We start from the raw sequence: 115,099 nt of genomic DNA, 5'->3' as shown, positions 1-115,099 counted from the left end.
GGCGGCTCGACGAGAACGGGATGTGGCCGACCCGCGGATGCTCTCCGACGAGTTCGGCACGGTCGATGCCCAGCTTGTGCCCCAATACCAGGAAGGCCACGTCGACCGTGTCACCTGTCGCGGTCGTCTCCCCGTCCTCGCTTTTCACCTCGCCCTCGCTCGACAGCGCCCCCGTCACCGCGAGGTCGGCCAGCCAGCCGTCGGAGTCGACGGGCTCGCCATCGCGGGTGGCCTCGCCGCTCAGATCGAGACCCGCTCCGGAGATGTCGACAGCGTCGCCATCAGGCGCCACGATCCGGGTCGCGGTGAGTTCGTTCTCGGTCAGCGTGCCGGTCTTGTCGCTTGCGATGAGAGTGCAGGCACCCAGCCCTTCTACCGCCGGAAGCCGCCGCACGATGACGTTGCGCTCCGCCATCCGGTTGGAGCCCAGCGACAGCGCAACGGTGACGGCGATCGGCAGGCCTGCCGGGATGGCCGACACCGCCAGCGCGACTGCCAACAGGAAGATGTCCACGAGCGCCTCCCCGCGCAGCGCCTGGACCAGGCCGAGCACGATGATCACCACGCCGATGCCCATGGCGATGATGCGGGTGAAGCGACGCATGCGCAGCACCAGCGGGGGGTCCTGCGGCTCCTCGGCCAACGAATCGGCGATGGTGCCGAGCTCGGTCGACTCGGCGGTGCGCACCACGACCCCCGTGCCGGTGCCGCTGAGGACCCTGCTCCCCGCGTGCAGCAGCGTCGAGCGGTCGCCCAGCGGCGTCTCATCCTCAAGCTCGGCGCCGGCGTCCTTGTCGACGGGCGTCGACTCACCCGTGAGCAGGGACTCGTCCACCCTCAGCTCCTGGGACTCGAGCAGCCGAATGTCGGCGGGCACCGATGCGCCCGCCTCCATCCTGACCAGGTCCCCCGGCACGATCTCCTCGCTGTCCACCTCCGTCCTGCTGCCGGCCCGCACCACGACGGCCGCCACGGTGATGACCTCCTCGAGCTCCTGGGCGGCGCTCTCCGCCCGATACTCCTGGAAGGTGCCGAGGCCCGCGTTCAGGATCAGCACGACCGCGATGAAGATGGCGTCCTGGACCTCGCCGATGGCGAGCGAAACGCTGCCTGCCACGAGCAGGATCGTGATGAGCGGGTCCCGAAACTGGCGCAGGACGGTACCGAACAGGGTGGTGCGCCCTCGCTCGGGCAGGGAGTTCGGTCCGAATTCCTCCCGGCGGCTGCGCACCTCGTCCTCATCAAGACCGCGGTCCGCATCGGTCCCGAAATCATCGGCCACATCCGACCTGGAGAGGGCATGCCAGGGGCGATCCAGGTCCCCCACGCTCAGTTGCATCGCATCGGTCACGACTCAGCCCCCACGGTCACGGCATGCTGATGACGTTTTCATGAAACCACAGACCGCGGCGGCCGGCCCGGCGTGGGCGGTCGCTCGCGAACCTCGGTGGACCGGCGGGACGCTGCACCCCTAGGCTCATGCCATGAGCGCTGAAGGACTTGCCCAGGCCCAGCAGAAGATGCGCGACGGCGGCGTCACCCAGGCCGCCATCGACGTCTTCACCCACTACTACGGCGAGCTCGAGGCTGGCGCGACCGGCTTGATCCGCGAGGGCGACATCGCGCCGCTGCGCGAGCCGGCCAAGCTCGAGGACGTCGACGTCGATGACGACGTTGCGCGCGAGGCGCTTTCGAAGACCGCAATCATCAAGCTCAACGGTGGGCTCGGCACCTCGATGGGCATGGACCGCGCGAAGTCGCTGCTACCGGTCCGCGACGGCAAGAGCTTCCTGGATCTGATCGCGGGGCAGGTGCGCACCGCCCGCAAGGCCACCGGTGCCCCCCTCCCGCTGGTGCTGATGAACTCGTTCCGCACGCAGGAGGACTCTCTCCGAGCGCTCGGCGCGAACCCCAACATCCAGGTCGATGGGCTGCCGCTGGACTTTCTGCAGAACCGCGAGCCCAAGCTGCGGGTCGACGACCTCACGCCCGTCGAGTGGCCGCCGGACCCGTCGCTTGAGTGGTGCCCACCGGGACACGGCGACATCTACACGGCTCTGCTTGCCTCGGGCGTGCTCGAGCAGCTGCTGGACGAGGGGTTCCGCTACGCGAGCGCCTCCAACTCCGACAACCTGGGCGCAGTGCCCGATGCGCGCATCGCCGGCTGGTTCGCTTCCTCTGGAGCGCCGTACGCGGCCGAGCTGTGCACGCGCACGGCGGCCGACCGCAAGGGCGGGCACCTCGCGATCCGCAAGTCCGACGGTCAGCTCATCCTGCGCGACACCGCCCAGACCGATCCTGGTGAGATGCATTACTTCACGGACGAGCACCACCACCCGTTCTTCCACACCAACAACCTGTGGTGGGACCTCGAGAAGCTTCACGCAGCGCTCACGGAGCGCGGCGCCGTGCTTGGCCTGCCGCTGATCCGCAACCGCAAGAACGTGGACCCGACCGATCCGGAGTCGCCCGAGGTCTACCAGATCGAGTCCGCCATGGGCGCGGCGATCGAGGTATTCGAGGGCGCCACGGCCATCGCGGTGGGCCGCGACCGGTTCCTGCCGGTCAAGACCACCAACGACCTTCTCACGCTGCGTTCGGACGCCTACAGGCTCGCTGATGACGGAGCGCTGCGGCTGGACGTCGAGAAGGCGCCGCTGATCGACCTCGACTCGAGGTTCTACAAGACCATGGGCGCGTTCGACGCGCGGTTCCCCCACGGCCCGCCGTCGCTACGCCACGCGACGTCGCTCACGGTGAGGGGCGACTGGACGTTCGGGGCGGACGTCGTGGTGCGCGGCGCGGTGACGCTCGAGGACACGGGTGAAGCGTCAACCGTCCCCGACGGCACGGTGCTCGAAGGCTGACCCCGCCCGCGCATCGGGCGCGCATGCGCCTGGAGCCAGAAGCCGCACGCGGCGACCCAGATGGCGGCGGCGACCGCTCGTCAACAGCGGCCGGGGGACATGCCTTCGGTAGCAGCGTAGGAGAACGCGCCCTGCTCGCCGCCTTCGTAGACGATCTCAAGGCACCAGTCCGCCGGGCCGTCGCCCACGATCGCAAGCTCGTGGGGCGTGGTGATCTCGGCCGGGATGGCCTGACCGCCCACGGTGTACCCGTCCGCCGTCTCGGCCACCTCGAGAACGCGGTCGGTCTCCACCGCGAGCATCGCGACCGCGGCCCCCACGGCGCTCACGTCCTGCTGCGCCTGCACGTCCACCTCGGCGGGCGTAGGGCCGCTCGCGAACAGCAGCCACGCGCCTGCTGCGGTAGCAGCGAGTCCCATGTACCCCAGGATCAGCCCCGCCATGGCAAAGGTGCGATTGTTCGCTCTGCCCCTCTTCGCGGCGGACAGGCCCAGGTGGCCGAGCACGATCGCAACCAGGCTGAGGAACAGCGCCCCCGTGACGAACGCGACCACTCCGAGCCAATTGCGGTCGGTGCTCGGGGGGCCTGCGGGCGCGTCCGTCGACACCGGCCGGTCAGCCGCATGCTCGCCCTGAGCTTCCGGCGGGGTGGGCGCCCAGGGCGCTCTGCGAGGCACGGGCTCCTCGCCGGGAACCGGGTCCATCACCTGGGTGGGCTCGTCCTTGACGGGCTCCATCACTTGAGTCTCGCCGTCCTCGGCAGTACGCGCGGTGGGAGCGGGTTCTTCGCCGGCGGCGGGGCCTTCACCGGCGGGTGCGGCCGATGCGGGGGCCGGGGACGCGGCCGATGCGGGAGACGGTGCGGTGGAAGCGGGATGGGGCGGCTTCACAGTCGGCGAAGGGCCGCCCACCGAGCCCTCCGCGGAGTGGTCGTCGCGGGCGTCACCGTCCGGCATCGCGGCCTCCCTTGGGTCGAAGATCACAGCCCTCACAACGTACCCCGCGCTGGCGCCGGCGCTGAGAAGGCGTCGCGGGAGTACGGGAAGACCAGGAGGCGTTCACTAAACAAGGGCGTGTCGCAGCCACCCCGCACGGGGCTCGGCATAGCGTGATCATCGGGAGCGCGAAAGCACTCCTGGCAAGGCGAAGGCCCCCCGAAGTAAGCGTTCGGGGGGCCTTGCCATGACCAGAGAGTTCTCGTGCCTGGGGATAACTCCCCTGGCACGACGGCCGCGATTGACGATGCGGCTTCACCCCTAATGAAAGGGGCGACCTCTCGGTCGATGCGCCGGGCCGCCAGGCCCTTGTGCCGTCACCCACAGTTCTCCAGGGCAGCCCGTAGGCAATCCCTTCGACGTGGACCGACGTTGTCCGACGCATCCGTCACTTCAGTCCACCGAATACCGTTCTACCAGGGCGGACGACCCGGATTACCCGAGCCAGCCACCCTCGGCGCCGGCCCTCGAAGCGGTCTTGCGACTTCTCGAGGCGGTGGAACCGAAGTTCCGATGGATCTAGGTCTACTCGCGTCGGCGGCTCCCCGCAAGCGCTCCTGAGCCCTTTATTTCATCCACCGTTTACCCACAGGCTTTTCCACCGTCGCTAGGCGTCGTTCACCCGCTGTTCACATCCCTGTGGATGAAATCTGTGGATAACTTCAGCTCTCGCGGTCGCGCTTGCTGGTCTCCGCGAGCATCGCGTTGTAGGCCCGCAGCTCCGCGTCATCGTCGCGGTCCGCCTGCCGGTCCGTCCGTCGAGCCTCCCGCGCATCGGCCTTGCGCCACGCGACGATCACGCCGATGGCGAGCAGCACCACGGGCAGTTCGCCGATGCCCCAGGCCAGCTGCCCGCCGTACTGCTGGTCCGCGAGCGCGTCGGGGCCCCACTCGCGGCCCATCAGTCCGAACCAGCGCGGCGCGAGCAGCACCTCCGAGCTCATGAGTGAGACGCCGAAGAAGGCGTGGAAGGCCATGGTGGCGAACAGCAGCACGATGCGCATGGGGTAGGACGGTCGCGTCGGCACAGGGTCGATCCCCACCAGCGCGTTCGCGAACAGGTACCCGGCGAGCGTGAAGTGCACGAGCATCCCCAGGTGGCCGACGTGGTTGCTGAGCGCAAACTCGAACAGCGGGGTGTAGTAGAACACCACCAGCGAACCCGCGAAGTTCACGGCGGCGACGACGGGGTGCGACAGGGAGCGCAGCAGCCGGGAGTCGACAACCCCGCGCAACCACTCGCGTGGCCCGCGCGAGCCGTCCGTGCGCGCCGGGAGGGCTCGCAGCGCGAGCGTGACTGGGGCGCCCAGCGCGAGGGGGACGGGCGCCACCATCACCAGCATCATGTGCTCGACCATGTGCCCTGAGAACGTCACCATCCCGTAGATGGTGGGCGCGCCCTGCGTGATCCAGACGAGGACGGTGAGGCCCGACAAGAACGAGAAGGTTCGCAGCCACGACCAGTGGTCGCCCCGCCGACGCAGTCGTACTGCCCACCGCAGGTACATGACGGCGGCGGCGCCCAGCACGAACGCCGAGAGGATCTCGAGCCGCCACAGCACCAGCCAGTTGAGTGCAGACGGTGCGGGGGGAAGCGGGTACCCCGTCAACGCGTACGCGGGACTGGGGTCGTCCACCGCCTCGATCGGAATCGGCGGCGCGGTGCCGGATAGCACCACGGCCACGCCCACGACCGCGACCAAGGCGCCGACGTCGACTGCCATCACCCGCCAGAACCGCTCGCGCACGTGGGCCTCCGACAGTCGCGGCAGGCTCACCCGGCGGTGCCACGCGGCCAACGCGACCGCGAGCGACATCAGGGCGACCTTCAGCACCAGCAGGCGGCCGTAGCCAGTCGTGACGAGGTCGGCGGGGGACCCGAGCCGCACCCAGGCACTTGTGATGCCGGACACGATGATCGCGACCGCACCCCACAGGGCGATGCGTGAACCGCGCCGCACAGCCGCCTTCGCGCCGTCGCCGAGCGGGCGTCGCATCAGGAACAGCGCCGCGATCACCCCGAGCCACAGCGCCGAGGCCGCGAGATGGAGGAACATCGCGCTTACCGCGAGGTGATGATCCGCCGCGCCTGCGGCGTGACCGGTCTGGGCCTGCCAGCCGAGCGCCCACACGACGGGCAGAAGGGACCAGGCCGCGCCCAGCGGGCTGCGCACCAGGGCCGCGAGCACCGACACGACGACAGCTGCGAGAGACATGTGCAGGTACGCCTGCCCGAGCTCGATGGTCGTGGCGAAGGACCACACCTCTTCCACGAAGCGGCCCGGTTCGACGGCCTCGTTGCGGATCAGCGCGTAGGACGCAAAGACGTAGGCGAGGGCCGAGGCGGCCCAGACGATCGACGACCACCGGGCGACGGCGGCGGCGCGGGCGGCCGCATGATGACCGTCGGGAAGCATCACGGCGAGTGCCACGAGGCCCCCGACGGTGAGCGCGAGCGCGACGTCCCGGACGCCGCCCAATGCGGTGACCAGAACGTCGATGGGCATGACAGAAGCGTACGCGCGCGACTAGTCGGGTCGCTTCAGGTGGAGATGGACAAATCGGACCTAGAATCGGCTCATGCCCCGCAAGCAGCGGCGCGACGCGGCGGAGAACCGCGAGCGCCTCATCGTTGCTGCCTTCGACGTCCTCACAGAGCGCGGACCTGACCTCACGGTCCGTGAGCTCGCCCTGCGCACCGGGCTGGGAATCGGGACCGCGTATCGGCACTTCCCCACCCACGAGGACCTGATCCGTGCGCTCTACGACCGGGCGATCGCCCAGGTGACAACGACACTCGCGGAGGACCTGCCTGAGGCATCCGCCTGGGAACGACTGTGCGCGCATCTTGAGGCCGTCACGTTCGCCGTGGCCGAGGTCCCTGCCGTGCGCACCGTCATGCGGCGCATGCACGACATCGATCCCACGTCCACACCCGGCGACGCGGCGACGGGCGACCTCCAGGGTCTCGTCGATGCGGCCCACGCTGAGGGCACGATCCGCAGCGGCATTACCGGCAGGGATCTCGCGCTGACGGCTTTCGCGCTCGCGGGCATGGTGGGCAGACCCACCGAGCGCGAGCGCACGATGCTGCGCCGGCACCTCGCGATCTTCCTCGACGGGCTGCGCGCGGACGGCACGGCAAGCGCGCTGCCTACCGAAGCCATGACCTCGGCTCAGTTCCGTGCCTTCGTCCACCGGTCGAACTCGCCCGCGCGAGAAATCGATGCCGGCGAGCGCGCATAGACCGGCGCCTACGGCTGTGGGACAGTGGTCGCCATGAGAACACTCACCCGCGGGCTCGCGCTCGCCCTCGTGTCCGCCCTTGCGCTCACCGGCTGTGTCCGCGTCGAGATGAACATCGACCTCGCTGAGAACGACACCGTCAGCGGAGACTTCATCTTCGCCGTATCTCAGGAGCTGCTGGAGATCGCGGGCGAGGAGAGCATCGAGGACATGCTCGGGGCAGAGGAGAGCATCCCTGGCGGCACGACGGAGCGCTACGAGTCGGAAGACGAGGACGGCGACGGCAGCCCCGACTTCGTGGGCACCCAGACGACGTTCTCGGATCTGCCGCTCGAAGACTTCGCGGCCGCAGGAGAGGGCCTTCGGATCGAGCGGGACGGCGACGACTTCGTCGTCTCAGGTGCGGCTGACGACCTCACCGAGCAGACGGGCGGCGAAGAGCTCCCCGACACCGCCACGGCGACCATGTCCATCACCTTCCCGGGCGCGGTCTCTGATCACAACGGTGAGCTCGACGGGAACACCGTGACCTGGAATCTGCTCGAGCACAGCGGCGACGTCCAGGCCCGCGGCTCCGCGAGCACGGACAGCGGCTTCCCGCTGTGGATGATCCTCGTGCTCGCCGGCATCATCGGGATCGGCGCCGGCATCGCCGGCGTGCTGATTGTCTCCTCGCGACGCAAGTCCACGGACGAGTCGCAGGTCGATGCGGCCACGGGGCCCGCGTTCGTGCCCGGGACCCAGGTACCCGGGGGCGACCCGATCGATGCTCCCCCGGCGGTGCCGGCTCCCGGAGACGATCAGGCCGTCGCGGCCCCCGACGAGGACCCCGTCGTCGCTCCCACCCGCGAGGACCCCGCAGACGACGAACCCGCCGCAACTGGCGCCGCCGACCCGGCTGAGAGCACCGAGACCACTGAGACCGTCGACCCCGCCGAGACCGCGCAGGCAAACGGCGAGGACGAGGAGGAGCAGCGGCCGTGAACCGGGCGCTGCGCTGGTCGGGCGCGGTCGCGGTCGCCGCGCTCGCGCTGACCGGCTGTGTCCGCACCACCGTCGACACGACGATCACGGCCGACGGCACCTTCTCGCAGTCCGCAGTCATCGCGTTCTCGGACGAGGTCGCCGCGCAGATCGGGGACCAAGCCGGGATGGACGTCGGGGCCCTCTTCGAGGATCTCGAGGGTTCGCCCGAGCTAGCCGAGCTGCAGGAGCAGTACCCCGGTCAGATCGTGCTCGAACGCTACGACGACGGCGAGCTCGAGGGCGTGGAACTCACGATCACCGACCTGCCTGTCGAGGAGTTCAACGCCGCTGCCGAGCAGACCGCGTCGGGAATCGGTGGCGCAGCCACCCTCGAGCTGACCGACGGAAGATTCGTCCTCGAGATGGCGTCTCCCGAGGGCGTCGATCTGGGCGAGTTCGGCGTCACCGAGTCCCAGCTGGGGCTCCTCGAGTCGAGCGTCGACGTGAGCGTGACGTACACCTTCCCGGGGCTCATCGAGGAGGCCAGCGTGGGCGAGGTCGACGGCCGCACGGTCACGCTTGGACTCACCGACCTCGTCAGCGGGCAGGACATCCGGATCGTGGCCGCCGCCGATGATCAGATCGATTGGGGCCCGCTGCTGAGGTGGGGTGGGATCGCCCTTGCCTTCTTGCTCGTCGTCGGGGGCGCGACCGCCCTGATCGTCCAGGACCGCCGCAAGCATCGGGAGAGCTCGCTGCCCCCACCGGTCACCACCGAGGACCCTCACGGTCCGGGGCTGCTCGGCGAGAATGCTGAGCCGCAAACCGCCCCAGGCGACGCCCCCGCCCCTGGTGACGAACGCATCGGCCGCGAGAAGGCTGGCGACGAAGGCCGGCCCGACGGGTCGTCCTGACCGCTTGGTCAGTGAGAGCATGTGGGGGTGCTCGCCCCCTATCGAACGATCCTGGAACACCCCGGTGCGAAGGCGTTCGCCTTCGCCGGGCTGCTGTCCCGCCTGCCCATCTCGATGTTCAACATCTCGTTCATTTTGATGGTGCAGATCCAATACGACAGCTACGAGATGGCGGGTCGTGTCGCGGCCATCGGCATCGTGGTGTGGGCCGTGCAGACGGTGCCGACCTCGCGACTGGTGGACCGGTTCGGCCAACGCACCGTCATGCTGCCACTGCTCGGCCTGCACATCATCGGCGTGGTGCTGGGCATCTGGACGGCTATCAACAACGGCTCCGAGTGGGTCCTGTGGATCGCCGTCATCATCGCCTCGCTGTCCGGTCCGCTCGGCTCGCTCACCCGCGCCCGCTGGTCCAACATCCTCGAGAGCGATGAGGACATCCACACCGCGTTCGCACTCGAAGGCGTGCTCGACGAGGTGCTGTTCATCACCGGGCCGGCGCTAGCGACCATCCTCGCAACCACGGTGTGGGCGCCCGCAGGTCTCGTGGTCTCCGCGGTGGGAACCATCGTAGGGCTCACCATCCTGCTGTCGCAGCGAGCAACCGAGCCACCGGCGCGAGGCAAGTCGGGGGGTCGCGGCCTTGGCCTGAAGCTCCCGGGAGCGGTCATCGGCGCGGCGTTCATCGCTCTCGGGCTGGGGATGATGTTCGGGGCCTTCGACATCTCCACCGTCGGCTTCGCGGAGGAGCAGGGGTTCAAGACCCTCTCCGGAGTGCTGCTCGGCATCGTCTCCGCCGGCTCGTTCGTGGGCGGCATCCTGTACGGGTCACGGCACTGGAAGTTGGCGCTGTGGAAGCGCACGGTGTGGGGCACCCTCGCGCTCGCCGTCGGGTTCGGGCTGCTGACGCTGTCGACGGGGATGGTGATGTTCGCGGCGCTGGGATTCTTGGCCGGCGCGGCGATCGCCCCGACCCTGACCAACGCGGACACCATCGTGCAGCGGGTGGTCAAGCGCGACCAGATCACCGAGGGCATGTCGTGGCTGCGCATCGGCATGGGAGTGGGCGTCGCCTTCGGCGCGTGGATCGCGGGTTACCTGGTGGACAACGTGGGCGCGCATGCCGGGCTCTACCTCGCGGCAGGCTCCGCGGCGGCGATGGTCGGGATCGCGCTGCTCGCGTCTCCAGTGATCCGCCGCGGCACGGACCGGCCGGGCGCTGCCGACGCGCATTCGCCGGCGCTCAAGGACGAGGGCGAGTGGGTCGAGCAGCCGCCGATCCCGCCGAACCTCTGAGCCGCTCCACGCCCGATGCGGGGGTCACGGCAGTCCGTCAGGGCAGCTGCGGCGCTGGCATGAGGTCCGTCCAGTCGTCCGCATTCGGCGGCTGCGTGCCCTGAGCCTTCACGTCCTCGGTGTAGCTGCCGAGATCATGGTTCGGAGTCTGCTCCAGATCCACGGGAACCTCCACGGCGTCCCCCGACTCCAGGTCGACGGCCCATCCCGTCTCGGGAACGGAGGCGTCGATATTCCAGCACATCACGATGACCTCCTCATCGACGGGCCCTTGCGCCTGGCATCCCGTCGCCGACCCGGGTGGCGTGAACGCCGACTGGATGAACGAGTCATCTCCCAAGTCGTGGTCGAAGATGACGTAGGTCGGTGCGGCCGCACCCTGGCCGCCGGCGTCGGCCACCATGTAGATCGCTCGTTCGGACTCGATGGACAGCCAGCCCGAGCCGCTGACGGATCCGGGCGAATGCACGCCATCGTCACCGCGGGCGTGACGCGCCTGTGTGATGTCGAACAATGCGTCGTTCACCGAGCTCGGCTTCCACTCGCCTGCGAGCGGCTCGTACCAGGCCACGCCCCCCGTGTCCCCGAAGGGAGAGACTGCCGCCCAGAGGCGCGTGCCGTCGGCGGCCACGTCGCGAGGCAGCAGATCCGCAGACAAGCCTCCGCCCTCCACCGTCGCGCGCGGTCCTGCTCCGTCGGTGAAGTCCTCCGTGTCCACGACGCCCGTCTCCAGGGCCACCTCGGCGACGTCCCAGGACTCCCCGAAGCCTTGAAGGTGGAGCCACGCCCGCCGGTGGTCCGGGTCCCAGTCGACGATCGTCGCGAAGGCGTCGTGGCCCAGGTCGGCGATGCGGAACGCCGTCCCGTCCGGCGCGAGCAGGTAGAGCCATTGCACCCCTTCGAAGACCGGAGCACCGTCGGCGTCAGTCACCAGTTCGACCGTCGAGTAGATGGCCGTGGACCACGAGTCGTCGACCCATTCCCATAGCCACGCAGGCGCTTCGTAGGCGGCCGGCTCGTCGTCGTCCACCGGTGCGACCTGGGGAGTGGACGCCAGCTCGCGAGGCGGCCACGTGGCAGGGGAGGGCGAGACGGACGGGGACGGGGCTGTCGACTCGCTAGCAGTCGGTGCCGGGGTCGGCGTGGCGGTGGGTTCCGGATCTGGGCCCTGGCAGGCCGCGAGTGTCGCCGTGGTCATCGCGGCGAGCACCGCAACTGCCGCGGCGCGGCAAGCCGTATCTCGCATCGTTGCAGTCACCGAAGGCCCCCTCTGAGCATCACTTCACTCGAGGCTACCGGGGTTCGTAGGTGCGCCTTTGTGCGGGCGCGCCGGTCAGCAGCCGCAGGCGACGCCCGCGGTGTCTCGACGGGTCGGCTCCCCGAACATCACGTCCACCCATTCGGGCAGCTCCTCCAACTGGTCCTCGGCGAGTCCTCCGTAAGTCCCGAAGAACACCTGGCCCCCCGCCTCCACGACCGCCGAGCGATAGCCATCCGGCATCTCCACCTCCAGCGCGACCGACGCGTCGTCGAGCCACCCGGCGGCGATCACGCCCACTGCGTCAGAGGGGAACTGCGGGTCGAACTCGGTGGTGGCGTCGTCGAACAGGCGGTACTCCACCAGAGAGCTGGGCACCGCATCCACGGACGGGGCGACCGCGAGCAGCACGCTGTCGCCGTCGGCCCGCGTTAGCGGAGCGCTGTACCCCGCGGAGTCCCCGAAGTGCCGCGCGTCCGGTGTGTCGTCCCACAGACTCGCCTGCTCCCAACCGTCAAGGTCGGTCCAGCGGTAGTAGCCGCCGCCGTTGTCGTTCTCGGCGAACCACAACTCGTCCCCGCCGGAGTTCGACATCACGAATGTCTCCGACTCGGCCACGTCGCCGTCGATGCTGAACTCCACCGGGTCGTATGTGCCGGTGCGCATGTCGTACAGCCCGCCGCCGTCGGTCGACCACACCCGCGCAGTGCGATCGTCCTCCTGCCATGAGACGACCCGGGCGTCGTTCCACGCAGCCTCGGGCAGCTCCCCGATCTCGAAGTAGACCTCGTCCGGGCTGTGCAGGTACACCACCGCGGGCGGGACCTCGTCTCCCGTCGGCGGGTAGACCAGGGCGGAGGCGATGCCCACACCCCAGTCAGGGCCCACCCGGTCCCACACCCAGTCCTCCATCACGCGGGCCTGGGGGTAGGTGATGCCGAAGTCGGTGCCTTCCACCTGGTGGCGTGGCTCCGCGAGCTCCGGGTAACCGTCGTCCGGGATGCCGTCGGCACTGTCGTCCAGCGCTGGACCCGTCACGGGCTCCTGACTGGGCTCGGCCGTTGCTGACGCGGTGGGGGTCGGCACCGCCGAGGGGGATTCGCTCACGGCGGGCTGCAGGTCCGCGGCACGGTTGCTGCCGGCGATTCCCCAGGCACCCATCCCGATCGCACCGACGGCGAGCACGGCCGTCGCGCCGGTGGCGAGCGCCCGCACTCGGCGGCGGCGCCTCGCCCCACGACGCACCTGTGCGTAGATCTCGGGCCCGTGGTGCGGCAGCGATGCTCGCACCGACTCCTGCTCGCGACGGAGCATGTTCTCCAGCTCGTCCATCACACTCTCCCTGTCTCGACCGGCACCGACCGCGTTACCGGGGCGCTCGGGTCGCTGTGCGTCCCCAGCGCTGCGTTCAACTTCTTGATGCCGTCGTGCACATACCTCTTCACGGACCCCGCTGCGATGCCGAGCTCCGTCGCCGTCTCCTCAACCGAGCGGTGCTCGAGATAGCGCTGCACCACGCATGCTCGCTCGCGCGGGGTGAGCCGGTCGAGAGCGCGTTCGACGTCAGTCTTGTGCTCCGCCAACAGGTCGGGTCCGGCACTCGAATCCGACTCACGGACCCCCATCCGCTCGATGGCCCTGCGTTCGGAGGCCGTGCGCCTGGTCCCGTCGATGAATCGCGACGAGATCACGCGACGGGTGTACGTCTCTGCCGCGATCAGGGAGGGAAAGGTCCGCACCCGGCCGAAGGTCGTGACCAGCGCGTCTTGGACCAGGTCCTCAGCCGCCGCCGTGTCGCCCGTGAGCATCCGGGCATACGCCACCAGATGTCGGTGGCGCTGCGCCATCAGCTCATCGAGCATCGGCTCCCAACGCGGCATCGTTCCTCCTTCAGTCGTTGTGACATGCGTAGAACGAGGCGCGTGCTCTGGGGGTTGGGTATGACTTTTCGCAACCTACAGGCACGGACGGGACCTTGGTCCCCGCCGGGACCTCCACGGGGGTCATAGTGTCGTGCTTGTCGTCAGGTGGCTGAAGAAGCCACCGACATCAACGTGGCGCAGGCGGCCATCCGGGGACTAGGCCGCCTCCCCCGCTAAACGTCCGGGTCTCGGCGTCCCTCCCCCTCCCCTGGGGCGCCGTGCCCGGATCACCCGTGCGCGATGCCCCGGTACCGTCACTGTCATGGATGACTCGGCCGAGGTGCTGGCGGGTGGCAACATGAGCGGCCCCGTGGAGCGGATCGGGAGCCGCGTGCACCGCCAAGCGGGACCACAGGCCCCCACCATCCACCGGCTGCTCGCACACGTCCGTTCCGCCGGGGTGTCGTGGGTGCCGCGCGTGCACGGCTTCGACAGTTCCGGGCGCGAGATCCTCGACTACCTTCCCGGCGCCGTCGTCCACGACCTCCCCCGATGGCTGTGGGACGAGCGAGTGCTGGCCGACGCCGCATCGGCGCTGCGCGAGTGGCACGATGCGACCGCGACCTTCGAGCGCCGGCCTCAGGACGTGTGGTGGCAGGCCCCGCGCGAACCGCACGAGGTCATCTGCCACGCCGACTTCGCGCCCTACAACCATGTGTACCGCAGCCGTCGTTTGGTCGGAGTGATCGACTTCGACCTGTGCTTTCCCGGTCCGCGGGTATGGGACCTGGCATACACCGCATATCGGTACGTGCCGCTTACTCCGCACGTGGCCGATGCGGTCCCCGACGGGGACTCCTGGGGCCGGTCCGAGTTCTCGCAAGATGAGCAGCAGCGGCGGCTCAGGCTGTTCCTCGATGCGTACGGGCACGTCGACGGCGCTCCCATCGCCAGCGCGGCGGTGCTCACAGCGCTTCCCGCGCGCCTCGACGCGATGGCCGACTGGTGCGCGACCCAAGACAGCGCGCCGTTGCGTGGCAACGGCGTGATGTACCGCGCCCACGCACGGTGGATCGAGTCAGGAAGCCTCGGCGCTAGCCTCGAGACATGAGTCCACGCATCGCCATCGTGACCACCGTCGAGATGCCCGTGCCCGACGCGGACGAGGAACTGCTGCTCCCGCTCATGCCGGAGGCTGAACTGGTGTCCTGGGACGATCCGTCCGTCGACTGGGCGCGCTACGACGTGACGCTGCTGCGCTCCACGTGGAACTACACCGAGCATCTCGAGGAGTTTCTGGCGTGGGCCGAGCGCGTGAGTCAGGTGTCGCGCCTGATGAACCCCGTCGAGACCATCCGCTGGAACACCGACAAGCGCTACCTGGACGACTTGATGAAGCAGGGCTTCGCGACGGTGCCCACGGTGTTCGTGGCGCCCGGGCAGGCGGCCGATGCGCGCGCGCTCGACGGGCACGTGGTCGTCAAGCCGTCGGTGGGTGCCGGCTCGAGCGGAGCCAAGATGTTCCGCGATGACCCCGTGCGCGCATCGGCCCACCTGGCCTCGCTGCACGAAGACGGGCGCACGGCGATGATCCAGCCGTACCTGAGCGCCGTGGACACAGCAGGCGAGACCGCTCTGATCTATGTGGGCGGGGAGTTCTCTCACGCTGTCCGCAAGGCCGCGATCCTGTCGCAGGGCATGTCGTGGTCGACCGGGCTCTACGCCGACGAGAAGGTGGTCGCGACCGAGGCGACACAGGCCGAGCGGATGCTCGCCGACCGGATCGTCGCGACCCTGCCCGGCCTCGCCTATGCCCGCGTGGACCTGCTGCCGACCGACGAGGGCCCGGTGGTGCTGGAACTGGAGCTCACCGAACCGAGCCTGTTCCTGGCGCTGGGCGAGGGTGCGCCTGAGCGCGCGGCGAAGGCCTTTCGCGCCCTGTAGGAAACCTCTGATGCGTCAGGGCTCGACCAGCCCAGCCTCATACGCGACGATCACCGCCTGAACCCGATCGCGGACGCCCAGCTTGGCGAGGATCCGCCCCACGTGGGTCTTGACGGTGGCTTCCGCGACGAACAGATCGGCCGCGATCTCCGCGTTCGAACGTCCCGTCGCGACGGCCCGCAGCACCTCCGTCTCGCGCGGCGACAGGGCGGCCAACCTCGTGTCGCCTGTCGGCGCCGGCGCATCGTCCCGCGGCAGTCTGTCGGCGAACATCTCCAGCATCCGGCGTGTCACGCGGGGCGACATCACCGCGTCCCCAGCCGCCACGGAGCGGATCGCCTCCACGAGCTCCTCGGGGCGCGCATCCTTGAGGAGGAACCCGCTCGCGCCAGCTCTGAGCGCTCCGAACGCATACTCGTCGAGATCGAAGGTGGTGAGCACGATGACCCTGGTGCTCGGGCTCTCGGCCACGATCTGGCGCGTCGCCTCGATGCCGTCCATCGCGGGCATGCGGACATCCATCAGCACCACGTCTGGCCGGAGCGCGCGTGCTTGCCCGACTGCGGTTGCACCATCGCCCGCCTCGCCAACCACGTCAAGGTCGTCCTCGCCCCCCAGCACCAAGGCGAAGCCCATGCGCACCAGGGCCTGATCGTCCACGAGGAGTATGCGCAGCGGATCGGGCCTCATGATCTCTCCTCGACAGGGAGTTCGGCTGTGACACGCCACCCGCGGCCGGACGGGCCAGCGTGGACCGTGCCGCCGAGCAGGCCAACCCGCTCGCGCATGCCGAGAAGGCCCATCCCGGCACCCTCGGACTCGGTTCCGAGCTCCGATTCGGTCGCACTTGGCCTCTTGCCCTGATCGATGACATCCACCACCCACGTACCGGGTTCGTGGCGGATCACGAGGCTGACACCAGGGGTGCCCGGGGCGTGCCGCAGGGCGTTGGTGAGGGACTCTTGGACGACCCGGTAGATGGCCAAGCGCAGGCCGGTGTCCTCCGGCAGGGGCAGGCCGAGGCCTTCGGCCCTCACCGGCAAACCCGCTGCCCGGAATCCCTCGACGACCTCGCGCAGGTCGCGAGTCTCTCCGCTCGGACCGAGAGGGGCGTCTCCCTCCGTCAAGGCCCCCAGCACGCGGCGCATCTCGCCCAGTGCAGTGCGGCCGGTGCGGGACAGCTCGCCGAGCGCCACGCGGGCCTGCCCGGGGTGGCGATCAAGCGCCACCGTCGCGCCGTCGGCAAGCCTCACCATCACGGAGACGCTGTGCGCGACCACGTCGTGCATCTCGCGCGCAATGCTCGCGCGTTCCTCGGCCCGTGCAACCTGCGCCTGACGGTCCCGGTCACGTTCGAGGGCGGCGGCACGCTCGGCCAGGTCGGTGAGCCGCTCGCGCCGCAGGCGGACACTGATCCCGAAGGCGATGCCCACCAGAGCCAGCGCCACGATGGCGAAGGTGCTGGCGACACGGTCGTCGACGAGGGCAATCGAACTGCCGTCGCCGGCTGTCACCTCCTCAAGCATGCTGTCCTGCCACACCCAGACGGCGGCCGTGGCCGCCCCCACGGCCGCAGCGGCCGCGATCCAGGAGCGAGGGGAGGGATGCGCGACAGCCAGGGCGTACAGTGCGAGCGCGAGGCCAAGCTCCGTTCCACCGAGCTGCCCGGACGTCAGCAGGACGAGGACCGCCATGACTCCGAACGCGACCACGACCAGCACCGGGTGCCGGCGACGGAGCAGGAGCGCCCCCGCGCCAGCCACGCCGAGCACCACAGCGATCGGCGCACTCAGCGGCTGATAGGGATCGAGTGCGGCCAGGTACGTGTTGAGGACGTAGAAGCCGGCGACGGCCGCGTCGACCAGCCATGGACGGGCGCGGAGACGGCGACGCACCGAGCCGAGCCGGCTCTCAGCCGGCTCGGCTGCGGTGGGACGATCCACGCTCACAGTGCCCTCACGTTCCGCCGCTCAGTTACGCGTCACGGCGTCGCAGCGACACCATCGCCAAAGCGAGCAGGGTCACAGCCCACGCCACGAGCACACCGAAGCCGACCCACGGGGTCAGGTACGGCCCGGTGTTGACGTTGTCAATCGCTGCCAGCGTATCGCTGTCGAACAGGACCTTGCTGCCCGCGGTCATGGGAAGAAATGGGCTTACCAGGTCGAATGCCCGCAGCGGCACCAAGGCAATCACGTTCTCGACCACTAGCAGGAGCGCGATCACGAGGGTGAGTCCGGCGGCAGTGTGCCGCATGAGCGCGCCAATCGCAAGCGATAGCAGGGAGATTGCGACGAGGTACAAGGGCAGTCCCACTAGCATTCTCACCGTCTCAGAGTCAGAGAGGTCGAGTTCAAGCCCCAGGGTGTCGTGGAACGGCATGGTCGCGATGTACGAGGCCACCATCGACACGAGCGTCACCGCCGCGACCGCGCCGCCAAGGACGATGGCCTTGGCAACCAGCACCATCCATCGGCGCGGCACCGTCGTGAGAGTGGTCCGGATGCCACCTGTCGAGTATTCGCCGCCCATCGCCAGGACGCCGAGCACGGCGACCGCGAGCTGAGCGAGCTGGTACCCGGCGCTGACATACTGCGCCACGTTGCCTTGGCCGGGGCCGGCGTCCACCATCTGCGTGGTCGTCCCCCACGCGGCGAGCACGCTCACCGCGACGAGTAGAGCGACCATGGCGACCAGAGTCCACAAGGTGGACCGCAGCCCACGGAACTTGATCCATTCGGCGACCACGGTGCGCCTGAGTGTGACCGGCCCGGCAGTCGTCGCGGGACCGTTCGTCGGGGAGGTCTTCGTGGCCAGTGCAGTCGTGCTCATCGTGATCCACCTTCGTGTCGAGACGCCATGGCGCCGTTGTCGTTCTTATCTGTGGGAGCGGAGCGGAACTCCACGTCGTCGGCGGTGAGCTGCAGGTAGGCATCCTCGAGTGAACCGCCCAGTGCCGTGAGCTCGTGCAGGGCGATGGAGGCGCCCGCAGCCGCGTCGCCGACCTGGGCCGCGCTGAGGCCGGTGACCTCGAGGGAGTCGCGGCCAGTGGCGACCACTGTGGCGCGACGCTCGCGCAGCAACCCCTCGAGTCGCTCGGCGTGGGGGCTCATCACTCGCACCCGCTCTCCGTGCGCGGCCGCGATGAGGTCCGCCACCGGCGCATCCGCGAGCACGCGGCCTCGGCCGACCACGATGACGTGATCTGCCGTCAGGGCCATCTCGCTCATCAGGTGAGACGACAAGAAGACGGTGCGCCCCTCGTCGGCGAGTGATCGCGTCAGCCTGCGCACCCACAGCACGCCCTCGGGATCGAGTCCGTTGACCGGCTCGTCGAGGATCAGCGTCTGCGGATCCCCCAGCAGGGCCGCGGCAATGCCCAGCCGCTGCCCCATGCCGAGCGAGAAACCGCCCACCCGCTTGTCAGCCACTGTGGCGAGCCCTGCAAGATCGATCACCTCGTCGACACGCGAGCGGCCGATGCCGTGGGTCGCCGCCATCGCCGTGAGGTGATTGCGCGCGGTGCGTCCTGGATGCACCGCTTTCGCGTCCAGCAGCACGCCGATCTCTCGCAGCGGCGCTCCGTGGTCGACATACCGCGCACCGTTGACGGCGACGGATCCCTTGGTGGGAGCGTCCAGTCCCACGGTCATGCGCATGGTGGTGGACTTGCCCGCCCCGTTCGGGCCCAGGAACCCTGTCACTCGGCCGGGAGCCACCGTGAACGACATATCGTCCACCGCAGTCACGGTGCCGTACCGCTTGGTCAGGGCTTGTGCCTCAATCATGATCTCTCCTCTTGCTCGGTTGATTTCGAGCGTAGGAAGATCGGGAGTCCAGGACGACCGCCTCAGGACTGAAAGATGGCGCTCGCTCATGTGCGACTTTCGGCGTACGTCTGCGCCCCTGGGCGGAGCCTCATGTGGGAGGCGGGCACTAGCCTGGGCTTCGGCATTCACTTCTGCTGTCCCTTCAGGAGGTTCTCCACATGAGCACGCCGATCATCGAGGCGCGCGGCCTGCGCAAGACGTACAAGGTCCGCGGCCGCGGCAAGGAGACACCGCGCACCGTGGAGGCCGTCAAGGGGGTCGACATCACGGTCGACACGGGCGAGATCGTCGGGTTCCTGGGCCCGAACGGTGCCGGAAAGACCACGACGCTGCGCATGCTCACCACCCTGCTCGACCCGAGCGGCGGCACGGCGACCGTCAACGGACACGACCTCGCGAAGGACCCCGTGAGCGTGCGCCGCTCGATCGGCTACGTAGCGCAGATGGGCACCACGGACCCGAGCGCGGTCGCCGGCGAGGAGCTCGTGGACCAGGCGCGGCTGTACGGCATCGACCGCAGGGTCGCCGCCGACCGCGGCAAGGCGCTGCTCAGCGGCCTCGACCTGGACGGGGTGTGGGAGCGCAAGTGCGGCACGCTCTCGGGCGGGCAGCGCCGTCGCCTGGATATCGCGATGGGGCTCATCCACGAGCCACGCATTGTCTTCCTTGACGAGCCGTCCACCGGCCTCGACCCCCAGTCGCGCGCGAACCTCTGGGACCACATCCGCCGTGTGCGCGATGACTTCGATACGACGGTGTTCATCACCACGCACTACATGGACGAGGCCGATGCGCTGAGCGACCGCCTGCTCGTGATCGACCACGGCGAGATCGTCGGACGGGGCACCGCGGAGGAGCTCAAGCGCTCCGTGGGCGGCGACCAGGTGCTGCTCACATCTACTAGCGCCGCTGCCGCCCAGGCGCTGGCCGATGCCGCGGCCGCCATTCTCGGCGACCTGCCCTCCGAAGTCGACGGAGAGATGGTGCGGCTCACCGTTCCCGATGGCGCGTCGGCGCTGCCCAGGCTGCTGCGCGGGCTCGGCGACTCGCACGACGTGGAGGGGGTCGCCGTGCGTCGACCCACGCTGGACGACGTGTTCCTGACGATGACCGGTCGGTCGCTGCGGGACGAGGAGGACTGACATGACGATCGCTCGCGACACCTGGATCATCTTCACCCGGGCCATGCGCCTGAGCCTGCGCCAGCCCGTGTGGGTGGTGTTCGGGCTGCTCCAGCCCATCCTCTACCTGTCCCTGTTCGGTCCGCTGCTGGAGACGATCGCGGACACCCGTGCGTTCGGCGAGGACGCGGACGCCTGGCAGATCTTCGTACCCGGGCTGCTGGTCCAGCTGGGGCTCTTCGGCGCCAGCTTCGTAGGCTTTGGGCTCATCTCGGAGTGGCGTTCCGGCGTGATCGAGCGCATGCGGGTCACGCCCGCGTCCCGTGCCTCGCTGCTGCTGGGCCGGGTCATGCGCGACGTCGTGGTGCTGTTGGTGCAGGGCACGATTCTGGTGCTGGTCGCCCTGCTGTTCGGCCTGCGCGCGCCGTGGTGGGCGTTGGTCGCGGGGGTGGGGACCGTCGCGCTGCTGGGCGCCTGCTTCGCGTCCCTCAGCTACGCGGTCGCACTCACGCTGAAGTCCGAGGACTCGTTCGCGCCGCTGCTCAACGGCGTGGCGCTGCCGTTGCTGCTGCTGTCCGGGATCCTGCTGCCCATGTCGCTCGCGCCCCGGTGGCTGGAGCTGCTCTCGGACGTGAACCCCCTCAAGCACGTGGTCGAGGGCGTGCGCGCCATGTTCCGCGGGGAGCTCGGCGACCCGATCGCACTCTGGGGCGTCGCGATCACGGTGGGCCTCGTGCTCGGAGGCATCGCGATCGGCACGCGGGTGTTCCGGCGCCAGAGCGCCTAGACGCGGATCAGCGCTCGACCGGGGCCTCGTTGCCGTACGGGTCGAGTAAGTACTCGGCACCGCCGCAGTCGGCGACGATGCGGTCGCCCTCGAACGTTCCCGACCGTGGTCCATCGACCGGCCGGCAGTCGTCGCGAGGAGCCGACACGACGGCCATGTCGTCGACGGCGTCGGTGGCCAGATCGTGGACCACCCACATCTCGTCCGCCAGAGTCTCCGTATCGGGGTCGATGAACACCCCGTGATAGACAGCCCGCTGCGTGCCCGGGTCGAACCAGGCGTCCACGCCGCGCTCACGCGTCAGCCCCTGCTGCGCCATGCGGCGAATCTGGTCGGAGACCAGGCTCGGCTCCCACTCGGTCCCCTCCCGCCAGAGCACCCCTGTGGCGTAACCCGCAGGGTCGTAGGTCACCCACAGCTCGCGCTGGTCAGGCTGGTCGGCGCGGTACTCGATGTTGGCCAGCCCTCCCTCGACCACGTTCGCCGAGCTCACGACGGAACCGGCAAAGTCCTCGGTGCTGTCGAGAGAGAGCAGGTCGTACTCGATCACCTGCTCGAGGTCGGACTTGCCGGCTCGTCTGATCCACGCGACCCGGCGCTCGGGATCCCAATGCACCAGGTCCATGTCGAAGTCGGTGCGCAGGTCGGAGATCTTGAACAGGTCGTCGGTGGGGCTCACCAGGTAGAGCGCCTGGAAGTCCGAGAGCCACGTGTAGTTGTCGCCTTCGCCCTCCCGGACCACATTCAGCGACCAATCATCGTCGGCGAGCTCCCACACCCATCCCTCGAGAATCCGGGCAGGGGGCTCCTGTTCGTTCTCGGGGCTCGTCATCGGCGGCAGCTCGTACGCGGTGCCCTGCAGCCACTCGGGACGGCCATCGGCAGCGACGGCTCCTACCTGAGGAGACGCGGTGGCCTCCGGCGACTGGTCCCCGATGTATCCGTACTCCCCGAGAAGCCAATAGGCACCATAGGCCGCGAGCCCGACCAGCAGGACCGCGATCAGCACACCCACGGGAAAGTGCCTGCCTTTGCTGCCTTTGCCGCCTTTGCCCATGCGCTGATTGTAAGAAGACCCGGCCGCACCTCGCAGGGGGCGCGCGGCCAGAACGGACTTGCGCGCGCATCGGCCGTTCGCCACAGTGTGTGGATGGCCATTCCTGCCCACGCGCCTCAGCGCGCCAATCCGCTCACCGAGCTCACGCTCGCCTCCTTGCGCACGCGCACCTCGGCCAAGTGGCGGAGGTACAGCGCTGACGTGCTTCCGCTGTGGGTCGCGGAGATGGACGTTCCGCCCGCCCCGGCGGTGCGAGAGGCGCTCGAGAGGGCGGTGGTGGGCGGCGACCTGGGCTATCCCGCAGGAACCGCCTACACCGAGGCGCTCGCCGAGTTCGCAGCGCAGCGGTGGGACTGGACGGTGTCGCCCGGTCACATGACCACGGTGGCGGACGTCATCACCGGCTACGTCGATGTGATCTCCATGCTCACCGAGCCTGGCAGCGATGTCGTGGTAAACCCCCCGGTGTACCCGCCCTTCTTCTCCTACCTCAAGGCGGCGGGCCGGAACGTGGTCGACGCCCCGCTTGGCGACGACCTGCGGCTCGACCTCGCCACGCTCGAAGATGCCTTCCGGCGTGCCACGGAGGGCGGTCGCCCCGCCGCCTACCTGCTGTGCAGCCCCCACAACCCCACTGGCACCGCACACACTCGCGCCGAGCTCGAGCAGGTCGCCGCGCTCGCGGCCCGCTATGGAGTCCGCGTGGTCGTGGACGAGATCCACGCGCCGCTGGTCTACGCCGAGCACGAGTTCGTGCCCTACCTGTCCGTCGACGGCGGGGAGAACGCGTTCTCCCTCATGGCCGCCTCCAAGGCATGGAACCTCGCCGGCGTCCCTGCCGCCGTCGTGATCGGCGGCAGCGGGGTGCAGCGCGAGCTCGCGTCATATGCGGCGTCCCCTCACCACGGGCCCACACACTTGGGCACCGTCGCGCAGACGGCCGCGTACCGGCACGGCGGCGAATGGCTCGACGACCTCATGGGTGGCCTCGACGCCAACCGGCGGCTGCTGGGCACGCTCATCGACGAGCACCTGGCCGGCGCAAACTACCGGCTACCGGAGGCCACGTACCTCACGTGGATCGACTGCGCACCGCTCGAGCTCGAGGGCGACCCCGCCGCGCACTTCCTCGAGCATGCGAAGGTCGCGCTCAACTCCGGACCCACCTTCGGCGCGGGCGGCGACGGGCACGTGCGCCTCAACATCGCGACGCACCCGGACATCATCACGGAGGCCGTGCGCCGCATGGGCGCCTCCACGCACCACGGGTAGTGGGGCCGATGCGCGGGCGGCCGATGCGGTTGGCTCAGCCTTCGATCGGGCCGGGTTCGGCGGCGGGCTTGGTCCACACGAGCGTGTAGCGCCACAGCAGCTTCTTCGCAAACGTGCTGCCCGGCATGAGCCGAGCGGACTCGCGCTTGACGTCCTCGTAGGTGTGCCCCGGGGGCCAAGCGCACGGTGAGCCGTGGTCCCAGTAGCCGCGGAAGAGGCGCTGCAGCTTGTCCGCGACGGAGGCCGCCATCTCGCGCGGGATGTCGCGCCACGTGGCCTTCGCGAGGCCCACGACGAGGACCGTGCCGCCCGGGGCCGTCAGCTCCTTGAGGCGCTCGAGTCCCGCCTCCAGATCCATGTGGTGAAGCGAGGCGATAGACGCGACCACGTCGAAGGACTCGCGAGGCAGGTCCGCCTCGAACACGTCGGCCTCGACGTAGGCGATGCGCGCCGTGTCCTGAGCGCGAGCACGGCGGATGCTGTCCGCGTCCTCGTCGATTCCCGTGACGTCGAGGCCGCGCGCCGCGAGGGTGCGGGCGAACAGTCCCTCTCCGCAGCCCACGTCGAGCGCGGTGCGAGCCGTCTCGGGGATCTCTTCGACGACATCGCGCTGGTAGTGGATGTTGAGATTCCAGCGCTTGCGGTCGGGCTTGGGCTCGTCCTCGCTCATGGCGCCATTGTCGCAGGGCGTAGACGTGCAGCCGCCTCGCGCGCGCTGGCAGTCACTGACTGCGGATTCGGGCCCGCGAGTTGCAGCTCATGACCGCTGGCGCTCAACAAGCGGGCAGGCCCGGCACTAGTGCTGCAGCACAGCCCACGCGATCAGGCTGTCGATACGCCGCACATCCACGCCCTTCGCAAGGTTGATCTTGATGTGCCCAGCGCGCGTCCACAACTCCACCTCGGCGTTGAAGTCGAAGGTGCCGGCGTTCTCTGTCGACCACATGTTGATGGAGTTGTAAGGAAGCGAGTAGAGCTCGACCTTCTTGCCCGTGAGGCCCTGGGCATCCCTGACGATGAGCCGCTTGGTGGTGAAGGTGGCACTGTCGCGGAACGTCTTGAACGACGCCACGGCTTCTTCTCCCTGCACCAGCAGCGACTTCACATCGTCCGGGACCGGGATCTCCTGCTGAAGGGTCCAAGTCGCAATGCTCGACATTTCCATGTCGAGACGGTACCGGGTCGCGATCCCCGGGCTCCGTCGACACGCACACCCTGCTCCACGAGCGTCCCCGTGCGCGCTGAAGAGACATGAGTGCAAGATGCGGGCCAGATCCTGCACTCATGTCCCGCTGGGGCGCACGCGGTGAACAGGTGACCCCCGCATCGGGCGGGTTGCGCCGCGCTGGGCGCGTGTGACCGAGCCCCTTGCGCAGGGGCATACGCTGGCAGGGTGACGACGATGCGCACGCCGCCTGCGGAGGTGGCGATCGACGAACTCCTGGTGCGAGCACTGCTCGCGGACCAGCATCCAGACCTGGCGGAGCTTGAGATCAGCGGCCGTGTCGAGGGCTGGGACAACACGACGTTCCGGCTGGGCAAGGCGTTTGCCGTGCGGCTTCCGCGCCGCGCGGCGGGCGCAGCGATCTCCGCGACGGAGCTGGAGTGGCTGCCGCGCATCGGCCACCGCTGGACATTCCCCGCACCGGTGCCCATCCGCATCGGGGAGCCTGCTCACGACTACCCCTGGCGGTGGAGCGTGGTGCCGTGGGTGACAGGCGAGTTGGCGTACGACGCCCCGCTGACCGATGCCGGCGCACGCGACCTCGGCGTCGCGCTCGCCCAGGTGCACCAGCCAGTTCCGGACGATGCCCCCCTCAATCCATACCGATCTGGCTCGCTGCCCGAGGTCGCGGAGGTGTTCGACAGCCGCCTCCAGGCACTTGAGGACGCTGGCGACATCAGCCTCGCGCACGCCGACGTGCTGCGCGCCGTGTTCGAGGCTGGCGCCGAAACACCGGACCCGCCACGCACCTGGTCGCACCTCGATCTGCACGGAGCCAACGTGCTGACCCGTGGCGGGCGCCTCGCCGGGGTGCTCGACTGGGGCGACGCGGGCGCCGCCGATCCCGCGACGGACCTCGGGCAGGCGTGCACGCTGGTCGGCTCGGCTCACGCCGACGCCCTGCTTCAGGCCTACGGCACGGCGCAAGGGCCGATGCGAGCGGGGGCGGGCAGTCCGGGGCGGCTCCGGGTCGCGGCGCGGGCCGTGGCGTTCGCGGTCACGCTGGCGTCGATCGGCGACGAGCCCTATCGCTCCGCGGGGCTGCGCGCGATGCGCGACTGGGCCGACACCGACGCCGCATGGGCCGCGTAGGGCCAGTCATTCGGTCGCGTCCGCGACCCGCCGCGCGCGGCGGGCGCTGCGCCGGAGCTTGCGATCCAGTGCCACCGGCGACGTCGTCAGAAGGTCGACCACCGCCTGCTCGAGAGCACGCTGAATCGCCGCGTCTCGGGCCCCCGGGAACAGCTCCTCGCCATGCTCCCCCAAGGCCTGCACCACCGGAGCGATCGAGATCCCGTCCTCCCACAGGTCGACGACACGTGGATCGACGTAGGAGGCGCGGGCGACGGCTGCAGTGTTGCCGAGCTGAGCCGCGACCTCGCGCATCACGCTGGCGACTGCTCGCCGGCGTGCAGTCGGGGTCATCTCGGCGGCGTCTCCGGCGCTCGCGAAGGCCTGCGCCGCGATGACCGTGCCGTGCCACGTGCGGAAGTCCTTCGCCGTCGCATCTGGCTGCACCACCATCTGCAGATAACCATTGATGTCCTCGCTGGTGACGTCGTGCCACCGCACAGGGGTGCCTCCCTCGCGCCAGGCGAGCAGCTGAGGGCCGTCGTCGCCGCGCCGCTTGAGGGTGGTGATGGCGGATTCGACCTCTGCGTCGCGCACCACCACGTGCCGCTGCCTGCCCGACTTCCCCACGTAGTCGAACACCACCGCGTCCGACGTCACCCGGGCGTGCTCGCGGAGCATGGTCGCGAGCCCATAGGTGCCGTTGTCCGCCGCATACCCCTCGCCGCCGACGCGGAACAGTCCGCGGTCGAGCAGCCGGAATGCGATCCCGAGCACGTGCTCGCGAGACATGTCCCCGCGGCTTGCGTCGGCATCGGCGACTGCCCGCGCTGCGGGCAGACCCGCCGCCACGTCGAGCACGCGCTCGTGCTTGGCGCGGTCGCGGCGCTCCCGCCACGCCGGGTGATAGAGATACTGGCGCCGCCCCGCCTCGTCGGTCCCGAGGGCTTGCAGATGTCCGTGGGGCCAGGGACAGATCCATACGTCCGTCCACGCCGGCGGAATCGCGAGCGCACGAATCCGCTCGATTACTTGCGTGTCGCCGATGCGCTCGCCGGCCTCGTCGAGATACGTCCAGCCCCTGCCCGCGCGCCTGCGCGTCAGTCCCGGCTCGGAGGGGCGTGAGCGGCGCAATCGCGGCATGCGACGAGAGTAATCCGGCTGTCGCCAGATGGGTCGCAATGACTATCCAGGACGCAATGGGCGACGCAACGTGGGCATGGTGACTCTTCAGCGTGCGCCCGCGGCGCGACGGCAACCGCGACAGGTATCGAGCGCGTGAAGGGGGCGCGGGCTAAGGTCGAGAGATGGAGACCCTCCGGACCGAGCGACTGGCGCTGCGGCCCATGACGATGGACGACGCCGAGGATCTCGCCGAGCGCCGGTCCGACACCAGCACCGCGCAGTACCAGGCGTGGCGGGCCCCCTACCCCGTCGAACGAGCCAAGGAGCTGATCGCGGACGTCACGTCACGGCCGGGGCCGCTCCCGGGGCACTGGTACCAGCTGGCGGTGGTCCGGCTGCGTGACGACAGGGTCCTGGGTGACGTCGCGATCTGGCTGTCGGAGAACGGCCGCACGGCCGAGGTGGGCTTCACGCTCCACCCCTGGGCACGGGGCCACTACTACGCCACCGAGGCCACCGCGCGCCTCGTCGACTACGCCGTGTTCGACCTCGGCGTGCACAGGGTGGAGGCTTCGACCCACCCCCACAACATCAGTTCGATCAAGGTGCTCGAGAGGATCGGCTTCATCCACGAGGGCGTTCGGCGCGAGCGCTACTGGGTCGAGGACGAGGTGTCGGACGATGCGATGTACGCCATCCTGGACCGCGAGTGGCGGATTCGCCGGGCCCAGGACTGAGCTCGCCTAGAAGTCCCCCGGAGCCACCTGCAGGCACGTGAGACCGAGCTCGTCGCGCCACATGTCCACCACGTGATTGCGGTCGTCCAGCACGCACAGCACGTCGAAGCGCGGCGCGATCTCGGAGTGGTAGATCTCCTGCTTCACGATCCCGTCGGACCTGTCGTCGTCATCGGGACGGAGGTGGAGACCCTCATACGGCACGGGGAGGTGGGCCGTGAGCCACGCTTGCGTCTCTGCCCGGGAGACCTCCTTGCGGCCCGAGATGATCACGATCGTGTGGCCCACCAGGTGGAGCGCGCGCACCACCTCGAGCACGGGCTTGTTGGGCGTGTCGAGGTCGTAACCGGTGGTCGCGAACGGGTGCCTGTCGCCCATGTGAGCGAGAGTGCCGTCGAGGTCGACGATCACGGCGGACTGGCGCTGCTGATCGGTCGTGGGATCGGTGGCGGACACGCCTTCTGAGGTCATGGATACATCCTGGTGCATGCGCGGCTGTGGGTCGCACCGGCGCGGCTAGGCTGACCATATGTCCCCCGACGCCCCGATTGTCGTCCCCGACGAGACCGTGCGTGCCCTCGTCGACGAGCAGTTCCCTGAGCTGGCAGGGCGAGAACTCGGCCGCCGCTACACCCTTGAGGACCAGTTCGCGATGAGGATCGGGGACGACTACGGCGCGATCTTCCCCCGGATGCCGGGCCGGGACGAGCACTTCGCGCGCGTGGTCGATCTCATCGCTGAGCCCGCGCAGCGCTGGAGCTTCCCGTCGAGCCACCCGATCGCGACCGGCACGCCCGGGCACGGCTACCCCTGGCACTGGAACCTGGTGCGGTGGATCTCCGCATCGACCGCGGGGTTCGTGCCGCTACACGTCGACTCGGCCCGTCCGTTCGGCGGCGCGCTGCGAGAGCTTCACACCCCAAGCCCGTCGGGGGCTCCCCTCAATCCGCGCACGGGCATCGGACTGCCGCAGTTGCGCCCCAAGTTCGAGGAGCTGCTCGCCTTCGCGGTGGAGCGCGGGGCGCCGGAGAACCGCGTGCTCGATGCCGCCGCCACTCGCGCGATCTACGACGAGGGCGCGGAGGCCTCGGATGACGTGACGTTCACGTGGACTCATGGGCGACTCGAGCCGCGCGCCGTGCTCTCGGACCGCGGCGCCTTCGCCGGCATCCTGGCCTGGCACAACTTCGGCGCCGGCGACCCGGCGGCCGATCTCGGCTACGGCGTCAACCTGCTCTCGTCCGACATGAGCGAGGAGTTCTGGACCGGCTATGGCGGCATTGATGAGGCCACTGCGGCGCGCTCGAAGGCGTTCCAGGTGCACGCGGCGCTCCGGCACATCCAGATCGACAACCCGTTCCTGATGCGCATGGCGTGGGAACGGCTCATCGAGCTGGGCGTTGTGGACGAGGCCTGAGCCCCTCCTGATCGAGCGCATCCGGGTCGTGCCAGACTAGGCCTATGGACATCTACGAGACTCCGCTCCCCGGCATCGGCGTCCGCTACGAGTTCCAGGCTGAAGGCGGAGACCACGTAGGCGTCGTGGTCCGGCGCGACGGCAAGCGCGACATCGCGCTCTACGACCGCGAGGATCCTGATTCGTGCAAGGGCACGGTGGAGCTGTCCGAAGGCGACGCGTCGAAGGTTGCAGAGCTGCTGGGCGGCACCAATATCACCGCTCGGCTTGACGCGCTCAGCCACATGGTCGAAGGACTGTCGATCGAGTGGATCACCATGCCCCCCTCAGGAGGGCTGACGGACCGCACCATCGGAGAGGGCCGCATCCGCACGGAGACCTCGGCGTCCGTCGTCGCCGTGATCCGCGGCGAGGACGGGATCCCCGGCCCCGAGCCGGATTTCACCCTGCGCGCAGGTGACACCGTGCTGGTGATGGGACGCGCCGATGCCGTACGCGGAGCAACCTCGATCCTGACGGGGTAGCGATGCTCGCCACCGGACTGCCGCTGGAGGTGCTTCCCGAGCCGGAGACCAGTCACGCGGGCGCGGTGCTCATAGAGCTTGGCATCATTCTGCTGGTGCTCGCAGCACTCGGGCGCGTCGCCGCTCGCATCGGAATCCCCTCGATCCCGCTCTACCTGCTCGCCGGTCTGGTCATGGGAGACGGCGGCTTCATCCCCGTGAGCGCAGGACAAGAGTTCCTCGAGATCGGCGCCGAGATCGGGGTGGTGCTGCTGCTCTTGCTCCTCGGCCTCGAATACTCTCCCGAGGACCTACGCAATGGGCTCAGGTCGAACTGGGCCGCAGGCCTGCTGGACGGCGTCGCCAACGGCGTCCCCGGTTTCGCAGTGGGCCTCATGCTGGGGTGGTCGCCCACGGCCTCGCTGTTGCTCGCCGGTGTCACCTACATCTCCTCCTCCGGAGTCATCGCGCGCCTGCTGGACGACTTCGATCGCGTGGCCAACCGCGAGACGCCGGTGATCCTCAGCCTGCTGGTGATGGAGGACATCGTGATGGCGGTTTTCCTGCCCATCGTCGCGGTGCTGCTGGTAGGCGCGTCGCTGCTGCAGGGCGCGATCGCCGCTGGAGTCGCACTCGCGATCGTCGCGCTGGCCTTCGTCGTGTCCATGTACTTCTCGCGCCACGTGTCGCGGCTGGTCCACTCGCATTCGCGTGAGCTGCTGCTGCTCGGCGTGCTGGGACTCACCTTCCTGGTCGCCGGACTGGCCGATGCGGTCCAGGTCTCGGCGGCCGTCGGCGCCTTCCTGCTGGGACTGACCCTGTCCGGGCAGGTGGCGAACGACGTGCGCACTTTGCTGCCGCCCCTGCGTGACGTGTTCGGCGGCCTGTTCTTCGTGTTCTTCGGGCTGTTGATCGACCCGCGCGACCTGATGCCCGTGCTGCTGCCCGCACTGGCGCTCGCCCTGGTCACCGCCATCACGAAGATCTACACCGGAATGTGGGCCGCCAAGCGCAATGGAATAGGGCCCAAGGGCCGCTGGCGCACCGGGCTGTCGCTCGTGCCCCGCGGTGAGTTCTCGATTGTGATCGCCGGGCTGGGCGTCGCAGCGGGAGTCGAGTCTCAGCTCGGGCCCTTCACCGCGGCGTACGTGCTGATCCTGGCCATCACCGGCTCCTTGCTCATGCGCTTCGCGGACAAGATCCCCCCTCCCGGGACCTGGTGGGGCAAGCGACGGGCGCCGGGGTCCGCGCCGGCCGCGGACGGGGCCCGCCCTGGTCTGCCCTCCTAGCGCGACCGGCGCGCGCGATCATTCTCGCTGTCGGCACGGCAGAATGTGCTTATGATCCGCGATGCCACAAGCGCCGACGCCGCAGCGATCGCCGCCCTGTACAACCCCTACGTGCGCGAGACCGTCATCACCTTCGAGTACGACGAGGTGTCCGCGGACGACATGGCGGCGCGCATCGCTCGCGTGCAGGCACTCGGACTGCCGTGGCTGGTGCTCGAGGACGAGGGCTCGGTGATCGGCTACGCGTACGCGGGCCCCTATCGCCCCCGCGCCGCCTATCTGCACTCCGTGGAGTCCACGATCTACCTCGCTCATGGCGCCAGCGGGCGGGGCCTGGGCCGCGAGCTGTACGAGGCGCTGATCGCCCGGCTCCGCGCGTCCCACGCGCACTCGGCGATCTCGCTGATCGCGCTGCCCAACGACGCCTCGATCGCTCTCCATCTCGCGACGGGGTGGACCGAGGTCGGCCAGCTGCGGGAAGTGGGGCGCAAGTTCGACCGCTGGATCGACGTCGCGTACTACCAACTGGACGTCTCTGCGCGCTGAGCGCGCGCACCACCGCAACCCGCGCATCGGACGCTCGCAGGAAGGCCCGTCGGACAGGGGTCTTGCGCGCTCGCATGGCCTTGCGCGACGATGGTCGCGCCGTCCTCGAGGTGCTCTGGCACATAGCGGATGGCCCCCGCCCAGGCGGGGTTGACTATGGAAGAAGACAACAATGACAGTCCCCACCTCACGGCGGGGATCCGACTCGGGCTTCTCGTTGCCTGAACTGCTGGTGGTCATCCTCATCGTCGCACTGCTCGCGGCCATCGCCATTCCGCTCTACCTGGATCACTCCAGGAAGGGGAATGACGCGGCCGCACAGTCCGACGCGATGAACCTCGGCACGCTGGTGCGAGCGGCCTATGACGAGGGGGGCGACCCCTCCGTCGCGCTGGACGGGAATCGCAGGTACACCATCGACGGGGAGGTGGCGTTCGGGGCCTCGCCAGGCGTCGAGCTCGTCACCTTCACCAAAGGCGATCTCGAGTCGTGGTGCGTGCAACTGCGACACCCGGACGGCGACAAAGCGGCCAGTCCGGGCGTGCGGTTCGACGCCCAGAACGGCTACGTCGAACAGGCGGCCTGCCCGTAAGGATCCTCAAGCCCACACGCACGAAGGCCCGGTCTCCCTCGCGGGAGCCGGGCCTTCGTACGCGTCTGGGCCTGCGGCTACATGCCGCGGACGGCGCGCGTCGCCTCCAACATGTGCGTCAGCGTCTCGGTGGTCTCCTCGTAGCCGCGGGTCTTGAGGCCGCAGTCCGGGTTGACCCACAGCTGCTTGCCGGGGATCGAGTCCTTGGCCAGCTGGAGCAGCTCGGTGACCTCCTGCGTCGAGGGCACTCGCGGCGAGTGGATGTCCCACACGCCCGGGCCGATCTGGCGCTCGTAGCCGTGGCTGCGGATCGCGGGGAGGACCTCCATGCGCGAGCGCGCGGCCTCGATCGACGTGACGTCGGCGTTCAGGCCGTCGATCGCGTCGATGATCTCACCGAATTCGGAGTAGCACAGGTGCGTGTGCACCTGGGTGTCGTCCTTCGCTCCCGAGGTCGCGAGGCGGAACGAGTTGACCGACCAGTCGAGGTAGGAGGGCTGCTCGGCCTTCTTGAGAGGCAGCAGCTCGCGCAGCGCGGGCTCGTCGACCTGGATGATGCCGATGCCAGCCGCCTCGAGGTCCGCGATCTCCTGGCGCAGCGCAAGACCCACCTGATTGGCGGTGTCGCCCAGCGGCTGGTCATCGCGCACGAACGACCACGCGAGGATGGTGACCGGGCCCGTGAGCATGCCTTTGACCGGCTTGTCCGAGAGTGACTGCGCGTACTGCGCCCAGCGCACGGTCATGGGCGCGGAGCGAGCGACGTCGCCCCACAGGATCGAGGGGCGCGTGCACCGCGAACCGTACGACTGGACCCAGCCGTTCTTGGTGACGTCAAAGCCGTCGAGCAGCTCCGCGAAGTACTGCACCATGTCGTTGCGCTCGGCCTCGCCGTGCACCAGCACGTCCAGACCCAGGTCCTCCTGGAGCCGCACCACGGAGGCGATCTCGTCCTTCATCGCCTGCTCGTAGTCGGCGTCCGACAGCTCGCCCTTGGCCCACGCGGCGCGAGCCTTGCGGATGTCGGGGGTCTGCGGGAAGGAGCCGATGGTGGTGGTGGCGAGCTCCGGCAGGTGGAACCGGTTGGCCTGCGCCGCGGCGCGGGCCGAATACGGTGCACGCTCGAACCAGCCCGGGTCGACGTCCGCGAGAGCGTCGCGGACATCGGCGCGGTTCGTGCCGGGGTGCTCGGCGCGAGCCTTGAGCGCCGCGCGAGACTCTGCAAGGGCGCCGGCGACGGCGTCCTCGCCCTGCGAGCGCGCCGATGCGAGGGTGACGATCTCGGAGACCTTCTCGTCCGCGAACGCGAGCCAACTCAGCAGCTCCTCCCCCAGGTGCTCCTCACCCTGCAGCGTGTGCGGGACGTGGAACAGGCTGGTGCTCGAGGAGATGGTGACGGTCGCACCGAGGGCCGCGACCGCATCGGCCTTGCGCAGTGCCTCGTCGAGGTCGGTGCGCCAGATGTTGTGTCCGTCGACGACTCCCGCGACGATGGTCGCGCCCGTGAGGTCGACGTCCACCGGAACCGAGCCCCGGATGAGGTCGATGCCGATCGCGTCGACGCCGGCGTCCTTCAGGACAGGCAGCGCGTCGTCGAGCGAGTGATACGGGGCGGCGACGAACAGCGCCGGCCGCTCGGGCGCGCCCACGAGGGTCTCGTAAACGTTCTTGGCGTCCGCCAGCACGTCCGCACGATCGGCGTCGATGTCGGCGACCAGAATGGGCTCGTCGATCTGCACCCACTCGGCGCCTGCGGCCTTGAAAGCCGCAAGCAGCTCGACGTAGACCGCGAGCAGATCGTCCAGACGCTCGATGGGATCGAATCCCGTCGGAGCGTCGTCGCTGGGCTTGGACAGGTGCAGGAATGTGAGCGGACCGGTGATGACCGGTCGCGTCACGAACCCTGTCTCCTTGGCCTCGACGAACTCGTCGACCCAGCGCTGGCTGGAGAGCGTGAACTCGGTCTCGGGGCCGATCTCGGGCACCAGGTAGTGGTAGTTCGAGTCAAACCACTTGGTCATCTCGAGCGGGGCCTTGTCGCCCTCGCCACGCGCGATGGTCGAGTAGCCGGCAAGATCCACCGCACCGTTCTCGTCACGCAGCGACGAGAACCGAGTGGGGACGGCGCCAAACGTGACCGCGGCGTCGAGGATGTGGTCGTAGAAGGAGAAGTTCGACGGGATGGACGAGTCGGTGCGGCCGAGGCCGAGCGCGGCGAGGCGGTCGCGGTTCGCGGCGCGCAGCTCCTTCGCGACGGACTCGAGGTCCGTCTCGGACGAGCCACCCTTCCAGAACGACTCGAGGGCCCGCTTCAACTCGCGCATTCGGCCGATGCGCGGGTAACCAAGGATGGTGCCGCCGGGGAAGGCGGGCGCAGGGGCAGATGCATTGGTGATGTCAGACATGGTTCCTCATGGAGGTTCGGTGCGCGGCGGGCTCGCCATTGCGCTTGGTCGACGCGTGCGTTCAGCGCCGATGCGTGCGCCCGCGAGTCTAGTCGGTAGGCGGGGACGTGGCTACTCGCTCCCACGCTTCGAGGGTGACCAGGTTTCGCGCTCAGGCGTCGCTGGAGGCGTCGAAGTGACCGGCCTGCGAGATGCGAGGATGGCAGGCATGGAAGAGATCACTGACAAGCGGGTCACGCTCACGCGCGAGGCGGAGGGCGTCTACCTCGCCCGCAACGCCGACGGCGCCGAGTACCGATTCGGCTACAACGTCGATGGGGCGCTCAGCTCGATCGAGCTGCTCATGGTGGCGATCGCTGGGTGCTCGGCGACGGACCTCGACATGATGACGTCGCGCCGCGCGGAGCCCACCAAGTTCGACGTCACGGTGGACGCGCAGAAGGTCGGGGGCTCCTCCCCGACGTTCCTGCGGGACATCGAGGTGCTGTTCGATGTCGCATTCCCCGAAGGCGAGGACGGAGACAAGGCCCGCGCGCGCATCGGCGCCGCTCTGAAGGCGTCCGAGGAGAAGACATGCACGGTGTCCCGGACCGTGAGCCACGGGTCGCCGGTGACGCTGAGTGCCGCCGACAACACCTGAACCAGCTCTGGCGCTAGTCGCTGGTACGGCGCAGTGGCAGCTGTGAGACCAGCTCGAGCGCGGCCTCGTGCTTGTTGAACGTGATGACGTGAATGCCGGGCGCGCCCGCATCCAGCAGATCGCTCGACAGCCGCGCAGCGTGGGCGACGCCTGCGCTGCGCGCCGCGGCGTCGTCCTCCGCGGCCTCGAGGTCCGCCACGAGCGCTTCCGGGGTCGGCACGCCTGTGAGCTGGGCCGCGCGGTTCGCCCGGGTCACTGACACGAGCGGCATCACCTCGGGGATGATCGGCAAGCCGATGCCGTCCGCGGCGGCGTCAGCCACCAGCGCCCGGTAGTGATCCACGTCGTAGAAGACCTGGGTGATGGCGAAGTCAGCGCCAGCGTCCTGCTTGGCGCGCAGGATGTCGAGGCCCTGCTGGCGCCACTGCGGGATCGCGTGCTGGGCCGGGAACGCGGTGACGCCGATGCTCAGTTCGTCGACGCCGTGTGCCTTCGCGACCTCCCTGAGCAGCATCACGAGCTCGCTCGCGTACAGCAGGCCGTCCGGGTGGGGGTGCCAGTCCACCTGGCCCTGCGGCGGGTCGCCACGCAGTGCGAGGAAGTCGCGCACACCCTCGTCGAGGTACGCCTCGATGACCCCCGTCAACTCCGCCCGGGACTGATCCACGCAGGTGAGGTGCGCGAGAGGGGGGATGGTGTGGGACTCCGCGAGACGCTGGACCACGGTGCGCGAGGTGCCGCGCGTGGAACCGGAGGCGCCGTAGGTGATGGACATGAAGTCCGGGTCCGTGGCTGCGAGGGTGTCCATGGTCGCCTCGAGGGTCGCCTCCGCTGTGGGAGAGCGCGGTGGGAACAGCTCGTAGCTGAGTGTGGGCGCGTGCTCGCGCAGCAGATCACGGATGGTCATGGCGCTGGCCACGATAGTGGCGCGCGGTGCGCGGGCGCCATTCGGGTGGTGCGTGGGCGGGGTTGGCGCGAGCGCTTGCGTCCCCAGGAGCCGGGTGACCGCCCGTGTCCGAGCCTGTCCCCCGGGTCCGGCGCGCACGGGCGTGAGGTCCTTCAGACTGGACCCATGATCACGGAGACGAACGACCTGATTCGGTGCTTTGGCAATGGCGACCCGCTCTACGAGCGGTACCACGACGAGGAGTGGGGCCACGAGGTGCACGGCGACGCGGCACTGTTCGAACGCATGGTGCTCGAGGGCTTCCAGTCGGGGCTGTCGTGGCTGACGATCCTGCGCAAGCGAGAGGCCTTCCGCGAGGCCTTTGCGGATTTCGAGCCCGAGGATGTCGCCGCGTTCGCGGAAGGCGACGTGGAGCGGCTCATGAAGGACGCGGGGATCGTGCGCAATCGGCGCAAGATCGAGGCGGCGATCACCAACGCGCGCGCCGTCGTCGCACTCCAGAATGCCGGCCGTTCGCTCGACGAGGTGGTGTGGTCGCACCAGCCGCCCGCGCGCACGGGTGTGCCCGCGACGTGGGAGGACGTGCCAGGTTCGACGCCGGACTCGGCCGCGCTGGCGAAGGAGCTGAAGTCGCTCGGATTCGTGTTCGTCGGTCCCACCACCATGTACGCGCTCATGCAGGCGTGCGGGCTCGTCGACGACCACGTCGCGGGCTGCATCGCAGCGTCCAAGTAGCGTCCGCGCCCACATCGCGACCGCGAAGCGGCGGCTAGCGCGAGAAGGCCAGTCCAGCCGATCGCACGCCCACCAGCACCTCGGTGTCCGGCAGCCATCGCTGGTCTCCCAGCACCCGCGCCTGCACCGGCTCCTCGCACGCCGGCAGATCCATCGTGACCACCGCGTCGTGCCCGAAGTAGGCCACATCGCGCACCATCGCCCTCACCCCGGGCGCCGCACCCATGCCCACAGCCCCGCCCCCCACCGCGGTGATCGCCAGCTGCTCCGGCCGCAGCACCAGATCAACGGCGTCGCCGGAATGCGCGAGGTGGCCGTCGGCAAGGTTCGCGGGCACCGCCCCCAGCGGACCTACCACCATGCCGTCCTGCCAGGTGCCGGGCAGCACCAGCGCTCCGCCCACGAACTGAGCGAGCCACCGGGACATCGGCTTCGCGTAGATCTCGGCGGGCGTGCCGACCTGCACTAGCCGACCCTGGTCCACGACGGCCACCTGGTCCGCCATCGAGAGAGCCTCGTCCTGATCATGCGTCACGAGCACGGCCGTCGTCTGCGCTCGTCGCAGCACCTGGCGCACCTGGCCCCGGACCTCGGCGCGCAGCGCGGCATCGAGCGCCGAGAAGGGCTCGTCCAGCAGCACCACGTCGGGCTCGGTCGCGAGCGCCCGGGCCAGGGCGACGCGGTGCCGCTGCCCTCCGGAGAGCTCGCCGGGCATGCGGGTCGCATACCCGGCCATGCCGACCATGTCCAACAGATCGAGTGCCACTTGACCACGGCGCTGGGCGCGGGGCAGTCCGAACCCCACGTTGGCGAGCACGTCGAGGTGCGGAAACAACGCGGCGTCTTGCGGCACCAGCCCGATGTTCCGGCGTTCTGGCGCGACATGCACTCGCGGGCCGGACAGCACGGTGCCGCCGATGACGATCGCCCCCTCGATGGGCCGGTTGAGACCCGCGATCACGCGCAGCAGCGTGGACTTTCCTGAGCCGGAGGGGCCGAGCACCGCGGTGAGGCTGCCGTGCGGCACGGTGAACGTGACGCCTCGCAGCACGGGCGCAGCGTCGTAGCCGGCCACGATCTTGCGCACCTGCAGCTCGCTCACAGCGTCTCCTCAGGCTGGCGCCTGCCGCCAGCGACCTCCCGCGTCAGCAACAAGGCTGGCACAGCGGCGACCGCAATCAGTACCAGCGCGTACGGCGCGGCCGCAGCGTAGGCGGTGCCGGACGTCAGCCGCCACAGCGACGTGGCGAGTGTCTCGGTCCCCGTGGGCCGCAGCAGCAGCGTCGCAGGCAGCTCCTTCATGGCTGTGAGCGCGACCAGCAGCACCCCAGCGCCGATGCCGGGCCAGGCGATGCGCGCGGTCACGCGTGTCCACACCCGTGCCGGGGACAGCCCCATCGTGCGCGCCGCATCCTCGAGGCCCGGCTCCACCTGCCCGATGCTCGATCGCACCGCGCCCACAGCCTTGGGCAGGAACAGCACGCCGTAGGCAAAGGCGAGCATCCAGATCGACTGGTACAGCATCGGCGCCACGTTGAGGGAGAAGAACACGAGCGACAGCCCGACAACGATCCCCGGCAGGGCCAGTCCCAGATAGCTGGCCGACTCGGTGACCCTCGCCAGGCGCGACCGAAACCGGGCCGCCAGGATGCCGATGGGCAGGGCGAGCGCCAGAGCGACCGCGGCCCCGGCTGCGGCCAGCCCGACTGTGGACAGGGCATCGGCCAGCAGCTCGCCTGGCTGCACCGTCGTGGAAGTCTCAGTGGTCAGCACGAGGTACTTGGCGAGCGCCCCGAGCGGCACTCCGAGCGACAGGAGCGCGACGAGCGCGAGACCGCCGTGAGCGACCCACCTCCACCGGCCGAGCGGCACAGGCACGGGCGCGGAGCGGGCCGCCACAGCGGAGCCGAACCGTGCGCGGACCCCGCGGAGCCGCCTCTCGGCGACCACCAGCGCGATGCCCATCGCAGCCAGCACCACCGACATCACCGCCGCAAGCGTGCGGTCGAACAGCGACTCGTAGGCGACCTGGATTGCCCATGTGAAGGCCTGATAGCGCATCAACGCGACCGAGCCGAAGTCGCTCAGCACGTACAACGCCACGAGCAGGACCCCTGCCAGCGCGGCAGGTCGAATCTGGGGCCACGTGGTCTCCATGAAGGCCTGCCAACGCGTGCGCCCGAGTGTGCGTGCCACATCCTCACTGGCCGAGTTGGCCAGGCGCAGGGACGCGATGGTCGGCAGGGTCACCAGCGGCACGTTGCACAGCGTCAGCACGATGAATGCCCCCCAGAAGCCGCGCACCTCGGTGGTGGCGATCCAGCCGAACGCCGCCACGTACGACGGCACCGCGAGCGCCAGCGACGTCACCACGAGCCAGGTGCGCCGCCCGCGCAGGTCCGTGCGCACCAGAACCCAGGCGATTGCCACACCCAGCACCAGGCACGCCGTGGAGACCGCGATCACGAGCCCCACGGTGTTGACCATGAGGGTGGCGATGCGTCCGCTCCACAGCGCGTCCACGATCTCGTGGCCGTCCGCCTGGACCACCCTCACCAGGAGGTAGACCAAGGGGATGGTGGCCACCGCGGCGGCCGCCACTGCGGACGCCATGAGCACCAGTCGCCCACTCGGGGCGCGCACACGGCGGCGGGGGGTCAGAGTCGCCTCCGAGCCCCCCGCCGCCGTCTCGCGGGCCACGCGCATGTGTCTCCTTACAGGAGGCCGACCTCCACGAGCAGATCGGTGGTCTCACCCAGAGAGTCGAGGTCGGACAGGTCCAGCTCCGGGTTGGTGAGCGTGTCGAGCGCGGGAAGGCCCTCGGGCGCCGACACCCCATCGATCAACGGATACTCATAGGTATTGTCCACGAAGTACTGCTGGGCGGGCTCGGAGACGAGGTACTCGACGAACTCCAGCGCGTCAGCGTCCTCCGACGCGGCGTTCAGCAGCCCGGCACCAGTGACGTTCACGATGCCGCCCGCGTCTCCCGGCTCGGGGAACGCCAGCTGGGCGCGCATGTTGTCGGTGCCGATCTCGGCGGCCATGCGGTACCAGTAGTAGTGATTGATCAGCCCGAGCTGGATCTCGCCGGCGTTGGCGGCCTCCAGGATCGGCGTGTTCTTCGCATAGATCTGGACATCGTTGGAGCTCATGCCCTCGAGCCACTCCCGCGCGGCGTCCTCGCCCTCGAGCACGCGCAGCGCCGTGACGAACGATTGGAACGAGGCATTGGTGGGCGCGATGCCCACCTGGGAGGACCACTGCTCACCCGTGAGAGCAGCGACCGTCGTGGGAACCTCTTCGGCGCTGAGCTGCTCGCCGTCGTAGACGATCACGCGCGCACGGCCGGTGACGCCCACCCACGACCCATCGGTCGATGTGAACCCCGCCGGCACAGTCTCGCTGACCGTCTCGGGCAGCGTCGCGAACATGTCCGCCTTGGCGACCGCGCCCAGGGCGCCCGCATCCTGCGACAGGAACACATCGGCGGGAGAGGCCTCGCCCTCTTCGAGGAGCAGCGCGGCGAGCTCGGTGCTCCCTGCGTAGCGCACCTCGACGCTGATGCCGGTGTCGGCCTCGAACTGCTCGATGAGCGGGTCGATCAACTCCTGGTCGCGACCCGCGTACAGCGTGAACGAACCGTCGGCTTCGGCGTCGGCGGTAGTGGCGGGCGCCGACGTGGCGGCGGCATCAGAGGTGGCGTTGGACGTCGCAGCGGCATCGTCGTCGGCGGCGGTGGCGCACGCGCTGAGCGTCAGCACGGCAAGGGCGGCAGTCGCAAAAGCGGCTGGGCGCAGGGCAGTCATGTGGAGCCTTCCTGGCGGGTGTCGTGGAGAAGTGAGGCAACCCTAACCAACTAGTCGCCATTTACACAACACGGCGCTTGCGTAACCTCCGGTCCGGCGGTCACCGGCGGGCTCGTCGGCGAGCTCGTCACCAGCCGGTGTTGACCGCCCGCCACGAGAACCGGAGGATCAAGGACATGGACCGCACTCGCGCACGAACACCGGAGCGCTCGCCAGCTCGCGCGGACAAGGGGATCGTGAGCGTGCGGTCGATCGCGACGGCGGTACCGCCGACGGTGCTGCAACAGGACCAGGTGCGCGACCTGCTCGCCAGCCAGCCTGAACTGTCCCGCCTGTCGCGCCGCCTCATCGGCTCCGTGTTCGACGGGTCGGCGATCGAGCGTCGTCACACCGTGATGAGGGAGCTCGGCGCCACGCCCGCCGGCACCGCGGAACCGGTGGATGCGCAGTTCTACGACGCTCAGACGAGGACGATCCTCACCCCGTCCACCGGACAGCGCAACGCGGCCTACACGCGCGAGGTGCGACCGCTGCTCGCGGAGGTCGGCGCTCGTGCCATCGAGGATGCGCCCGGCCTCGACCGGACGGACATCACCCACGTCATCACCGTCTCCTGCACGGGATTCTTCGCCCCCGGTCCCGACTACGTCGTCGTCCGAGACCTCGGGCTCGCCCCCTCCACACGGCGGCTGCACGTGGGATTCATGGGCTGCTACGGCGCATTTCCCGCGCTGCGCGCCGCCGTGTCGACCTGCGTGGCCGAACCCGGCGCGGCAGTGCTGATCGTGTGCGCGGAGCTGTGCACGTTGCATGTGCGCTCGTCCAACGATCCAGACACGATCGTCGCCTCGTCGGTGTTCGCCGACGGCGCCGCCGCCGCGGTGGTGTCTGCCCGTCCGGCCCCCGCCGGATCGGCCGTGCTGGACATCGACGCGCAGGAGACGGCGCTCACCGACGGCGGCGAGACCGACATGGCGTGGACGATCGGGGACCTCGGCTTCGAGATGGTGCTATCCCGCTACGTTCCACGCATCCTCGAGGACCAGATCGCCCACTCCCTGCGCCCCCTCCTGGACCGCCTTGGGGCATCGGCGCCCACGGAATGGTCGCAGATCGACCGATGGGCGGTGCATCCCGGCGGGCGCGCCATCCTTGATCGCGTGCAGCGCGCCCTCGGGCTCTCCGACGCGCAGATGTCCCCGTCACGAGCGGTCCTGCGGGACTACGGCAACATGTCCAGTGCCACCGTCCTGTTCATCCTGCGGCGCCTGCTCGCGGGCGATGGCGAGCAGGAAGCCAATGGAGCGCCCGAGCGAGTCGCAGCGATGGCATTCGGGCCTGGCCTCACCGTCGAATCGGCGCTCTTCACCCGGCGCGTGACGTCGTGACCGCCAAGGGACTGTCACGACGGGACACCCAGTCGCGAGAGCTGATGGACGAGCCGGACTGCGATCCCGACAAGCTCGAACGCACCTACCGCCAGTTCACCACCATCAATCGACTCGTCTCAGGCTGGCGGCGCATCTACTGCCAGCGACTCCGGCCGCAGCTGTCCGGCAACAGACCCACGTCCCTGCTGGACGTCGGCTTCGGCGGCGGGGACATTCCCCGCGCGCTCGCCCGCTGGGCGGCCCGCGACGGGTTGTCACTCCAGATCACGGCCATCGATCCGGACGGGCGCGCCATCCGCCATGTACGCCAGCTGCCCGATGCGGGGATTCGCTTCGAGCAGGCGTCAAGCGCGGATCTGGTCGCCCGGGGCGACCGGTTCGATGTGGTGATCTCCAACCACCTCCTCCACCACCTCGACGCGCCGGCGCTCGGCTCGCTGCTGGACGACAGCGTCGCGCTGTCCCGTCACCTGGTCGTCCACAACGACCTTGCACGGGGACGCGCCGGCTATCGCCTCTACGCGGCCGCGACACTGCCGCTGGCGCGCGGATCGTTCGTGCACTACGACGGGCTGCTGTCCATCCGCCGCAGCTATCGGCGGCACGAACTGCGCGCCCAGGTACCGCCGCAGTGGAGCGTCGAAGCCATGTTCCCGCAGCGCTTGCTGCTCACTCATGAAAGGCTCGTGCGATGAGCGACGGCCGGTCCGGACGGGCGACCCGCAACCTGGTCACGTGGGCTGCCGCGAGCTACGTGACCAACGCCGTATTCGGCGCCGCCGTCGCGACGGGAGCGATCGACAACAGCCGCATCCGGTGGGTGCACCACGGGGTGTTCATCGCCACCAGTTCCCTGACGGCCGTCGCGCTCGCGGCCAGTGCGCTCGAGCGCCGACCTGCCGGCCTCGCCCTGCTCCTCACGGTCGGCCCGCTCGCGGCGCTGCCGTACGCGGGCGGGCAGGTCCGCCGTCACGCTACCGTGGCCGGCATGGCGGCACCGGGGTTTGCGACGGCCCTTTTTCTCGCCTGGAGGAGGCACTGATGGAGTTCCTTGACGTGGTGCGTCGTCGCAAGACGACCAACGGAGCGTTCCTGCCGGACCCGGTCTCCGAGGAGCATCAACGACTGCTCATGGAGGTAGCGGGCCGCGCCCCGTCGCAGTTGAACAGCCAGCCGTGGCGCTTCGTGATCGTGGAGGAGCGGTCGACGATTGAGAGCATCGCTCAGATCAGCGGGGAGAGCATGACGGAGGCGATGTCGAACGGCACCTTCTTCGAACGCTACAAGCCCTACTTCCGGTTCAGCAAGGAGGAGATGGAGCGCCGGCGGGACGGCATGCTCTTCGACCGTCTCCCAGCCCCGCTGCGACCGTTCACGAATCAGGTGTTCACTGCGCGAGGGCAGAAACTCATGAACACCATGCGCGTGCCGCAGACGCTGGGCGCGGAGAACCGCAAGCTCGTCTCCGGCTCGCCATTGCTGCTGGGAGTAATGCTCGACCGATCCGAGTACCGGCCCGGAGAACTGTCCTCGTTCTACTCCGTGTTCAGCATGGGGGCCGCGATGGAGAACGTGTGGCTCACCACCGTCGAGCTCGGCATGGGGATCCAGTTCGTCTCGTTCCCGATGGAGGTGCCTGGGCGCTGGGACCAGATCGTCCGTCTGCTCCAGGTTCCGGACGAGCTGGAACTGATGGCCGTGTACCGCCTCGGCTATCTGCCGGACGAGCAGCGCCGGCCGCCCATCGACTGGACCAGCAGCCAGCGCAAGCTCCCCTCGCAGTACGTCTTCCGAGGCACCTGCGCCACCCCGCAGGAAGGCTGGGATGAGCCGTCAGCCGGGGCGCCTCAGCAGTAGGCGCGGCGGTGGCGGTCGGTGGCGTCCAAGAGCAGCGCCTCGACAATGCGCATGTCTGCCGGGAGCCACGCGACATCGCGCCAGCCGCCGGGCTCCAGCACCCGGAGTTCGTCGTGGTCCTCGAGCGGGCGCGGTTCCACCGTCGCGCCATCGGCGCCGGGCAGCACGCGTGCCCACCACACCCTCATGACCAGGCGCTGGACATCGGCGTCGCCCGGGCGCAGCATCCACACCGGCTCGTCGCCGCACTGATCCTCGACCCCACGACCGTCGTCAGGACCCGCGATCTCGTCGCCGATCTCGACCTCGACGCCCAGCTCCTCGCGCAGCTCCCGCCGCAACGCCTGCTCCACGGACTCGCCCCGCTCGAGCTTGCCGCCCGGGAACTCCCACAGGCCCGCGAGCGCATCCGGAGCCGTCCGCCTCGCTGCGAGCAGTGTGCGCGGCACCTGCAGGTCGTCGGTGATCGCCGCGGCGACGACGAGCCGGGTGGAGCGGCCGCTCACCGCACTACTCCGTCTGGCCCGCGTAGGCACTCGGGTCGAGCAGGGCGGTGGCGTCCTTCGACAGCTGCACGGTGTAGATCCAGCCCTCGCCGTAGGCATCCGAGTTGATGAGGTCGGGAGCCGATTCGAGCGCGGGGTTGACCTCGACGACGCTGCCGGTGACCGGCGAGTACAGCTCGCTCACGGCCTTGGTCGACTCGAGCTCGCCGCACACCTCGCCGGCGACGACGGCCGCGCCCACCGCAGGTGCCTCGACGTAGACCACGTCACCCAGCGCATCGGCCGCGTAGGCGGTGATGCCCACCGTGACGACCGAGCCGGTGGTTGCGTCGCCGCGCACCCACTCGTGCTCAGCCGAGTACTGCAGTCCGTCAGGAATCTCCGGCACGGTGGCTCACCTCTCGATCGCGGGAAGAGGCCGTCTTGGCCATGAGCACGAGGCTAGTCGCCACGCGTGTAGAACGGTAGCGGCACGACCTTCATGGCCTCGCGGCGCCCCCGCACATCCACGCCGACCGCCGTGCCGGGCTCGGCGAGCTCGGGCGGCACGTACGCCATGGCGATGGGCCGACCGAGCGTGGGCGAGGGCGCACCCGAGGTGACGATTCCGAGCTGGTTGTCGTGCGCGTCGGTCACGGGATAGCCGGTGCGCGGAGAGCGGCGCCCCTCGCCGACGAGGCCGACCAGAGTCTTCTTCGCTCCGATGTCGCGGACCTGCTCGAGCGCAGCACGCCCGACGAAGTCTCCCCGCGGAGGGCCATCATCGCGACCAAAGCTCACGATGCGCCCAAGCCCGGCCTCGAAGGGGTTGGTGTCGTGACTCAGCTCGTGGCCGTACAGCGGCATGCCCGCCTCGAGCCGCAACGAGTCCCTGGCCGCGAGTCCGCACGGCATCAGTCCCGCGGAGTCGCCCCGGTCCATCGCCAGGCGCCAGACATCGCGGGCGCGATCCGCGGGCACGAACAGCTCGAAGCCGTCCTCACCGGTGTATCCGGTGCGCGCCGCGAAGGTGTGGATGCCCCCGTCGAGGAGCACGTTCGCGGCCTTGTAGTACTTCAGAGCGTGGATGTCGTCCGCCCCCAGCTCACACATGGACGCGGTGATCGACTCGGCGGCCGGCCCCTGAATAGCGACCAGCGCGATCTCGTGCGTCACGTCCTCGACCGACGCGTCGTGCCCACCTTCGCCGATGCGGCCCTGCAGCTCGTCGCGCACCGCGGCCCGGTTGGCGGCGTTCGCGACCACCATGAAATGGTCCCAGTCGCGGCGGTACACGATCACGTCATCGATCACGCCCCCGTCCGATGCGCACATCATCGTGTACCTCGCGCCCCACAGCGGCACCCGGCTCATCTGTCCCACGAAGGCGTAGTCGAGGGCTGCCGCGGCATCGGTGCCGCGCACCATCAGCTCGCCCATGTGGGACAGGTCGAACAGGCCCGCAGCGGTCCGAACCGCCTCGTGCTCTGCGATGTCACCGGAGTAGCGCACGGGCATCTGCCACCCTGCGAAGTCGACCATGGTGGCGCCGTCGGCAACGTGCTCGGCGTGTAGGGGGGACGTGTGTGTGGTCACCAGTCCAACCTACGCGAAGGGTCCAGCGCGCCGTGTGCGACGGGCGGCGAATGCGGTGACCGGCAGCCGCTGTCGGAGAACGCGCACGCCGCAGCGTCAGGAACCAGCCGCGCCCATGAAGAACATGATGGCGAGCACAGCGAGCGTGCCGATGGCCGCGACCGCTGCTGCGACCGCCAAGGCCGTCAGCAGTCGCCGCCGCCGCGCAGCCAGACGTCGCCGCGTTGCCGCAGCCGGCGTGAGCACGGGGCTCGCAGCTTCCGCGTCTCCGTCGGCCGAGCTCTGCGCTGATGACGCTGTGGTCCAGGCGCCCGCGCTCGACTCGGACGCCGACCGCGGGCGGTAGGAGCCCTCACTTACGCCGAAGGACCCGTGCCACACGTCGCCCGCCACGAGGCCGTGCGGGAGGGCGCCCGCGCCGTCGCCGTCACCACGTGCAGAACCGTCCCGCGCGTGGGGGGCCGTCGACTCGCGCCGGGCGGCGAGCCGGGTCGAGTCGTCGTCGGGATCGTCGTCTTGACGCCCCGCACGGGTGCTCAGCCGGGTCGACTCGTCGTCGTGGCCACCCGCCCGGCTGCTCAGCCGCGTGGACTCGTCGTCCGAGTCATCGCTGCCCGCTCCCGCGCGGGTGCTCAGCCGCGTGGACTCGTCGTCCGAGTCATCGCTGCCCGCTCCCGCGCGGGTGCTCAGCCGCGTCGACTCATCGTCCTGCTCGTCGCTGCCCGCTCCCGCGCCGTGGCTCGTGGCCCCCTCGGCATCGGCACTCGTCGCACCGCGCCAGGACGACAGCCGCGTCGAGTCGTCCTGCTCCTCGGCCACGGGCCGGTCGCGGCGCGTGGCGGAGCCGGTGCCATCCTGGGCGGCCGTTGGCCCTCGTCGGCTGCCGATCCGGGTGGCCTCGTCCGCGTCCCCGCCGTCCACGCCCGGCCGGTCTGCGGGACGTGGCGGGGCGTGGCTGGGCGTGGGGGTCGTGTCGTCGCCCGTGGCGGGCGACTGCGCACTCTCCTGACGAGAGGCGGCGGCCGCAGCCGCGGCTCTGTCGAGTGCCTCGCGCCGTTCGCGACGCTCCCGGCGCCCGCCCCCCGTCACACCGGCTCCCGCCGCCGGCCCGTGACGGTCGTGTCGTCCTCGTCGCGGCCCACTCCCCACACCCGCCACGGGTAGGGGTCCGCACTCCGATCGGTGTCCGCGTGCAAGGTGTCGGCCACCACCACGGTCACGTTGTCGCTGGCGTCGGCGTCGAGGGCGGCGTCCACCAGCCGGCCCGCCGCCAACGACACCTCGCCCGCGAGAGAGGCAATCGACGCGATGCGGGCATCGCTCAGCGCCTTCATCAGGCCGTCGCTGGCGACCACCAGGCGGAGTCCCGGCCGGGCGGGCACGAGCCATGCGTCGAAGTCGCGGATGCCGTCGCCGATGGCACGCGTGACGATGTTGCGCTCGGGATGCACCTCGGCCTGCTCCGCGGTGATGTCTCCCCGGTCCACCAGCCGTTGCACGTACGAATGATCGACGGTGATCTGCGACAGCGACCCTCCCTCGATCGCGTAGACGCGTGAGTCTCCCACGTTGATCACCATCCACCACGGCTGGCCGTCATGCTCCACGGCGATGGCGCCGGTCAGGGTCGAGCCCGAGCTGCCACCCACACGTTCCGATAGCCGCTCCACGCCCTCCTGGGCGCGTGCCACCGCCAACACAGTGTCATCGGGCTGGACTGATGAGAGGTCGGTCAGTGCTCGGAAGGCCTCGACGACGACGCTGCTCGCGGCCGCTCCCGCAAGGTGGCCTCCCATGCCGTCCGCAACCACGTGCACCGGACCGGAGCTCAGGAAGGCGTCCTCGTTGCGCGGCCGGTCGCCGGTGGCCGTGGCACCCGCTCCGGTGCACCAACGAGCAGTCATCGGCGCTCCGCGATCGGCGCGATTCGCACGACCAGGTCACCGAGGATCAGATCGCCGTCGACGACGGCTCCGTGCTCGCCGACCTCACGCTCGGTGCCGTCCTCGGCGCGCAGATAGGTGCCATTGGTGGACCCGAGGTCTCGCACCCACCATCCCCCGTCGCGCGGCTCGAGCTCGGCATGCAGCTTGGACAGGGTGCGGGTGGGATCGTCGACACCTAGGCGTCCGGGTATCGCGGCCGAGGTGGATCGGCCGATCACGACGTTCTCTGTGCCCAGTCCGTATGACGCGCCGCCCTCGACCTCGAGCACCCAAGTCTCGCGGCGCCGCGCCGCGATGATCGTGTGATCGTCGCCGCCATCGGTCGCGGAGCCGCCCGGCAGCGGCGCGCTGTCGGTCTGCGGCGGCTCGGCGGAGACGGGAGTCGGGGGCGGCGGCAGCGGCGTCACTGCAGGCACCCCTTCGAGCGTCTCGCTTCCAGCGCCCGATGCGGACGTGGCCTGGTAGGACGACACGGGTGGGGCATAGGTGGGCCTGGGATCCCCGGCCTCGGGCTCCTCGGCCGTGGGCGCCTGCACCTCCACGGTCGCGGAGGTCGGTCTCGGACCGGGCCGCGGCTCGGGGACGTTCGTCTGAGCCGTGGTCTCGAACGCACGCTCAGGGCCGGGCGCTCGCGCAAAGTCCTCGCCTGCGTCGGCCAGATCCACGGTCTCACTGCTCTCAGACGTGAGTGCGCCGTCGGCCTGCTCGTCACCGCTCGAACTTTCAGCGCTGCCAGCGGAGGTGGCTGGCGGCTGCTCCTGCAGGTACGGGGACAGGCGGCGCACGTACGGGGAGGCCGCCGAGGGCGGCGGCACACGTGGGACCGCTGCGGTCGCCGGCGAGGGCTCGGAGGGTGGCGTCCTGGCCGATCGTGGTGGGACCGCATCGTCCCCCCGGCCGTTCGGCGCGTCCGGGTACGGGCCCGGCGTCACGTACGGAGCCGATGCGCCGACCGTGGCGGGGCGTTCCTCCGTGGGAGCCTCGGCCGCGACGGCTCCCGTGGGCGAGGCGGCGCTCTCCGACAGGGACGGGCGCTCGGACGTTCCGGTGGGGCTGTCGACGACGTGCACGTCGGCGTCATCCTCCGCCGCCGTCCTCTCGACCGGCGTCCCATCATCTCCCACGTCCGGGAACTCCGTAGCACCCTCGAACGCAGGCTCCTGTCCCTCCGATGCCGAGCGCCGCGGCTCGCCGTCCGCAACCCTTGCCCACGTCCCCGTCCATCCTGGGGGCAGCGGGGTGACGGGCGTGGGCTGGCTCGGCACGGAATCGACGGGAGGGTCGTCGGCGGCGGGCGAGGGCTCGGAGGGTTCGCGGGGGGAGTCGCCGTGGCGCGGCTCGGGGCTCGTGGGGACATCGACTGCATCGCCGTCCCCGGCGTCACCGCGGGGCGAGCGGTCATCGGGCGGCTCGTCATCGAGTGACGCGGTTCCGCGTGGCTCGACAGCGCGGTCGCCCGGCAGGACGTCCTCGTCCCGGGCCGCCGCGTCCGAGGTCGGGCCTAGGTCGACCGGAAACTCGTCCCCGGGGGCTCGGCCGCCGGCGGAGGAGGGACGCGGCCAGTCGGGTACGGGATCCTCTCCGAATCCCTCCCATCGCTGCGCGACGGTGACGCCGCCGTCGCCGGTCACCCATGCGGGTGTGCCGCCGGGCCCGCGCGCGGGGCTGCCAGCGTCCTGATGTGTCTGCTCCGGTGGGGGCGTCGTGTCCGTGGGAGGGGTGGCGGGCCGGGGCGGTTCCGCCTCAGCGGGTGCGCGCGAGGGCTGGGACGGCGGGGTACTGGTAACCGATGCGGCGCCAGCTGCCGCCGCGTTCGCAGTCACACCGTGGCCGGTGGCCTGATAGGAGCCCCAGCCCAGCACCGAGGACCAGATTGCGGGGGCCACGGCGGCCAGCCACGTCATCGCTCGCGGTGCGCGCATCCGCAACTCGATGGTGCTCGCACCGTCGATCCACATGAGCCACCCGGCCACACCGCCGATGAGCCACATCAGCAGGCCGACGATCAGCGCGGTGCGCGCTGTCGGGACCGGCTGGTCGGTGACGAGCATCGTCACCCACGAGATGATCGCCACGAGCGCACCCGCGAACTCCACGGCGCGCGCCTCCGCGACCGGGACCGTCGGCACACGCCCCTCCCGTGCAGCCTCGACCCATCGCAGCACCGGTATCCACGCCCGCACGGGACTGCCGCCGAGCTTGCGCAGGAGAGCGCCAAGAGCGAGCCCCATCCACACGACGTCGATCACCACGATGATGGCAAGCGTCGCGAGCACCACAGTCCCCAGTGCCGCGTCCATCCGAATGGTCCCTTTCCTGTGTGTCGTGCCCGTGCGGTGAGCCTGGCTGCGGGGCCAAGGCTGCCGCGCTGTCGTACTACCAGCATCGGGGTTTCGCCGGCCATGCGACACCACCAGCGCCGCCGTACCAACAGAACTGTGCCACGGGCGGGCCCTCGGCGCCCGCCCCCGCCCCGGAGCACAGCGAACTCTCGCCTGCCCCTACGAGGACCTGCGGCCTCCTCCTCGGCGTACTCGCGAGCGCCGCGTGCTGCGCCCGCTGGCGGTGTGAGAGGTGTGCTCCGACCGCCACTGCGGGCGGTCGTCCCGGCGCCGGGCGGGCTCTCGAGCCGCCGGTGCTACGACAGACAGCCACACCGAGCGCAGCGACACCCGCATCCTCATTCGCGCCCACCACCCACGTCCCCGCAGGCGAGCCGCCCTATCACCGTCGACGAGCGCCCACAGCTCCTCGGCCTCCTGCGCGGTCATCTCGGCGTCGGAGAACGTCGCACGGTCGGCAAGGGTCGCGATACGGGCTCCGCGATCGGGCCCGAAGGCGGCGGCCGTCTCGGCGCGGGTGCCCAGTGCCACGGGGTCGAGGCCCGCCTCGACCGCCGTATCCACGTACTCGTCCCAGCCGCGATGCACGGAGTCCCGGGGGTCACCCTTGCGCCGTCGCGCGCGCCGCGCCGCCTTCCACGCGATCACCAGGAGGAACGGGCCGCACAGCACCAGCAGTGCCAGCAGCCCGATGCCGCCGAGCCGCAGTGCAGTGGCGAGCCATCCTGCACTCCCGTGCTGCCCGTCGTCCCTCGCGGCGTCCTCGTCTGACGCTCCGCGCTGAGAGGGCGGGGGCAGGATGGGCTCGGCACGCTGAGGGTCGAGCGCGGTCGGGTACTCCGGGTCGGTCTGCTGCGACACCTCGGGGGCCAGCGGGGACTCGTGCTGCGGCGAGACGTCGGCCTCGACCCAGGTCCCGTCGCTGCCCTGCACCTCCACCCAGGCGGTGAGATTTCGGCCCCGGCACTCCCCTGATTCGCACGCCGGCACCGTCCATGCGGCACCATCCGGCTCTGCAAGACGCGCACCGACCACCACGCGTGACGGGAAGCCCAGCTCGGCGGCGAGCAGCGCAGCGGCGGCCGCGAACTGCTCGTCGTCGCCGACTGCCGCCACGAGGGAGGCGCGGGGATTCGCCCCCACCTCCTCCTCACGCGCGATGAGCGAGGAGAACAGGCGATCGAGGCGGTCGTACGAATGTCCGGCCGGCGACGATGCGAAGACGTACCCGGGCAGGTCGCTCTGCCAGCTCGCGGTCGCCTCGCCCTCGTCGAGCGCATGGCTCAGGTAGCCGCGTTCCCGCAGGCGGGTCAGCAGCTGGTCGAGTCCCGCGCCGTCCCGCGAGACGGCCTGGAGCGCGACCCAGTCCGAGAGGGACTGCGGGATCAGCGCAGAGTCGATGGTGGCGGCGCCGGGTGAGCCACCGAGGTCGGCGAGCTGTTGCGTCTCGGCCGGAAGGTGGCCCTCCACGGTGTAGCTGTCTCCCGCGACGATCCCCCCTTCGGCGCCGATGACTCCGGTCGCTCCCTCATCGAGGTAGTAGAAGCCGTCGAGGAGCTGCGCCTGCCGCGGGCCGTGGAACTGCACGCTGCCCAGCGGGCCGAGCAGCGGTACCCAGATCCCACCGCCTGCACCCACGGTGATGTCGCCGCGAACCGTCACCGTCCCCGAATCGGCTGCGATCGAGGACGGTATGCGCCGGAAGCGCACGGGGGGTGCATCCGGACCGGCGTAGGCGCTGAAGGTCTCGCCATCGAAGTGCTGCAGCGCGGCGAGGCGTACCCGCTGCGGAGTGTCCGTGCTCGTGTTCACCGAGAACAGCACCGCGTCATACGCATCGTCCTCGAAGTACGAGCGGTACGACGCCAGTGGCGACACTGCCTGAGCAACCGTCAGGCGCGGATCGATGGCGGTGCGCGCCACGTCTCGCGGTGTCTCGGCGGCGATGGGGCCGGCCACGAGGGTAGCCATTGCGGTGGCCGCGACCGTGATCGCCGCCATCGCGGCGACGCCGCCGAGAACCCGCACGCGAGGCCTGCGCACCAGCCGGGCATCCTCGCCCGCGCGAGCGATGCCGATCGCGCGCTGGCGCACGTAGGTCGCGCGCCAGCCGAACCAGGCCAGGACCAGGATGAACATGGCGACACCCACGGCGAACTCGCGGGTCAGATAGGTGCCGAGAACGCCGTCGACAACCGCATCGGCCCTCGCCGCCGGGCCGAGGGCGATGCTCGCCCCGAGCAGGGCCCCGAGCACCGCCGCCCCGAGCCCCCATAGACGGCGCGAACGTGTCGCCGCCCACGTGGCCAGCAGCGTCGCCACGAGGAACAGCGCGAAGACCGGCACGAGGGTGGCGCGGTACTCGCCGAGCGGCAGGGGAAGCGTGACGATCTCCTTCCATCCCAGGACGGGTCCACGCGCCAGCTCTGCGGCGGTGCTGCTCCACGCCTCCGGCCCATCGAATGGGCCACCGATCGCGAGCAGTGCCCCTCCCACCACATAGACCACCAGGGCGAGGACGACGGCGGTTCCGGCGCCCCGCCTCGAGCGCTCGCATGCCACAGCGACGGCGGCGCCTGCGATGATCGCCACGCCGACGGTGAGCAGGTACCGCGTCGACTCGTAGACGGGGTGGAGGCTCCACGCGGCGATCGCGCTGCCGACTATGACGAACACGGCGTTCGTGAGCACGAAGGTCCACGTAGAGCCGTCCGCCCTACCGTTCGAGCCGCGGTTACGCAGGCTCATGTCGCGCCCCGTGCGAGCAGCTGCCGCAGATCATCGAGCACCCCGAGGCTGAGCACGCGAGTCCGACCCATGGCGCGCATCGAGGGCTGAGAGTTGGGGTTGCAGACCACAGCGGCAACCGCCACGTCTCCCGCGAACGCCATGGCCGCGCTCTGCAGGTGAGAGTGAGAGGCCGCGGAGCCGGTGATGAGGAACGCGAGCGACGTGGCGCCGGTCGACTCGACGAGCATCCGCGTGAGCGTAGGCATCGCCACCACCGAGGGCCCCGACTCGACCCCCGCGAGATCGTCGAGCAGTCCGCGCGGGCTGGTCACGCGCAGCTGGCGGAGCGACCGCACCGAGGCGCGCGCAAACTCGGGAACCTCACCGCTCACGACGGCCTGGACGTCACGGCCGTCGCGGATCGCGCGAACCCCGAGCGAGCCCACGGCGCTCACCGCCATCTCGAACTCGTCCTCCGTCGCGTACGAGCCCTCGTCGAGGTCGAGCACCACACAGATCGTCGACCGGCGGGTCTCCTCGAACTGGCGCACCATAAGCTGCCCCGTCTTGGCAGTGGACTTCCAGTGGATCTGGCGCTGCGCGTCCCCCCGTGCGTATTCGCGCACGGCGTGGAACGAGATGTCCTCGTTGGTCAGGGTTCGGGTCGCCCGTCCCTCCAGGTCTCGCACGAAGCCGATCGAGGTGCTCGGGATGGCGACGGTGACGGGGTGGATGTACAGCGTGCGCACGTCTGCCCAGTGGAACTCCCGTTGGAGCAGGTGGAGCGGGTCAGTGCGGGACGTGGTCGCCGGGCCCACGTCGATCACCCCTCTGTGGGGGGCGGGGATGACTATCGACTCGCGGTGCTGATGGTCGCGCCTCAGCAGGGGCACGTGGAAGTCGACCAGCCCCAGGCCCACCGGCACGTCGACGCGGCCTGGCAGCGCGAGGCGCGCCTGCGTGTTGCGCACGACGATCTCGCCCTCGGCGTCCGTGCCGACCACCACCGCATCCTGGCTGAGACGGAAGTCGACCTCGTACGCCTCATGCCCCAGCAGGAACGGCAGCGCGAGGAGGAGGAGGATCGCTGCCACCAGTGCCGCGACAAGGAACTCTCCCCAGCCGAACGCCAGCCCGAGCGCCGCGCCCGCCACCGCGCACACGATCGCCGCCCAGCCCGAGGGGGTGACCACGGACCGAGTGCGCGCCCAGCCCCCGCGGACGGCATCGGTGCTCGCTCGGGACAGCCGCAGCGCCCACAATCCGAGCGCCACCCACCGACCGCGCGACTGCCCTGTGAGCTGCGTGCGCGTGCCGGCCCACGTCGTTCCCGTATGCGTGTGTCCGCGGGGGTGCGACGTGGATGAGCGATCGGCGCGGGTGCGCCCTCTGGACTCGACGCTCAAGCGAGATCCTTCTGGCTGGGCGGCGGGGTGTCGAGCAGGACCTGGCCGATGACCGCGGTCGCGGTCACGCCGTCGAACTCGGCCTCGGGGTCGAGGATGAGCCGGTGGGCGAGCATGGGCTCCGCGAGATCCTTGACGTCGTCCGGAGTCACGTAGGTGCGACCGTGACCCAGAGCCCACGTGCGCGTGCCGCGAGCGAGAGCCATCGCGCCGCGCATCGATGCCCCGAGCCGCACCTGGGTCGCGCCGCGAGTGGCGTCGACGAGGCGCGCAATGTAGTCGAGCACGAGGGGGCTCGAGTGGACCTGTGCGGACAGCTCGGTCATGGCGGCGATGGTCTGCAACTCGACCAGCGCCGGCACGGTCACGCGGGGCGGCCGACCGGCTTCGAGGATGCGCAGGGTCACGCCATGGTCGGGGTAGCCGAGCGACGTGCGCATCATGAACCGGTCGAGCTGTGCCTCGGGCAGCGCGTACGTACCGGCCTGCTCGATGGGGTTCTGCGTCGCCACCACCATGAACGGTCGTCCCGCGGGTCGGGTGACTCCGTCGACGGTGACGGCGCCCTCCTCCATGACCTCGAGCAGCGCCGACTGGGTCTTGGGGCTCGCGCGGTTGATCTCATCAGCGAGAACCACGTTCGCGAACACCGGTCCAGCGTGGAACTCGAACGTGCCCTGGCTCTGGTCGAACACGGTGATGCCGGTGACGTCTCCGGGCAGCAGGTCCGGCGTGAACTGGATGCGGGTCGACGTGCCCTTCACCGTCTGCGCCAGGGCGCGCGCGAGCGACGTCTTGCCAGTTCCGGGGACGTCCTCGAGCAGCAGGTGCCCCTCGGAGATCATTGCGGTGAGCGCGAGCTCGACCACGTGGCGCTTGCCAAGCACCGCTCGCTCGACGTTGTCCGCGAGCGCCGCGAACGTCTGCGCGAACCAGTCGGCCTGTTCCTCGGTGACGGTCATCATCTCTCCTTCAGGCGGGGTGGGCGCGCCGTGCGCGCCGCGGGTCGGGGCCGATGCTCGGGGCAGGCCGGCGCGCGCTCACGGTGCGCCCGTCGGGCTTGGCGTCGGGTCGGTCGTGGGGTCGGGAGTCGGCTCGGGTTCCGGTTCGGTGTACTCGCAGGTCACGGTGGTCTGCCAGTCGTTCAGCCCCGCCAGGGCGCCAGAGAACGATACGTCCCACCGCATGCGGCGCATGTCCTCGGCCGGCACGGCGCTGTCGCCGCTGTCCCCGAGCATGGTGGAGGTGGCGGTGTGGTGCGAGGCCTCCGCATTCACAGTGATACCGCCGATGTCAGGGTCGGCTCCCGCGCGGCACTGCTGGACCTGGATCTCGACTGGGTAGCGCGGGGAGCCCGATTGGGCGGGGACCACGGAGGTCTGGCTCGAGCACTGCACCGTACCGTCGTCGTACGTGGTGCAGTAGCGAGCGCTCACCTCGGACACCGAACCAAGCGGCAGGGTGAAGAGCTCGCTCCACCCGCCCCCGCGCACCGAGTACTGGACGAACATGCCGTCGGGTCGGTCGGGGCTCGGGTCGGTCACGCTTGTCGAGCACGACCATTGGTCGCCGCTGCACGTGGAGTTGACCCGGTACCCCCGCTGGAACGTCGGCGCACCGGGATCGACGAACGAGTCGACTTCGCGATCGATGGTGTTGGAACGCGCGTAGGTTGCTCCCTCGTACCGGCTCTCGCTGCAGATGGTGAACAGCGTGCGCGAGTTCGGCTCGACGTCTGCGGTGAAGCGCGCCGTCCCGCCCGAGGCGCGCACCATGCTCGTGCAGACGTCGCCGATCTCGACTCCGACCCAAGTCTGCGAGCCCTGGCCACCCGTCCGCGTCTCCACCGTGAAGGTCACCCGCTCTCGCGCATCGTCGAGGGAGTGCGTCGCGGACAGGAGGGTCGGCGCGCCGACGCCGTGGGCGCTGAAGGTGGCCGACGCTCCGGTGCCGCTGCCCCCGCCCACGGGCGGGATGTCGAGAGCGGTGATCGGCGTGACGGTGACCGTCTGTGCCTGATTGGATCCGACCTCGTAGCCGTCGATCGTCAAGCTCTGCCCGCTGACGGAGTACTCCCGCGTGGCACCGGTGGGGCTCGACAGGGTCACGGCACGTGTGGTCGAGTCGGGGATGCGCATCCGCACGTCGATGCGGCGGCCCTCGCCCCCGGTCTCGCGCGTGGGGCTCCACGTGATGTTCGTCGGCCTGGTCGGTGGCGCGTAGGCCCATGCGATGACGGAGACCGCGTCGCGAGACCGACCCACCGCGTTGATCGCTCGCGCCGTGTACTGCCGCTTGTCACCGTTCACCAGGCCCGTGATCTGCTCGCACGCCCCCTGTGCCGAACATGACGCGACCCGAGCGTCTCCTGCATAGATGTCGAATCCGGAGATCGCGGGATACGCAGAGCCCGCACGCCCAGGGGTCACCGCCAGAGTCACGGACCCGTCCCCAAACGCCGTCTGACGGACCTCGGCGGGCGCCGCGGGGAAGCCCTGCAGGTCGAGGCTGATCGTCCCCTGCCTGTCGCCCGCACTGACCCGTCCCTGCGCGTCCCGCACCGAGAACCTGGCCTCGCACACCCCGCCGGGGGCGTCGGCCGACCACGTCGCGCGCACGGTACGGGCGTCGACGGGAGCGAAGCTGACGTCGGGGCACGACGCTGCGCGGGTCACGGCGACCAGCTCTAGCGGGGTGCTTGGGAGCGGGTTGACCTCTCCCTCCGCCCCGGAGACGGTGATGGTGCACGAGCTGCCCTCGGCCTGCGAGCAGCGCTGCACCACGGTCCCGCCCTTCGGGAGCTCCGAGGGTGCGGGGCCGACCTCGAGAGACAGCGACGCAGCTCTGGTGCCGGGATCGGAGGGCAGCGACACCGTGACGGCGTCTTGACGTCCGGGCACTGCGATGTCCCTCGCGGTGATCGTCAGCAGCGTGCCGTTGCGGGACACCTCGAAGTGCTGGCCCGTGTACTCGGTCGTGTACTCCACGGGACGAGCTGCGGCCCCGGGTGGCCAGGACACCATGCGTGCCACGTCGAACGAGGCGGTGTCACCAGGGGACAGCTCGAGCGAGGCACCCGTCAGGATGGGCTGCGGGTCGTCGGCGATGATCACGATCGGGACGGGCAGCACCGTGCTGTCCTCCTGCCCGGAGAGCGTCACGGGTACCAGGCACGTGTCCGTATATGGCTCACCGGTCCCTGCGGTGTACCGCAGGGTGGTGCCGGCCACGACCGCGCAGCTCGAGTTCGCTCGGCGGCCTGAATCCACCACACCGGGCGCGTCGATCGCAATCTCGACTCCCGCCGGCAGCGCGGCCAGGTCGAGCAGGTCGAAGGTCACCGACTCTCCCTCGTTCACCTCCGGCGGAGCGAAGTCGTCGCGCAGCGCGACACGCAGGTCGTCCTCCCCCGGCACGCGCAGGAAGCCGTACGAGACGACCTCCTCGCCCGCGTAGTCGGGTCCGCTGACGCGAAAGGGAATGAGCCGCGCGGACTCCGGCAGCGGCCCCGCGATGGTGCTGCCGTCCACGGTCAGGTCCGGCTGGCTCCCCCACAGCGACAGCTCGAGCTCGGCGGGGTCCCCTGCGCCCCACGACACCCGGTCCGTGAGCACATCGACGCCCGTCTGGAAGGCGTCGCGCGTCTGCGCAGACAGCACGGTGTCCTCCACGATGGGCACGTCGGCGACGGGCATGCGCACGGCCTTGAGCACGATGCGGCCGATGGCCGTCGAGCCGCCTGCGTTCTGCACCGTGTAGACGAACGAGTGAGTGCCGGGCACCTCGCCCACGGACAGGGTGACCTGGTCGCCGTCGACCGACTCCAGCCGCTCGCTCAGGGCGGCGAACTCCTCCGACTCCGGGTCCGCGTCCGGGCGCACCGACACGAGTTCCAGCTCACCACCGGCGAGGTCGATGTCATTGCCGGTCGGGTCGAGGCTGAAGCGCCGGTCGGAGCCCACCTGCGCCTGAACGTAGTCCGAGTAGGTCACCGGCCGCGGGTCGACTCCCGCCGCAAGCACACCGATCGAGGCGGACGCAACGGCCGACTGTCCGCGCGCATCCATCACGCTGTACTCGAACTCCACCTGACCGGCGAAGCCGGGCTCGGCTGAATAGACCAGCGACTGTCCGTCGGACGAGACGCGGGCCGCTCCGCTCTCGGGCTGAGACTCGATGCGTTGCAGCGACACCTCGTCGCCATCAGGGTCGGTACCCGTCCCGTCGAAGGGCAGCCGCACGCTCTGGCCGGCGGCCACGCGTCCGCTCAAGGCGCGCGGCACGGGCGGAGCGTTCGTCTCCGAGTCGAGCACGGTCACCACCACTGTCGCGGCGTCCCGTTGCGCGGGGTAGCCCAAGACGTACGCGGCATATGAGATGACGTGCGTCCCCGGCTCGTCCGGGGCGAGATAGCGCACTGTCGAGCGCGCCGGGAATGCGAGCCCTGCACCCTCGTTCGCGTCGACGGAGGCGGCGTCCAACGCGATCACGTTCCCGGCGGGGCCCAGGTCGTTCGCGAGGACGTCGATGTCCGCCTGAGTGCCCACCCGGACCGTGACGGCGTCGTCGACAGCGAGCGGCGTCGATGGGGCCTCCGAGTCCAGCAGCACCACGGTGACCTCGCCACGGGCCGTCGCCTGCGGGCGCCCGGAGCCGTCTGACACGGTGTATCGCAGCACGCCCAGCAGGCCCGGTTGGCCGTCTGCGGTCTCTCCACTGATGCGCAGCGCCGAGTGGCCGACGATGTCGGCGGACAACCGGGTTCCCTCGGCGCCTTCGGTGTCGAGCTCGCTCAGCAGCAGCACGTGGCCACCTGGGTTCGTGACCGAGGACAGCACGTCGATCGTGGCGTCCTCTCCCGCGCGCACGAACGCGGTGACGGGGGCCGTGGCCAACCGCTCGTCCTCGGGAGCGATAACCGAGACGCGGGCGGAGGCGCGGACTTCGGAGACGCCGTCCGTCAGGGTGTAGTCGACGGGGTACGAGCCCGGCTCCGTCGCCGAGAACGTGAAGCCCACGTCGCCTTGCGCCACCGCGACGTCCGCATCGTCGCTCGCATCCGACCCGGCCTCCGTCACGACCAGCGGGCCGCGTGCGCCTGACACTAGTCCCGAGACGTCGACCGTGGTGGTGGCGCCCGCTGTCACGGTCGCGACAACGTCGTCGACGCGCAGCTCGGGCTCGCCCATCACCGTCACGGTGAGAGTGCGAGTCGCCCGCGCACCGTGCGCGTCCGCGACGGTCACCTCGACTGGAACGACGCCCGATGCGATGGCTGAGGAGTTCGTGTGCTGGAAGACGACGTCGCCCTCGGGTGACGACGCGACTACGCCCATCGAGGCCGTGGTGCTGGCCTCCACCACGTACATGGGGTCGCCCTCCGGGTCCACCCAGCCGGTCAGCACGTCGACAGACACCGTGCCCCCGGGCGCCACCTGGGGTGCCGGCCATCGTGCCAGGCACTCCTCGGTGCCGCACCATTCGGGCGCACTGTTGCCCGCGGGCTCCACTACGGTCATGGTCACCGAGGCGGGCTCGGAGAGCAGGCCGTCGCCCGCGGTGCCGTCCGTGACGACGTACGAGAACGTTGCCGTTCCCTCGGCGTCCGGCGCGACATCGACGACCAACGACTGCTCGTCATCCGCCGGGGTCAGTGTGCCGAACGAGGGATCGAGCCCTGTCACCGAATTGGGCACGACGCTCAGCACGTCCCCGTTCGCATCGTGGTCGTTCAGCAGCACCGGGAGGCTGACCTGACGCCCCGCTCGAACTCCGAGCTCATCGTCGCGCGCGACGGGGGCCCGCGGCTCGAGGACCTGGGTCGCAACCTCGTCGTCGTCGGGTGCCGCCTGGGTGATGTCCTCGCGCACCCACTCCTGGGAGGAGGGCACCAGCGCGCCGGACGGGACACCCCACACCCACCCCGACCGCGACTCGTTGAGAATCAGTCGCGAGCCGTTGGTCCGCAGCCGGGGCGTCCGGCGCTCGCCGAGCTCGCCGTCGCCGTAGTCGAGCTGAGAGGTGGTGCCGTTGGACATCCACATGGTTCCCGCGCCCTCACCGGCAGGAAGCCAGGCGCCGGCGACGATGGAGGAGTCCGGCAGCGGCGCAGGCCGGGCCGGCTGTCCGAGGACGAGCTCCGGCGCTCCGTGCGCGCGCTGTGACGGGGCGCCATCGAACGGCACCGTCACCGCACCGAACTCGTCTGCGATGACGATCAGCTCCGACGCGGGCGACGGGGACTGGAGGAGCGCACTCTCGGTGGCGACCGTGGCGTGGGGCTCCTCCGCGAAGTTCGTCCACACCAATCCGCTGGCCGGATCGAGCAGCACCCACTCCGCGCCGACCCAGGAGATCTGGACCTCTTCGCTCTCAGGCCCCTCGGGCAGGTAGACGGTGTCCCTGATCTCGCCCGTCAACGGGTCGGCGAGGAGCACGGTCTGACGCTGCGCCGAGTAGGCCGCAAGCGCACCGTCGACCGATACTGCGGCGGCGACTGCGCGAAACTGCGGCCGGTCCTCCCCCTCCTCCACATCGACGTCCGCGTACGGATCGACGGCCCGAGGAGCAACTGCTGTGCCATCCTGCACCGACCCGGCGAGCACCTCGCCGGTTTCCGTGAGGTACGCGACCACGTCGCCGGTCTGGGCCACCTCGACCGTTCCCTGGGGTGTTGGCACCGTCGCATCCGCCGCCAGCTCGCTGATGTCCTGCGGCCGCGCCGTATCAAGCTCCGTCACGGAGCCCAGGTTGTCGGAGTACACGAGCAGGGTGCGCTCCGCCTGGAGGATCTCGCTCGGATCCGCCACCGTCTTCACTGTGTCCACCTCGGACACGACCGTGTTGACTCGGCCGAACCTCTCGCCCGCCGCAGTCTGCAGCGCCCACACGGAAGGATCGTCGACCTGGACCTCGCGCTCGTCGAATCCTGGTGCCAGCGCCACGCCCACGACCAGTCCGGTGAGCACGGCGGCCACCGACGTCCGCCTCACTGTGCGCCACCGCGCCGCAGCGATCTCTCGTGGCCCCGGGTCTCTCGCCCCCATTGGACTCAAGGCCCGACCACGATGAACACGGTGATGGCCGCACCGAGCGCTGCGGCACCGATGACGGCTGCGGTGATGGCGATCGCGCGGCCCACGCGGTTCGCAGCCGCCTCGTGCCGAGTGATCGTGCCCTGGCGAGTGCCGGTCGGTGCGTCGCGGCGGCGCCGCGACTCGACCGAGACCGTCGAGCGCCGGGTGGGCGGGCTCGGCTCGCTGTCGCGCAGACCGACAGCCGCCTGCGCCCACTCATCGGACGGCACGTCGAGCGCCGTGGGGATCAGGCCCAGCTCACGCTCGACCTCGCGCAGCGCCTCGCCGAACGCGAGCGCCGTCGGGTGGCGGTCTCCAGGGAGGCGACGCATGCCCCCTTCGAGAGCACGCTCGAGAGACTCGGGCACGTCGCTGCGGCCCGTGGGCGTGTACTTGGCACGCGAGATGCGCGCCCTCAGCTGCAGGTCGTCGCCCCGCCGGCCGTCGGGCAGGTCGAACGGCGCGCGCTGAGCAAGCAGCGTGTACACCGTCGCGGCCAGAGCCCATACTTCCGAGGAGATCGTGCCGGAGGTGCGCTGCTCGACGACCTCGGGCGCGCTCCACGGAGGTGACAGCGCGATCGTCTCGGCCTCGCCGTGCGCGAGCGCGGAGGCCACTCCAAAGTCCGACAGCACGGGATGGCCGAACGAGGTGAGCAGGATGTTGGACGGCTTGATGTCGCGATGCAGCAGCCCTGCGCGGTGCGCCGCCTCGACGGCGCCGGTGATCTTCACGCCGATCGACAGCACCTCCGCCACCGGCAGCTGGTCGTTGCGGTACCGGTTGGTGAGCGAGGCCGGGCAGTACTCCACGACGAGGTAGGGCCGGCCATCTGCTGACACGCTCGCCTGATACACCGTGAGGATCGACGGATGGGAGCTGAGGCTCGCCATGATGTCGGCCTCAGCCGAGAACGTGCGCGCGGCGGTCTGATCCTCGATGCGGCTGAGCAGCACCTTGACCGCGACCAGGCGGTGGGGAAGATCCTGCTGGAACAGGAAGACGTCCGCGAACCCACCGGAGCCGAGGGGCCGGATGTACGTGTACCCGGGAAGCACGGGAGGGCTCAGAGGTTGACGACGCGTCACGGCTTCTCCCTCCCTCATCAACTCGTGCCACCGCGCTGCGGCCACACGGCCATGGGAAACCAGGTCACTCTAACCGACGGCGCGCGCCACCACATGGGGAGACTCGGCGGGTGTGACAGACACCACGGTGCCGCGCTCCGCGTCAGTCGTGGGCGTCGTCGGCGTAGGCCTCAACCGGTGGGCACGAGCACACGAGGTGGCGGTCGCCGTGGACGTTGTCCACGCGCGAGACGGGCGGCCAGTACTTGTCCTGGCGCAGCCCGGGCACCGGGAAAGCCGCCTGTTCCCGGGGGTAGGCGCGGTCCCAACCGTCGGCGACCACCGCATCGGCCGTGTGTGGCGCGTGACGCAGCGGTGAGTCCCCCGCGGCGATGTCGCCCCGCTCGACCGCCGCGATCTCCTCACGAATGACGAGCATCGCCTCGATGAACCGGTCGATCTCTCCGAGGTCCTCTGACTCGGTGGGCTCGACCATCAGGGTGCCGGGTACCGGGAACGACATGGTCGGCGCGTGGATCCCGAAGTCGACGAGCCGCTTGGCGACGTCCTCGTTGGTGATGCCGGTGGCCTTGGTCAGGGGCCTGATGTCAAGGATGCACTCGTGCGCGACCAGGCCACCGGGGCCGCGATACAGCACGGGGAAGGCGTCAGAGAGCCGTGCTGCCACGTAGTTCGCGGCGAGCACTGCCGTCTCGGTGGCACGCATGAGGCCCTCGTGACCCATCAACGCGATGTACGCCCAGGTGATCGGGAGGATGCCGGCCGAGCCGTAGGGTGCCGCGCTCACCGGGGCGCCATGACGGCGCAACTCGGCCGGGCGCTGGATGGTCTGGCGCAGGGCCGGGAGGTAGGGGATCAGGTGCTCCGCGACCGCGACGGGGCCCACTCCGGGGCCGCCGCCGCCATGCGGGATGCAGAACGTCTTGTGGAGGTTCAGGTGCGAAACGTCGCCGCCGAAGTGGCCCGGCTTGGCGAGGCCCACCAGGGCGTTGAGGTTCGCGCCGTCGATGAACACTTGACCACCCGCGTCGTGAACGGCCGCGCAGACCTCGCCCACGTGCGCCTCGTACACACCGTGAGTCGACGGGTACGTGATCATCATGCAGGCCACGCGGTCCTCGTGCGCCACGAGCTTGGCGTGCAGATCCTCGAGGTCGACCTCGCCGTCGGGTGCTGTGGCCACCACGACCACGCGCAGACCGGCCAGGACCGCAGAGGCGGCGTTGGTGCCATGCGCCGATGCGGGGATCAGGCAGACGTCGCGCTGAGGCTGCCCCTGGTCCCGGTGATAGGCACGGATGGCGAGCAGTCCCGCGTACTCGCCCTGAGCGCCCGAGTTGGGCTGCACCGAGACTGCGGCGTAGCCGGTGATCTCGGCGAGCCAGCCCTCGAGCTGCGCGATCATGTCCCGGTATCCCGCGGTCTGATCGGACGGAGCGAACGGGTGGATGCGGGCGAAGCCGGGCCAGCTGATGGCCGCCATCTCGACGGCGGAGTTGAGCTTCATGGTGCACGAGCCCAACGGGATCATGGTGCGGTCGAGGGCGAGGTCGCGGTCGGCGAGACGCCGCATGTACCGCATGAGAGACGTCTCGGACCGGTGCTGATGGAAGACGGGGTGCGTGAGGTAGTCGCTGGTGCGTCGCAGCGAGCGGGGGATGGCCACGCGTGGCGCCGTGTAGACCGAGTGGCGCTTGACGGCCGTGACGGCCTCCACCAGGTGATCGAGGATGTCGAGGCTGGTGACCTCGTCGCACGCCATCGCGACGTGGTCGTCGTCCACGCGGCGCAGGTTGATGCCCGCGGCCGCCGCGCGCGCGATCACCGAGTCCGCGCCGCCGTGCACTTCCGCCACGACGGTGTCGAAGAAGTTCTCGTGCTTGATGGTCACGCCAGCGGCGGCGAGCGCATCGGCCAGCGTCACGGCGGTGTTGTGCACCTGCTGGGCGATCGCACGCAACCCCTCGGGCCCGTGATGAATGGCGTAGAAACCGGAGACGATCGCGAGCAGCGCCTGGGCAGTACAGATGTTGGAGGTCGCCTTGTCGCGCCGGATGTGCTGCTCGCGCGTCTGCAGTGCGAGGCGGTAGGCGGTGCGCCCGTCCGCGTCCACGCTCACCCCCACGAGGCGTCCGGGGAGCTGACGCTCGAGGCCCTCGCGCACGGCCATGAACGCGGCGTGCGGGCCGCCGAAGAATAGCGGCACACCGAACCGCTGTGCGGAGCCCACCGCGATGTCGGCGCCGATCTCTCCCGGCGCCTTCACCATGGTCAGCGACAGCAGGTCCGCGGCGACGGTCACGAGGCCGCCCGCGTCATGCGCTGCCTTGACCACGTCCTGGATCTCGCGCAGCACGCCGGTGACGCCGGGCTGCTGGAGGACCAGCCCCACGAGGTCCGCGGGTGGCTGCCAGCTCGCGTCGATGTCGTGGATCTCCAGCCGCATGCCGATGGCCTCGGCGTGGGCCTCGACCACCGCGATGGTCTGGGGCAGGCACTCAGAGTCGAGCACCACCACGCCGCCCTCCCTGCCCTTCACGGCGCGGCGCATCAGCAGCACCGCCTCCGAGACCGCAGTCGCTTCGTCGAGCAGGGATGCCCCGGCGACAGGCAGGGCGGTGAGATCGGACACCATGGTCTGGAAGTTCAGCATCGCCTCGAGCCGACCTTGCGAGATCTCAGCCTGGTAAGGGGTGTAGGCGGTGTACCAGGCGGGGTTCTCGAGCACGTTGCGGCGGATCACCATGGGCGTGATGGTGTCGTAGTACCCCTGGCCAATCATCTGGGTGTTGACGTGATTGCGCTGGGCGAAGGACTGCAGGGCGCTCAGAGTGCCGTTCTCCGTGAGCGGGTCCGGCAGCACCAGCACGTCGTCCTGACGGATCGACTCGGGCACGGCGGTCTCCGCCAGCACAGCGAGCGACGGGTGGCCCACGGCCGCGAGCATCGTGTCGATGGCGGACTCGTCGGGCCCGATGTGGCGGTCTGCGAAGGAGGTCACGGGCCCATTGTGTCCCAAAGGCACGAGGGGCGACAGGGGCCGGGCGGCGCGTGGCGGGATTACGGGCCCGCGCCAGCCCAAGAGACCGTGTGCCACGATGTGAACTCGAGGAGGTCACCCATGGAAATTTGGCTCGGTGCGGCAATCGGGCTGCTACTCGGCTGGGGCGCGTCACGCACGCACCCGTCGGTCGACGCAGGCGGGATCGTCGGCGCGCTGGCGGGGATCATCGGCGGGCTCATGGGTCAGGCGTGGCTCGGTCCGGTGCTCGCACCGTCGCTCGCAGACCAGGCCCTCGCGGGCGCGGCCGCTGGCGGAGCCATAGGCGCTCTGGTGTTCGCACCGCTCGCGGGAGTCGCGGTGCTCGAACTGCGCCGGCGCCTCCGTGACCGTGCTGGTGCCGGCAGCGACGACCGCGGCTGACGAGCGCACTCGTGTGTCAGCCATGTGAATTCTCGTCACAGTGGCGAGAGGTCCCGGCTCGCGCCCCATACATTGGGTGATGTGAACGACAACCCCGCACCCTTGGCCGCCCGCGAACACACCGTCGAGAGCTTCACCCGCGAGTTCCTGCGCGAGGTGAACTTCGGACAGGGAGTCGATCTCGATCGAGCCTCTCCGAACGACACCTACCTCGCCCTCGCGCGCACCGTCCGCCACTACCTGATGACCGGGTGGCTCGAGACTCTGCGGCGCCAGTACAAGGAGCAGGCGAAGTCCGTCGCGTATCTTTCCGCCGAGTACCTGCTGGGACCGCAGCTCGAGAATGCGCTGCTCGCGGCCGACCTCGGGCCGATCGCCAAGGAGTCCCTGAGCGAGCTGGGCATCGACATCTCCGACATGTGCGCGGTGGAGATCGAGCCCGGCCTCGGCAACGGGGGCCTGGGCCGGCTGGCAGCGTGCTTCGTCGACTCCCTCGCCACCCTCGACGTGCCGTCGATCGGCTACGGCATCCGATACGAGTTCGGCATCTTCCGCCAGTCGTTCGTGGACGGCGAGCAGGTCGAGCGTCCCGACCATTGGCTGCGGCTCGGCTCGCCGTGGGAGCTGCCTCACCCCGAGAACTCGGTCGAGATCTCGTTCGGCGGCCACACGGAGCCGGTCGAAGGCGGCCCCGACGGCGCCCGCACATGGGTTCCTCACTGGCAGGTGACGGCCGTGCCCTACAACTACATGGTCCCCGGTTACCGCAATGGCCGCGTCAACACCCTGCGGCTGTGGTCCGCCAAGGCCACGCGCGAGTTCGACCTACAGATCTTCAATGCGGGCGACTACGCCGAGGCGGTGCGTGCGCGCACGTTCGCCGAGAACATCTCGAAGGTGCTGTACCCCGAGGACTCCACGCCACAGGGCAAGGAGCTGAGGCTGCAGCAGCAGTACTTCTTCGTCGCCGCGTCCCTGCGGGACTTCCTCGAGACGGTTCTTCCGGAGGACTTCGACCTGCACCGCCTCCCCGATCGCGTGACGTGGCAGCTCAACGACACCCACCCCGTGATCGCGGTGCCCGAGTTCATGAGGCTGCTCGTCGACGAGCGCGGCTGGGAGTGGGACGACGCCTGGGCCGTCACCCAGAAGGTCTTCGCGTACACGTGCCACACGTTGCTGCCCGAGGCCCTCGAGGTGTGGCCCGTCGCGCTGCTCGGCAAGCTGCTGCCCCGCCACCTGGAGATCATCTACCGAATCAACGACGGCTTCCTGGAACAGTTGCGGAAGGCCTACCCGGGCGACGAGCTCCGCGCCCGACGCATGTCGATCGTCGCGGAGGAGCCCGAGCGCTCCGTCCGCATGGCGCACCTCGCCACCGTCGCCGCGTTCAAGGTCAACGGCGTGGCCGAACTGCACTCGCAGCTGCTGCGCGACAAGGTGCTCGCGGACTTCGCCGAGCTGTGGCCGGACAAGTTCACCAATGTCACCAACGGCGTCACGCCGCGCCGGTTCCTGCGACTGTCGAACCCTGGCTTGTCCGGGCTCATCACCGAGGCGATCGGCGACGGCTGGATCACCGACCTCGAGCAACTGCGCGGCCTCGAGCCGCTCGCGGATGACCCCGAGTTCCGTCGCCAGTTCCGCGAGGTCAAGGCCGCTAACAAGGTACGCCTGGCGGGCGTGCTGCGGGAACGCGACGGAATCGACATCGCGGGCGACGCGATGGTCGACGCGATGGTCAAGCGCCTTCACGAGTACAAGCGGCAGACCCTCAAGCTGCTCCACATCGTGTCCGTGTACGAGGGCATCAAGAGCGGTCGCTTGCCGCTCGAGTCGGTCACGCCGCGCACCTTCGTCTTCGGCGCCAAGGCGGCACCCGGCTACGTGCGCGCCAAGGAGACCATCGCTCTCATCAACGCGGTGGGAAGGACCATCAACAACGACGCCTCTCTCGAGGGGCGGCTGCGCGTGGCGTTCCCCGCGAACTACAACGTCACGCTCGCCGAGACGCTGATCCCGGCGGCGGACCTCTCCGAGCAGATCTCGCTGGCAGGCAAGGAGGCCTCGGGCACCGGCAACATGAAGTTCGCGCTCAATGGTGCCCTCACCGTCGGCACCGACGACGGCGCGAACGTCGAGATTCGCCAGCTGGTGGGCGACGACAACTTCTTCCTGTTCGGCATGACCGAGCCGGAGGCGGCCGATCTCGAGGCCGGCGGCTACAAGCCGGGCGACGTGTATGAGACTGACCCGCAGCTCAAGGCGGCGCTCGACATGATCGCCTCCGGCGTGTTCACCGGCGGGGAGCGGGGCGGCGCCGTCGCTTCCATCTTCGCAAGCCTCACCGAGCGGGACCGCTTCATGGCACTCGCGGACTTCCGCTCGTACATGGAAGCCCAGGACCGGGTCGATGCCGCATACGCGGACCCCGAGCTGTGGTCGCGCTCGGCGGTGCTGAACGTCGCCCGCTCGGGCTACTTCAGCTCGGATCGGTCGATTCGGGACTACCTGCAGCGCATCTGGCGCGCCTGACCGGGAGGCCGATGCGCGGGCCGGGCAGTCGGTGAGCGCGGCCGATGCGGCACGGGCCTTCAGTCCGTGCCGCGGCCTCGCAGCCGGTCGAGCTGGCGGCGTTCGCGCTTGGTGGGGCGGCCCGCTCCGCGGTCCCGGACCCCCACCGGGGCGGGGCGTTCCACCCGCGGGGGCGGCGGCGGGCTGTGGTCGACGTAGGCCGCTTGCGCGACGGGCGCGCTCACGCGCTTCACCAGCAGCTGACGTACCTCGACGATCTTGATCTGCTCGTGCAGGCGCACCTCGACCCGATCGCCCACCCGCACGGTAGTCGCCGGCTTGGCGCGCTCGCCGTTCACGCGCACGTGGCCAGCGCGCGCCGCCGCAGTCGCCGCTGAGCGGGTCTTGGCCAGCCGCACGGCCCACACCCAGGCATCGGCTCTCGCGCTCGTCCTACTGTCCACGGACCGAGCCTAAGCGCGAGCGCGGAGGCGCGCGCGCATCGGCCGGGCATACGCTTGCCCGCATGGACGTCATCCTCGAAGTCATCGGCTGGACCGGTTCCCTGCTCATCGTGCGGTCGCTCATGCAGGCGCGCGTACTCAAGTTCCGGTGGATGAACCTCGCCGGCGCCTTCATCGCCACCGTCTACAACGGGGTCATCGGGATCTGGCCCTTCGCATTCATGAACCTTGCCATCACCGTGATCGACATCTACTGGCTCCGACGTCTCTACCGCGAGTCGCATGACGAGGCGATCTACCAGGTACTTTCCGTGGACGCCGACAACGCCTTCCTGCGTCGGGTGCTAGAGGAGCACGCCGAGGACATTCAAGGCCACGCGCCCGCCTTCGATATCGACGCGGATACGGGCGCCGCCGCGGGTGGCACTCGCCACACGTACCTGGTGGTGCGCGGCGACGAGGCGGTGGGCGTGGTGGTGGTGCGCGACCTCGGGGAGGGCGTGGGCCTGGTCGAACTGGACTGGGTCAAGGAGAGGTTCCGCGACTTCACGCCCGGGGAGTTCGTCTATCGCAAGTCACAGGTGCTCGCGGATGCCGGCTTCCACCGGCTCGAGCTCGCCCCTCACGACGCGACCGATCTGGACTACCTGCGACGCGTGGGGTTCCATCAGTCTGGGGCTCGGTGGGTGCGTCAGGTCGAGGCGGCGTGAGCACGAGCCCGGGCCGTACCGACTTCGCGTCCGACAACTATGCGCCGGTGCATCCCGAGGTGTTCTCGGCGATGGCCGACGTCAACGTCGGCCACGAGGCCGCCTATGGCGCCGATGCGGCGACGGCTGGCTTGGATGCGGCGGTGGCTGCGGAGTTCGGCGAGCACGCCCTCGCGTTCCCCGTCTTCAACGGCACCGGTGCGAATGTGGTCTCGCTCATGGCGATGTCGCCTCGCTGGGGCGGGGTGGTGGCATCCGAGCACGCGCATATCCACCGCGACGAGAACGGCGCCCCCGAGCGCGTAGGCGGACTGAAGATCCTGACCGTGCCCGCGGCGGACGGCCGCATCGACCCCGCTTCTCTCCAGAGCTGGGCGGCGGACCTGGGCGATGAGCACCGCGCGCAGCCCCTGGTGCTGTCGGTGACGCAGTCGACGGAGCTCGGCACGGTGTACGACCTGGCTGCGCTGGCGGCGCTCGTCGACCGCGCGCACGCACTCGGCATGCGGGTCCACGTCGACGGCGCGCGACTGGCGAACGCGGCGGCGGCGCTCGGCGTATCGCTGGCGCAGGCATGCGCAGGAGCGGACATGCTGTCGTTCGGCGGCACCAAGAACGGCGCGATGGGAGCCGAGGCCGTGGTGGTGCTCGCGCCCGACCTGCGCGACTCGCTGGCTACGGACCTGCCGCACCTGCGTAAGGCCACCATGCAGCTGGGCTCGAAGATGCGGTACGCGTCCGCACAGCTGACCGCGCTGCTGACGTCTCGGGACGATTCCGGCGACCCGCTGTGGCTGCGGAACGCACGTCACGCGAACGCCATGGCGGAGCTGCTGAGGGACGCACTGGAGCCCCTCGCCAGTGCTGGCGTGGTGCGCTTCGCGCAGGCCACGGAGGCCAACGCCGTGTTCGTGGAGATGCCCCGGGAACTGGCTGCGCAACTGCGTGAGACATACCGGTTCTATGACTGGCAGCCGGGTACCGCGCCGCAGACGGTGGAGGTGCGGCTGATGTGCTCGTGGGACACGGCGCCCGCCGACTGCGAGGCGCTCGCCTCCCTTGCTCGCGCGTACAAGTGACCAAGCGACGTGCTGAACGGCACCCAAGAGCCGTAGAAGTGACCAGCCTTGGGGAGGCGTGATGGCGCTCGCGTGTCCTTGCGGATCTGAGTCGACGTATGCGGACTGCTGCCGCCCCCTGCTGCGCGGGGAGCGCGAGGCGACGACCGCATCGGCGCTCATGCGATCGCGCTACACCGCGTATGTGCGCCGCGACGAGGACTACCTGCTGCGCACGTGGCATCCATCCACGCGGCCCGCGGCGTTGGACCTTGTTGGCGTGCACTGGCGCGGGCTCGTCGTGAACGCCGCCACGGATGGCGGCGCGTCCGACGGCACGGGCACGGTGACGTTCACCGCGCTGTGGGAGCAGCAGGACGGTGCGCTGGAATCCATGAAGGAGAGGAGCCGGTTTGTGCGCGAGGACGGTCGGTGGCTGTATCTCGACGGCGACGCGGACTGAGCCGAGTCTGAGAAATGTCTGAGAGCCCGCACGAGGTTGACGCCAGGCGTGGACCCAACATCCGCCGACGAGAGGAGAGCACAGTGAGTGCACTGATCATCACGACCAACTACGGGGTCGAGCAGGACGAACTGAAGAAGCCCATCGAGGCGCTTCGCGGCGCCGGTGTCGACTTCACTCTCGCCGCCTCGGAGGAAGGTCCGGTGCAGTCGCTCGTCAGCGACAAGGACCCCGGAGAGACCTTCGAGCCCGACGTGGTGCTCGCGGACGCGGAGATGGGCGATCACGCCGTCCTGGTGATCCCCGGCGGCACCATCAACGCCGACAATCTGCGCATGGACGAGTCGGCTGTCGCGCTCGTGCGGTCCTTCGCCGCAGACGGGCGCACCATCGCGTCGATCTGTCACGGCCCTTGGCTGCTTGCCGAGGCGGATGTCGCACGCGGCAAGATGGCCACCTCGTACCCCTCGCTCACCACCGACCTCCGCAACGCCGGAGCGGAGTGGGACGACGTCGAGCTGCAGCGCTGCGAGAAGGAGGGCTGGACCCTGCTGACCTCGCGCAACCCCAGCGACCTGGACGTGTTCGCGCCCGCAGTCGTGGAGGCGGCGCGGTAGGGGCGCTTACCTCCGCAAGGGCGAGGGCCCCCATCCCGGGATCACCGGGGTGGGGGCCGTCGTCCGTCGCGTGCCTCTAGTGCGTCGAGGTCCTAGCGTGCTGAGGACACAGTGGCGTGGTCGCAGACGATCGCGTTCTCGCGCCCGCTCGCGCGCAGCGAGAAGGTGCCCGCAGCGACGTCCGCCTGCAGCACCACCTCCTGGTCGCCATGGTGCTGATCACTGCGGCTCCAGCGCATCGTGAGGGTGGTGTCGGTGAAGGCGGACGTGAACTCGCCGGCGAACGCGCCGTGGGTGCGGCGCAGGCGCAGCGCGTCGAGCTGTGCGGCCACCACCGGGGTCTGGATCGCCGCACTGATCTCTTCGCCTGAGTAGTAGTGCCGGTTCACGTCACGCCCGACGCCCGAGGCCTCGAGCAGCTCCATGTCGTTCGTGCCCGCCAGCAGGCCCACGTAGTAGACCTGGGGGATGCCGGGCGTCATGAGCTGGATGAGCCGCGCGAGCAGGTAGCGCGCATCGTCGCGGCCCAGCGCGTCGTAGAACGTGCAGTTCACCTGGTAGAGGTCGAGGTTCGAGGCTGCGGCACCCGTCGCTGCCCGGCTGGTGCCACCGCTCGCATCGTGAATCGACTCGACGAGCGCGTCGATCTGTGAGGGGTTCAGCAGTCCGGGATCGCCGGGGCGCAGGTCGTTGGCGCCCACGTCCACGATGCCGATGCCGTCGTGGGTGTCGAGCACCGTCACGGCGTTCGCGGGGCGCACTTCGAACCACGCCTCGAGCGGTCGGAGGTCGCGGGCGTGCAGCGCGTGCAGCACCAGCGGGGGCAGCGCGAAGTCGTAAACGTAGTCGACGCTGCGCGCGATCTCGACCTGCTGCAGGTAGTGGCCGTGGATCTCGAGGAGCACCGAGGCGCCTCGCTCATGCGCGAGCTCCAGGATGCGCTGCGTGTAGCGCGATGCGGGCTCGGTCATGAAGCACGACGTGCCTGCCTCCTTGCCGGTGTATCCCACGGCGTCGAGACGCAGCATCGTGACACCCGCCGAGGTGAGCGCGTCGATCACACTCGTCAAGTACTCCCACGCGACGTCGCTGCGCAGATCCAGGTCGATCTGGTCAGGCGTGAACGTGGTCCACACGAGCCGGCGCTCGCCGCCGAGTGTGATAGTGGTGAAAGGCATGCCGGGTCGCGGCCGATAGATGCGCGCCAGGTCCTGCTCGGTCGCTCCTTGCGGGAACAGCGAGGACAGCGTCATGAACATGGGCGCCCAGCGCGAGGCGCGGCCGTGCTCGACGACGTCCTGGAACATCGCGGAGCTCGACGACACATGGTTCACGATCACGTCACTCATGACCGTGTGGTCCGCGCCGAGCGCACGGACGTCCTGCCACGTTCCCAGGCGCGGGTCCACCTGGGTGTGGTCGGTGGGGTCGAAGCCCGCATCGGTGCCGTCGAAGGGGGTGTAGTACGGCAGCAGGTGCACGCCCTCGAAGGCCCCCGCGAGGGGGCCGCGCATGGCGTCCTGCAGGCCGTCGAGGTCGCCAGCGAGGCGGTCGATGTAGGTGATGAGCTGGGGTCCCCCAGCGGCCGGGATGGTCATGAGTGCTCCTTCAGGGTCACGCAGAGGGAAGGCGGGTCAGCAGGCGCCGCAACCACGCTTCTCGAGTGTCTCGGGCCGTGCGGGCCATGCGGGCCCACGGCGCGAGCATGTCGAACGCGTGTGCGCCGCCAGGCCACACATGCAACTCTGCATCGCCGCCGTCCAGCCACACGCGGGACGCGAAGTCGATGCACTCGTCACGGAACGTCTCTGCCGAGCCTACGTCGATGAACACAGGTGGCAACCCCGACAGGTCTTCTGCCAGCGCGGCCGAGGCGTGAGACGTCGGTTCCGCACCGCCCAGGTAGGCCTCCCACGCCGTGGCATTCGCCGTCGCATCCCACGAGCCCGCGCCGATCATCTGACGTGCGGACGGTGAGTCCGAACGGTGGTCGAGCATCGGGCACATCAGCATCAGACCGCTTAAGGCCGGGCCGTTCGTGTCGCGGCATCGCAGCGCGACGGCGGCAGCCAGCCCCCCACCGGCGCTGATGCCTGCGAGCACGATGCGCGCGGGATCCAGCGCCCGCGGTGCGTCTCCGGAGGCGAGCCATTCGAGTGCGGTGACGACGTCGTCAGACGCCGCGGGGTAGGGCTGCTCCGGTGCGAGCCGGTACTCGACGGACGCCACCGCGCATCCGGTCTGGTGCGCGAGTTCCGCCATCGCCTCCAGGTCCGAGTCGGCAGTGCCGGCAATCATTCCGCCGCCGTGCAGGAACACCAACACGGGCACGGTGCCCTCGGCGGGGGGAGCGAGCACCACGACGTGCACGGCGTGACCCAAGCCCTGCGCGGGCGCCATCAACTCGTACCGATCAAACCCGCCGAGCGCCGCCGGAGGCGTCGCCGGGGTCACGGCTGCGCCCAGCGCGCGCACCCGGGGAATGTCCGCGCTGCTCATCGTGGTGATCACCACGTCGCTTTGCTGCGCCAGCGCTCGGGCCACCTCGGGGTCGAACGGGGGGCGCACGGGCACCTCCGTCATCCCTTGACCGCCCCTTGCAACAGTGCGGCGACGAACTGACGCTGGAAGACGAGGAAAACGATCAGGGTGGGCGTGAGGATCAGCAGCGAACCGGCGCACAGCAGAGGGATGTCCGTGCCCCACTGGCCTTGGAAGGCGCCGAGGGCGCCGGCCATGGTGCGCCTCTCCGGATCGTCCACCAGCACGATGGCGAGCAGGAACTGGTTCCACGTCCACAGGAAGAGCAGGATCGCGAGGGACGCGATGGCCGGGCGCGACAGCGGCACATGCACGCGCCAGAACAGCTGCCACGTGCTGGCACCGTCCATGCGGGCGGCCTCCGATAGCTCGGTAGGCATGTTGACGAAATGTGCGCGCATCCACATCACCGCGAACGGCATGAAGAGCCCGATCAGCGGCAGGATGATCGCGAGTTGGGTGTTGAGGAGGCCATAGTCGCGCATCTGGTAGTACAGCGGCACGATGATGCCCTCGAACGGCAGCGTGAGGCCCAGCACGAAGATGATGAACAGCGTGCGCTTGAAGGGCACGTTGAGGTGACCCAAGGCAAAGCCGGCGAGCGTGGCGATCAGGATCGCGACGGGAACCACGCCGAGCTCGATCAGAAAGCTCGACTGGAGCAGTGCGCCCATGTTCGCGGACTGGAACGCGAGCACGAAGTTGTTCCAGTGGAACTCCTCGGGCAGGGACAGCCCGGGCGGGTACGTTCCAGCGGGGTGCAGGGCGGTGATGAACAGGCTCACGAACGGAACGATGGTCACCGCCATCACGACGATGAGGAGGATCCGCCCCGTCCAGAGCTCGCGAGCGGTGGTGTTCATGAGTCGCTGTCCGATCGGGTCAGGCGGTTGAGCGGGAGGACCACGATGAGCACGAGCGCCGTCAGCGCCACGGCGAGCGCCGAGGCCTGACCGATCTCTCGCTCGAAGAACGCGAGGTAGTAGATCTCGAGGCCGGGCACCATCGTGGAGCTGCCGGGACCGCCTTGGGTCGAGATGAAGATGATGTCGAAGCTGCGCAGCGCGCTGATCACCGTGATGATGATCGCGACACCGAGCTCTTGGCGCACTGCGGGCAGCGTCACGGAGACGAACTCGCGGATGGGACCCGCGCCATCGAGGCGCGCGGCCTCGTACAGGGACGGGTCGACCTTGGTCATGCCGGCGAGCATCAGCAGCATGCAGAGCCCGACGTTGACCCAGGCCCCAATCACGCCGACGGCGGGCAAAGCGGTGTCGAAGTCTCCGAGCCAGGCGCGCGTGAGGCCGTCCAGCCCGATCACACGCAGAACCTGGTTGACCGCACCGTCCGTGGCGAGCAGCCATGTCCACATGATGCCTGCGGCCACCAGCGGGATGACCTGGGGGAGGAACAGCACGGTACGAGAGATGCCCGCGAGGCGGCTCGCCCCCATCTTGCGAATGATCGCGGCCGCGATCACGCCGAACACGACCGGGACGAACGAGAAGTACACGATGAGCTGGAGCGCGTTGAGGATCGGCCCGAGCAGATCCGGGTCCGTGAACAGCCGCACATAGTTGTCCACCCCAGCGAAAGTGGCCGTGCTGATGCCGTTCCAGTCATAGAAGGAGTACTGCACCGTGGCCGCCAGGGGCCGCAGCACGAACACTCCGTAGAACGCGAGCGCCGGTGCCACGAGAAGCAGCCCCGGCAGCCCCACCCGCAGGCGCCGCACCTTGTCGGCACGGCGCCTGCGGCGGAGGTCGTCTGACGACCCTGGAGCGGACGGGAGGGCTGTGGCCCTATCCGTGGTGCGCCAGGACGTAGACATGAGTCAGGTCACTCGCCAATCTGCTCGAGATAGTCAGACTGGACGCTCGACAGCAGTTCCTCAGGCGTGGTGCGGCCCGCGACGAGGTTCTGCAGCTGAGGGGTCCAGCTCTGTGCGTAGATGGAGCCCGTCGCGTTCGCGATGAAGTCCATGGTGCCGTTGTTCTCGGCCACCGTGGCGCCCGCAGCAAGGGTCTGAGCAGTCACCGAGGACTCGTCGAGCTCGGGCATGAACGCATCGGCCGGGCCCATGGGGTGCGAGCCGCCGACCTCGACCGCGATCGTGCGCGCGGTCTCATCGGTCGCCACCCAGTCAAGGAACGTCGCAGCGCAGTCGGGGTTGGCTGCGTTCGCGGACACTCCGTAGGTGAGCGGAGCGGACATGGCGCCCAACTGGCCGCCCTCTTCCAGCGGGGGCATGAGGAAGAAGCCAGCGTTGCCCGGCATCTGGGTGTCGAGGTTGCCAGACTCCCAGTCGCCGCTGAAGATGAAGACGCTCTCGCCCTCGATGAACCGGCTCATCATCTGCGCGTAGTCGATCGAGTTAATGTCGTCCGCGAGGTAGCCCGACTCGATCCAGCCGTTGAGGTGCTCCGTGGCCTGCAGGTTCGCCTCGGTGTCGATGTCCGCACCCTCCTGCTGGTAGACCCACGAGTTGATCGCGCTCGGGTCCCCGTAGGACGCCATGAGCGCCTGTAGTGGGAAGGCGAGCCCGCCGGTCGCGCCACCGTTGAACTGATGGATGGGGGTCAGCCCCTCGTCCGCGGCCGCCTGCAGGTAGGCGTCGAACTCGTCGAGCGTGGCCGGGGGTTCGGTCATGCCGATCTGCTCCGCGAGCTCGAGGTTGTAGAACACGCCAGTCATGGAGTAGTTGAGGCCCATCGCATACAGGGGCCCGCTGCCACGGCGGCCTTCCTCGTCAACGCGCATCTGCTCGAGCTGCGACGAGGGCCACTGGTCCCAACCGAAGGACTCTGCGTAGGAGTCGAGGTCCATGAGCAGGCCGTCGGACGCGAGTTCCGACATCTGCGGCAGGCGCATGATGTCCGTTTCGGAGTCCGCCAGGATGCGCGGGGCGTTCTGCGTGATGACCGCGAACTGGTCCTCCCGGATGTTGAACGTCACGTTCTCGTGCTGGTTCTCGAACTCGGCGGCGAGCTCCGCGAAGACCGGGAAGCCGGTCTCGACGTAGGCCTCGACGGTGACGGGCTCGGTTCCGCAGCTGATCTCACCCGTGGGAGTGGTCGTGACGGAGCTCGTCGCGTCGGGAGTCTCCTCGGCCTCGTTGTCGCCGCCCGGAGGGGAACATGCGGCGAGGGCCAGCAGCCCTGCCGCTCCTACTGCAGCGAAGCGCACTGTGCGCCGCCTGGTGGCGCGGGTTGTGACTGGTGTCTGGGACATCGTTGTCTCCCATTCCTCTCCTGCCCAAGTCTTGGGCGCTGGTGCTAAACCGAACTAGCAAGCGCTAGCCTCGCTCACGTCCTGGCATGCTGTCAACCTGGATGCCATAAGGTGGCTGAATCGTTATGGCCCTGGTGGGCATCGCTACGGGAGCGAACAGGAGGAGGGTGGCGTGGCCAGCAGCAGGGTGACACTCGCCCACGTCGCCGCGGAGGCCGGGGTTGCCGTCTCGACCGCTTCACTCGTGCTTTCCGGCCGTGGCACCGCGGTGCGCATCTCCGCGAGCTCCCAGCAACGAGTGCGCGACGCCGCCGCGAGGCTCGGATATCGCCCCAACGCCGTGTCCGTCGGACTGCGCAAGGGCCACTCCAGCACGCTGGGCTTCATCTCCGACTCGGTTGCCTCGTCGCGCCTCGCGGGCGAAATGATCAAGGGCGCCATCGAGGCCGCCCGTGACCGGGGCTTCATGGTGTTCGTCGGCGAGACCGGCGGCAACACCACACTCGAGCGCCAACTCCTCGATGCCATGTTCGACCGCCAGGTCGACGGCGTGATCCTGGCCTCGATGCTGACCCATGGTCGAGACCTGCCAGCCGAGCTCACCCGCACCCCTGCGGTCCTGCTCAACATTGCGACCGAGGACGACGCGGCACTGCCGGTGGTGCTTCCCGCCGAGCACCAGGCGGGCCGCGACGCCGCGCTGACCCTGGTGGAGGCCGGGCACCGCGACATCCACCTCATCGGTGCCGGGCCGGGGCCGGACGACGTCCGCACCATCTCGAGCGCGGCACGACAGCGCCTTGCGGGGATCCTCGAAGTCCTGGGAGAGAACAACCTGGCCCCCGCATCGGGCCGCGACATCAACCAGTGGCTGCCGCCCGAGGGCTATCGGGCCGCGAGCGCACTGCTGGACGATGGCGTCCCCGGGGCGCTGGTGTGCTTCAACGACCGGCTCGCGATGGGCGCCTATCAGGCAGTACAGGAGCACGGACTGTCGATACCCGGCGACGTGTCGGTGGTGTCCTTCGACGACGCCTCGATCGCCGCGTGGCTGCGCCCGGGACTCACCACGTTCGCGCTGCCCCACCGCGCCATGGGCAAGCGGGCGGCCGATCTCGTGGTGGACGTCATCGAGCACGACCGCGCCAAGTCGGAGGACCCCGCCCCCGGCGCCGGTGTCCACTTGATCCCCATGCCGCTGCGCGACCGCGACTCGGTGCGCAAAGTAGACAGCTGACACGATCCGGGCGGGAACGACAAAGCCCCCGGATCGACCGGTGAACGGGCCTTATCTGTTGTGGGGTGTACGGAGAATTCATGTACTTGGGGTGTCATCGTGGGTTGCGTGCCCGCTGTCCACGCGCGACCGAGCGATTTCCCACGGGGCGGGTGTACATCGTTGGCGTCCGGGCACGTTGAATGGGTGACGGGCGTTTCAGAAGCCGCTGGTCACGTGCATATCGCCTGCGGGGACGGGACCGATGGCACCCGATGACGGTGTGAAGGGGCACAGCCCGGGCGGTCGCTGGGCTTGGTAGCTCCTCGGTCGGTCTCGGTTCGGCGGGTCGGGCCGGGCTCAGTCCGTCCCAGTCGACTGCCGCAGGAACGCAAGCCCCTCGACGGCGAGCTCGTCCTGAGACGCGGCGAGGGGACGCCAAATCGACGCGGCCTTGGCCATCGACTCGTTCTCCGCGGTGAACGACTCGATCCCGAGCATGCCGGCGTAGCCGATCTCCCTGAGCGTCGTGAACACCTCGTCCCAGGGCGTGTGGTCGCCGCCGGGCGCCCCGCGATCGGTCCCGCACACCTGCAGGTGCAGGAGTCGGTCGCCGGCCAGGCGCAGGGCGCCTGCGAACGTCCGCTCCTCGATATTCATGTGATAGGTGTCGAGACCGAGCCCGATGACGTCGGGGTCGAGGTCTCCAATGACGTCGAACACCTGCTCGGTCGTATTGAACACGCTCGACTCGTACCGGTTGAGCGGCTCGATCGCCAGCTTCACACCGAGCGGGCCCGCGTGGTCGATCAGCCGGAGGTAGTTGTCGCGCAACTCACTGTTGAGCCGGCGGCGGTCGTCGGCGTCGAGAGGCCACGCCCGTCCGACCGAGCAGTACGTGGGGCCGATCACCAGCCCGCTGCCTTGTGCGGCGGCGACGTCGATCGCCGAGCGCACGTAGTCCAGGGTGTTCGCCTGGGTCTCGGCGGGCGCCGCGGCCAACTCGCGGCCGGGCGAGAAGACCGTGCACACGGCCGAGCGGAGGCCCAGCTCGGCCATGAGCTCGCCGATCCGCTCCACGTCCCAGTCGCCCACCTGGTCCAGGGGTAGCTCGACGCCGTCGAATCCCCAGTCAGCGAGTTGAGGAAGTCGCTCCTCGAGGATCTGCGTGGTCAGCGGCGAGTGCCAGATGAACGTGCTGGCGGCGATCGGCCAACGGGTAGTCATGCCGCACCGCCCTGGTCCAGGACCGGCAGATCGACGCGCACGCCACCGGCCATGGCCGACTCGTGCGCGCAGATGCCCACCGATGTCCAGTTCGCTGCCGTCACCGCGTCGACCGCCGACGGGCGCTCCTCGACGATGCTGCGGATGAACTCGTGGGCGAGGTGGGGGTGCGAACCGCCGTGACCGCTGCCCTGCTGGAACGACAGGTGAGCGTGCTCCTCGTCGTACACGCCCTTGGTCGTGTAACGCTGGATCGGCTCGGGTAGCAGGTGCGCGTAGTCGGGCACCTCGACGTGCTCGGCGTGCTCGCCGGTGAAGAGCACCGGACCGCTGCCGTGGACCTGCTCCCACTCGAAGGAGGCCAGGTCGCCGTAGACCGAGAAGCTCTCCACGTACTCCCTAGCGGTCTCGAAGAGCGACCGGGTGATCTCCCCGCTGAGTTCGAGGTCGCGTACCTTGACGAGCGCGCTCTCGACCGCGAAGGGCGAGCCGTACTTCGCCGTGAGTTCCGGCGAGATGCGACCGGAGCCCAGGCACACGACGTACTCTGCGAGCGCGCCACCGGCCAGCGCCAGCAGCGGGCTGATTGCGTGGGTCGCGTAGTGCATCGGAGGCAGCCCCTCCCAGTAGCCCGGCCACCCGGCCATCTCCTGTTGGTGAGCTCCTCGAAGGAACTGCAGCCGCCCGATCTTCCCGGAACGCACCAGATCCTGTACGTAGAGGAAGTCACGGGAGAAGACGGTGGTCTCCATCATCATGTAGTTCTTGCCCGACTCCCGGGACGCGTCGACGATCGCACGACACTCCTCGAGCGTCGTGGCCATCGGCACCGTGCAGGCGACGTGCTTGCCTGCCCGCAGCGCGGCGATCGACTGTTCGGCGTGGTTCGGGATCGGCGTGTTGATGTGAACCGCATCGATCTCCGGGTCGGCAATCAGGTCCTCGAAGCTTGTGAACCGCTGCTGGATGCCGAACGCGTCACCGATGCGTCCCAGAGACTCCTCGTTGCGTTGGCAAATCGCGGACATCACCGCATCTGGATGGTCGCGATAGATGGGGATGAACTCAGCCCCAAAGCCCAGACCTGCGATACCCACCCGCACCGGTTGCGTCATCACTGCCTCCTCCGTAGTCAAGAACCTGTGGCTCGACGACCGGGCAGCTGCCGGCGGCTCCTCATCGAGCTTCGCCCAGCCAGCGTAGCCCGCACATCCGCTGTGGTTGCCCACCAAACCGCCCGCCTCCGGGGTCACGCCACGCACACACGCCGGGACGACCGCTGAGGGTAGAGGTGACCCACTCAACAAACTTTGGGACAGACCGGAACGGCCATCGGGGCCGGACTGTGCTAGCGCGAGAACGTCGGAGCATTGCCAGCGAGAGACCTCTCCATGCGGACGCCTGACGCGCCCGGGCGGGAACGACAAAGGCCCCCTCACCGGATCAACCGGTGAAGGGGCCTTCGCTGTAGTGGGCGATACGGAAAATTCGACTACGAGGCACAATGACCGAGCCTCCATGTCCGTTTCCCACGGCGGCTCAGTCGATTTCCCCGCCCGCGCTTACCGCGTTAAACCCCATGAGCGACACGCCACGTCGAACGCACCTCGAACGGAGAGCATTGCGAAGCTACGACGCGCCCCGGTCGGCCGGGCGGAGCCGACAAGGCCTGTGCCGCAGCAGACCGAGGACGGGCAGCGTGTGCGCGGCCCGAGTGCCGTGCCCACGCTGCCCGCCCGAATGCGGGTGGTCATCGCGACGAGCCGGAACGCTTGCGGCGGAGAGATGCCGCAATCGCTCAGTGTGTGAGTTGCAGCGCCGGGTAATCGGTGTATCCGGCTGCCTCCCCGCCGTAGACGCGGTCAAAGTCCACGCTGTTGAGCTCCGCGCCGGCCTCGAGGCGCGCGGGCAGGTCCGGGTTCGCGATGAACGGTCGCCCGAATGCGATGGCGTCGGCCCACCCCGCCCCGAGTACCCGCGCGGCCTTTTCGACGTCGTAGTTGCCTGCGGCGATGATGATGCCGGGGAACTGATCGCGCAGCGCGGTGCGGAACTCGTCGTCAAGCGACGGGCCGCCCGCCCAGTCGGGCTCGCACAGGTGGAAGTAGCCGACGCCACGGTCGGCGAGCTGGCTGGCCATGTACAGCCCCATCTCTTTGCCGTCTGCGTCGTCAAGTCCCTCGAATTTGATCATCGGCGACAGTCGGATGCCCACGTGCGCTGCATCCCACTCGCCGATGACCGCGTCGACCACCTCGAGCGGCAGGCGCGCACGGTTCTCCAGCGAGCCGCCGTACTGGTCCGTGCGCACGTTGCTGCTGATGGACATGAACTGTTGCAGCAAGTAGCCGTTCGCTGCGTGGATCTCGACCATGTCGAACCCCGCCGCCCGCGCGTTCCGGGTCGCGCGGCGGTAGTCCTCGAGTAGCCGGGGCACCTCATCAACGCGGAGTTCCCGAGGAGTCGGGGCGCTGACGGAGATCACGTTGCCATCGGCGTCCTTAATGTTGGTGCGCCCGCGGAACGGAAGCGCGCTCGCCGAGACGCCCGGTTCGCCGCCGTGCACGTCGGGATGGGTGATGCGACCGACGTGCCACAGTTGAACCGCGATGCGCCCACCGGCTTCGTGCACCGTCTCGGTGACTTTGCGCCACGCAGCTACCTGCTCGTCGGTGTAGATGCCGGGGGCTCCGGAGTAGCCCTTCCCTTCCAGAGTGATCTGCGTGCCCTCGGTGACGATAAGCCCCGCGCCTGCGCGCTGGCGGTAGTACTCCTGGTGCAGTTCGGTCGGCGCGTCCGCCGGTTCGGGCGCGCGCATCCGGGTCATGGGGGCCATAAAGACACGGTTGGTCGCCTCGAAGGCGGGCAAGCGAAGTCGCTCTTGCAGATTTGGCATGTCGCTATCTTCCTTTCGCGTGGGTGTGGTGCCGCAGCTCTCGCCGATCCGACAAGGCCGTGCACCTCTAGCGAGGATGGAAACCGATCGGTTTCCCAACTTATTCCGGCCTGAGTACTAATCGGTTTCCGGCCGGCGCCGCGCGCCGCACCAATGCGCTTCCGGTGCCCTGCAAGATGGAAACCGTTCTGTTTCCGGGTGGTAGCCTGATGCTATGACTGCGGAGGAAACGCGGGAGCGAGTGCTCCAACACGCGTCGGAGCTGTTCCATCGCGAGGGTTTCCACGCCGTCGGCGTAGACCGCTTGGCGGCGACCTCCGGCATCTCGAAGAAGACCCTGTACCAACTGTTCCCATCGAAGATGGATGTGCTCGTGGCCGTGCTCAAGGACAGTCGCGAGATGGCAGTCGCTGACCTCCCCGCCGAGCACGACGACCGATCGGTGCGTGAACGGCTCCTTGGGATCTTCGAAGCCCAGCGCGCCTACGCCACCCGGCCGGAATTCTCAGGGTGCTTCTTCGTGAACGTCGCTACAGAGTTGCGGGATCCGACGCATGCCGCGGTCGAGGTGGCCCATCTCCAGAAGAGCGAACTGACCAAGTACGTGCGACGCCAGGCGGCCATCGCGGGCATTCACGAGGGCGATCGTCTGGCCGAAGAACTCACAGTGATACATACCGGAGCCGCCGACTACTCGCTACTGACCGGGTCCTATCCGCTCAGCGTGCTGCACGCTGTGGAAGCACTGCTCGACGCCGCCGGCGTGGAATAGCGAGCCCTGAAAGGCTTGCGTGCCCACGGTCGTCCAGAGAGGCTTGGGAGGCCCCCGGAAGCCCCCGATAGTTGGCCAATGTGGCGGCATCGATGTAGGTGTGAGCAACAACGGGAGGCACAAGCCGGCCCCGCTCCACGTCACGTGAGGTGCGAGCGGCTCGCGGCTTGTATGGTCGAGAGTTCCTTCGAAGAACGACTCGGGCAGGCCGTCGGGCAGACGTCCGCTCAGGGTCACAGCAGTTGCGGTAGTCAGCGGTGGTGACTGGGCCGTAGCAGCACCGCCCCGATCGGGGCCGGGGCGTGCAGTCTGCCGCCCACGCCGCACTGCGCGTCTTCCGTCTCGGATCCCGTTTGCGGCACCAACTACGAGTCGGCACTTTCCTCAGCGGGAAGGCTGAACCAGATGTCGAATGCGATCGCTGCTGCTTGCTCCGTGTTCCCCGTCGCCAGGACCTCGATCAGTTGCTCGTGTAGCTTCTCAGAAGTAGCCCCGTCGCGATCGAAGCGGATCCGTTCTGCCCGACGTACTACTGGGCCGAAGTGGTCGATCACTGATGCCAGAGCAGCGTTGCCTGTAGCGGCGACGGGTACATCGTGCAGATCATCGTCGGCGTCCAAAGCCGCCTGCACATCGCCGGCGTTCAGCGCTTCGGTCAGCCGGCGGTTCGCTTCCCTCATGCGTTCCAGGTCTTCATCCGAGAGCCGGCCAGCTACCTGTTGCGCCGCTAGTGAGTGCATGGCTGCTATGACGTCGCGGGCATCTCGCACTGCCTTGGCGTCGATGGCCGTCACGGTGGTTGATCGGCCTGGTAGCGCAACAACCAACCCGCTGTTCGCAAGGCGCAACAGGGCCTCGCGTACAGGGGTGCGACTCACGTCGAGCCAGTCTGCGAGTTCGCCATCCCTCAGTTGCTCGCCTGGCGCGAAAGTGCCATCGACGATCGCGTCACGGAGTCGTCGGTAGACGTCGTCTCGAAGGAGGGAACGACTTACTCCAGCAGTGTTAGGCGGGATCGGCATGCCATATATTGCACACACCGCTGCCCCTGGAGCAAATCCGACCCGAACCTTGCCAACAAGGTTCACATGCAATATATTGCGTATCACCGGTCGGCACGAGCCGACACAGATGCCTCAACCCCAACCGGGAGCGAGGCCCGAAAAGGAGGAAATCATGGCCCACAACGGAATCAGGAACGTCGTGCTTGTTCACGGCGCGTTCGCGGATGGATCCGGCTGGCGCCGGGTTCACGACAACCTCACAAACCGCGGCTACCGGGTGACTATCGTTCAGAACCCGCTTACCTCGTTCGAGGACGACGTAGCGGCAACCAAGAGAGTTCTCGACAAGTTGGATGGCCCGGCCATCCTCGTCGGGCACTCCTGGGGTGGCACGGTCATCACCGAGGCGGGCACGCACGACAACGCGGCCGGCCTCGTCTATGTGGCAGCACTCATCCCGGATTCAGGCGAGACATCTGGGCAGCAGTACGAGGGCTTCGCTGCGACGCCCGAATTTGTCATCGACATCGGTGACGACGGGTTCGGGTTCCTGAACGACGAGAAGTTCAAGACCGGCTTCGCCGCGGATGCCAGCGATGCCGACGCAGCATTCCTGCGCGATGCCCAGGTACCCGTGAACATGGCGGTATTCGGAGCCGCTGTCACCACCGCCGCATGGCGCAGCAAGCCCAGCTGGGCGGTCATCGCCACCGAGGACAAGGCATTCGACCAAGCGATGCTCCAGCACATGGCGCAGCGTGCCGGCGCGGCGATTACCACCACGCCCGGCAGCCACGCGGTGTACCTCACTCAGGCCGAAGTGGTCTCAGACGTGATCAACGATGCCGCCGAGACTGCGCTCGCTCGCGCCCCTCACGAACTCATCGCGTAACCAACCCGGGCCGGCTTGCGACCGCGCGAGCCGGCCCGGCAAGTCTGGAGGACACGATGGGCATTGTGCAGTTCCAGGTGACATTGTGGGTCGAACTGCTGGCCGCCGCACTCGGCGGCGTCCAGGGCGCACTGTTCGCGGCGGGACGGAAGGATCACCGCATTGATGTGCTGGGGGTCATCGTCATCGGCCTCACCGTAGCGCTCGGAGGAAGTCTGCTCCGGGACGTCGTCCTCAATCAGCCGCCCGTAGTGGTGTGGGTCAACTGGTACCTGTTGGTCGCAGGGGCATCTGCGATCCTCGGGATGGCGCTGCACCCGCTACTGGCACGGACGGGCTGGCTGCTCACGGTTCTCGACGCGGTCGTCATGGGACTCTTCGGCGCCATCGCTGCCTCAAAAGCGCTCTCCCTCGGTGTCGGAAGCGTCGGCGCGCTGGTGGTGGGCGTCATTGGCGCTATCGGAGGGGGAATACTCCGCGACCTCATCCTGAATCGACCGATTTCCATTCTTCACGTGGGGAGCCTCTACGCCGTGGCTGCAGGTGCTGGGGCGGCCGCTCTCATCGTTCTCGTCCAGATCGATACGCCGGTGCCTGTCGCGGGCCTCATCTCTGCTGCTGTGACCACGGGGGTGCGCATCGCGGCAGTCTTCTTCGATTGGACCTTCCCGGAACAGCGGGCGCTACGACCCTGGCGTCCTCGTGTGGGAGTAGCACCCAGACGGGCCAGGATCATCCTTAGGAGAGGGATGTGAGCCAGCACGCGCTGGAGAAGTTGCGGCATTCCTTCGCGGATGAGACAGCCATGGCACCTCACCTATTCGGTACAGGTCCTGCACCCCAGGACGCTGCCTCGCCATTACACACTGTTCGGTCGCGCAGTAACTCAATACCGCGAAGTACCGCGATAACACAACTAAAGGGAGCAACTTCATGAATACGTTTGACTCATTGGTATCTGACGCGAAGAACGCCATGGATGCGCACGACGGGGAGGCGCTAGCCGCTCTCTTCGCGCCGGACGGGCGAGTCACCGACGAAAACACGGAGCACGTCGGCAGGCCGGCGATCGCTCAATGGTTCAGGACGACGCCAGCGATCCGCCTCGAGACCGTCGACACGACGGTCGACGGTAACGCCTACACGTTGATAGCGAAGGGACACGGCGACTACCCCAACAGTCCGCTGACCTTCCGCTACGTTTTCGCGCTCGGCAACGCCGGAATCAGTTCGCTGAGCATCTCGCTCGCGGATGAAGCCGCCTAGCCATGCGCGCGCCCCATCGTCTCGGCCCCGACTCACTTGGAGCTTTACGAATGGTCAATCGGCGACGGACCGCCGCCGCACTCCTGCCAACGCTGCTGCTTGCGGGGTGCGCCACCACAGGATTGCTCGAGTCCGAGTTGAAGACGGCCATCCGCGGCTCTGCTGGCGGCTCCTTTGCACTGTCCGAGGTCGAAGGAGTAGACGGATCGTCCTTCCTGGTGATTTGTCCCTACGAGTCGACCGAACTGATCGAGAGCCGTCTGAACTTCGCATGGTCAGATGCTCCCGACTATTCCAAGGCCGACGACCGGCAGACGATTGCCGTCATCAGTGACGGAGAAGTCGCCTCCGCAACGGAAATCTCGCGAGACACCATCGATTTCTGTTCGGCTGGACCGTGGGAGGTCCTTTTCGTCGAGACGGAACTCGCGGTGTCCGGGTCGACGGATACAGCGCAGGTCACCGTCGCGAGCCGATGATAAGGAGCTAGTCGTGGTCTTCGCGGACATCGATCCACTCTCGCCCGAGAAGCCTCAGAAACGGAGCATCACGTGTTGGTGATCGACGATCGGCAACTTGCATGCGTCGATGGAACTCTGCCTGCGACCGGCAAGGACAGTGTCGAAAACACCGCCGTTGATGCGAGCCAGTACACCGGGACAGCCGCGACCCACGTGCTTGCTGTCATCGGTTCCCTCAACCATGACACCGGTGCGGCAGAGGTTGACGGTGTCATGTCCTCCGACCGCGCGCGGTTCGGACAACCCGGCGCTGAGCGTGGCATCCGAGCTCCTTGGCGCGACTCCCGGTGGCGCAGCGTGCACCGCCGTCTGTGGCGCCGGTTTGCCGCTGAACTCGCCCATCGACGTCAAACGCATCTTTGAATTCGCCTAGAACTTTGCGAATGAACATACGACCAACCATCAACACCACCAACCAGGAAAGAAGAAAAGCGATGCCCTACTTCAACACCACCGACGGAACCGAGATCTACTACACCGACCAGGGAGAAGGGCAGCCCGTGCTGCTCAGCCACGGCTGGCCGCTCAGTTCGGACGCCTGGCAGGTTGAGATCAAACTTCTCGCCGACAATGGCTACCGCGCCATTGCTCACGACCGTCGCGGCCACGGGCGATCGGCCAAGACCTACACCGGCAATGACATGGACACCTACGCAAACGACCTCGCGGAACTGATCGAGCACCTTGACCTCACGAATCTGGTCGTGATCGGCCACTCCACCGGCGGTGGCGAAGTCGTTCGCTACTCGGCTCAGCACGGCGTCGGCCGCGTGGCCAAGGTCATCACGGTCGGGGCCGTGCCTCCACAGATGGTGAAGACCGACAGCAACCCCGGCGGCTTCCCAATCGAAGTCTTCGACGACATCCGCGCAGGCGTTCTGAAGGATGCCTCGCAGTTCTACAAGGACCTGACTGAGGCATTTTTCGGAGCCAACCGTGCGGGCTCCACGGTATCCCAGGGTGCGAAAGATGAGTTTTGGCGCCAGGGCATGCTCGTGAACCTCGCCGCCGCATATGACTGCATCAAGGCGTTCTCGGAGACGGACTTCACCGAGGACCTGAAGGCGCTGGACGTGCCGATCTTCCTCGCCCACGGCGACGACGACCAGATCGTCCCGATCGACGCCTCAGCAATGAAGTCCGCCGAATTGGTGAAGCACGGCACCCTGAAGGTTTACCCGGGCGCCCCACACGGCATCTACGGCGGCTTCCAGGCCGAACTCGACCAGGACATCCTCGCCTTCATCGCCAAGTAGCACCGTCTCCGGGTAACGCACACCCGCATCGAGGGCCCACGTCCGGGCGTCACATCGCATGCCCACGGAACGACAAAGGCCCCCTCACCGGATCAACCGGTGAAGGGGCCTTCGTTGTAGTGCGCGAGGGGGGATTTGAACCCCCACGCCCTTTCGGACACTGGCACCTGAAGCCAGCGCGTCTGCCGTTCCGCCACTCGCGCGCGACGAGCAACTTTAGCATGTGGCACGGGACCTATACGATTCAACCCATGGGAGTCCTGGATCGCTTCGAGAAGGGCGTCGAGAACGTCGTCCACGGTGCGTTCGCCAAGACCTTCAAGTCCGGCGTGAAGCCGGTGGAGCTTGCGAGCGCGGTGCGCCGTCAGTGCGACGCGCGCGCCGCCGCAGTCGACCGCAATCGCACCGTCGCTCCCAACGAGTACTCGATCGCGCTGAGCCCCTCGGACCACGAGACCATCGAGGCCTGGGGCGCGCAGGCGCTGGCGCACGAGCTCGAGGACGCGCTGCGCGACCACGCCGAGCGCCAGCGCTACAGCTTCGTGGGCGCGGTCAGCGTGGAGTTCACGGAGGAGGAGTCGCTGTCGACCGGCCGGCTGGCCGTCACGAGCCGCACCACCCGCGGCCCGGCCGCACCCGCCTCCGCTCACGACCACCACTCGCGCGACCCCCTGCTGGACATCGACGGCGACCGCTATCACCTCACGGGCGAGATGACGGTCGTGGGGCGCGGCTCCGAGTCCGACATTGTGGTCGACGACACCGGCGTCTCTCGCCAGCACTGCCGGTTCGAGGTGACCGACGAGGGCACGATCCTCACCGACCTGGGGTCAACCAATGGCACCCTGGTCGAGGGGCAGCGCATCAACGAGGTCACGCTGCTGGACGGCAACGCAATCACCGTGGGCCGCACCACGATCATGTACTGGGACGGCCTCCCGGTGGACGAGGACGTGTAGCGGCATGAGCGAGCTCTCCATCACTCTGCTGAGGTTCGGCTTCCTCATCCTGCTGTGGGCACTCGTGCTCACCGCGATCGGCGTGCTGCGGTCCGACCTCTACGGCACCCGTGTTGTCTCGCGTGGGCGCGGGCGCGCGTCCCGCCGGACCGTGGCCGCGCGCGCGGCGAAGGTCGCAGCGCCTTCGCGCTCCAACACCGGCGTGCGTACGGGATCCGTGTCCACGAGGGACGATGCGGTCGCTCACCTCGCCGTCACGTCCGGGGCGCTCAAGGGCACCACGATCCCGCTCGGCTCGGCACCCATCCTCATCGGCCGCTCGCCCACGTGCACGCTCGTGATCGACGACGACTACTGCTCCGCGCGGCACTGCCGGATCTTCCCCGAAGGCGACAGATGGATGGTGGAGGACCTCGGTTCCACCAACGGGACCTTCCTGGACAATCAGCGGGTCGACGACCCCATGCCTTTCAAGCGAGGGGACAAGCTGCGCCTCGGCGGCACCACCCTCGAACTGAGGATCTGACATGTTCCTCGGTCTCCACTTCGCCGCGCGCTCCGACGTAGGCTTGATCCGGTCCAACAACCAGGACTCGGCCTATGCGGGTCCGCACTTGCTGGTGGTGGCCGACGGGATGGGCGGTGCGGCGGGAGGCGACATCGCCTCATCGATCGCCGTGGGGCGCCTCGCAGGGCTCGACGGCGAGTCGCACGGCCCGGACGACGCCCTCGACGAGCTCAAGGCCGCGATCGCGGACGCTCACGCGGAGATCGTGGATCGCGCCCACAACGACCCCGAGCTGGCGGGGCTGGGCACCACCGTCACCGCGCTGCTGCGCGCCGGCTCAACGCTGTGCATGGCCCACATCGGCGACTCGCGGGCCTACCTGCTGAGGGACGAGTCTCTCGATCAGGTCACCACCGACCACAGCTTTGTCCAACACCTCGTCGACACCGGCCGCCTGAGCGCGGCCGACGCCGAGCACCATCCCAAGCGCTCGATGCTGCTGCGAGTCCTCGGGGACGTCGATGCCGACGTCCCCGTCGATATTTCTGTGCGCGAGACGCGGGCCGGCGATCGATGGATGCTGTGCTCCGACGGGCTCTCGGGGGTGGTGAGCCGCGAGACGCTGCACAAGACCCTCGTCGAGGTGTCCGACCCCGCGGACTGCGCGGATGCGCTCGTGTCCCTCGCGCTCTCCGCCGGGGCACCGGACAACATCACGTGCATCGTCGCGGATGTGGTCGACATCGACTCCTCGCCCGACGGGGTGGGACCGCCCACGGCGTCGCAGATCGTCGGATCCGCAGCACGCGACCGGCACCGCCCGTCCGCGGCCGGCCGGTCGGCTGCGGGAAAGGCCGCGCGGCTGTCGACTCCTGACGAGGTCGACGACGACGAGGAGCCCTCCCGAGCATCGGTGTGGTGGACCCGCGCACGCCCGTGGCTGCTGCCCCTCGCCGCCCTGCTGGTCGTCATCGGCGGAGCGTCGGGCGCCTACGCGTGGACCCAAACCCAGTACTACGTGGGCTCGGCGGGCGGCGACGTGGCCATCTACAGAGGAATACCCGAGCACCTGCCCGTGATCGCGTTGCATACGCTCGTGGAGACCACGGACATTGCGCTCGAGGACCTCGCTCCGTACCAGCAGACGCGCATCGACGACACGATCCGGGCGGACACGCTCGACGGCGCGCGCGCGATCGTCCTCGCGCTCGAGGCCAACCTGCCCACTCCGATGCCGCAGCCCGCGCCTGCCCCCGACGTATCACCGTCGTCGAGCCCCACCGCCTCGCCCGATGAGTCCGCCACCGCGCTGGAAGGCGAGACCTAGTGGCCACCGTCTCCGAACTCCAGGTCCGCACCGGGCGGCGGCCCGAGCTCGTCCTGATGGGCCTGTCCTGGACCATCATCGTGCTGGCCCGCGCCCTCGTGGACTACCACGCGGACTACCTGGAACTCGTTCCGCTCGGTATCTACGCAGGCGTCGCCGCCGCTCTCATGCTGGGATGCCACCTGCTGCTGCGCCGCTACGCACCCTCCGCGGACCCCGTCATCATCCCCGCAGTGCTCGCGATCAACGGCGTGGGCCTGGCGATGATCCGGCGCGTCGACTTCGCGTATGCGCAGTACCGGGGCCGCGAGACGGACTTCGGCGACGCGCAGCTGGGCTGGACGGTCGCTGGTGTGCTGCTCGCGATGACGGTCGTGTTCGTGATCCGCGACCACCGACTGCTGCGCCGCTTCACCTACACCGCCGGAGTGGTGGGCCTGGTGCTGTACCTGCTGCCCCTCGTGCCCGGCCTCGGCGTGACAATCAACGGCGCGCGCATCTGGATCGACGTGTTCGGCCGTTCGCTGCAGCCCGGCGAGTTCGCCAAGATCGCGATGGTGGTGTTCTTCGCGGGCTACCTCGTCACCAACCGCGACACCCTTGCACTCGCGGGACCGCGATTCCTGGGGCTGAGGTTCCCGCGGCCGCGCGACATGGGTCCGCTGCTCCTGGTGTGGGTGGCCGCGCTCATGCTGATGGTCTACCAGCGCGACCTCGGTGCGTCGCTGTTGTTCTTCGGCATCTTCCTCGGCATGCTCTACGTCGCGACGCAGCGGATCAGCTGGGTGGTGACGGGCGTCGCGATGTTCGGCGCGGGCGCCGTGCTCGCCGGCACGGTCTTCCCCCACGTCCGCGCACGCTACGACGCGTGGCTGAACGCCCTCGATCCCGAGCTGTACTCCTCGGGGACCTCGGAGCAACTGGTCCGCGGGCTGTTCGGCATGGCCTCGGGTGGACTGTTCGGCACCGGCCTCGGTGAGGGCCGCCCCGACCTGGTGCCCTACGCCGAGTCTGACTTCATCATCGCGTCCATCGGTGAGGAGATGGGTCTCACCGGGCTGATGGCGATCCTCTCGCTCTACCTCATCCTTGTGCAGCGGGCCTTCCGCACCTCGATCGGCGTGCGCGACGGGTTCGGCAAGCTGGTCGCGGGCGGCCTGGGCTTCGCGCTCGCGCTGCAGGTATTCATCGTCGTCGGCGGCGTGACGCGGGTGATCCCTCTCACGGGCCTCACCACCCCATGGCTCGCGTACGGCGGCTCGTCGATGCTGGCGAACTGGATCGTCGTCGGGCTCTTGCTGCGCATCTCGGACCAGGCCCGCCGCTCGGCTGCGGAGGTGACCGAATGAACGAACCCGCCCGCAGGCTCTCCGTCGTCGTGCTCATCCTCTTTCTCGCACTCATGGGCGCCGCCTCCTTCATCCAGGTCCTCGGCGCCGAGGACCTCAATCAGGACCCGCGCAACGTCCGCACCCTGTACCGCGAGTACGGCAACTTCCGCGGACCCATCGTCGTCGACGGCGAGGCCGTGGTGTGGTCCGAGCCCGTCGACGATCCCTTCAACTACCAGCGCAGTTACACGCAGGGGGAGCTGTACGCCGCGGCCACCGGCTTCTACTCGATCGTCTACGGTCGCAGCGGGCTCGAGCAGACGGAGAACGCCCTGCTCAACGGCTCGGCCGATGCGCTGTTCTGGACGCGGGTAGGCAACCTCTTCGCGGGAGAGCAGCAGCAGGGAGCCTCCGTCGAGACCACGCTCTCGTCGGAACTGCAGCAGGTGGCGGCGGAGTCGCTCGGCGACCAAGAGGGTGCAGTGGTGGCCCTCGATCCCGCCACGGGCGAGGTGCTCGCGATGGTGACCAGCCCCACGTACGACCCTGCGCTGCTCGCCGGTCACGACACGTCCACCGTCAACGAGAACTACGCCGAGCTCCTGGCTCGCGAGGACGGTCCGCTCATCAACCGCGCGATCGCCGGCGACACCTACCCACCGGGATCCACGTTCAAGCTCGTGGTCGCCGCCGCAGCCCTCGAGGGCGGCTACACGCCCGACACCGAGTTGTATGCGCCCCAGGAGCTCGGGCTTCCGAACTCAAGCGCGACCATCGGCAACTACGGGGGCGCCGAATGCGCAGCGGACGAGCGGCTGCCGTTGGCCGATGCCCTCCGGATCAGCTGCAACACCGCATTCGCGGACCTCGGGATGTCGCTCGGGTGGGGCGTGCTGGAGCGCAAGGCACGCGACTTCGGATGGGAAGAGCCTCTCGAGATCCCGCTGCCCGTGACGGCGTCGCGGCTGCCCGAGTCCCCCGACGAGGCCCAGACCGCGATGAGCGCGATCGGACAGTACGAGGTGCGCTCCACCCCGCTGCAGATGGCGATGGTCGCCTCGGCGATCGCCAACGATGGGGTGCTCATGCGGCCCTACCTCGTCGACTCCGTGCGCGCGTCGGACCTCACCGTCGTCTCGGACACCGAGCCGGAGGAGTACCGCCAGTCGATGTCCCCCGAGGATGCGTCCGACCTCACCCAGATGATGGTGAGCACGGTCGCCGACGGGACGGGACAAGCTGCGCGCATCAACGGTGTCGAGGTGGCAGGCAAGACCGGCACCTCCGAGACGGGGCGCGACACCCCTCCCCACGCGTGGTTCGTGGGCTTCGCGCCCGCGGAGGATCCCGCGATCGCCATCGCAGTCATCGTGGAGGAGGGCGGCGCCACGGGCTCGGGTGCCACCGGCGGAACGGTCGCCGCGCCGATCGCCCGAACCGTCATGGAGCGCGCACTCTCCCTCGACGCCGAGGGGGACCTGTGAGCATTCATTCGGGGACCACGCTCGTCGGCCGCTATGTCCTGCGGTCGCTGCTCGCCGTGGGCGGCATGGGCGAGGTGTGGCGTGCCGAGGACACCGAGTTGGACCGGCCGGTTGCGGTCAAGGTGCTCAAGGACTCCGCCTCCTCCAACGAAACCTTCCTCAAGCGTTTCCAGAACGAGGCCCGCAACGCCGCCGGACTCACCCACCCGAACATCGCGCAGGTCCTCGACTACGGCGACCAGGACGGCACCGCGTATCTGGTGATGGAACTCGTCGAGGGTGAACCGCTGTCCTCCATCCTGGAACGCGAGGTGACTCTCGAGGAGCCGCGGCTGGCCCACATCCTGATCGAGACGTGCCTGGGCCTGCAGGTGGCTCACGATGCGGGCGTGATGCACCGCGACATCAAGCCGGGCAACCTCCTGGTCGCCGAGGGTGACTCCGTCAAGATCACCGACTTCGGGGTGTCCCGCGCGACGGGCCAGACCACGCTCACGCAGACCGGCATGGTGATGGGCACGGCCCAGTACCTCGCGCCGGAGCTCGCGCTAGGGAAGCCCGCAACCCCCGCATCGGACGTCTATGCGCTGGGCATCATCGCGTTCGAGGCCGTGGTGGGCAAGAGGCCCTTCACCGCCTCCTCGGCCGTGGACATCGCCATTGCCCACGTGAACGAGTCCGTGCCTCACCTGCCAGCAAGCGTCTCCGTGGACCTCGCCCGGATCATCAACGACGTGCTGGAGAAGAACCCTCGCAAGCGCGTGCGCACGCCCCACGAGCTGATCGAGCGGCTGCGCGCCGCGGATCTGAACGACGGCGAGGCGCGTGGCACCCCTCGTGAGGCCCGACCCGGCAGCGGCGAGCTGAGACCAGACCACAGCACTGCTCCCCCTCCTTCACCGAGCACGGGAGGGGAGCGCATACGCGGTCGGACGGCGCGCACGATGCCGCCCAGCATCGCGCCCACCGAGCACCGGCCGCGCCCGGACGTGCAGCCCAAGCGGGATTCCAACCGATGAGTGCGACAATGACACCCGAAAGCGGTGCGGAACGTAGGAGACTGACGGACAGATGAACGACGACGCGAACATGCTTGCGGGACGATACGAGGTCGGAGACCTCATCGGCCGTGGCGGCATGGCCGAGGTTCACATCGGCTACGACACCCGCCTTGGCCGGACGGTCGCCATCAAGATCCTGCGCGCAGACCTGGCGCGGGACCCGTCCTTTCAGACCCGATTCCGCCGCGAGGCTCAGTCCGCAGCGGGCCTCAACCACCCCTCGATCGTCGCGGTCTATGACACCGGCGAGGACCACATCCCTGGCGCGACCGGCAACCCACAGGCCGTCCCCTTCATCGTGATGGAGTACGTCGAGGGTCACACGGTCCGCGACATCCTCAAGGGCGATGTGGCGGCGCCGATCGACGAGGCGGTGGAGATCGCCTCCGGCGTCCTCACCGCACTCGACTACGCGCACCACGCGGGACTGGTTCACCGCGACATCAAGCCCGCCAACGTGATGCTCACCCCCACCGGCGCGGTCAAGGTCATGGACTTCGGCATCGCGCGTGCCCTCGCCGACGCCGGCAACACCATGACCCAGACCCAGGCCGTCGTGGGCACCGCCCAGTACCTGTCCCCCGAGCAGGCTCGCGGCGAGACCGTGGACGCCCGCTCGGACCTCTACTCCGCAGGCTGCCTGCTGTTCGAGCTACTCACCGGACGCCCGCCCTTCATCGGCGACTCGCCCGTCTCCGTCGCGTACCAGCACGTGCGCGAGGAGGCCCCCAAGCCGTCCGACTTCGCCTCCGACGTTCCCTCGGCGCTGGACCAGGTGGTCCTGCGTGCGCTCGCCAAGAACCGCGACCATCGCTACGCGACCGCACAGGAGTTCTTGGGCGACCTGCGCGCCGTCATGGGTGGCGGACAGGTGAGCCCCTCGACCGGGGCGATCCCCGTCGGTGCGGCAGCCTTCGGCGCCGGCGCGGCCGCAGGCATGAGCCCCGAGGACATCGCGGACCAGCCCACGCAGGCCATGCCGGCCCAGCAGTCGGGCCCGGCCACCGACGCGACTCAGGTCATGCCGGCCGAATCCGGATCGCCCTGGGCCACGGTAGGAGAGGGTGCCCCCGGCTCGGTGCCGCCGCCTCAGCCCGCGACCGTCGCGGTGAGCGACGAGGACGAGCTCGATGACGCCGACGACTCTCGCCGCCGCAAGATCATCCTGTGGACCTCGCTGGGCCTGGCCGCCCTCATCGCGCTCATCCTCATCATCTGGCTGTTCAACCGGGACACCGAGCCCGAGATCGTCGAGGTCGCCGTCCCCGACGTCGTCGAGATGGCGGAAGAGCAGGCGGTCGCCGAGCTGGAGGAGGTGGGGCTTGTCGCAGATGTCACCACCGAGGCCTCCACCGACATCGACGAGGGTCTGGTGATCAGCACCGACCCCGCCGCCGAGGTCATGGTCGAAGAGGGCACCGAGGTGTCCGTCGTGGTCTCCGCTGGGCCCGATGCGGTCACGGTGCCGAGCGTGCGCGCCCTCCAGCAAGATGAGGCCATCCGAGATCTGGAGGACGCGGGCCTCGAGGTGTCCCGGGTCGAGCAGGACGACGATCCTGACATCGAGGAGGGCCGCGCGACCCGAACGGATCCCGACGAGGGCGAATCGGTATCCGCAGGCGAGTCCGTGATCCTGTACGTCTCAAGCGGCATGGTGGAGTTGCCGGACCTCGAGGGCATGAGCGAGGACGAGGCCCGTGCCGCGCTGAACGAGTTGGGCCTGGTGCCCGACACCACGGACGTGGAGGACGAGTCGGTCGAAGCCGGCACCGTCCTGTCGCAGAGCCCGGGCGCAGGGCGGGTGCCGCAGCGCTCGACCGTCAATCTCGAGGTCGCGGTCGCGCCGTCCACCGTCGCGGTCCCTGACGTCACCGGGCGTTCCCAGTCGGACGCCGAACGCGAGCTCGGCACCCAGGATCTGACCTTCGCCTACGACGAGGAGCAGTTCTCCGATGACATCCCCGAGGGCGCCGTCATCTCTCAGAACCCCAACGGCGGCACCCAGGTCGCACCAGGCACGGAAGTGCGGCTGGTGCTGTCCAGGGGCCCGGAACCGGACGACGAGCCAGCGCCCGTCCCCTCCCCGCCGGGGCTGGGCAACGGCAACGGCAACGGCAATAACGAGGACGAATAGTGACCCGTCCTCTGGCCGAGACATGACTCCGCTCACCGATGCGCGGGCTCAGCGCCCGCATCGGGCGTACTCGGGCGCGCCGCGAACCGACATTGCGGGCGGCGCTCGCGAGTGCCGCGGACGGCGGGAATGCAGGGAGCTTTGCCAGACGTTGACCGGGGCATCATGTCATCGGTGCTGACCATAGACGGCCTGCGCTCCTTCGTGGACGCGCGCCTTCCGCACGTCCACGAGGCCCTCGGCAGGCATGTCAGGACCGCCGCCGCGGAGTTGCCTGTCGCCGGCCCGGACTATGCGCGCCTGTGGGAGACCCTCGGCGATCAGTTCTCGGGCGGCAAGAACCTGCGTCCGTCGTTGACGCTCGCCGCCTACGCGGGGCTAGGCGGGGACGATGCCGACGCGGTGGTGCCCGTCGCCGCAGCGATGGAGATGCTCCATACCGCGATGCTGGTGCACGACGACATTCTGGATCACGACGAGGTGCGCCGGGGGCGTCCGAACCTCGCGGGCTGCCGCCGTGCGGACCTCGCCGACAGGGGTCTGCCCGCAGAGCAGGTGGAGAACCACGTGCTGTCCGCGGCGCTGCTCGGCGGCGACCTGGCGATCTCGAGCGCGTACGACCTCATCTCTCGCACCCAGCTGCCGGCACACCATCGCATCGCCTGCCTGGACCTCATCACCCGTGCCGTGCGGGCGACCATCGCCGGCGAGCTTCTCGATATGTACGGCGACCTCACGCCGGTCGCAGAGGCGGATGCCGTGCGCGTCGCCGAGCTCAAGACGGCGACGTACTCCTTCGTCGTGCCACTGCTCGCGGGTGCCCAGCTCGCCGGAGCGGACCCCACGATGGTGTCGCACCTCGAGCGCATCGGCACAGGACTTGGCCTGAGCTTCCAACTCGCGGACGACGACCTGGGCGTGTTCGGCGACCCGACCGAGACGGGTAAGTCCAACCTGTCGGACCTGCGTTCCGGCAAGCGCACCGAGCTGGTGCGGCTCGCCTTCGTGAGCGCGACTCCCGAACAGCTCACCGTGCTGGAGCGCCACCTCGGTGATCCCGAGCTCAGTGAGGACGACGCCGACAGGCTGCGCGAGATCCTGGTCGAGACCGGCGCGCGTGGTCGCGCCAAGGCGGTGTCGAGGCGGCACGCGCGGGACGCCGCCAGGGTCGCGCGCGAGCGTGTCCCGGCTCCGCTCAGCGGGTACCTGGTCGACCTGGTGGACGCACTCGACGGACGCTCGTCGTGACCCCAGCCCGTCGTCGCGCCCATCACGACAACGAGACGTCGATGGGGCTGTACGACCAGGCGGCGCAGTCGGCGGCCGCGCAGATCATCGGTCACTATTCCTCCTCTTTCGGCGTCGGCGCACGCATGCTGAGCCCCGTCCACCGGCGCCACATCGAGGCCATCTACGCGATGGTGCGTATCGCCGACGAGATCGTCGACACGTATCAGGGCGACGATGCCGGCACGCTGCTGGACGGATTCGAGGCCGAGGTGTGGCGGTCGATGGAGGGCGGGTTCTCCACCAACGTGGTCGCTCACGCCTTCGGTTCCACGGCGCGCGCCGTCGGCATCACCCGAGAGCAGACGGACCCCTTCTTCACGTCCATGCGCATGGACCTCGAGCTCAAGGTGCACGACGACGAGTCCTTCGCGGCGTACGTCTTCGGCTCCGCCGAGGTCGTGGGCGAGATGTGCCTGGCGGTGTTCGTGAACTCCGGCTCGGGCCCCCGGCCGCTTGATCCCGGACTGCAAGCGGGCGCCCGCAGGCTGGGCTCCGCGTATCAGAAGGTCAACTTCCTGCGGGACCTCGGCTCGGATGAGCAGCGGCTCGGCCGCTCGTACTTCCCGGGCGTGACGTCTCACACGCTCACCGACTCCGATGTGGCCGTGCTAGTAGCGGACTGCCGTGCCGACATCGGCGCGGCCCAGGCGTGCTTGCCTGGCCTGCCCCGCCGCGCGGCCGCAGCGGTGAGCACGACGATCGACATCTACGCGCGGCTTCTCGACGAGATCGAGGCGACCCCAGCGGCCGCGCTCACCGGATCCCGGGTGCGCGTGGCGAATGGCACCAAGCTTTACCTGGCCCTGCGCAACTCCTGCCCGTGGACAGCTCCCCGCCGAGAGATCTCGAGCGGCGTCGAATGAATGGTGGTGTGAAGTGAGCGGTCCAGTCATCGTGATCGGTGGCGGCGTGGGCGGACTCGCCACCGCCGCCCTCCTGGCCCGTGGGGGAGCCGATGTCACCCTGGTCGAGCGCCACGAGCGCGTGGGCGGCCGGGCCGGCCGGCTCGAAGTGGACGGATTCACCTTCGACACCGGCCCCTCCTGGTACCTCATGCCCGAGGCCTTCGAGCACTTCTTCGCACTGCTGGGGCGCCGCGTCGAGGACGAGCTCGACCTCGTCGACCTGGACCCGCGCTACCGCATCTTCTTCGAGAGGGACGACGCCTCCCTCGCGGACACCCTCGAAGTCACCTCCTCCGCAAAGACCAACCGCGAGCGGTTCGACGCGATGTCGCCGGGCGACGGCGCGGCGATCGACAAGTACGCGGACGAGTCGACTGATCTGTATCGCCTGGCTCTCGAGCGGTTCCTCTACACGACCTTCGAGCGCCCGCTTGCCGTCGCCGACCGCTCATTGCTGCCGCGGCTCGCGTCGCTCGCTCCGTTGCTCACGCAGTCCCTCGGTGCGCGCATCGCCCGGCGCGTGGGCGACCCGCGGCTGCGGCAGCTACTGGGCTTTCACGCAGTCTTCCTGGGCTCCTCACCCGACCGGGTGCCCTCCCTGTTCTCGCTGATGAGCCACCTCGACCTGCGTGACGGCGTGCGCTACCCCAAGGGCGGCCTGTACGCGGTCATCGAGGCTCTCGAGCGGGTCGCCGTCGCCGAGGGTGTGCACATTCGCACCGGGGCCGACGTCGCTCGGATCGTGGTGGGCGGCGGCCGCGCCACCGGCGTACGCCTCGCCTCCGGCGAGGTCCTCGCGGCCGATGCGGTGGTGTCCGCCGCGGACATGCACCACACCGAGACCGAGCTGCTCGAACCTCAGCACCAGTCACGTCCCGAGAAGTCGTGGAACAAGGTGCGGCCCGGAGTGAGCGCGCTGCTCGTGATGGCCGGCGTCGAGGGCGAGCTGCCCGAGATCGCCCACCACTCGCTGTTCTTCACCAAGGACTGGGACGCGAACTTCCGCGCGATCATGACCGGCGGCGAGGTTCCTCATCCCGCCTCTGTCTACGTCGCGCGCACCACCGCCACCGACCCGTCCACGGCTCCGGTCCGGCACGAGAACCTGGTGATGCTCGTGCCATTCCCGGCCGATCCCTCGCTGGGGGCCACCGACCAGTCGCGGGCGGCGATGGAGCAGCACGCGCAGCGCTACCTGGATCAGGTGGGCGCGTGGGCGGGAGTGCCCGACCTGCGCGCACGCTCGACCATCAAGGCGATCCTGACGCCGGCGCACTTCTCCGAGTCGCTCTCCGCCTTCCGCGGGGGCGCCCTCGGTCTCGAGCACACCCTCATGCAGTCGGCAATGTTCCGGCCCAACAACGTGTCGCGCAAGGTGTCCCACCTGTTCTACGCGGGTGCCTCCACCGCACCGGGCATCGGCGTCCCGATCTGCCTCATCTCCGCCGAGCTGGTCGTCAAGCGCCTGCTCGGAGAGACCTCGGCGCACCCGCTGAACACGCCGCTTCCCAATGGCTACCTGTCCCGCTCTCGCCGACGAGGGGCCCTGGGCGAGCTGGCCCGCTCTCTCGGCGCCCCGGCCGCCTCGGAGCCGGAGCCCGACCGGGCGGCGCCGTGACGCCATGGCTGTACCTCGCTGCGCTGTCGGTGAGCCTGTTGGGTCTCGGCACGCTGGACTGGAGGTACCGGGTCGCCCTGTTCGCCGATGCCGGCCGCACTGTCCTCACCATCGCATCGGCCGTCGTGCTGTTCCTGCTGTGGGACCTCGTTGGGGTGGGGCTGGGAATCTTCTTCCGGGGAGATGCCCCCTACATGACCGGGCTGGTCATCGCGCCGGAGGTGCCCGTCGAGGAGGTCCTGTTCCTCACCCTGCTGACGTATCAGACGCTGCTGCTGTGGCGGGCCTTCTCGCGCCGCACGCCCCGCACCGCCGGTGGTGAGCCCGCGTGATGACCTACGCAGCGCTGTCCGTCGCCGTGCTGGCGGTCCTCGCGATCGCGACGCTGCCGGTGCTCCGCCGGCTACCGCGCGGACCGCTGCTGCTCACCGCCCTGGTGCTGACGATCCTCACGGTGGTGTTCGACAACATCATCGTCGGGGTCGGGCTCGTCGACTACGACGAGTCGCTCATCAGCGGGGTGCTGATGCCCATCGCCCCCGTCGAGGACCTCGCCTACGCGATCGGCTCGGTGATGATCGTGCCGGTCCTGTGGGTGCTGTTCGGCCGCCGGTCTCGCGACTCTGCCACGAGCGACAGGGCCCAGCGGCCATGATCACGGCCATCCTGCGGGCCTCCCGCCCCATCAGCTGGATCAACACCGCGTTCCCGTTCGCGGCCGCCTACCTCATGGTCATGCGGGAGATCGACGCGGTGCTCGTCGTCGGCACGCTATTCTTCCTCGTCCCGTACAACCTGCTCATGTACGGCATCAACGACGTGTTCGACTACGAGTCCGACCTCGCCAACCCGCGCAAGGGCGGCGTCGAGGGAGACGTCATCCGGGACCGCGCCGCCGCCGTGCGCATTCACCGCGGCATCCTTTGGGCGAGCGTGCTCACCACGGTGCCGCCCGCGATCTGGCTCGCGCTGCAGGGCGGAGCCGCAGCGGCCATCACGCTCGCGCTGGTGCTGTTCGGCGTGGTCGCGTACTCGGCGCCTGGGCTGCGCTTCAAGGAGCGGCCGTTCCTCGACTCGCTGACGTCGGCGCTGCACTTCGTGGGCCCGCTGCTGTACGCGCTAGTGATCGCAGACGTCTCCCTCACGGCTCCCGCGGTGTGGCCTGTGTGGGCGGCGTTCATCGCGTGGGGCATGGCCAGCCACGCGTTCGGCGCCGTGCAGGATGTGCGGGCGGACCGCGAGGGCGGCATCGGGTCGGTCGGGACCGTCATGGGAGCACGGACCACCGCCCGGCTCTCGCTCGGGCTGTACGTCGCCGCATCGGCACTGTTGCTCGCGCTGCCGTGGCCCGCGCTGCTGGCCGCCGCACTGCCGCTGGCCTACGCTGTCTCCGTCGCACGCTTCTGGAACGTCACCGATGCCACCTGCGAGGACGCCAACCGCGGCTGGCGCACGTTCCTGTGGCTCAACCAGCCCGTCGGCTTCCTCGTGACGATGCTGCTGATCGTGATCTGGAACGGCTGGCTCTAGCGCCGGCCGCCCCACCTCGCTATTCCCAATGGTCCATGTGGCCGGTGGGACGCATGGTGCTCAGATTGCGTCCAGAGCAGCCCACCATGCCCCACCCGTCACAGTGGCCATTGGGAGTAGCGCACCCGCGGCGGGGGCCAGCGACTCGTGCAGGGGGTGGCAAGCGCCGCCCGGGTCGGGCTATTCGCGCACGAGCGGGGACAGCCCCGCGGACCGGGCCTCGGCATCGGGCATCCCGCACACCTCAAGCCAGTTGGCGAGCAGCCGGTGGCCGCCCACCGTCAGCACCGACTCCGGGTGAAACTGGACGCCGTGCAGCGGCAGGTCGCGGTGCTTGAGGCCCATGATGATGCCGCTCTCCGTGTCGGCCGTGACCTCGAGGTCGTCGGAGACCGTGCCGGACTCGACGGCGAGAGAGTGATAGCGGGTCGCGGTGAACGGCGACGGCAACCCGCCCAGTACCGAGTCGCCGTGGTGCCTCACCTCCGACGTCTTGCCGTGCATCAGCTCGGGTGCGTGGGACACGACGCCGCCATAGACCTCCGCGAGCGCCTGGTGACCCAGGCAGATGCCGAGCATCGGGGTTCCGGTGCGCGCGCACTCGCGGATCACGTCGTTGGACGCCCCCGCATCGGCCGGAGTACCCGGGCCGGGCGAGACCAGCACGCCGTCGAAGCTCTCGATGGCGGCGGCCTCCGCCAGCGCGTCGTTGCGGACCACCACGGTCTCCGCGCCCATCTGACGCAGGTAGCCGACGATGGTGTAGACGAACGAGTCGTAGTTGTCGATCACCAGAATCCGGGTCATGGCTCTCCCACCGTCGTCTCTTGGATCTCCAGGTACTCAGACACCCAGGGAAACACGTACTCGAACAGCACGAACACCAGCGCGAGGAGGAGGACGATCAGGATCAGCGCGCGCACCAATGCCGGCCCGGGCAGGGCGTTCCAGATGGCGGTCGAGATCATGAGGTCGCCTCCAACAGCTCTGCTGGCACGCCGTGCCCGGTGGGTGCCCAGTAGTCCAGGCGGCCGTGCACGATCCACCGCTCCGCTGCGGAGAAGCGAGGGTGGCAGGTGGTCAGCGTGATGTAGCGGTCGTCGGGCTCGACGCCGGGCTCCCCTGGCATCGGTGCGATCACCTGTACGTCCTGCGGCGTCACGATGTCATACGACTCGATGGTGTAGACGAACCACGTCTCCTCGGTCTGCACGATCAGGGAGTCGCCCTCCTCCAACGTGTCGATGTCCGTGAACGGCTTGCCGTAGGTGGTCCGGTGGGCGGAGATCGCGAAGTTGCCCATCTCGCCAGGCAGGGCAGTATCCGGGTAGTGACCGATGCCGAGCGGATCGAGGACATCCGCGCGGGTGACACCCTCGTGGATCATCTTGACGTAGTCCTCGCCCCAGCGCGGCACCATCAGCGCCGCGAGCGCCTCCGTGTACTCGGGGTACTCCAGCGTGGGCGGCTCGACGCCGCGCATCTTGAGGTCCTCGGGGATGGTCTCGGGACCCTCGACCTCCCCCGCGGTGACGCCGCCCACGACGTCCGGGCTGACCCACTCGGTCTGCTCGACCTCTTCACGCTGGGCCCGCTCGCCCTGCACATCGGTGTAGAACAGCTGCCACACCACGAACAGAGCCAGCAGCACCCCGGCGGCGATGAGCAGCTCGCCCAGCATCCCGAGGGCGCTCCAGCGCTGCTGTCGGGGCCGCGCGTGGGCGGCTGGACGGGTGTGCGTGTCGGTCGTCATGATGCGACTAGGGTACGCGAGTGCGCGTGCCGACTATCGACCGCTCGCGCGCTGGGTACGCTAGTAGACATTCATGCCCGCAAGCTGCGGGCCGCATCACAGCATCGGAGACGCACCGTGGCCCTCTCGAAGAAGCGCGAAAGCAACATCTATAAGAAGCCCCACGACGTGGACAAGCCCTCAACCGACAACCCGCGGTGGCTGCTGCCCACGGCGATCACGCTACTCATCCTGGGCCCGGCGTGGATCGTCACGTATTACATCTCCAAAGCCGAACTCCCGCTGCCGATCAGTGACTGGAACCTGCTGGTCGGTTTCGCGTTCATGGCGGGTGCGATGCTGCTGCTCACACGCTGGAAGTAGCACCCGAGTCACACCCGTGTAGTTTTCCCCCGCTGTGGACAAAGCTGGGGACAACTACACCGGTGTGATTCACCGCTCGGCCTCCTGGGCCTGCCGGCGGCCGATGCGCGGGCTGGGTTGCGTACAGCCCCCGGGCTCGGTGCGACGTGCGGAGCGGACGCGGCGGAGAAGCCGCGCGGGTCAGTCGCTCGGCTCAGTCTTGGCTCGCTGTGCGCGTTCGCGGCTGTCGACGCCGCGGAACATCGCCAGCATGACGACGGCCCCGACGACGGCGCCGCCCAGGTGCCCCTGCCACGACAGGCCTGAGAAGAACGCCAATGCCGGGATGAACTCAGCGATGAGCGGGCCGCCGATGAAGATGGCTGCGATCACCAGGACGGACTGATACGGCAGCTTCAGGCGCCTGAGGACGATCCCGTACGCCGCGAGCAGCCCGAAGATCGCTCCCGACGCGCCGCCGTGCACGCCGTCGCTAGCGATGAGCATCACGCCCGCAGACGAGCCGATAAGCGAGGCGGAGTACAGGCCGATGAAGCGCAGTCGTCCCATCGCCGGCTCAAGGGCGGTGCCGAGCTGGAACAGCGCGAACATGTTCATGGCGATGTGGAACAGGCCGAAGTGGACGAACCCGGCAGTGATCCACCGGTACCACTCGTTGCCGAGGCCCTCGCAGTTGGGGTCCTGTGCCGCCGCGCAGTAGGCCGCGGTGTCGCCGGCGAAGCCCGGGATGAGGCCCAGTGAGTAGTCCCATCGTGCCCCGAGCAGCACGGGCGCGAGCAGGAAGATCGCGGCGTTGAGTGCGATCAGCACATAGGTGACGAGCGGTGGACCCGCAGTAGCCGTGAAGCCCAGCCGCGAGCGCACGGGCCGCACCTGGGCTTTCGCCTCCGCCATGCAGTCGACGCAGAGCACGCCCACCGCCGCCGGGCGCTGGCACTCCGGGCACGCGGGGCGCTCGCAGCGCTGACAGCGCACGTAGGAGACGCGCTCCGGGTGGCGGGGGCAGGTGGGCTCGCCCGATGCGTCCGGCGGCTGGGTCACGCGATGTCTCCTTAGGAGATGGTGACGGCCGTGATCATGATGTCCTCGAGCGGACGGTCGCGCGCGTCCGTGGGCGTCGCGGCGATCTTGTCGATGATGGCGCGCGACTCGTCGTCCGCAACCTTGCCGAAGATCGTGTGGGCCTGGTTGAGGTGCGGGGTCGGGCCTACCGTGATGAAGAACTGCGATCCGTTGGTGCCGGAGGGCTTGCCGGTGATCGGGTTGGTGCGCTTGCCTGCGTTCGCCATGGCGAGCATGTACGGCTCGGAGAACTGGTTGTTGGCGTGGATCTCGTCATCGAACGTGTATCCGGGGCCGCCGGTGCCGGTGCCCTCGGGGCAGCCACCCTGGATCATGAAGCCTTCGATGATTCGGTGGAAGATCAGGCCGTTGTAGAACGGCTCGTGGCTGGGCTGGCCGGTCTCGGGGTCAGTCCATTCCTTCTCGCCGGTGGCGAGTCCCACGAAGTTCTTGACGGTGGTGGGGGCGTCGTTGGGCATCAGCTCGATGCGAACGTCGCCTGCAGTGGTCTCAAGAGTTGCGATCATGAGGACTATTCTCGCATGCCTCTCGCGTTACCCATATGGAAGTGACAATATGGAGGATCAGTCCACCCCCTGCTAACTGGAGGAACCTCAAGTGGCACGCAAGAAGAATCCCATCGAAAGCATCGACGTGGACCAGTACCGCGCGCAGGCTCAAGAGGCCGCCGCGCAGGCCAAGGTCGCGGCCGAGCAGGCATCCAAGTCCGCCAAGGAGGCGGCGAAGAGGGCTCAGAAGTGGGCCAGTCCGCAGTATGACAAGGCAGTCGACTGGGCCGGGCCCCAGGCCCACAAGGCGAAGGAGTGGGCCAAGCCCCACGCCAAGAAGGCCTACCGCAGCGGTGCGCGCAAGGCGGAGCCGTACGTGCGCAAGGCGGGCGACACCGCGGTTCACTGGGCTGACGTCGCGCACGCCGCCGTCGTGAGCGCTGCCATCCCCGCCGCTCTCCACGCCGTTGAGAACGCCGCGCACGAGGACGAGAAGCGCAGTTGGGGCCGAGTGCTCGTTCCGCTCGCCCTTGTGGGCGCCGCAACCGCCGCCGTGGTGGTGTGGGCGCGTCGCGACCCGGGCCGCGATCAGTGGGCCGGCGAGGACGAGGAGTGGGAGCTGTCGAGCGACGGCGACTTCAAGCGCCAGCTGCGCGACAACGTCAACAAGGCCACCGACGCCGCCGTGGACGCCGCGAAGAAGGCCGCCGAGGCTGCTGCCTCAGCCGCCACCGCGGTGAAGGAGCAGGCCGGACCCACCGTGGACAGGGTCAAGGAGCAGGCCAGCCCCACTGCAGACCGCCTCCGCGAGACCGCAGTCGACCAGAGCAAGAAGATCGCCGGGCAGGCTGAGGCAAGCGTGAACAAGGTGCGCGACTCGGCCAACTCGGAGGTCAAGCGCGTGCGCGCATCGGTCGACGAGGCGCGTGATCGTGCAGCCGCCGCGGCAGAGAGCACCATCGACGACGCCGAGGACGTCTGGGAGGACGCCAGCACCGGCGAGACTCCCGCCGCCAAGGCCTCGACAGCTGCCAAGTCGGCGAGCAAGAAGACGACTCCTGCGAAGAAGTCGGGCGGCAGCGCCGCCAAGTAGCATCACCGCCGCGCGAAGGCCCTGGCCCCTGTGGGCTAGGGCTTTCGCGCGTCATGGCCCCGTCAGGCACCAGCCGCGCCGCCGGAAGGCGGGTCAGCGCCGGAACCAGTCTCCCGATTCGATGCGTGCCAGGCCGTCGATCAAGGCCCCCGCGCCTGCCACGTAGAGCCAACCCCACCGAGAGCGTCCCGTGCCGGGCTCGGCGAAGGGCACCGCCACCCGCTCGTAGTGGTTCAGTCGGGCCGCACCCTCGAAGCCCTCGAGCGCGTCGAGGTCGGCGCGCAATGCTCGCGCGGCCGCCGCATCGGCCGGCGGCAGGACGATGTCGAGCGCGACCGTCCGTGCGCCGACGTCTGGCACCACGTACGGGTAGCCTGCCAGCGCGTCGTACATCGCGTAGCCATCCAAGGTCGACGAGCCACCGTGGGTCGCACCGTGTCGACCGATGAGGTGAGCGTTCGATCCACCGGGACGCAGCGTGCCGTAGACCAGGTAGGGCACGGTGAACCCCGCGTCGATAGCCGGGGGCGGCCCGTCCGGCGGGTGCAGGCTGGTGGTCACATCAGAGATTGTGCCCGGTCCGGGCCGGAGTTCATGCCGACTGCCGCGCGGCGCTCGCGGGACTTCTGTCGGGGCCGTCTGTCCCGTCGGGACTGGGCCGGCGGCGGCCCGGCCGCCACCAGTTCCACTCACCGAGCAGCGTCATGGTGGCCGGCAGGAGCAGTCCGCGGATTAGTGTCACGTCGATCGCGATCGCGACGATCATGCCGATCCCCACCTCCTTCATGGCGGTGAGGGAGCTGAGCGCGAAGGCGAGGAACACGATGCTGATCGCGACCGCAGCAGTCGTGACGACGGGACCGGTGGCGGTGATCCCGCGCAGCACTGCGATGCGGTTGGCCTCGCGCGGGGGTAGCGAGCGGTCTCGCGCCCGCCACTCCTCGTGGATGCGGGACAGTAGGAAGACCTCGTAGTCCATGGACAGGCCGAAGGCGAGCAGGCCGATGAACAACGGAGTAGTGACGTCGAGCGCTCCCCAAGGCTCGATCCCGAGCACGGACGCGAACCAGCCCCACTGGAAGATCGCCACCAGTACTCCGAGCGTCGCGAAGATCGTCAGCGCATTGAGCACCAGTGCCTTGATCGGCACCACCACCGAGCGGGTGAGGGCGAACAGCAGCGCAAAGGTCGACAACAGGACCAGACCGAGCGCCATCGGCAGGCGGTCGGTCAGGTGGTCCTGCGAATCGACGACCTCGGCGGCCGGGCCGCCCACTGAGAAGTCGACGTCCGAGTCGAGCGCCCGAATGTCTCGCACCAACTGCTGGGCGGCGGCGCCGGTGGAGGAGCCCGTCGGGGTGAACTCGGCCACCGTCACCTCGGTCGGCAGGTCAGGCACGGCCCGGGCGTCCTCGATCCCATCCAGCTCATAGACACGATCGAGGAACGCCGTCACCGCCGGCTCCTCCACGGGAGCGCGGACGAGGACGACGACGGGCTCGACCCCTAGATCCTCGAAGCCAGTCGTCAACGCCTCGTAGGCCCGGCGTTCCTCGCTGCCCGCGGGAAGCGAGTGAATGTCAGAGCTCCCGAGGGTCAGCGACCCGATGGGCGCCGCCACCACGAGCAGCACGCCGGCGGTGGCGGTTGCCACGAGCCCGGGCCGCGCCTGGGACGCGCGCGCGAGCCGACCGAGCAGGGTCACGCGACCGGCGTGGGCGGGACGTGCCCACGGGCGCGACCAGGTGCGCACACCTACGGCCGGGATGTGCCGATGTACGAGCATGATCATCGCCGGAACGAAGGTGAGGCCGGTCGCCGTTGCGACCACGACAGCGATGGCACCCCCCACCGCCATCCCGCTCAGGAGCGGGTCGCCGAGCACCAGCATGCCCGCGAGCGCGTTACACACCGCGAGGCCAGAGACCAGCACGGCCCGGCCCGCTCGCGCCGTGGCGCGCGCCACGAGCGCTCCGGGGGCCGATGCGGGGCTCGCCTCGCGCTCTTCCCTGAACCTGGCGATGACGAGCAGGCTGTAGTCCACCGCAAGGCCGAGGCCCAGAATGGTGACCACATTCACGGCGAACTCGTTCACGTCGACCATGGTCAGGACTCCCCGGAGCAGCAGCAGGGATCCGCAGATCGCGATCAGTGCGGTGAGGATGGGGATCACACCTGCGCGGAAGCTGCCGAGCAGCATCACGAGCAGCACGAGCAGCACGGCGACGGCGACCGCTTCGCCAACGGCGGTGTCCTGGATCGCACGCTGGACGAAGGCCTCCTGGCTCAGCAGCTCTCCGCCGACCAGCACGTCGGGTGCGGGGAGGTCGCGGAGAACGTCACGCACTTCCTTGGCCGCCGCGAGTGCCTCGTCTTCGCTGAGTGACGCCGCGAGCTCGACGGACACCAGCGAGCTGCGCGCGTCATCGCCGATGAGCCCACCGGCCGTGTAGGCGTCGGTCACCTCGACCACGCCGGGCACCGCCCGCACACGCTCCATGACGGCGGGCGCCGCGTCGCCCAGCTCCGGGGCGAAGAAGTCCCGCCCGGCGATGACCGCAGTGACGACCTCGCCCTCTGGGTCGATCTCGTCCAGGGCCTGGGCCACTGCCATGGACTCGGTGCCCGCGGGAGCATCCTCGATCTCCACGGTCTCGTCGAAGACGGCACCGCCGATGACCGCGCCGGCCAGCGCGATGAGGGCCCAGGCGACCACGACGGTGCGCGGCGCCCGGGCGACGATCGCACCGAGTCGGTCAAGCAAAAGACACACTCCTCCGATGGTGGAGACAGGGGAACGGCTCCCTGGGACGGAAGATTATCCCGTCCACAGGCACGAAGAGCCCCGGCACCGTTGAGGTGCCGGGGCTCTTCGCTATGGGTTAGCCAACCTCCACGTTGTTGTGGAAGCGGTTGAGGAACGCGGCGAACGCGTCGCGGGTGGTCTCGTTGAACGGGCGGAACTCGGCTTCGCCGTTCTCCACCCATCCCTCGGTGATACCCGTGGACTCGAGCCACGTGATCTCGGTGTAGAACTCCGTGTTCTCCGACGTGATGTCAGAGAACGGAGACTCGACCGGGTCGGTCCACTCGGGCTCTCCCGCGTAGCGGTAGAGGAACGCCGCAATCGCATCACGAGTGATCGGCTCGAACGGACGGAACTCCTGCTCGCCATTCACCGTCCAGCCCGTAGAGATGCCCTCCTGAGCCAGCCACACGATCTCCTCGTAGAACTCCGTGTTCGTAGGCGTGATGTCCACGAACGGAGACTCCGACGGAAGCGTGACCTCAGGCTCACCCGCATAGCGGTACAAGAACGCCGCCATCGCATCACGAGTGATGTTCGCGAACGGACGGAACTCCGTACCATCCTCCGTGACCCAACCGTTGGTGATGCCCTGGTCCGCGAGCCACATGATCGACTCGAAGTGCTCCAGGGACTCGGGGACGTCCGTGAAGTCGACCTCCACCGGCACCTCGGAGACCGTGACATCGAACGACGTCATGATCGACGTGTCCTCGTCATACGTCACCGTCCGAGTCACGCCACCAGCAGCCGACGAATCGAAGCCAGTCACCGTGAACTCATCCGCCGCCAGTACCGACGTGGCACTGTCGGTCCACGTCGCCGTGGCCTCCAGACCATCAAGATCCAGATCGTCACCCACCATGTAGTCCGTCTTGGTCGGCAACTGCGTCACCTCGATCGACTCCACCGTGGCCGGCACCTCGGAGACCGTGACATCGAACGACGTCATGATCGACGTGTCCTCGGCATACGTCACCGTCAGAGTCGCGCCACCAGCAGCCGACGAAGCGAAACCAGTCACCATGAACTCATCCGCCACCAGCACCGACGTGGCACTGTCGGTCCACGTCGACGGGGCTTTTAGGCTATCAAGATCCAGATCGTCACCCACCATGTAGTCCGTCTTGGTCGGCAACTGCGTGACCTCGATCGACTCCACGACGGGGTCCGGTATGACCTGACCCTCGCCGACCGACAGCACGTCGAAGTTGACGTTGCCGTCATCGCCGGCCTCGAAGCTCAGTTCGATGGTGTTGTCACCAACGCCCAGGTCGATGTCACGGCTGACCGTCGCCCACTGGTTCCAGGCACCGGTGCGCGGGAACACCCAATCACCCTGATCTTCGCCGTTGACGAACAGGCTCATGGACTTGTCGCCATCGAACGGGTTGGGCCCGTTCGCGTAGCGGACGTTCACCGGATAGGTGCCCGCCTCGTCGACGTTGACCGTGATCGTGGCGGACGCACCCTCTTCCCAGATGCCGCCGACGAAGCCCGCACCCGAGTAGCCGCTGTGTTCGGTGTCGATCTTCGCGCCGGACGCCAGTTCGCCTTCTTCCATCTCGTACCAGCGGTTCTCCGCGTAGATCGTCACGTCGAACGTCGTCGTGATCGACGGATCCGCGTCATAGGTCACGGTGAGCGTCACGTCGCCGGCAGTCGACGAATCGAAGCCGCTCACCGTGAACTCGTCCTCGGTCAGCACCACCGTCTCAGAGTCGGTCCACGTCGAGGTGACCTCCAGACCGTCAAGATCCAGATCGCCACCCACCACGTAGTCCGTTCGTGACGGCAACTGCGTCACGTCGAGCGACTCGACTGCAACCGGCTCCCCGCCGACCGACAACAGGTCGAGGTTGACGTTGCCGTCATCGCCGTCTTCGTAGCTCAACTGGATGGTGTTCGCACCAGCGTTGAGGTCGAGGACGCGGGTGACGGTCGCCCACTGATTCCATGCCCCGGTCCTGGGGAACACCCAGTCCCCGCGATCCTCGTCGTTGACGAACAGGCTCAGGGACTTGTCACCATCGAACGGGTTGGGCCCGTTGGCGTAGCGGACGTTCACCGGATAGGCGCCCGTCTCGTCGACGGTGACGGCGAACGAGACACCGGCGCCGACCTCTTGGATGCCGTCGACGAACCCAGTGCCCGAGTAACCGTTGTGCTCGGTGGCGGTACCTGCCGATCCCAGCAGCATCGAGTCCTCCGCCTCGAGCCAGCGGTTCTCCGCGTAGACCGTGACATCGAACGTCGTCGTGATCGACGGGTCCGCATCGTAGGTCACCGTCAGCGTCACGTCACCGGCGGTCGACGAGTCGAATCCGGTCACCGTGTACTCATTCGAGGTCACGACCGACGTCTCGCTGTCGGTCGACGTTGCCATGACCGTGAGACCCTCGAGATTCAGTTCGTCACCGACCACGTAGTCAGTGATGCTCGGCAACTGCGTCACTTCGATCGACTCCGCGACGAAGTCGGGGTCCTCGATCTCCTGGATCCGGATGTTCCGGTAGAAGACCGACTCTCCGGCACCGTGATTCTGAACGCCGATGAAGCCGTGCGTCAGGTCACGCGCCGGGTCCGTGCTGGTGAAGTCGTTCACGAGGGTGCCGTTGAGGTAGATCTTGATGGTCTCCCCTTCCACGACGATCTCGTAGCCGTTCCACTGGCCCACTGGGTTCAGCGCCTGCTCCACGGCGGCGTTGTCGGCGCCCTGGAAGGTGTAGATCGCACCGGTGGTGCGGTCCTCCTCGTCGCTGGCGTCGATCTGGATCTCATAGCCTTCGTTGACCGCGACCCACGGGTCGGTGCCCGGGTTGGGGAAGCCAACGAACACGCCCCCGTTGTGGTCATCGACGAGCTTCCAGTCGAGTTTCAGGCTGTAGTCCGTGAACTGCTGACCGGGGTGCCACAGCAGCCCCATGCCGCCGTAGGTCACCAGCGAGCAGTCATCCTGACGCGCGAACGCGCCCGCCCCGGCCATGGACCAGTCCTCGAAGCTCGCCAGCGTGCCGTCGAACAGGCTGGTGTAGCCATCCTCAATCTGAGCCGGGGCACAGATCTCCGGGTTGGCACCGATCGACAACGCGTCGAAATTGACGCTGCCGTCGTTGTCTGGGTCGAACTTGAGCTGGATGGTGTTCGTGCCCGCATCGAGCACGATGTCGCGGGTCACGGTGGCCCACTGGTTCCACTCACCGGTGCTGGGGAACACCCAGTCACCTCTGTCCTCGCCGTTGACGTACAAGCTCCAAGACTTGTCCCCTTCGAACGGGTGGGGACCATTGGCGTAACGAACGTTCACCGGGTGGGTGCCCGCCTCATCGACGTTCACCGTGATCGTGGTGGCGGCACCCTCGTTCGCGGTGCCGCCCATGAAGCCGACCCCGGAGAACCCGTTGTGCCCAGTGTCGACGAACGCGCCCGACTGCAGCGCGCCCTCCTCAGCCTCGTACCAGTGGTCCTCAGGCGGAGCGACGTAGCCTGGAAGCGAGTTCAGCGTGTACCACGCCTCGGTGCTGTATAGCTCCTTCGCCGATGCGGACTCGAACGGCCGCGGCGAGCGCACGTAGACAACGTGACCCGGCTCGAGGCCCTCGATGTCGAGCGTCACGGTGGTGCTGTCAGTGGACACGGTGGCGTCGGTGACAAACAGCGTCTCTTCGCCGATCTTGGGGCCACCGTAGTTCGACGTGGGCGTGTAACTCCACTGCTTGACCGAATACGACTCAGCAATGTTCGCCGCGGTCTCGTCCGAGATGGCCTCGGTGTACTCGATCTCGAAGCCGCCCTCGACGACACGCATCTCCTTCATGTCGAACGTGTCCTCGCTCACAGGTGCGAGCTTCTGGAGGCCGTAGTTGAGCTTGCCTGACTCTCCCCAGTTGCCGCCTTCACCCGTGCCGCCGATGTAGAGGGCACCGTCGGGCCCCGCGATCACTCGGTTGACGCCGACCTCAAGGCCCGCCGTGTGGCGGAAGGCCGCACCCTGGTACTCGCCGTCGACGAGCTCCAGGAACGTGCGCTGCACGCCGCCGTAGGTCACGTCGCCGAACAGCATCTGTCCCGCGAAGTCTCCCTGCTCCACCAGGATCGGCGTGCTCGGGGAGTTGCCGATCTCATTCTGCGGCAGCCATAGCGCCGGAGGAGTGACCGGGTTGGAGTCGAAGGGTCCGGCCGGGTTCATGTAGTGATTGAAGAACCGGTCCTGCTCGACGTGCACGAGCTTGGAGCTCGGCAGCCATCCGCCCTGGTTGTCCATGGCGAACAGTTCGCCGTCGGGACCGAAGGCGATGCCGTTGGGCGTGCGCAGCCCACCAGCGATGTAGGAGACGTCACCCGTGACTCGGTCGATCGCGAGAGTCGTGCCGCGGTTCTCCGCAGGCTGTGGGTCCGTGGTCGCGCCACCGTTGTCGATCGCCACCGACAGGTTGACGTAGAAGTTGTTCTCGTCGTGGATCAGACCGAACGCGAACTCGTGGAAGTTCCCGCCATCGGGCCAGTCCGCGAGGGTGGTGTGCGTGTCATAGAACCCGTCGCCATCCGGGTCGGTCAGTTCGGTGAGCTGGTGACGCTCGGAGACGAAGATCGAGTCCCCGATCACGTCGACGCCCATAGGGTTGAGGAGGTCGGTGGCGAGCTTGGTCACAGTCACGTCATCGGGACCGGTAGCCGTCGTCGCGCCCTCGACCAGGAAGACCTCGCCGGGCTCGGCGTCAGGCACCCAGCCACCCGCGTTCACGGAGCCGGTGGTGCTGATGACCAGTTCGCCGTCGCCGTCGAATGCCATTCCGGAGACCTTGGGCTCGAAGCCCTCGGGGCGCAGGTCGATGAGGTCGTAGTTGGGGTTCACGCTGTCGAGCCGCAGGCCATCGCCTGCGGTGTCGGTCGCGCCTTCGCAGTACTTGAGGCCGGGGGCGGTGACCCGCACCACGCCGGCTTCGGTACCGAGCACA

At 68.9% G+C, this 115,099-nt stretch carries 102 protein-coding genes and 1 tRNA gene (2 of these 103 running past the window's edge); 52 read left to right on the top strand and 51 right to left on the bottom strand.

The window, feature by feature from the left end:
• Window positions 1–1,351: the beginning of a cation-translocating P-type ATPase gene (locus ACNI3K_RS03100; protein ID WP_419390391.1), read on the bottom strand. The gene continues 1,364 nt to the left of window position 1, outside the view; 1,351 of the gene's 2,715 nt are visible here — the first part of the coding sequence; its start codon is at window positions 1,349–1,351; its stop codon lies off the left edge, out of view.
• Window positions 1,352–1,484: 133 nt separating this feature from the next.
• Between ACNI3K_RS03100 and ACNI3K_RS03095 the strand changes: the two genes are divergently transcribed.
• On the top strand, window positions 1,485–2,867 hold the full coding sequence (locus tag ACNI3K_RS03095; RefSeq protein WP_419390390.1) for a UTP--glucose-1-phosphate uridylyltransferase: 1,383 nt from the start codon (window positions 1,485–1,487) through the stop codon (window positions 2,865–2,867).
• Between the two features lie 80 nt (window positions 2,868–2,947).
• On the opposite strand, the gene ACNI3K_RS03090 is transcribed toward ACNI3K_RS03095, so the two are convergent.
• Together ACNI3K_RS03090 and ACNI3K_RS03085 are read right to left on the bottom strand one after the other, a co-directional pair.
• Window positions 2,948–3,823 (bottom strand): DUF4190 domain-containing protein, encoded by an 876-nt coding sequence (locus tag ACNI3K_RS03090; protein WP_419390389.1) that lies wholly within the window; start codon window positions 3,821–3,823, stop codon window positions 2,948–2,950.
• 701 nt (window positions 3,824–4,524) lie between these two features.
• Entirely contained in the window at window positions 4,525–6,369 is a 1,845-nt protein-coding gene (locus tag ACNI3K_RS03085) for a bifunctional copper resistance protein CopD/cytochrome c oxidase assembly protein (RefSeq protein WP_419390388.1), read from the bottom strand.
• A gap of 73 nt (window positions 6,370–6,442) precedes the next feature.
• Here ACNI3K_RS03085 and ACNI3K_RS03080 point away from each other — a divergent pair, with 73 nt between their 5' ends.
• Genes ACNI3K_RS03080 through ACNI3K_RS03065 form a run of 4 tightly spaced genes read left to right on the top strand, consistent with a single transcriptional unit; the run spans window position 6,443 to window position 10,284 of the window.
• Entirely contained in the window at window positions 6,443–7,108 is a 666-nt protein-coding gene (locus ACNI3K_RS03080; RefSeq protein WP_419390387.1) for a TetR/AcrR family transcriptional regulator, read from the top strand.
• 33 nt (window positions 7,109–7,141) lie between these two features.
• On the top strand, window positions 7,142–8,092 hold the full coding sequence (locus tag ACNI3K_RS03075) for an LppM family (lipo)protein (RefSeq protein ID WP_419390386.1): 951 nt from the start codon (window positions 7,142–7,144) through the stop codon (window positions 8,090–8,092).
• Window positions 8,089–8,988, top strand: a complete 900-nt coding sequence (locus ACNI3K_RS03070) for an LppM family (lipo)protein (RefSeq protein WP_419390385.1) — start codon at window positions 8,089–8,091, stop codon at window positions 8,986–8,988. Before ACNI3K_RS03075 ends, ACNI3K_RS03070 begins: the two co-directional genes overlap by 4 nt.
• A 27-nt stretch (window positions 8,989–9,015) precedes the next feature.
• On the top strand, window positions 9,016–10,284 hold the full coding sequence (locus tag ACNI3K_RS03065; protein ID WP_419390384.1) for an MFS transporter: 1,269 nt from the start codon (window positions 9,016–9,018) through the stop codon (window positions 10,282–10,284).
• A gap of 37 nt (window positions 10,285–10,321) precedes the next feature.
• On the opposite strand, the gene ACNI3K_RS03060 is transcribed toward ACNI3K_RS03065, so the two are convergent.
• The 3 genes from ACNI3K_RS03060 to ACNI3K_RS03050 all read right to left on the bottom strand — a co-directional run bounded on the left by ACNI3K_RS03060 (window position 10,322) and on the right by ACNI3K_RS03050 (window position 13,422).
• Window positions 10,322–11,314, bottom strand: a complete 993-nt coding sequence (locus ACNI3K_RS03060) for a hypothetical protein (protein WP_419390383.1) — start codon at window positions 11,312–11,314, stop codon at window positions 10,322–10,324.
• 303 nt (window positions 11,315–11,617) lie between these two features.
• Window positions 11,618–12,874, bottom strand: coding sequence for a hypothetical protein (locus ACNI3K_RS03055; protein ID WP_419390382.1), 1,257 nt, complete (start codon window positions 12,872–12,874; stop codon window positions 11,618–11,620).
• On the bottom strand, window positions 12,874–13,422 hold the full coding sequence (locus ACNI3K_RS03050; protein WP_419390381.1) for an RNA polymerase sigma factor: 549 nt from the start codon (window positions 13,420–13,422) through the stop codon (window positions 12,874–12,876). The genes ACNI3K_RS03055 and ACNI3K_RS03050 overlap by 1 nt, the downstream gene beginning before the upstream one ends.
• Before the next feature lie 304 nt (window positions 13,423–13,726).
• On the opposite strand from ACNI3K_RS03050, the gene ACNI3K_RS03045 reads away from it, so the two are divergent.
• Window positions 13,727–14,515, top strand: a complete 789-nt coding sequence (locus tag ACNI3K_RS03045) for an aminoglycoside phosphotransferase family protein (protein WP_419390380.1) — start codon at window positions 13,727–13,729, stop codon at window positions 14,513–14,515.
• Window positions 14,512–15,348 carry an ATP-grasp domain-containing protein gene (locus ACNI3K_RS03040; protein WP_419390379.1) on the top strand — a complete coding sequence of 279 codons (837 nt, stop codon included), beginning with the start codon at window positions 14,512–14,514 and terminating at the stop codon, window positions 15,346–15,348. Before ACNI3K_RS03045 ends, ACNI3K_RS03040 begins: the two co-directional genes overlap by 4 nt.
• Window positions 15,349–15,363: 15 nt before the next feature.
• Here the strand turns inward: ACNI3K_RS03040 and ACNI3K_RS03035 are convergent, their stop codons facing one another.
• The 4 genes from ACNI3K_RS03035 to ACNI3K_RS03020 are packed head-to-tail and all read right to left on the bottom strand — an operon-like array spanning window position 15,364 to window position 19,136.
• Entirely contained in the window at window positions 15,364–16,038 is a 675-nt protein-coding gene (locus tag ACNI3K_RS03035) for a response regulator (protein ID WP_419390378.1), read from the bottom strand.
• Entirely contained in the window at window positions 16,035–17,291 is a 1,257-nt protein-coding gene (locus tag ACNI3K_RS03030; protein WP_419390377.1) for a sensor histidine kinase, read from the bottom strand. Before ACNI3K_RS03030 ends, ACNI3K_RS03035 begins: the two co-directional genes overlap by 4 nt.
• A gap of 31 nt (window positions 17,292–17,322) precedes the next feature.
• Window positions 17,323–18,180: an ABC transporter permease gene (locus ACNI3K_RS03025; RefSeq protein ID WP_419390376.1), complete on the bottom strand. Its 858-nt coding sequence runs from the start codon at window positions 18,178–18,180 to the stop codon at window positions 17,323–17,325.
• Window positions 18,177–19,136, bottom strand: a complete 960-nt coding sequence (locus tag ACNI3K_RS03020; protein ID WP_419390375.1) for an ABC transporter ATP-binding protein — start codon at window positions 19,134–19,136, stop codon at window positions 18,177–18,179. The genes ACNI3K_RS03025 and ACNI3K_RS03020 overlap by 4 nt, the downstream gene beginning before the upstream one ends.
• Window positions 19,137–19,336: 200 nt before the next feature.
• On the opposite strand from ACNI3K_RS03020, the gene ACNI3K_RS03015 reads away from it, so the two are divergent.
• Together ACNI3K_RS03015 and ACNI3K_RS03010 are read left to right on the top strand one after the other, a co-directional pair.
• On the top strand, window positions 19,337–20,320 hold the full coding sequence (locus tag ACNI3K_RS03015; protein ID WP_419390374.1) for an ATP-binding cassette domain-containing protein: 984 nt from the start codon (window positions 19,337–19,339) through the stop codon (window positions 20,318–20,320).
• Window position 20,321: 1 nt separating this feature from the next.
• Window positions 20,322–21,086 carry an ABC transporter permease gene (locus ACNI3K_RS03010; RefSeq protein WP_419390373.1) on the top strand — a complete coding sequence of 255 codons (765 nt, stop codon included), beginning with the start codon at window positions 20,322–20,324 and terminating at the stop codon, window positions 21,084–21,086.
• Between the two features lie 7 nt (window positions 21,087–21,093).
• Here ACNI3K_RS03010 and ACNI3K_RS03005 read toward each other — a convergent pair whose 3' ends face one another.
• Window positions 21,094–22,143 (bottom strand): hypothetical protein, encoded by a 1,050-nt coding sequence (locus ACNI3K_RS03005; RefSeq protein WP_419390372.1) that lies wholly within the window; start codon window positions 22,141–22,143, stop codon window positions 21,094–21,096.
• A 93-nt stretch (window positions 22,144–22,236) separates the two neighbouring features.
• Here ACNI3K_RS03005 and ACNI3K_RS03000 point away from each other — a divergent pair, with 93 nt between their 5' ends.
• Window positions 22,237–23,415 carry a MalY/PatB family protein gene (locus ACNI3K_RS03000; protein ID WP_419390371.1) on the top strand — a complete coding sequence of 393 codons (1,179 nt, stop codon included), beginning with the start codon at window positions 22,237–22,239 and terminating at the stop codon, window positions 23,413–23,415.
• Window positions 23,416–23,449: 34 nt separating this feature from the next.
• Here the strand turns inward: ACNI3K_RS03000 and ACNI3K_RS02995 are convergent, their stop codons facing one another.
• A complete protein-coding gene (locus ACNI3K_RS02995; RefSeq protein WP_419390370.1) occupies window positions 23,450–24,085 on the bottom strand; it encodes a class I SAM-dependent methyltransferase in 636 nt (211 codons plus the stop codon).
• Between the two features lie 126 nt (window positions 24,086–24,211).
• A complete protein-coding gene (locus tag ACNI3K_RS02990) occupies window positions 24,212–24,580 on the bottom strand; it encodes a PH domain-containing protein (protein ID WP_419390369.1) in 369 nt (122 codons plus the stop codon).
• A gap of 237 nt (window positions 24,581–24,817) precedes the next feature.
• Here ACNI3K_RS02990 and ACNI3K_RS02985 point away from each other — a divergent pair, with 237 nt between their 5' ends.
• Complete coding sequence (locus ACNI3K_RS02985; RefSeq protein WP_419391093.1) at window positions 24,818–25,732, top strand: phosphotransferase; 915 nt, start codon at window positions 24,818–24,820, stop codon at window positions 25,730–25,732.
• A gap of 6 nt (window positions 25,733–25,738) precedes the next feature.
• On the opposite strand, the gene ACNI3K_RS02980 is transcribed toward ACNI3K_RS02985, so the two are convergent.
• Window positions 25,739–26,854 (bottom strand): DNA topoisomerase IB, encoded by a 1,116-nt coding sequence (locus ACNI3K_RS02980; protein WP_419390368.1) that lies wholly within the window; start codon window positions 26,852–26,854, stop codon window positions 25,739–25,741.
• A gap of 164 nt (window positions 26,855–27,018) precedes the next feature.
• Here ACNI3K_RS02980 and ACNI3K_RS02975 point away from each other — a divergent pair, with 164 nt between their 5' ends.
• Window positions 27,019–27,573 carry a GNAT family N-acetyltransferase gene (locus tag ACNI3K_RS02975; RefSeq protein WP_419390367.1) on the top strand — a complete coding sequence of 185 codons (555 nt, stop codon included), beginning with the start codon at window positions 27,019–27,021 and terminating at the stop codon, window positions 27,571–27,573.
• A 6-nt stretch (window positions 27,574–27,579) separates the two neighbouring features.
• On the opposite strand, the gene ACNI3K_RS02970 is transcribed toward ACNI3K_RS02975, so the two are convergent.
• Window positions 27,580–28,044, bottom strand: a complete 465-nt coding sequence (locus tag ACNI3K_RS02970) for a phosphatase domain-containing protein (protein WP_419390366.1) — start codon at window positions 28,042–28,044, stop codon at window positions 27,580–27,582.
• A gap of 58 nt (window positions 28,045–28,102) precedes the next feature.
• Between ACNI3K_RS02970 and ACNI3K_RS02965 the strand changes: the two genes are divergently transcribed.
• The 5 genes from ACNI3K_RS02965 to ACNI3K_RS02945 all read left to right on the top strand — a co-directional run bounded on the left by ACNI3K_RS02965 (window position 28,103) and on the right by ACNI3K_RS02945 (window position 31,920).
• Window positions 28,103–28,990, top strand: coding sequence for a phosphotransferase (locus tag ACNI3K_RS02965; RefSeq protein WP_419390365.1), 888 nt, complete (start codon window positions 28,103–28,105; stop codon window positions 28,988–28,990).
• A 44-nt stretch (window positions 28,991–29,034) separates the two neighbouring features.
• Window positions 29,035–29,514 carry a cation:proton antiporter regulatory subunit gene (locus ACNI3K_RS02960; RefSeq protein ID WP_419390364.1) on the top strand — a complete coding sequence of 160 codons (480 nt, stop codon included), beginning with the start codon at window positions 29,035–29,037 and terminating at the stop codon, window positions 29,512–29,514.
• 2 nt (window positions 29,515–29,516) lie between these two features.
• Window positions 29,517–30,782, top strand: coding sequence for a cation:proton antiporter (locus ACNI3K_RS02955; RefSeq protein ID WP_419390363.1), 1,266 nt, complete (start codon window positions 29,517–29,519; stop codon window positions 30,780–30,782).
• Between the two features lie 51 nt (window positions 30,783–30,833).
• Window positions 30,834–31,328: a GNAT family N-acetyltransferase gene (locus ACNI3K_RS02950; RefSeq protein ID WP_419390362.1), complete on the top strand. Its 495-nt coding sequence runs from the start codon at window positions 30,834–30,836 to the stop codon at window positions 31,326–31,328.
• Between the two features lie 172 nt (window positions 31,329–31,500).
• Entirely contained in the window at window positions 31,501–31,920 is a 420-nt protein-coding gene (locus ACNI3K_RS02945) for a type IV pilin protein (RefSeq protein WP_419390361.1), read from the top strand.
• A 77-nt stretch (window positions 31,921–31,997) separates the two neighbouring features.
• Here the strand turns inward: ACNI3K_RS02945 and metE are convergent, their stop codons facing one another.
• Window positions 31,998–34,325, bottom strand: coding sequence for a 5-methyltetrahydropteroyltriglutamate--homocysteine S-methyltransferase (gene metE / locus ACNI3K_RS02940; protein ID WP_419390360.1), 2,328 nt, complete (start codon window positions 34,323–34,325; stop codon window positions 31,998–32,000).
• A 208-nt stretch (window positions 34,326–34,533) separates the two neighbouring features.
• Between metE and ACNI3K_RS02935 the strand changes: the two genes are divergently transcribed.
• On the top strand, window positions 34,534–34,965 hold the full coding sequence (locus ACNI3K_RS02935; protein WP_419390359.1) for an OsmC family protein: 432 nt from the start codon (window positions 34,534–34,536) through the stop codon (window positions 34,963–34,965).
• A 13-nt stretch (window positions 34,966–34,978) separates the two neighbouring features.
• On the opposite strand, the gene ACNI3K_RS02930 is transcribed toward ACNI3K_RS02935, so the two are convergent.
• Entirely contained in the window at window positions 34,979–35,872 is an 894-nt protein-coding gene (locus tag ACNI3K_RS02930; protein ID WP_419390358.1) for a methylenetetrahydrofolate reductase, read from the bottom strand.
• A gap of 165 nt (window positions 35,873–36,037) precedes the next feature.
• Between ACNI3K_RS02930 and ACNI3K_RS02925 the strand changes: the two genes are divergently transcribed.
• Window positions 36,038–36,607, top strand: coding sequence for a DNA-3-methyladenine glycosylase I (locus ACNI3K_RS02925; RefSeq protein ID WP_419390357.1), 570 nt, complete (start codon window positions 36,038–36,040; stop codon window positions 36,605–36,607).
• A gap of 34 nt (window positions 36,608–36,641) precedes the next feature.
• Here ACNI3K_RS02925 and ACNI3K_RS02920 read toward each other — a convergent pair whose 3' ends face one another.
• From ACNI3K_RS02920 to ACNI3K_RS02910, 3 genes are read right to left on the bottom strand one after another with little or no spacing between them, the layout of a single operon-like run.
• On the bottom strand, window positions 36,642–37,709 hold the full coding sequence (locus ACNI3K_RS02920; protein WP_419390356.1) for an ABC transporter ATP-binding protein: 1,068 nt from the start codon (window positions 37,707–37,709) through the stop codon (window positions 36,642–36,644).
• Window positions 37,706–39,313: an ABC transporter permease gene (locus ACNI3K_RS02915; RefSeq protein WP_419390355.1), complete on the bottom strand. Its 1,608-nt coding sequence runs from the start codon at window positions 39,311–39,313 to the stop codon at window positions 37,706–37,708. The genes ACNI3K_RS02920 and ACNI3K_RS02915 overlap by 4 nt, the downstream gene beginning before the upstream one ends.
• A gap of 8 nt (window positions 39,314–39,321) precedes the next feature.
• Entirely contained in the window at window positions 39,322–40,416 is a 1,095-nt protein-coding gene (locus ACNI3K_RS02910) for an iron ABC transporter substrate-binding protein (protein WP_419390354.1), read from the bottom strand.
• A 176-nt stretch (window positions 40,417–40,592) separates the two neighbouring features.
• Between ACNI3K_RS02910 and ACNI3K_RS02905 the strand changes: the two genes are divergently transcribed.
• Genes ACNI3K_RS02905 through ACNI3K_RS02890 form a run of 4 tightly spaced genes read left to right on the top strand, consistent with a single transcriptional unit; the run spans window position 40,593 to window position 43,664 of the window.
• Window positions 40,593–41,804, top strand: coding sequence for a type III polyketide synthase (locus ACNI3K_RS02905; protein WP_419390353.1), 1,212 nt, complete (start codon window positions 40,593–40,595; stop codon window positions 41,802–41,804).
• The gene (locus tag ACNI3K_RS02900) at window positions 41,801–42,502 is read left to right on the top strand and encodes a class I SAM-dependent methyltransferase (protein WP_419390352.1); all 702 of its coding nucleotides are present in this window, start codon (window positions 41,801–41,803) and stop codon (window positions 42,500–42,502) included. Before ACNI3K_RS02905 ends, ACNI3K_RS02900 begins: the two co-directional genes overlap by 4 nt.
• On the top strand, window positions 42,499–42,849 hold the full coding sequence (locus ACNI3K_RS02895; RefSeq protein WP_419390351.1) for a hypothetical protein: 351 nt from the start codon (window positions 42,499–42,501) through the stop codon (window positions 42,847–42,849). The genes ACNI3K_RS02900 and ACNI3K_RS02895 overlap by 4 nt, the downstream gene beginning before the upstream one ends.
• On the top strand, window positions 42,849–43,664 hold the full coding sequence (locus ACNI3K_RS02890; RefSeq protein WP_419390350.1) for a nitroreductase family protein: 816 nt from the start codon (window positions 42,849–42,851) through the stop codon (window positions 43,662–43,664). The genes ACNI3K_RS02895 and ACNI3K_RS02890 overlap by 1 nt, the downstream gene beginning before the upstream one ends.
• Here the strand turns inward: ACNI3K_RS02890 and ACNI3K_RS02885 are convergent.
• The 12 genes from ACNI3K_RS02885 to gcvP form a co-directional block, all read right to left on the bottom strand.
• Window positions 43,655–44,170, bottom strand: coding sequence for a (deoxy)nucleoside triphosphate pyrophosphohydrolase (locus tag ACNI3K_RS02885; RefSeq protein WP_419390349.1), 516 nt, complete (start codon window positions 44,168–44,170; stop codon window positions 43,655–43,657). The two genes, ACNI3K_RS02890 and ACNI3K_RS02885, sit on opposite strands and share 10 nt — an antisense overlap.
• A gap of 4 nt (window positions 44,171–44,174) precedes the next feature.
• Window positions 44,175–44,558 (bottom strand): glycine cleavage system protein GcvH, encoded by a 384-nt coding sequence (gcvH, locus tag ACNI3K_RS02880; protein WP_419390348.1) that lies wholly within the window; start codon window positions 44,556–44,558, stop codon window positions 44,175–44,177.
• A gap of 53 nt (window positions 44,559–44,611) precedes the next feature.
• Window positions 44,612–45,745, bottom strand: a complete 1,134-nt coding sequence (gene gcvT, locus ACNI3K_RS02875) for a glycine cleavage system aminomethyltransferase GcvT (protein WP_419390347.1) — start codon at window positions 45,743–45,745, stop codon at window positions 44,612–44,614.
• A 96-nt stretch (window positions 45,746–45,841) separates the two neighbouring features.
• The gene (locus ACNI3K_RS02870) at window positions 45,842–46,834 is read right to left on the bottom strand and encodes a hypothetical protein (RefSeq protein WP_419390346.1); all 993 of its coding nucleotides are present in this window, start codon (window positions 46,832–46,834) and stop codon (window positions 45,842–45,844) included.
• Complete coding sequence (locus ACNI3K_RS02865; RefSeq protein ID WP_419390345.1) at window positions 46,831–47,649, bottom strand: PP2C family protein-serine/threonine phosphatase; 819 nt, start codon at window positions 47,647–47,649, stop codon at window positions 46,831–46,833. The genes ACNI3K_RS02870 and ACNI3K_RS02865 overlap by 4 nt, the downstream gene beginning before the upstream one ends.
• Window positions 47,646–49,991 (bottom strand): FHA domain-containing protein, encoded by a 2,346-nt coding sequence (locus ACNI3K_RS02860; protein ID WP_419390344.1) that lies wholly within the window; start codon window positions 49,989–49,991, stop codon window positions 47,646–47,648. Before ACNI3K_RS02860 ends, ACNI3K_RS02865 begins: the two co-directional genes overlap by 4 nt.
• A gap of 201 nt (window positions 49,992–50,192) precedes the next feature.
• Entirely contained in the window at window positions 50,193–52,781 is a 2,589-nt protein-coding gene (locus ACNI3K_RS02855) for a transglutaminase domain-containing protein (RefSeq protein ID WP_419390343.1), read from the bottom strand.
• On the bottom strand, window positions 52,778–54,169 hold the full coding sequence (locus ACNI3K_RS02850; RefSeq protein ID WP_419390342.1) for a DUF58 domain-containing protein: 1,392 nt from the start codon (window positions 54,167–54,169) through the stop codon (window positions 52,778–52,780). The genes ACNI3K_RS02855 and ACNI3K_RS02850 overlap by 4 nt, the downstream gene beginning before the upstream one ends.
• Window positions 54,166–55,131, bottom strand: coding sequence for an AAA family ATPase (locus ACNI3K_RS02845; protein WP_419390341.1), 966 nt, complete (start codon window positions 55,129–55,131; stop codon window positions 54,166–54,168). The genes ACNI3K_RS02850 and ACNI3K_RS02845 overlap by 4 nt, the downstream gene beginning before the upstream one ends.
• Window positions 55,132–55,209: 78 nt before the next feature.
• A complete protein-coding gene (locus tag ACNI3K_RS02840) occupies window positions 55,210–61,146 on the bottom strand; it encodes an Ig-like domain-containing protein (RefSeq protein WP_419390340.1) in 5,937 nt (1,978 codons plus the stop codon).
• A gap of 74 nt (window positions 61,147–61,220) precedes the next feature.
• On the bottom strand, window positions 61,221–62,333 hold the full coding sequence (locus ACNI3K_RS02835; RefSeq protein ID WP_419390339.1) for a serine/threonine-protein kinase: 1,113 nt from the start codon (window positions 62,331–62,333) through the stop codon (window positions 61,221–61,223).
• A gap of 142 nt (window positions 62,334–62,475) precedes the next feature.
• Entirely contained in the window at window positions 62,476–65,352 is a 2,877-nt protein-coding gene (gene gcvP / locus ACNI3K_RS02830) for an aminomethyl-transferring glycine dehydrogenase (protein WP_419391092.1), read from the bottom strand.
• A 102-nt stretch (window positions 65,353–65,454) separates the two neighbouring features.
• Between gcvP and ACNI3K_RS02825 the strand changes: the two genes are divergently transcribed.
• On the top strand, window positions 65,455–65,757 hold the full coding sequence (locus ACNI3K_RS02825; RefSeq protein ID WP_419390338.1) for a hypothetical protein: 303 nt from the start codon (window positions 65,455–65,457) through the stop codon (window positions 65,755–65,757).
• Window positions 65,758–65,838: 81 nt separating this feature from the next.
• Window positions 65,839–68,292 carry a glycogen/starch/alpha-glucan phosphorylase gene (locus ACNI3K_RS02820; protein WP_419390337.1) on the top strand — a complete coding sequence of 818 codons (2,454 nt, stop codon included), beginning with the start codon at window positions 65,839–65,841 and terminating at the stop codon, window positions 68,290–68,292.
• 59 nt (window positions 68,293–68,351) lie between these two features.
• Here ACNI3K_RS02820 and hslR read toward each other — a convergent pair whose 3' ends face one another.
• The gene (hslR, locus tag ACNI3K_RS02815) at window positions 68,352–68,735 is read right to left on the bottom strand and encodes an Hsp15 family ribosome-associated heat shock protein (protein WP_419390336.1); all 384 of its coding nucleotides are present in this window, start codon (window positions 68,733–68,735) and stop codon (window positions 68,352–68,354) included.
• Window positions 68,736–68,797: 62 nt separating this feature from the next.
• Between hslR and ACNI3K_RS02810 the strand changes: the two genes are divergently transcribed.
• The 4 genes from ACNI3K_RS02810 to ACNI3K_RS02795 all read left to right on the top strand — a co-directional run bounded on the left by ACNI3K_RS02810 (window position 68,798) and on the right by ACNI3K_RS02795 (window position 71,583).
• Complete coding sequence (locus ACNI3K_RS02810; RefSeq protein WP_419390335.1) at window positions 68,798–69,445, top strand: hypothetical protein; 648 nt, start codon at window positions 68,798–68,800, stop codon at window positions 69,443–69,445.
• Entirely contained in the window at window positions 69,442–70,524 is a 1,083-nt protein-coding gene (locus ACNI3K_RS02805; RefSeq protein ID WP_419390334.1) for a threonine aldolase family protein, read from the top strand. Before ACNI3K_RS02810 ends, ACNI3K_RS02805 begins: the two co-directional genes overlap by 4 nt.
• A gap of 61 nt (window positions 70,525–70,585) precedes the next feature.
• Complete coding sequence (locus ACNI3K_RS02800; protein WP_419390333.1) at window positions 70,586–70,966, top strand: YchJ family protein; 381 nt, start codon at window positions 70,586–70,588, stop codon at window positions 70,964–70,966.
• A gap of 83 nt (window positions 70,967–71,049) precedes the next feature.
• On the top strand, window positions 71,050–71,583 hold the full coding sequence (locus ACNI3K_RS02795) for a DJ-1/PfpI family protein (protein ID WP_419390332.1): 534 nt from the start codon (window positions 71,050–71,052) through the stop codon (window positions 71,581–71,583).
• A gap of 92 nt (window positions 71,584–71,675) precedes the next feature.
• Here ACNI3K_RS02795 and gtfA read toward each other — a convergent pair whose 3' ends face one another.
• From gtfA to ACNI3K_RS02770, 5 genes are read right to left on the bottom strand one after another with little or no spacing between them, the layout of a single operon-like run.
• Entirely contained in the window at window positions 71,676–73,181 is a 1,506-nt protein-coding gene (gene gtfA / locus ACNI3K_RS02790; protein WP_419390331.1) for a sucrose phosphorylase, read from the bottom strand.
• Window positions 73,182–73,197: 16 nt separating this feature from the next.
• Window positions 73,198–74,166: an alpha/beta hydrolase gene (locus tag ACNI3K_RS02785; RefSeq protein ID WP_419390330.1), complete on the bottom strand. Its 969-nt coding sequence runs from the start codon at window positions 74,164–74,166 to the stop codon at window positions 73,198–73,200.
• Window positions 74,163–74,987 carry a carbohydrate ABC transporter permease gene (locus ACNI3K_RS02780; RefSeq protein ID WP_419390329.1) on the bottom strand — a complete coding sequence of 275 codons (825 nt, stop codon included), beginning with the start codon at window positions 74,985–74,987 and terminating at the stop codon, window positions 74,163–74,165. The genes ACNI3K_RS02785 and ACNI3K_RS02780 overlap by 4 nt, the downstream gene beginning before the upstream one ends.
• On the bottom strand, window positions 74,984–75,958 hold the full coding sequence (locus ACNI3K_RS02775) for a carbohydrate ABC transporter permease (protein WP_419390328.1): 975 nt from the start codon (window positions 75,956–75,958) through the stop codon (window positions 74,984–74,986). Before ACNI3K_RS02775 ends, ACNI3K_RS02780 begins: the two co-directional genes overlap by 4 nt.
• Window positions 75,959–75,966: 8 nt before the next feature.
• On the bottom strand, window positions 75,967–77,358 hold the full coding sequence (locus ACNI3K_RS02770; protein WP_419390327.1) for an ABC transporter substrate-binding protein: 1,392 nt from the start codon (window positions 77,356–77,358) through the stop codon (window positions 75,967–75,969).
• Between the two features lie 172 nt (window positions 77,359–77,530).
• Between ACNI3K_RS02770 and ACNI3K_RS02765 the strand changes: the two genes are divergently transcribed.
• The gene (locus ACNI3K_RS02765; RefSeq protein ID WP_419390326.1) at window positions 77,531–78,595 is read left to right on the top strand and encodes a LacI family DNA-binding transcriptional regulator; all 1,065 of its coding nucleotides are present in this window, start codon (window positions 77,531–77,533) and stop codon (window positions 78,593–78,595) included.
• A 339-nt stretch (window positions 78,596–78,934) separates the two neighbouring features.
• Here ACNI3K_RS02765 and ACNI3K_RS02760 read toward each other — a convergent pair whose 3' ends face one another.
• The 3 genes from ACNI3K_RS02760 to nemA form a co-directional block, all read right to left on the bottom strand.
• Window positions 78,935–79,801, bottom strand: coding sequence for a sugar phosphate isomerase/epimerase family protein (locus ACNI3K_RS02760; protein WP_419390325.1), 867 nt, complete (start codon window positions 79,799–79,801; stop codon window positions 78,935–78,937).
• Window positions 79,798–80,916, bottom strand: coding sequence for a Gfo/Idh/MocA family protein (locus tag ACNI3K_RS02755; RefSeq protein ID WP_419390324.1), 1,119 nt, complete (start codon window positions 80,914–80,916; stop codon window positions 79,798–79,800). The genes ACNI3K_RS02760 and ACNI3K_RS02755 overlap by 4 nt, the downstream gene beginning before the upstream one ends.
• A 683-nt stretch (window positions 80,917–81,599) precedes the next feature.
• Entirely contained in the window at window positions 81,600–82,697 is a 1,098-nt protein-coding gene (nemA, locus tag ACNI3K_RS02750; RefSeq protein ID WP_419390323.1) for an N-ethylmaleimide reductase, read from the bottom strand.
• A 214-nt stretch (window positions 82,698–82,911) separates the two neighbouring features.
• Here nemA and ACNI3K_RS02745 point away from each other — a divergent pair, with 214 nt between their 5' ends.
• Complete coding sequence (locus ACNI3K_RS02745; RefSeq protein WP_419390322.1) at window positions 82,912–83,469, top strand: TetR/AcrR family transcriptional regulator; 558 nt, start codon at window positions 82,912–82,914, stop codon at window positions 83,467–83,469.
• Between the two features lie 365 nt (window positions 83,470–83,834).
• On the opposite strand, the gene ACNI3K_RS02740 is transcribed toward ACNI3K_RS02745, so the two are convergent.
• Complete coding sequence (locus ACNI3K_RS02740; RefSeq protein ID WP_419390321.1) at window positions 83,835–84,491, bottom strand: GntR family transcriptional regulator; 657 nt, start codon at window positions 84,489–84,491, stop codon at window positions 83,835–83,837.
• A gap of 154 nt (window positions 84,492–84,645) precedes the next feature.
• On the opposite strand from ACNI3K_RS02740, the gene ACNI3K_RS02735 reads away from it, so the two are divergent.
• The 6 genes from ACNI3K_RS02735 (at window position 84,646) to ACNI3K_RS02710 (ending at window position 88,408) form a co-directional block, all read left to right on the top strand.
• On the top strand, window positions 84,646–85,365 hold the full coding sequence (locus tag ACNI3K_RS02735) for an alpha/beta fold hydrolase (protein ID WP_419390320.1): 720 nt from the start codon (window positions 84,646–84,648) through the stop codon (window positions 85,363–85,365).
• A gap of 56 nt (window positions 85,366–85,421) precedes the next feature.
• Window positions 85,422–86,120, top strand: coding sequence for a trimeric intracellular cation channel family protein (locus ACNI3K_RS02730; RefSeq protein WP_419390319.1), 699 nt, complete (start codon window positions 85,422–85,424; stop codon window positions 86,118–86,120).
• 178 nt (window positions 86,121–86,298) lie between these two features.
• On the top strand, window positions 86,299–86,631 hold the full coding sequence (locus ACNI3K_RS02725) for a nuclear transport factor 2 family protein (RefSeq protein WP_419390318.1): 333 nt from the start codon (window positions 86,299–86,301) through the stop codon (window positions 86,629–86,631).
• 50 nt (window positions 86,632–86,681) lie between these two features.
• Window positions 86,682–87,110 carry a hypothetical protein gene (locus ACNI3K_RS02720; protein WP_419390317.1) on the top strand — a complete coding sequence of 143 codons (429 nt, stop codon included), beginning with the start codon at window positions 86,682–86,684 and terminating at the stop codon, window positions 87,108–87,110.
• Window positions 87,111–87,182: 72 nt separating this feature from the next.
• Window positions 87,183–87,515: a hypothetical protein gene (locus ACNI3K_RS02715; protein ID WP_419390316.1), complete on the top strand. Its 333-nt coding sequence runs from the start codon at window positions 87,183–87,185 to the stop codon at window positions 87,513–87,515.
• A 20-nt stretch (window positions 87,516–87,535) separates the two neighbouring features.
• Window positions 87,536–88,408, top strand: coding sequence for an alpha/beta fold hydrolase (locus ACNI3K_RS02710; protein WP_518486589.1), 873 nt, complete (start codon window positions 87,536–87,538; stop codon window positions 88,406–88,408).
• A gap of 120 nt (window positions 88,409–88,528) precedes the next feature.
• On the opposite strand, the gene ACNI3K_RS02705 is transcribed toward ACNI3K_RS02710, so the two are convergent.
• Window positions 88,529–88,611 (bottom strand) — tRNA-Leu (locus ACNI3K_RS02705).
• Window positions 88,612–88,659: 48 nt separating this feature from the next.
• On the opposite strand from ACNI3K_RS02705, the gene ACNI3K_RS02700 reads away from it, so the two are divergent.
• From ACNI3K_RS02700 to ACNI3K_RS02640, 13 genes are all read left to right on the top strand, one after another.
• Window positions 88,660–89,367 carry an FHA domain-containing protein gene (locus ACNI3K_RS02700; RefSeq protein WP_419390315.1) on the top strand — a complete coding sequence of 236 codons (708 nt, stop codon included), beginning with the start codon at window positions 88,660–88,662 and terminating at the stop codon, window positions 89,365–89,367.
• Between the two features lie 4 nt (window positions 89,368–89,371).
• Complete coding sequence (locus ACNI3K_RS02695) at window positions 89,372–89,893, top strand: FHA domain-containing protein FhaB/FipA (RefSeq protein ID WP_419390314.1); 522 nt, start codon at window positions 89,372–89,374, stop codon at window positions 89,891–89,893.
• A gap of 1 nt (window position 89,894) precedes the next feature.
• Window positions 89,895–91,202 carry a PP2C family protein-serine/threonine phosphatase gene (locus ACNI3K_RS02690; protein WP_419390313.1) on the top strand — a complete coding sequence of 436 codons (1,308 nt, stop codon included), beginning with the start codon at window positions 89,895–89,897 and terminating at the stop codon, window positions 91,200–91,202.
• Complete coding sequence (locus tag ACNI3K_RS02685) at window positions 91,202–92,551, top strand: FtsW/RodA/SpoVE family cell cycle protein (protein WP_419390312.1); 1,350 nt, start codon at window positions 91,202–91,204, stop codon at window positions 92,549–92,551. Before ACNI3K_RS02690 ends, ACNI3K_RS02685 begins: the two co-directional genes overlap by 1 nt.
• Window positions 92,548–94,017, top strand: a complete 1,470-nt coding sequence (locus ACNI3K_RS02680) for a peptidoglycan D,D-transpeptidase FtsI family protein (RefSeq protein ID WP_419390311.1) — start codon at window positions 92,548–92,550, stop codon at window positions 94,015–94,017. The genes ACNI3K_RS02685 and ACNI3K_RS02680 overlap by 4 nt, the downstream gene beginning before the upstream one ends.
• Window positions 94,014–95,036, top strand: coding sequence for a serine/threonine-protein kinase (locus ACNI3K_RS02675; RefSeq protein ID WP_419390310.1), 1,023 nt, complete (start codon window positions 94,014–94,016; stop codon window positions 95,034–95,036). Before ACNI3K_RS02680 ends, ACNI3K_RS02675 begins: the two co-directional genes overlap by 4 nt.
• A gap of 52 nt (window positions 95,037–95,088) precedes the next feature.
• On the top strand, window positions 95,089–97,212 hold the full coding sequence (gene pknB / locus ACNI3K_RS02670) for a Stk1 family PASTA domain-containing Ser/Thr kinase (RefSeq protein WP_419390309.1): 2,124 nt from the start codon (window positions 95,089–95,091) through the stop codon (window positions 97,210–97,212).
• A 174-nt stretch (window positions 97,213–97,386) separates the two neighbouring features.
• The gene (locus ACNI3K_RS02665) at window positions 97,387–98,460 is read left to right on the top strand and encodes a polyprenyl synthetase family protein (RefSeq protein ID WP_419390308.1); all 1,074 of its coding nucleotides are present in this window, start codon (window positions 97,387–97,389) and stop codon (window positions 98,458–98,460) included.
• On the top strand, window positions 98,457–99,365 hold the full coding sequence (locus ACNI3K_RS02660) for a phytoene/squalene synthase family protein (RefSeq protein ID WP_419390307.1): 909 nt from the start codon (window positions 98,457–98,459) through the stop codon (window positions 99,363–99,365). The genes ACNI3K_RS02665 and ACNI3K_RS02660 overlap by 4 nt, the downstream gene beginning before the upstream one ends.
• Before the next feature lie 13 nt (window positions 99,366–99,378).
• Window positions 99,379–101,025: a phytoene desaturase family protein gene (crtI, locus tag ACNI3K_RS02655; protein ID WP_419390306.1), complete on the top strand. Its 1,647-nt coding sequence runs from the start codon at window positions 99,379–99,381 to the stop codon at window positions 101,023–101,025.
• Entirely contained in the window at window positions 101,022–101,357 is a 336-nt protein-coding gene (locus ACNI3K_RS02650) for a lycopene cyclase domain-containing protein (protein WP_419390305.1), read from the top strand. Before crtI ends, ACNI3K_RS02650 begins: the two co-directional genes overlap by 4 nt.
• Window positions 101,354–101,680, top strand: a complete 327-nt coding sequence (locus ACNI3K_RS02645) for a lycopene cyclase domain-containing protein (RefSeq protein WP_419390304.1) — start codon at window positions 101,354–101,356, stop codon at window positions 101,678–101,680. Before ACNI3K_RS02650 ends, ACNI3K_RS02645 begins: the two co-directional genes overlap by 4 nt.
• Entirely contained in the window at window positions 101,677–102,555 is an 879-nt protein-coding gene (locus ACNI3K_RS02640) for a prenyltransferase (protein WP_419390303.1), read from the top strand. Before ACNI3K_RS02645 ends, ACNI3K_RS02640 begins: the two co-directional genes overlap by 4 nt.
• A gap of 180 nt (window positions 102,556–102,735) precedes the next feature.
• Here ACNI3K_RS02640 and ACNI3K_RS02635 read toward each other — a convergent pair whose 3' ends face one another.
• From ACNI3K_RS02635 to ACNI3K_RS02625, 3 genes are read right to left on the bottom strand one after another with little or no spacing between them, the layout of a single operon-like run.
• Window positions 102,736–103,362 carry an aminodeoxychorismate/anthranilate synthase component II gene (locus ACNI3K_RS02635; RefSeq protein WP_419390302.1) on the bottom strand — a complete coding sequence of 209 codons (627 nt, stop codon included), beginning with the start codon at window positions 103,360–103,362 and terminating at the stop codon, window positions 102,736–102,738.
• Window positions 103,359–103,523 carry a hypothetical protein gene (locus ACNI3K_RS02630; protein ID WP_419390301.1) on the bottom strand — a complete coding sequence of 55 codons (165 nt, stop codon included), beginning with the start codon at window positions 103,521–103,523 and terminating at the stop codon, window positions 103,359–103,361. The genes ACNI3K_RS02635 and ACNI3K_RS02630 overlap by 4 nt, the downstream gene beginning before the upstream one ends.
• Entirely contained in the window at window positions 103,520–104,308 is a 789-nt protein-coding gene (locus tag ACNI3K_RS02625; protein WP_419390300.1) for a class E sortase, read from the bottom strand. Before ACNI3K_RS02625 ends, ACNI3K_RS02630 begins: the two co-directional genes overlap by 4 nt.
• Before the next feature lie 117 nt (window positions 104,309–104,425).
• Here ACNI3K_RS02625 and ACNI3K_RS02620 point away from each other — a divergent pair, with 117 nt between their 5' ends.
• Complete coding sequence (locus ACNI3K_RS02620) at window positions 104,426–104,671, top strand: cell division protein CrgA (RefSeq protein WP_419390299.1); 246 nt, start codon at window positions 104,426–104,428, stop codon at window positions 104,669–104,671.
• 180 nt (window positions 104,672–104,851) lie between these two features.
• On the opposite strand, the gene ACNI3K_RS02615 is transcribed toward ACNI3K_RS02620, so the two are convergent.
• Together ACNI3K_RS02615 and ACNI3K_RS02610 are read right to left on the bottom strand one after the other, a co-directional pair.
• A complete protein-coding gene (locus tag ACNI3K_RS02615) occupies window positions 104,852–105,712 on the bottom strand; it encodes a rhomboid family intramembrane serine protease (RefSeq protein WP_419390298.1) in 861 nt (286 codons plus the stop codon).
• An 11-nt stretch (window positions 105,713–105,723) separates the two neighbouring features.
• Window positions 105,724–106,260, bottom strand: coding sequence for a peptidylprolyl isomerase (locus ACNI3K_RS02610; RefSeq protein WP_419390297.1), 537 nt, complete (start codon window positions 106,258–106,260; stop codon window positions 105,724–105,726).
• Window positions 106,261–106,351: 91 nt separating this feature from the next.
• Between ACNI3K_RS02610 and ACNI3K_RS02605 the strand changes: the two genes are divergently transcribed.
• Window positions 106,352–107,335: a hypothetical protein gene (locus ACNI3K_RS02605; protein WP_419390296.1), complete on the top strand. Its 984-nt coding sequence runs from the start codon at window positions 106,352–106,354 to the stop codon at window positions 107,333–107,335.
• A gap of 93 nt (window positions 107,336–107,428) precedes the next feature.
• On the opposite strand, the gene ACNI3K_RS02600 is transcribed toward ACNI3K_RS02605, so the two are convergent.
• The 3 genes from ACNI3K_RS02600 to ACNI3K_RS02590 form a co-directional block, all read right to left on the bottom strand.
• The gene (locus ACNI3K_RS02600; RefSeq protein WP_419390295.1) at window positions 107,429–107,896 is read right to left on the bottom strand and encodes a gamma-glutamylcyclotransferase family protein; all 468 of its coding nucleotides are present in this window, start codon (window positions 107,894–107,896) and stop codon (window positions 107,429–107,431) included.
• 31 nt (window positions 107,897–107,927) lie between these two features.
• Window positions 107,928–110,099, bottom strand: coding sequence for an MMPL family transporter (locus ACNI3K_RS02595; protein ID WP_419390294.1), 2,172 nt, complete (start codon window positions 110,097–110,099; stop codon window positions 107,928–107,930).
• Between the two features lie 118 nt (window positions 110,100–110,217).
• A protein-coding gene (locus ACNI3K_RS02590) for a bacterial Ig-like domain-containing protein (RefSeq protein ID WP_419390293.1) crosses the window boundary here: on the bottom strand, window positions 110,218–115,099 show its 3' portion. The gene runs 512 nt beyond the window's last position; 4,882 of the gene's 5,394 nt are visible here — the last part of the coding sequence; the start codon falls outside the window, past its right edge; its stop codon occupies window positions 110,218–110,220.

Origin of the sequence: Demequina ureilytica, from assembly GCF_048553575.1 — a bacterium.
GTDB lineage: Bacteria > Actinomycetota > Actinomycetes > Actinomycetales > Demequinaceae > Demequina.
This window is presented reverse-complemented; position numbering and strand designations above follow the sequence as displayed.

Coding starts and splice junctions, on each gene's coding strand:
- nemA (WP_419390323.1), bottom strand. CDS start 82,697: ATGCCAAATCTGCAAGAGCGACTTCGCTTGCCCGCCTTCGAGGCGACC.
- ACNI3K_RS02990 (WP_419390369.1), bottom strand. CDS start 24,580: ATGGAAATGTCGAGCATTGCGACTTGGACCCTTCAGCAGGAGATCCCG.
- ACNI3K_RS03045 (WP_419390380.1), top strand. CDS start 13,727: ATGGATGACTCGGCCGAGGTGCTGGCGGGTGGCAACATGAGCGGCCCC.
- ACNI3K_RS02735 (WP_419390320.1), top strand. CDS start 84,646: ATGGCCCACAACGGAATCAGGAACGTCGTGCTTGTTCACGGCGCGTTC.
- ACNI3K_RS02905 (WP_419390353.1), top strand. CDS start 40,593: ATGGACCGCACTCGCGCACGAACACCGGAGCGCTCGCCAGCTCGCGCG.
- ACNI3K_RS02740 (WP_419390321.1), bottom strand. CDS start 84,491: ATGCCGATCCCGCCTAACACTGCTGGAGTAAGTCGTTCCCTCCTTCGA.
- ACNI3K_RS02785 (WP_419390330.1), bottom strand. CDS start 74,166: ATGACGGAGGTGCCCGTGCGCCCCCCGTTCGACCCCGAGGTGGCCCGA.
- ACNI3K_RS02755 (WP_419390324.1), bottom strand. CDS start 80,916: ATGACGCAACCGGTGCGGGTGGGTATCGCAGGTCTGGGCTTTGGGGCT.
- ACNI3K_RS02780 (WP_419390329.1), bottom strand. CDS start 74,987: ATGAACACCACCGCTCGCGAGCTCTGGACGGGGCGGATCCTCCTCATC.
- ACNI3K_RS02985 (WP_419391093.1), top strand. CDS start 24,818: ATGCGCACGCCGCCTGCGGAGGTGGCGATCGACGAACTCCTGGTGCGA.
- ACNI3K_RS03005 (WP_419390372.1), bottom strand. CDS start 22,143: ATGGGCAAAGGCGGCAAAGGCAGCAAAGGCAGGCACTTTCCCGTGGGT.
- ACNI3K_RS02855 (WP_419390343.1), bottom strand. CDS start 52,781: ATGAGCCTGCGTAACCGCGGCTCGAACGGTAGGGCGGACGGCTCTACG.
- ACNI3K_RS02690 (WP_419390313.1), top strand. CDS start 89,895: ATGTTCCTCGGTCTCCACTTCGCCGCGCGCTCCGACGTAGGCTTGATC.
- ACNI3K_RS02925 (WP_419390357.1), top strand. CDS start 36,038: ATGATCACGGAGACGAACGACCTGATTCGGTGCTTTGGCAATGGCGAC.
- ACNI3K_RS02680 (WP_419390311.1), top strand. CDS start 92,548: ATGAACGAACCCGCCCGCAGGCTCTCCGTCGTCGTGCTCATCCTCTTT.
- ACNI3K_RS02910 (WP_419390354.1), bottom strand. CDS start 40,416: ATGACTGCCCTGCGCCCAGCCGCTTTTGCGACTGCCGCCCTTGCCGTG.
- ACNI3K_RS02700 (WP_419390315.1), top strand. CDS start 88,660: ATGGGAGTCCTGGATCGCTTCGAGAAGGGCGTCGAGAACGTCGTCCAC.
- ACNI3K_RS02960 (WP_419390364.1), top strand. CDS start 29,035: ATGGACATCTACGAGACTCCGCTCCCCGGCATCGGCGTCCGCTACGAG.
- ACNI3K_RS02860 (WP_419390344.1), bottom strand. CDS start 49,991: ATGGACGCGGCACTGGGGACTGTGGTGCTCGCGACGCTTGCCATCATC.
- ACNI3K_RS03035 (WP_419390378.1), bottom strand. CDS start 16,038: ATGAGGCCCGATCCGCTGCGCATACTCCTCGTGGACGATCAGGCCCTG.
- ACNI3K_RS03075 (WP_419390386.1), top strand. CDS start 7,142: ATGAGAACACTCACCCGCGGGCTCGCGCTCGCCCTCGTGTCCGCCCTT.
- ACNI3K_RS03090 (WP_419390389.1), bottom strand. CDS start 3,823: ATGCCGGACGGTGACGCCCGCGACGACCACTCCGCGGAGGGCTCGGTG.
- gtfA (WP_419390331.1), bottom strand. CDS start 73,181: ATGACCATCCCGGCCGCTGGGGGACCCCAGCTCATCACCTACATCGAC.
- ACNI3K_RS02945 (WP_419390361.1), top strand. CDS start 31,501: ATGACAGTCCCCACCTCACGGCGGGGATCCGACTCGGGCTTCTCGTTG.
- ACNI3K_RS02915 (WP_419390355.1), bottom strand. CDS start 39,313: ATGCGCGTGGCCCGCGAGACGGCGGCGGGGGGCTCGGAGGCGACTCTG.
- ACNI3K_RS02725 (WP_419390318.1), top strand. CDS start 86,299: ATGAATACGTTTGACTCATTGGTATCTGACGCGAAGAACGCCATGGAT.
- ACNI3K_RS03085 (WP_419390388.1), bottom strand. CDS start 6,369: ATGCCCATCGACGTTCTGGTCACCGCATTGGGCGGCGTCCGGGACGTC.
- ACNI3K_RS02845 (WP_419390341.1), bottom strand. CDS start 55,131: ATGACCGTCACCGAGGAACAGGCCGACTGGTTCGCGCAGACGTTCGCG.
- ACNI3K_RS02730 (WP_419390319.1), top strand. CDS start 85,422: ATGGGCATTGTGCAGTTCCAGGTGACATTGTGGGTCGAACTGCTGGCC.
- ACNI3K_RS03040 (WP_419390379.1), top strand. CDS start 14,512: ATGAGTCCACGCATCGCCATCGTGACCACCGTCGAGATGCCCGTGCCC.
- ACNI3K_RS02625 (WP_419390300.1), bottom strand. CDS start 104,308: ATGACGACCGACACGCACACCCGTCCAGCCGCCCACGCGCGGCCCCGA.
- ACNI3K_RS02865 (WP_419390345.1), bottom strand. CDS start 47,649: ATGACTGCTCGTTGGTGCACCGGAGCGGGTGCCACGGCCACCGGCGAC.
- ACNI3K_RS03055 (WP_419390382.1), bottom strand. CDS start 12,874: ATGGACGAGCTGGAGAACATGCTCCGTCGCGAGCAGGAGTCGGTGCGA.
- ACNI3K_RS02695 (WP_419390314.1), top strand. CDS start 89,372: ATGAGCGAGCTCTCCATCACTCTGCTGAGGTTCGGCTTCCTCATCCTG.
- ACNI3K_RS03010 (WP_419390373.1), top strand. CDS start 20,322: ATGACGATCGCTCGCGACACCTGGATCATCTTCACCCGGGCCATGCGC.
- ACNI3K_RS02895 (WP_419390351.1), top strand. CDS start 42,499: ATGAGCGACGGCCGGTCCGGACGGGCGACCCGCAACCTGGTCACGTGG.
- ACNI3K_RS02745 (WP_419390322.1), top strand. CDS start 82,912: ATGACTGCGGAGGAAACGCGGGAGCGAGTGCTCCAACACGCGTCGGAG.
- ACNI3K_RS03000 (WP_419390371.1), top strand. CDS start 22,237: ATGGCCATTCCTGCCCACGCGCCTCAGCGCGCCAATCCGCTCACCGAG.
- ACNI3K_RS02640 (WP_419390303.1), top strand. CDS start 101,677: ATGATCACGGCCATCCTGCGGGCCTCCCGCCCCATCAGCTGGATCAAC.
- ACNI3K_RS02770 (WP_419390327.1), bottom strand. CDS start 77,358: ATGTCCCAGACACCAGTCACAACCCGCGCCACCAGGCGGCGCACAGTG.
- ACNI3K_RS02635 (WP_419390302.1), bottom strand. CDS start 103,362: ATGACCCGGATTCTGGTGATCGACAACTACGACTCGTTCGTCTACACC.
- ACNI3K_RS02720 (WP_419390317.1), top strand. CDS start 86,682: ATGGTCAATCGGCGACGGACCGCCGCCGCACTCCTGCCAACGCTGCTG.
- ACNI3K_RS02610 (WP_419390297.1), bottom strand. CDS start 106,260: ATGATCGCAACTCTTGAGACCACTGCAGGCGACGTTCGCATCGAGCTG.
- ACNI3K_RS02630 (WP_419390301.1), bottom strand. CDS start 103,523: ATGATCTCGACCGCCATCTGGAACGCCCTGCCCGGGCCGGCATTGGTG.
- pknB (WP_419390309.1), top strand. CDS start 95,089: ATGAACGACGACGCGAACATGCTTGCGGGACGATACGAGGTCGGAGAC.
- ACNI3K_RS02980 (WP_419390368.1), bottom strand. CDS start 26,854: ATGCCGCGATTGCGCCGCTCACGCCCCTCCGAGCCGGGACTGACGCGC.
- ACNI3K_RS02800 (WP_419390333.1), top strand. CDS start 70,586: ATGGCGCTCGCGTGTCCTTGCGGATCTGAGTCGACGTATGCGGACTGC.
- ACNI3K_RS02995 (WP_419390370.1), bottom strand. CDS start 24,085: ATGAGCGAGGACGAGCCCAAGCCCGACCGCAAGCGCTGGAATCTCAAC.
- ACNI3K_RS02890 (WP_419390350.1), top strand. CDS start 42,849: ATGGAGTTCCTTGACGTGGTGCGTCGTCGCAAGACGACCAACGGAGCG.
- ACNI3K_RS02935 (WP_419390359.1), top strand. CDS start 34,534: ATGGAAGAGATCACTGACAAGCGGGTCACGCTCACGCGCGAGGCGGAG.
- ACNI3K_RS03095 (WP_419390390.1), top strand. CDS start 1,485: ATGAGCGCTGAAGGACTTGCCCAGGCCCAGCAGAAGATGCGCGACGGC.
- ACNI3K_RS02975 (WP_419390367.1), top strand. CDS start 27,019: ATGGAGACCCTCCGGACCGAGCGACTGGCGCTGCGGCCCATGACGATG.
- ACNI3K_RS02775 (WP_419390328.1), bottom strand. CDS start 75,958: ATGTCTACGTCCTGGCGCACCACGGATAGGGCCACAGCCCTCCCGTCC.
- ACNI3K_RS03080 (WP_419390387.1), top strand. CDS start 6,443: ATGCCCCGCAAGCAGCGGCGCGACGCGGCGGAGAACCGCGAGCGCCTC.
- ACNI3K_RS03015 (WP_419390374.1), top strand. CDS start 19,337: ATGAGCACGCCGATCATCGAGGCGCGCGGCCTGCGCAAGACGTACAAG.
- ACNI3K_RS02710 (WP_518486589.1), top strand. CDS start 87,536: ATGAACATACGACCAACCATCAACACCACCAACCAGGAAAGAAGAAAA.
- ACNI3K_RS03025 (WP_419390376.1), bottom strand. CDS start 18,180: ATGAGCACGACTGCACTGGCCACGAAGACCTCCCCGACGAACGGTCCC.
- ACNI3K_RS02970 (WP_419390366.1), bottom strand. CDS start 28,044: ATGACCTCAGAAGGCGTGTCCGCCACCGATCCCACGACCGATCAGCAG.
- metE (WP_419390360.1), bottom strand. CDS start 34,325: ATGTCTGACATCACCAATGCATCTGCCCCTGCGCCCGCCTTCCCCGGC.
- ACNI3K_RS02930 (WP_419390358.1), bottom strand. CDS start 35,872: ATGACCATCCGTGATCTGCTGCGCGAGCACGCGCCCACACTCAGCTAC.
- ACNI3K_RS03020 (WP_419390375.1), bottom strand. CDS start 19,136: ATGATTGAGGCACAAGCCCTGACCAAGCGGTACGGCACCGTGACTGCG.
- ACNI3K_RS03050 (WP_419390381.1), bottom strand. CDS start 13,422: ATGCCGCGTTGGGAGCCGATGCTCGATGAGCTGATGGCGCAGCGCCAC.
- ACNI3K_RS02955 (WP_419390363.1), top strand. CDS start 29,517: ATGCTCGCCACCGGACTGCCGCTGGAGGTGCTTCCCGAGCCGGAGACC.
- ACNI3K_RS02965 (WP_419390365.1), top strand. CDS start 28,103: ATGTCCCCCGACGCCCCGATTGTCGTCCCCGACGAGACCGTGCGTGCC.
- ACNI3K_RS02950 (WP_419390362.1), top strand. CDS start 30,834: ATGATCCGCGATGCCACAAGCGCCGACGCCGCAGCGATCGCCGCCCTG.
- ACNI3K_RS02825 (WP_419390338.1), top strand. CDS start 65,455: ATGGAAATTTGGCTCGGTGCGGCAATCGGGCTGCTACTCGGCTGGGGC.
- ACNI3K_RS02810 (WP_419390335.1), top strand. CDS start 68,798: ATGGACGTCATCCTCGAAGTCATCGGCTGGACCGGTTCCCTGCTCATC.
- ACNI3K_RS02760 (WP_419390325.1), bottom strand. CDS start 79,801: ATGACTACCCGTTGGCCGATCGCCGCCAGCACGTTCATCTGGCACTCG.